The sequence below is a fragment of the Burkholderia sp. AU32262 genome, assembly GCF_020419985.1.
Lineage (GTDB): Bacteria > Pseudomonadota > Gammaproteobacteria > Burkholderiales > Burkholderiaceae > Burkholderia > Burkholderia semiarida.
Window position 1 is genome coordinate 1 of record NZ_JAIZRS010000018.1, and the last position, 115,343, is coordinate 115,343.

Annotated in this window: 92 protein-coding genes, 3 tRNA genes and 2 pseudogenes (1 of these 97 running past the window's edge); 61 read left to right on the forward strand and 36 right to left on the reverse strand. The window is 67.1% G+C overall.

The window, feature by feature from the left end; all coding sequences use genetic code 11:
* Positions 1-206: 206 nt before the first annotated feature.
* From LGN10_RS21470 to LGN10_RS21510, 9 genes are all read right to left on the reverse strand, one after another.
* Positions 207-635: an ExbD/TolR family protein gene (locus LGN10_RS21470; protein WP_059583550.1), complete on the reverse strand. Its 429-nt coding sequence runs from the start codon at positions 633-635 to the stop codon at positions 207-209.
* A gap of 13 nt (positions 636-648) precedes the next feature.
* Positions 649-1,383 (reverse strand): MotA/TolQ/ExbB proton channel family protein, encoded by a 735-nt coding sequence (locus LGN10_RS21475; RefSeq protein ID WP_059642283.1) that lies wholly within the window; start codon positions 1,381-1,383, stop codon positions 649-651.
* 36 nt (positions 1,384-1,419) lie between these two features.
* The gene (locus LGN10_RS21480) at positions 1,420-2,151 is read right to left on the reverse strand and encodes an energy transducer TonB (RefSeq protein ID WP_226224969.1); all 732 of its coding nucleotides are present in this window, start codon (positions 2,149-2,151) and stop codon (positions 1,420-1,422) included.
* A gap of 218 nt (positions 2,152-2,369) precedes the next feature.
* A complete protein-coding gene (locus tag LGN10_RS21485; RefSeq protein WP_006482749.1) occupies positions 2,370-2,606 on the reverse strand; it encodes a bacterioferritin-associated ferredoxin in 237 nt (78 codons plus the stop codon).
* 150 nt (positions 2,607-2,756) lie between these two features.
* The gene (gene murI, locus LGN10_RS21490; protein ID WP_226224971.1) at positions 2,757-3,614 is read right to left on the reverse strand and encodes a glutamate racemase; all 858 of its coding nucleotides are present in this window, start codon (positions 3,612-3,614) and stop codon (positions 2,757-2,759) included.
* A 34-nt stretch (positions 3,615-3,648) separates the two neighbouring features.
* A complete protein-coding gene (bfr, locus tag LGN10_RS21495) occupies positions 3,649-4,125 on the reverse strand; it encodes a bacterioferritin (RefSeq protein WP_006478315.1) in 477 nt (158 codons plus the stop codon).
* 193 nt (positions 4,126-4,318) lie between these two features.
* Positions 4,319-5,842 (reverse strand): fumarate hydratase, encoded by a 1,524-nt coding sequence (locus LGN10_RS21500; RefSeq protein ID WP_059642274.1) that lies wholly within the window; start codon positions 5,840-5,842, stop codon positions 4,319-4,321.
* A gap of 44 nt (positions 5,843-5,886) precedes the next feature.
* Complete coding sequence (locus LGN10_RS21505) at positions 5,887-6,471, reverse strand: TIGR00645 family protein (protein WP_059583558.1); 585 nt, start codon at positions 6,469-6,471, stop codon at positions 5,887-5,889.
* 111 nt (positions 6,472-6,582) lie between these two features.
* On the reverse strand, positions 6,583-7,491 hold the full coding sequence (locus LGN10_RS21510; RefSeq protein ID WP_089464953.1) for a DMT family transporter: 909 nt from the start codon (positions 7,489-7,491) through the stop codon (positions 6,583-6,585).
* A 325-nt stretch (positions 7,492-7,816) separates the two neighbouring features.
* Between LGN10_RS21510 and acs the strand changes: the two genes are divergently transcribed.
* The 3 genes from acs (at position 7,817) to LGN10_RS21525 (ending at position 12,248) form a co-directional block, all read left to right on the forward strand.
* A complete protein-coding gene (acs, locus tag LGN10_RS21515) occupies positions 7,817-9,799 on the forward strand; it encodes an acetate--CoA ligase (RefSeq protein ID WP_089464952.1) in 1,983 nt (660 codons plus the stop codon).
* Between the two features lie 85 nt (positions 9,800-9,884).
* Positions 9,885-10,229 carry a DUF4212 domain-containing protein gene (locus LGN10_RS21520; protein ID WP_060966372.1) on the forward strand — a complete coding sequence of 115 codons (345 nt, stop codon included), beginning with the start codon at positions 9,885-9,887 and terminating at the stop codon, positions 10,227-10,229.
* Positions 10,230-10,232: 3 nt separating this feature from the next.
* Positions 10,233-12,248, forward strand: a complete 2,016-nt coding sequence (locus LGN10_RS21525; protein WP_226224973.1) for a sodium:solute symporter family protein — start codon at positions 10,233-10,235, stop codon at positions 12,246-12,248.
* Positions 12,249-12,332: 84 nt separating this feature from the next.
* Here the strand turns inward: LGN10_RS21525 and LGN10_RS21530 are convergent.
* Positions 12,333-12,423 (reverse strand) — tRNA-Ser (locus LGN10_RS21530).
* 350 nt (positions 12,424-12,773) lie between these two features.
* On the opposite strand from LGN10_RS21530, the gene LGN10_RS21535 reads away from it, so the two are divergent.
* The 11 genes from LGN10_RS21535 to LGN10_RS21585 all read left to right on the forward strand — a co-directional run bounded on the left by LGN10_RS21535 (position 12,774) and on the right by LGN10_RS21585 (position 26,676).
* The gene (locus tag LGN10_RS21535; RefSeq protein ID WP_226224975.1) at positions 12,774-15,551 is read left to right on the forward strand and encodes a type VI secretion system Vgr family protein; all 2,778 of its coding nucleotides are present in this window, start codon (positions 12,774-12,776) and stop codon (positions 15,549-15,551) included.
* A 23-nt stretch (positions 15,552-15,574) separates the two neighbouring features.
* A complete protein-coding gene (locus LGN10_RS21540; protein WP_226224976.1) occupies positions 15,575-17,836 on the forward strand; it encodes a hypothetical protein in 2,262 nt (753 codons plus the stop codon).
* Positions 17,833-19,314, forward strand: coding sequence for a virulence factor (locus LGN10_RS21545; RefSeq protein ID WP_226224977.1), 1,482 nt, complete (start codon positions 17,833-17,835; stop codon positions 19,312-19,314). Before LGN10_RS21540 ends, LGN10_RS21545 begins: the two co-directional genes overlap by 4 nt.
* Before the next feature lie 9 nt (positions 19,315-19,323).
* Positions 19,324-19,587, forward strand: coding sequence for a PAAR domain-containing protein (locus LGN10_RS21550; protein ID WP_060966367.1), 264 nt, complete (start codon positions 19,324-19,326; stop codon positions 19,585-19,587).
* 47 nt (positions 19,588-19,634) lie between these two features.
* A complete protein-coding gene (locus LGN10_RS21555) occupies positions 19,635-20,972 on the forward strand; it encodes a virulence factor (protein ID WP_226224978.1) in 1,338 nt (445 codons plus the stop codon).
* Positions 20,973-21,322: 350 nt separating this feature from the next.
* On the forward strand, positions 21,323-22,429 hold the full coding sequence (locus tag LGN10_RS21560; protein WP_226224979.1) for a toxic anion resistance protein: 1,107 nt from the start codon (positions 21,323-21,325) through the stop codon (positions 22,427-22,429).
* Positions 22,430-22,456: 27 nt separating this feature from the next.
* A complete protein-coding gene (locus LGN10_RS21565; RefSeq protein WP_060314197.1) occupies positions 22,457-23,197 on the forward strand; it encodes a VWA domain-containing protein in 741 nt (246 codons plus the stop codon).
* A gap of 42 nt (positions 23,198-23,239) precedes the next feature.
* Positions 23,240-24,256: a DUF475 domain-containing protein gene (locus LGN10_RS21570; RefSeq protein ID WP_226224980.1), complete on the forward strand. Its 1,017-nt coding sequence runs from the start codon at positions 23,240-23,242 to the stop codon at positions 24,254-24,256.
* Positions 24,257-24,353: 97 nt separating this feature from the next.
* Complete coding sequence (locus LGN10_RS21575; protein ID WP_060314191.1) at positions 24,354-25,010, forward strand: TerD family protein; 657 nt, start codon at positions 24,354-24,356, stop codon at positions 25,008-25,010.
* A gap of 51 nt (positions 25,011-25,061) precedes the next feature.
* The gene (locus LGN10_RS21580; RefSeq protein WP_226224981.1) at positions 25,062-25,934 is read left to right on the forward strand and encodes a hypothetical protein; all 873 of its coding nucleotides are present in this window, start codon (positions 25,062-25,064) and stop codon (positions 25,932-25,934) included.
* Between the two features lie 121 nt (positions 25,935-26,055).
* Positions 26,056-26,676, forward strand: coding sequence for an HAD family hydrolase (locus LGN10_RS21585; RefSeq protein ID WP_060314183.1), 621 nt, complete (start codon positions 26,056-26,058; stop codon positions 26,674-26,676).
* A 44-nt stretch (positions 26,677-26,720) separates the two neighbouring features.
* On the opposite strand, the gene LGN10_RS21590 is transcribed toward LGN10_RS21585, so the two are convergent.
* The gene (locus tag LGN10_RS21590) at positions 26,721-27,830 is read right to left on the reverse strand and encodes a fatty acid desaturase (RefSeq protein WP_226224982.1); all 1,110 of its coding nucleotides are present in this window, start codon (positions 27,828-27,830) and stop codon (positions 26,721-26,723) included.
* 225 nt (positions 27,831-28,055) lie between these two features.
* Between LGN10_RS21590 and LGN10_RS21595 the strand changes: the two genes are divergently transcribed.
* Positions 28,056-29,093: an AraC family transcriptional regulator gene (locus LGN10_RS21595; RefSeq protein ID WP_059640038.1), complete on the forward strand. Its 1,038-nt coding sequence runs from the start codon at positions 28,056-28,058 to the stop codon at positions 29,091-29,093.
* A gap of 76 nt (positions 29,094-29,169) precedes the next feature.
* On the opposite strand, the gene LGN10_RS21600 is transcribed toward LGN10_RS21595, so the two are convergent.
* The 3 genes from LGN10_RS21600 to LGN10_RS21610 form a co-directional block, all read right to left on the reverse strand.
* On the reverse strand, positions 29,170-30,219 hold the full coding sequence (locus LGN10_RS21600; protein WP_226224983.1) for a lactonase family protein: 1,050 nt from the start codon (positions 30,217-30,219) through the stop codon (positions 29,170-29,172).
* Positions 30,206-31,573 (reverse strand): MFS transporter, encoded by a 1,368-nt coding sequence (locus LGN10_RS21605; protein WP_060314169.1) that lies wholly within the window; start codon positions 31,571-31,573, stop codon positions 30,206-30,208. Before LGN10_RS21605 ends, LGN10_RS21600 begins: the two co-directional genes overlap by 14 nt.
* Positions 31,574-31,912: 339 nt before the next feature.
* Positions 31,913-32,122 carry a hypothetical protein gene (locus LGN10_RS21610; protein ID WP_226224985.1) on the reverse strand — a complete coding sequence of 70 codons (210 nt, stop codon included), beginning with the start codon at positions 32,120-32,122 and terminating at the stop codon, positions 31,913-31,915.
* 24 nt (positions 32,123-32,146) lie between these two features.
* Between LGN10_RS21610 and LGN10_RS21615 the strand changes: the two genes are divergently transcribed.
* A complete protein-coding gene (locus LGN10_RS21615; protein WP_226225043.1) occupies positions 32,147-33,127 on the forward strand; it encodes an acetyltransferase in 981 nt (326 codons plus the stop codon).
* Positions 33,128-33,469: 342 nt separating this feature from the next.
* On the forward strand, positions 33,470-34,948 hold the full coding sequence (locus LGN10_RS21620) for a cryptochrome/photolyase family protein (protein ID WP_099316648.1): 1,479 nt from the start codon (positions 33,470-33,472) through the stop codon (positions 34,946-34,948).
* A gap of 22 nt (positions 34,949-34,970) precedes the next feature.
* Here the strand turns inward: LGN10_RS21620 and LGN10_RS33560 are convergent, their stop codons facing one another.
* The 3 genes from LGN10_RS33560 to LGN10_RS21630 form a co-directional block, all read right to left on the reverse strand.
* Positions 34,971-35,093 (reverse strand): hypothetical protein, encoded by a 123-nt coding sequence (locus LGN10_RS33560; protein WP_257220150.1) that lies wholly within the window; start codon positions 35,091-35,093, stop codon positions 34,971-34,973.
* Complete coding sequence (locus tag LGN10_RS21625; RefSeq protein WP_226224986.1) at positions 35,084-36,310, reverse strand: MFS transporter; 1,227 nt, start codon at positions 36,308-36,310, stop codon at positions 35,084-35,086. Before LGN10_RS21625 ends, LGN10_RS33560 begins: the two co-directional genes overlap by 10 nt.
* A 166-nt stretch (positions 36,311-36,476) precedes the next feature.
* Positions 36,477-37,418, reverse strand: coding sequence for a LysR substrate-binding domain-containing protein (locus tag LGN10_RS21630; RefSeq protein ID WP_226224987.1), 942 nt, complete (start codon positions 37,416-37,418; stop codon positions 36,477-36,479).
* Positions 37,419-37,971: 553 nt separating this feature from the next.
* On the opposite strand from LGN10_RS21630, the gene LGN10_RS21635 reads away from it, so the two are divergent.
* Both LGN10_RS21635 and LGN10_RS21640 read left to right on the forward strand, forming a co-directional pair.
* The gene (locus tag LGN10_RS21635; protein WP_226224988.1) at positions 37,972-39,018 is read left to right on the forward strand and encodes an alpha/beta fold hydrolase; all 1,047 of its coding nucleotides are present in this window, start codon (positions 37,972-37,974) and stop codon (positions 39,016-39,018) included.
* Positions 39,019-39,141: 123 nt separating this feature from the next.
* Positions 39,142-39,897 carry a 4'-phosphopantetheinyl transferase family protein gene (locus tag LGN10_RS21640; RefSeq protein WP_226224989.1) on the forward strand — a complete coding sequence of 252 codons (756 nt, stop codon included), beginning with the start codon at positions 39,142-39,144 and terminating at the stop codon, positions 39,895-39,897.
* A 21-nt stretch (positions 39,898-39,918) separates the two neighbouring features.
* Here the strand turns inward: LGN10_RS21640 and LGN10_RS21645 are convergent, their stop codons facing one another.
* A complete protein-coding gene (locus LGN10_RS21645; RefSeq protein WP_226224990.1) occupies positions 39,919-40,839 on the reverse strand; it encodes a glutamate/aspartate ABC transporter substrate-binding protein in 921 nt (306 codons plus the stop codon).
* 211 nt (positions 40,840-41,050) lie between these two features.
* Between LGN10_RS21645 and hutH the strand changes: the two genes are divergently transcribed.
* The 10 genes from hutH (at position 41,051) to LGN10_RS21695 (ending at position 53,602) form a co-directional block, all read left to right on the forward strand.
* On the forward strand, positions 41,051-42,574 hold the full coding sequence (hutH, locus tag LGN10_RS21650; RefSeq protein ID WP_059578313.1) for a histidine ammonia-lyase: 1,524 nt from the start codon (positions 41,051-41,053) through the stop codon (positions 42,572-42,574).
* 4 nt (positions 42,575-42,578) lie between these two features.
* Positions 42,579-43,274 (forward strand): histidine utilization repressor, encoded by a 696-nt coding sequence (gene hutC, locus LGN10_RS21655; RefSeq protein WP_059578316.1) that lies wholly within the window; start codon positions 42,579-42,581, stop codon positions 43,272-43,274.
* 38 nt (positions 43,275-43,312) lie between these two features.
* A complete protein-coding gene (gene hutU, locus LGN10_RS21660; protein ID WP_059578320.1) occupies positions 43,313-45,001 on the forward strand; it encodes a urocanate hydratase in 1,689 nt (562 codons plus the stop codon).
* Between the two features lie 2 nt (positions 45,002-45,003).
* On the forward strand, positions 45,004-45,627 hold the full coding sequence (locus LGN10_RS21665; RefSeq protein ID WP_226224991.1) for a HutD family protein: 624 nt from the start codon (positions 45,004-45,006) through the stop codon (positions 45,625-45,627).
* 4 nt (positions 45,628-45,631) lie between these two features.
* Entirely contained in the window at positions 45,632-46,855 is a 1,224-nt protein-coding gene (gene hutI, locus LGN10_RS21670) for an imidazolonepropionase (RefSeq protein ID WP_226224992.1), read from the forward strand.
* Between the two features lie 197 nt (positions 46,856-47,052).
* The gene (locus LGN10_RS21675) at positions 47,053-48,429 is read left to right on the forward strand and encodes a formimidoylglutamate deiminase (RefSeq protein ID WP_124864284.1); all 1,377 of its coding nucleotides are present in this window, start codon (positions 47,053-47,055) and stop codon (positions 48,427-48,429) included.
* Between the two features lie 57 nt (positions 48,430-48,486).
* Entirely contained in the window at positions 48,487-49,284 is a 798-nt protein-coding gene (hutG, locus tag LGN10_RS21680; protein WP_124864282.1) for an N-formylglutamate deformylase, read from the forward strand.
* A 733-nt stretch (positions 49,285-50,017) separates the two neighbouring features.
* Positions 50,018-50,830, forward strand: a complete 813-nt coding sequence (locus tag LGN10_RS21685; RefSeq protein ID WP_089465005.1) for a gamma-glutamyl-gamma-aminobutyrate hydrolase family protein — start codon at positions 50,018-50,020, stop codon at positions 50,828-50,830.
* A gap of 11 nt (positions 50,831-50,841) precedes the next feature.
* Positions 50,842-52,179, forward strand: coding sequence for a glutamine synthetase family protein (locus LGN10_RS21690; RefSeq protein ID WP_060966349.1), 1,338 nt, complete (start codon positions 50,842-50,844; stop codon positions 52,177-52,179).
* A gap of 28 nt (positions 52,180-52,207) precedes the next feature.
* Positions 52,208-53,602, forward strand: a complete 1,395-nt coding sequence (locus tag LGN10_RS21695) for an aspartate aminotransferase family protein (RefSeq protein ID WP_226224993.1) — start codon at positions 52,208-52,210, stop codon at positions 53,600-53,602.
* Positions 53,603-53,717: 115 nt separating this feature from the next.
* Here LGN10_RS21695 and LGN10_RS21700 read toward each other — a convergent pair.
* Positions 53,718-53,792: transfer RNA gene (locus LGN10_RS21700), tRNA-Val, on the reverse strand.
* Positions 53,793-53,891: 99 nt separating this feature from the next.
* Positions 53,892-54,794 (reverse strand): LysR family transcriptional regulator, encoded by a 903-nt coding sequence (locus LGN10_RS21705; RefSeq protein WP_226224994.1) that lies wholly within the window; start codon positions 54,792-54,794, stop codon positions 53,892-53,894.
* A gap of 172 nt (positions 54,795-54,966) precedes the next feature.
* Here LGN10_RS21705 and LGN10_RS21710 point away from each other — a divergent pair, with 172 nt between their 5' ends.
* The 3 genes from LGN10_RS21710 to LGN10_RS21720 all read left to right on the forward strand — a co-directional run bounded on the left by LGN10_RS21710 (position 54,967) and on the right by LGN10_RS21720 (position 59,488).
* Complete coding sequence (locus LGN10_RS21710; protein ID WP_226224995.1) at positions 54,967-56,718, forward strand: acyl-CoA dehydrogenase family protein; 1,752 nt, start codon at positions 54,967-54,969, stop codon at positions 56,716-56,718.
* Positions 56,715-57,917: a CaiB/BaiF CoA transferase family protein gene (locus tag LGN10_RS21715; RefSeq protein ID WP_226224997.1), complete on the forward strand. Its 1,203-nt coding sequence runs from the start codon at positions 56,715-56,717 to the stop codon at positions 57,915-57,917. The genes LGN10_RS21710 and LGN10_RS21715 overlap by 4 nt, the downstream gene beginning before the upstream one ends.
* Positions 57,918-58,075: 158 nt before the next feature.
* Complete coding sequence (locus LGN10_RS21720) at positions 58,076-59,488, forward strand: MFS transporter (protein ID WP_226224999.1); 1,413 nt, start codon at positions 58,076-58,078, stop codon at positions 59,486-59,488.
* Positions 59,489-59,703: 215 nt separating this feature from the next.
* On the opposite strand, the gene LGN10_RS21725 is transcribed toward LGN10_RS21720, so the two are convergent.
* Both LGN10_RS21725 and argA read right to left on the reverse strand, forming a co-directional pair.
* Complete coding sequence (locus LGN10_RS21725; RefSeq protein ID WP_006478357.1) at positions 59,704-59,979, reverse strand: oxidative damage protection protein; 276 nt, start codon at positions 59,977-59,979, stop codon at positions 59,704-59,706.
* Positions 59,980-60,033: 54 nt separating this feature from the next.
* Positions 60,034-61,413, reverse strand: coding sequence for an amino-acid N-acetyltransferase (gene argA, locus LGN10_RS21730; protein ID WP_059583282.1), 1,380 nt, complete (start codon positions 61,411-61,413; stop codon positions 60,034-60,036).
* A 23-nt stretch (positions 61,414-61,436) separates the two neighbouring features.
* Between argA and hrpA the strand changes: the two genes are divergently transcribed.
* From hrpA to LGN10_RS21755, 5 genes are all read left to right on the forward strand, one after another.
* On the forward strand, positions 61,437-65,657 hold the full coding sequence (hrpA, locus tag LGN10_RS21735) for an ATP-dependent RNA helicase HrpA (RefSeq protein WP_226225000.1): 4,221 nt from the start codon (positions 61,437-61,439) through the stop codon (positions 65,655-65,657).
* Between the two features lie 174 nt (positions 65,658-65,831).
* Positions 65,832-66,821 (forward strand): beta-propeller fold lactonase family protein, encoded by a 990-nt coding sequence (locus LGN10_RS21740; RefSeq protein WP_059583285.1) that lies wholly within the window; start codon positions 65,832-65,834, stop codon positions 66,819-66,821.
* A 16-nt stretch (positions 66,822-66,837) separates the two neighbouring features.
* Positions 66,838-67,812 carry a sterol desaturase family protein gene (locus LGN10_RS21745; RefSeq protein ID WP_226225002.1) on the forward strand — a complete coding sequence of 325 codons (975 nt, stop codon included), beginning with the start codon at positions 66,838-66,840 and terminating at the stop codon, positions 67,810-67,812.
* A 127-nt stretch (positions 67,813-67,939) separates the two neighbouring features.
* Entirely contained in the window at positions 67,940-68,767 is an 828-nt protein-coding gene (locus LGN10_RS21750; protein WP_226225004.1) for an EI24 domain-containing protein, read from the forward strand.
* Positions 68,764-69,579, forward strand: coding sequence for a competence/damage-inducible protein A (locus LGN10_RS21755; protein WP_059583289.1), 816 nt, complete (start codon positions 68,764-68,766; stop codon positions 69,577-69,579). The genes LGN10_RS21750 and LGN10_RS21755 overlap by 4 nt, the downstream gene beginning before the upstream one ends.
* A gap of 116 nt (positions 69,580-69,695) precedes the next feature.
* On the opposite strand, the gene LGN10_RS21760 is transcribed toward LGN10_RS21755, so the two are convergent.
* Positions 69,696-70,160: a rhodanese-like domain-containing protein gene (locus LGN10_RS21760; protein WP_059583291.1), complete on the reverse strand. Its 465-nt coding sequence runs from the start codon at positions 70,158-70,160 to the stop codon at positions 69,696-69,698.
* A gap of 404 nt (positions 70,161-70,564) precedes the next feature.
* Between LGN10_RS21760 and glnA the strand changes: the two genes are divergently transcribed.
* The 4 genes from glnA (at position 70,565) to LGN10_RS21780 (ending at position 77,044) form a co-directional block, all read left to right on the forward strand.
* Positions 70,565-71,980, forward strand: a complete 1,416-nt coding sequence (gene glnA, locus LGN10_RS21765; protein ID WP_059583292.1) for a type I glutamate--ammonia ligase — start codon at positions 70,565-70,567, stop codon at positions 71,978-71,980.
* 161 nt (positions 71,981-72,141) lie between these two features.
* Positions 72,142-73,284: a nitrogen regulation protein NR(II) gene (gene glnL, locus LGN10_RS21770; RefSeq protein WP_059583294.1), complete on the forward strand. Its 1,143-nt coding sequence runs from the start codon at positions 72,142-72,144 to the stop codon at positions 73,282-73,284.
* Between the two features lie 36 nt (positions 73,285-73,320).
* The gene (ntrC, locus tag LGN10_RS21775) at positions 73,321-74,847 is read left to right on the forward strand and encodes a nitrogen regulation protein NR(I) (RefSeq protein WP_226225006.1); all 1,527 of its coding nucleotides are present in this window, start codon (positions 73,321-73,323) and stop codon (positions 74,845-74,847) included.
* Positions 74,848-74,935: 88 nt separating this feature from the next.
* Positions 74,936-77,044: a prolyl oligopeptidase family serine peptidase gene (locus tag LGN10_RS21780; RefSeq protein ID WP_226225008.1), complete on the forward strand. Its 2,109-nt coding sequence runs from the start codon at positions 74,936-74,938 to the stop codon at positions 77,042-77,044.
* Between the two features lie 22 nt (positions 77,045-77,066).
* Here LGN10_RS21780 and xth read toward each other — a convergent pair whose 3' ends face one another.
* Positions 77,067-77,843: an exodeoxyribonuclease III gene (gene xth, locus LGN10_RS21785; protein WP_226225009.1), complete on the reverse strand. Its 777-nt coding sequence runs from the start codon at positions 77,841-77,843 to the stop codon at positions 77,067-77,069.
* A 183-nt stretch (positions 77,844-78,026) separates the two neighbouring features.
* On the opposite strand from xth, the gene LGN10_RS21790 reads away from it, so the two are divergent.
* Positions 78,027-78,103, forward strand: a tRNA-Met gene (locus tag LGN10_RS21790).
* Between the two features lie 246 nt (positions 78,104-78,349).
* On the opposite strand, the gene LGN10_RS21795 is transcribed toward LGN10_RS21790, so the two are convergent.
* The gene (locus LGN10_RS21795; protein WP_059583301.1) at positions 78,350-79,042 is read right to left on the reverse strand and encodes an aspartate/glutamate racemase family protein; all 693 of its coding nucleotides are present in this window, start codon (positions 79,040-79,042) and stop codon (positions 78,350-78,352) included.
* A gap of 217 nt (positions 79,043-79,259) precedes the next feature.
* On the opposite strand from LGN10_RS21795, the gene dinB reads away from it, so the two are divergent.
* A complete protein-coding gene (gene dinB, locus LGN10_RS21800; RefSeq protein ID WP_226225010.1) occupies positions 79,260-80,432 on the forward strand; it encodes a DNA polymerase IV in 1,173 nt (390 codons plus the stop codon).
* A gap of 60 nt (positions 80,433-80,492) precedes the next feature.
* On the opposite strand, the gene LGN10_RS21805 is transcribed toward dinB, so the two are convergent.
* The 4 genes and pseudogenes from LGN10_RS21805 to fixL form a co-directional block, all read right to left on the reverse strand.
* On the reverse strand, positions 80,493-82,580 hold the full coding sequence (locus LGN10_RS21805) for a M3 family metallopeptidase (protein ID WP_226225011.1): 2,088 nt from the start codon (positions 82,578-82,580) through the stop codon (positions 80,493-80,495).
* A 293-nt stretch (positions 82,581-82,873) separates the two neighbouring features.
* Positions 82,874-83,734 (reverse strand): bifunctional methylenetetrahydrofolate dehydrogenase/methenyltetrahydrofolate cyclohydrolase FolD, encoded by an 861-nt coding sequence (folD, locus tag LGN10_RS21810; RefSeq protein WP_059583307.1) that lies wholly within the window; start codon positions 83,732-83,734, stop codon positions 82,874-82,876.
* Between the two features lie 241 nt (positions 83,735-83,975).
* Positions 83,976-84,614: an oxygen response regulator transcription factor FixJ gene (gene fixJ, locus LGN10_RS21815; protein WP_006493245.1), complete on the reverse strand. Its 639-nt coding sequence runs from the start codon at positions 84,612-84,614 to the stop codon at positions 83,976-83,978.
* Positions 84,611-87,128: pseudogene (gene fixL / locus LGN10_RS21820) on the reverse strand (oxygen sensor histidine kinase FixL). The gene fixJ and the pseudogene fixL overlap by 4 nt, the downstream one beginning before the upstream one ends.
* Positions 87,129-87,401: 273 nt before the next feature.
* Between fixL and aceE the strand changes: the two are divergent.
* The 3 genes from aceE (at position 87,402) to lpdA (ending at position 93,880) form a co-directional block, all read left to right on the forward strand.
* Positions 87,402-90,098, forward strand: coding sequence for a pyruvate dehydrogenase (acetyl-transferring), homodimeric type (gene aceE, locus LGN10_RS21825; protein WP_059583310.1), 2,697 nt, complete (start codon positions 87,402-87,404; stop codon positions 90,096-90,098).
* A gap of 69 nt (positions 90,099-90,167) precedes the next feature.
* Positions 90,168-91,826, forward strand: coding sequence for a dihydrolipoyllysine-residue acetyltransferase (gene aceF / locus LGN10_RS21830; protein WP_226225012.1), 1,659 nt, complete (start codon positions 90,168-90,170; stop codon positions 91,824-91,826).
* Between the two features lie 287 nt (positions 91,827-92,113).
* The gene (gene lpdA, locus LGN10_RS21835) at positions 92,114-93,880 is read left to right on the forward strand and encodes a dihydrolipoyl dehydrogenase (protein WP_226225013.1); all 1,767 of its coding nucleotides are present in this window, start codon (positions 92,114-92,116) and stop codon (positions 93,878-93,880) included.
* Between the two features lie 191 nt (positions 93,881-94,071).
* Here the strand turns inward: lpdA and LGN10_RS21840 are convergent, their stop codons facing one another.
* Positions 94,072-94,638: a phasin family protein gene (locus tag LGN10_RS21840; RefSeq protein WP_034188948.1), complete on the reverse strand. Its 567-nt coding sequence runs from the start codon at positions 94,636-94,638 to the stop codon at positions 94,072-94,074.
* Positions 94,639-95,292: 654 nt separating this feature from the next.
* On the opposite strand from LGN10_RS21840, the gene pbpG reads away from it, so the two are divergent.
* Positions 95,293-96,459, forward strand: a complete 1,167-nt coding sequence (gene pbpG, locus LGN10_RS21845; protein WP_059583315.1) for a D-alanyl-D-alanine endopeptidase — start codon at positions 95,293-95,295, stop codon at positions 96,457-96,459.
* Between the two features lie 116 nt (positions 96,460-96,575).
* Here pbpG and LGN10_RS21850 read toward each other — a convergent pair whose 3' ends face one another.
* Complete coding sequence (locus tag LGN10_RS21850; protein WP_006478384.1) at positions 96,576-97,385, reverse strand: IclR family transcriptional regulator; 810 nt, start codon at positions 97,383-97,385, stop codon at positions 96,576-96,578.
* A 184-nt stretch (positions 97,386-97,569) separates the two neighbouring features.
* Here LGN10_RS21850 and LGN10_RS21855 point away from each other — a divergent pair, with 184 nt between their 5' ends.
* The 12 genes from LGN10_RS21855 to iscX all read left to right on the forward strand — a co-directional run bounded on the left by LGN10_RS21855 (position 97,570) and on the right by iscX (position 106,692).
* Positions 97,570-98,292 carry a (Fe-S)-binding protein gene (locus LGN10_RS21855; RefSeq protein ID WP_124658711.1) on the forward strand — a complete coding sequence of 241 codons (723 nt, stop codon included), beginning with the start codon at positions 97,570-97,572 and terminating at the stop codon, positions 98,290-98,292.
* A 33-nt stretch (positions 98,293-98,325) separates the two neighbouring features.
* Positions 98,326-99,738: a lactate utilization protein B gene (locus LGN10_RS21860; protein ID WP_226225014.1), complete on the forward strand. Its 1,413-nt coding sequence runs from the start codon at positions 98,326-98,328 to the stop codon at positions 99,736-99,738.
* Positions 99,739-99,866: 128 nt separating this feature from the next.
* Positions 99,867-100,094, forward strand: a complete 228-nt coding sequence (locus LGN10_RS21865) for a hypothetical protein (RefSeq protein ID WP_226225015.1) — start codon at positions 99,867-99,869, stop codon at positions 100,092-100,094.
* A 102-nt stretch (positions 100,095-100,196) separates the two neighbouring features.
* Entirely contained in the window at positions 100,197-100,679 is a 483-nt protein-coding gene (locus LGN10_RS21870) for a low molecular weight protein-tyrosine-phosphatase (RefSeq protein ID WP_226225016.1), read from the forward strand.
* 117 nt (positions 100,680-100,796) lie between these two features.
* Positions 100,797-101,336, forward strand: coding sequence for a Fe-S cluster assembly transcriptional regulator IscR (gene iscR, locus LGN10_RS21875; RefSeq protein ID WP_006401955.1), 540 nt, complete (start codon positions 100,797-100,799; stop codon positions 101,334-101,336).
* Between the two features lie 65 nt (positions 101,337-101,401).
* Entirely contained in the window at positions 101,402-102,625 is a 1,224-nt protein-coding gene (locus LGN10_RS21880; protein WP_059583323.1) for an IscS subfamily cysteine desulfurase, read from the forward strand.
* A gap of 67 nt (positions 102,626-102,692) precedes the next feature.
* A complete protein-coding gene (gene iscU, locus LGN10_RS21885) occupies positions 102,693-103,100 on the forward strand; it encodes a Fe-S cluster assembly scaffold IscU (protein WP_006478389.1) in 408 nt (135 codons plus the stop codon).
* Between the two features lie 62 nt (positions 103,101-103,162).
* Positions 103,163-103,486 carry an iron-sulfur cluster assembly protein IscA gene (gene iscA, locus LGN10_RS21890; RefSeq protein WP_011885413.1) on the forward strand — a complete coding sequence of 108 codons (324 nt, stop codon included), beginning with the start codon at positions 103,163-103,165 and terminating at the stop codon, positions 103,484-103,486.
* A gap of 96 nt (positions 103,487-103,582) precedes the next feature.
* Positions 103,583-104,110, forward strand: coding sequence for a Fe-S protein assembly co-chaperone HscB (gene hscB / locus LGN10_RS21895; protein ID WP_006491598.1), 528 nt, complete (start codon positions 103,583-103,585; stop codon positions 104,108-104,110).
* A 54-nt stretch (positions 104,111-104,164) separates the two neighbouring features.
* Positions 104,165-106,033, forward strand: a complete 1,869-nt coding sequence (gene hscA, locus LGN10_RS21900) for a Fe-S protein assembly chaperone HscA (RefSeq protein ID WP_226225017.1) — start codon at positions 104,165-104,167, stop codon at positions 106,031-106,033.
* An 88-nt stretch (positions 106,034-106,121) separates the two neighbouring features.
* Complete coding sequence (gene fdx, locus LGN10_RS21905) at positions 106,122-106,463, forward strand: ISC system 2Fe-2S type ferredoxin (protein WP_059583325.1); 342 nt, start codon at positions 106,122-106,124, stop codon at positions 106,461-106,463.
* Between the two features lie 19 nt (positions 106,464-106,482).
* Positions 106,483-106,692 carry a Fe-S cluster assembly protein IscX gene (gene iscX, locus LGN10_RS21910; RefSeq protein ID WP_059583326.1) on the forward strand — a complete coding sequence of 70 codons (210 nt, stop codon included), beginning with the start codon at positions 106,483-106,485 and terminating at the stop codon, positions 106,690-106,692.
* A gap of 155 nt (positions 106,693-106,847) precedes the next feature.
* Here iscX and LGN10_RS21915 read toward each other — a convergent pair whose 3' ends face one another.
* The 5 genes and pseudogenes from LGN10_RS21915 to LGN10_RS21935 form a co-directional block, all read right to left on the reverse strand.
* Positions 106,848-107,576 carry a glycine zipper 2TM domain-containing protein gene (locus tag LGN10_RS21915; protein WP_124658713.1) on the reverse strand — a complete coding sequence of 243 codons (729 nt, stop codon included), beginning with the start codon at positions 107,574-107,576 and terminating at the stop codon, positions 106,848-106,850.
* 347 nt (positions 107,577-107,923) lie between these two features.
* Complete coding sequence (gene lysS / locus LGN10_RS21920) at positions 107,924-109,450, reverse strand: lysine--tRNA ligase (protein ID WP_006478395.1); 1,527 nt, start codon at positions 109,448-109,450, stop codon at positions 107,924-107,926.
* A gap of 74 nt (positions 109,451-109,524) precedes the next feature.
* A protein-coding gene (gene prfB / locus LGN10_RS21925) for a peptide chain release factor 2 (RefSeq protein ID WP_099316561.1) occupies positions 109,525-110,629 on the reverse strand; the annotation gives its coding sequence in 2 pieces (ribosomal slippage) (positions 109,525-110,547 and positions 110,549-110,629; 1,104 coding nt in all).
* 151 nt (positions 110,630-110,780) lie between these two features.
* Positions 110,781-112,476: pseudogene (recJ, locus tag LGN10_RS21930) on the reverse strand (single-stranded-DNA-specific exonuclease RecJ).
* Between the two features lie 13 nt (positions 112,477-112,489).
* On the reverse strand, positions 112,490-113,566 hold the full coding sequence (locus tag LGN10_RS21935; RefSeq protein ID WP_226225018.1) for a regulator: 1,077 nt from the start codon (positions 113,564-113,566) through the stop codon (positions 112,490-112,492).
* A gap of 158 nt (positions 113,567-113,724) precedes the next feature.
* On the opposite strand from LGN10_RS21935, the gene LGN10_RS21940 reads away from it, so the two are divergent.
* A complete protein-coding gene (locus tag LGN10_RS21940) occupies positions 113,725-114,978 on the forward strand; it encodes a lipoprotein-releasing ABC transporter permease subunit (protein WP_060966326.1) in 1,254 nt (417 codons plus the stop codon).
* Between the two features lie 58 nt (positions 114,979-115,036).
* Positions 115,037-115,343, forward strand: the beginning of a protein-coding gene (gene lolD / locus LGN10_RS21945; protein ID WP_059583336.1) for a lipoprotein-releasing ABC transporter ATP-binding protein LolD. 389 nt of this gene lie beyond the right edge of the window; the window shows 307 of its 696 coding nt (coding positions 1-307); it begins with the start codon at positions 115,037-115,039; its stop codon lies off the right edge, out of view.

Below are 115,343 nucleotides of genomic sequence, written 5' to 3' on the forward strand. Positions count from 1 at the left end.
CGCTCGTCTTCGCTCAGCACCAGTTCCGCCTTCGGTCGTCCCATCGCCATGCTGACGTCTCCCGTTCCGTTGACGTCAACATGCTACGCGAAGATAGACCAGTTAACAACGGAACAGGACACTAGGTGCGGCCGGCTAGGTGCGGCCGGCTAGGTGCGGCCGGCAAGGCGCGCAGTGACTACTGGCGACGACAGAACGTGCGCGTGTTACTTCGTTTTCGCGCCGGGCTCCGTCACGAAGCCGAGCTTGGTCAAGCCGCCAGCCTGTGCATCCGACATCACTTCCGCGACGTGCTCGTAGGCCACCTTGCGGTCCGCGCGCAGATGCAATTCCGGCTGCGGCGTGCGCTTCGCGGCTTCCGCGATGCGCGCCTGCAATTGTTCGCGCGTGACCGTGTGGTCGTCCCACAGGATCGTGCCGTCACCCTGGATCGCGACGTCGACGGTCTGCGGCTTTTCGTCGACGGGCTGGCTGCTGGCGTGCGGCAGGTCGATCTTCACCGCATGCTGCATCGCCGGGATCGTCACGAGGAAAATGATCAGGAGTACGAGCATGACGTCGACGAGCGGCGTCATGTTGATCTCGCTCATCACGGCATCGTCGTCATCGTCGCTGAAACCGGTGTTCATGGCCATGGTTCACCTCGTCTCAGCTGGCGGTGCGCGATGCGAGACGCAGGCCATCGCGCGTCGACGACGACGCGAGGCTCGCGCCCGTCACGAAGTACGCGTGCAGACCGTGCGCGAAGCGGCGCAGCTTGCTGACGACACCCTTGTTCGCGCGGATCAGCGCGTTGTAGCCGAGCACCGCGGGAATCGCGACGAACAGGCCGAAGGCCGTCATGATCAGCGATTCGCCGACCGGACCCGCGACCTGGTCGATCGACGTCTGGCCGGTGGCGCCGATCGCGAGCAGCGCGTGGTAGATCCCCCAGACCGTGCCGAACAGGCCGACGAACGGCGCGGTGCTGCCGACCGATGCGAGGATCGCGAGGCCGCTCTGCATGCGCGAAATGCCTTCGTCCATCGTGTCCTTCAGGCAGCGCGTGACCCAGTCCGATACGTCCATGCGATCGTGCAGATGTGGTTGCGTGTGATGGTGGTGGTCGACGGCTTCCTTGCCCGACAGCGCGAGCGCGAGGAACGGGTTGTCGTTCGGCGTCGACGCGGCGAGGCCGAGCTTCTTGATGCCGTCGTCGAAATCGTCGGAATGCCAGAAAGCCTGTTCGGCGTTCTTCGTGAGGCGGTTCAGGCGGATCACGTTCCAGCCCTTGATGACGATCACGATCCAAGACAGGACCGACATCACGAGCAGCGTGATCGCAATGGCGCGCGTGACGAAATCACCTTGCGCCCAGACGTGCGCGATACCGTAGCTTTGCATTTTTTTGTTTCCTTTGAATCTTCCGGATGAGGCAGGTTAGTCGGTGAGCCCGAAGCTGTAGGGCTGTGTGCGGGCGGCGCGGATCGCCTCGCCGTTCTCGATGTACGGACGGCAGGTGGTCGCGCGCATCGCGTCGAGCGCGGCATCGTCGAGGCGCGGATAGCCGCTGCTCTTCTGCAGATCGATGCTTTCGATCTTGCCGGTCACGCCGACGACGAAGTGGACATAGGCGGTGCCCGATTCGCCGCGGCGGCGCGACATCGACGGATAGTCGGGCTTCACGAAGTTGCATTGGAGCGTCGGCACGTTCTTCGGCGCGCTGACCTGCATCGTTTCGCGCGCCGGGCCCTGCGTGGCGGCCGGTGCGGCGGGCGCGGGCGCGGCCGGAGCGGGTGTCGGATCGGCCGCGGGAGCCGGGGTGGGCGACGGCGCCGGCGACGGCGCGACCGGCTGCGGGGTCGGCTTTGCGGCTTTCTGCACCGGTTTCGGCTCGACCTTCGGCTTCACGCGCGGCACGGGCTTCGGCGGGGCGGGCTGCGGAATCGATTCGGCCGCGACCTGCTGCGCGATCGGCGCAGGCGTGATGAGCTGCGCGGTGATCGTCTGGACCTCGACCGATTTCGGCGGCGGCGCGTTGCGATGGAGCCATGCGGCCGTCAGCATGATCGCGTGTGCGGCTAGCACGCCGACCGCGACGACGATCACTCGGGGATTCATACGTGGTGCAGCCGGCATGGCGCCGGCAGGAGCGAGATGCGAAGCCTGCATGTTAGCTTGAAAGAACGACGCCGCACCCGGGGCGCGGCGGGTGAATCGGCATCACTTGCGGAAGATCAGCAGCGAGATGCAAACGGTGGTTACGAATCCGATCAGCAATTCCATCACAGGCTCCTTGGCAGGTAAGCCGTTGGCTCGCGCAGACGGTGGCTTGCTGACGGTCAAGACAAAAAATGCGGCCCGGGCCGCATGCACACGCTCGGCGCCGCTCAGGCCGCCTTGCGGTCGTAGAACGTGACCGGGATCGGATGAGCATGATGCTCGACACCGCACCGGCTCGCGCAGACGCCTTGCTCGGCCATTAGGTCGCGTACGGACTCCTCGCACTTGCCGCAGCACGTGGCCACGCCGAGCTCGAACTGGAGTTCATCGAAAGAGTTCACGCCCTCCGCGAGGGACGCGCGAATCTTGCGATCGGAAACAGACTTGCACACGCAGACGATCATGATGAGTTGCGATAGCTAACGTTAATGCGAATTATTATCATTAATTTTGCGGGTGTTGACAAGCCTGGGTCGGGCTTTTTTTAAGGTCATCGGACCCTTGAAAGGAAGCGGCGGCTTGGCCGCCGTGGGAGCCCGGCGTGCCGGCGCGCGTCAGGCGGTCGCGCAGGCGTGCGCGTTCGGCGAGGAAATGGTGACGGATTCGACCGGCGCCTCGAGGCCGAGCAGCGTCGACGCGAGCGCGCGCAGTTGCAGGCCGTCGCTCGTCGAGCACAAGCGCGTCGGCGCGGCGTGCGTGCCGGCCGGCGCGCGCAGCCCGCATTCGTCGAGCACCCGCGCGAGCTGGCGGGCAATGGCATCGCTCGTGTCGACGATCGTCAGGCGCTCGCCAACAATGTCACGAATCGTTTCTGTGAAGAACGGGTAGTGCGTGCAGCCGAGTACCAGCGTATCGGCGCCGTCGTCGAGCATCGGCTGTATGTAACGCTCGAGCAGTGCCCGTAGTGCGGGCGAGTTCGTGTCGCCGCGCTCGATCGCTTCGACGAGCCCGTGGCCGGGCTGACAGATGAAGCGGCGGCCGGCGCCGTAGCGGTCGAGCAGCGCCTGGAAGCGCGGGCTGTTCAGCGTCGACTGTGTGGCGAGGACGCCCGCGACGCCGGTCGCGGACAGCGCGGCGGCCGGCTTGATGCCCGGCTCGACGCCGACGAGCGGTATCGACAGGCGTTCGCGGATGGCCGCGATCGCCCGAGCCGTTGCCGTGTTGCATGCGATGACGAGCGCTTTCGCGCCTTCGCGCGCGAGCCACTCGCCGATGGCCAGCGTGCGTTCCGTAATGAATGCCTCGTCGCGCGGGCCGTATGGCGCGTGGTGCGAGTCGGCTACGTAGACGAACGATTCGCCGGGCAGGTGCGCGCGCGCGGCGCGCAGCACCGACAGGCCGCCGAGCCCCGAGTCGAAGATGCCGACAGGGGCGGCGGCGTGCGGCGCGGTAGCGGCGGACGGGTGCGTCATCGTCGGGCGGGCGGCGGGCTGGCGGGCAGGGCGATTACTCGGCCGAACCCATCATCGTTTGCTGATAGTTCTGCAGGCCGACCTTGCCGATCAGGTCGATCTGCGTTTCGAGCCAGTCGATGTGCTCTTCGGTGTCGTCGAGGATCTTTTCGAAGATCTCGCGCGACACGTAGTCGCGAACCGATTCGCAGTAGGCGATCGCTTCCTTGCAGGTGGACTGCGAGATCTGCTCGAGCTTCAGGTCGCACTTCAGGATCTCTTCGGTTTCCTCGCCGACGAGCAGCTTGTGCAGGTCCTGCAGGTTCGGCAGGCCGTCGAGCATGAACACGCGTTCGATCAGCCAGTCGGCGTGCTTCATTTCGCCGATCGACTCGTCGTATTCGTGCTTGCCGAGCTTGTCGAGGCCCCAGTGCTTGTACATGCGCGCATGCAGGAAGTACTGGTTGATCGCCGTGAGTTCATTCTTCAGTTGGGCGTTCAGATATTCGATGACTTTCTTGTCGCCTTGCATGGCTGTTCCTTGTTCAGTGGAGCTTCAGAAACCGAACGATAATCGCTCGAACGAGAAAAGCCAAGCCTCGAAGCCTTGTCGGGCCTGCCTTTTGCGTGTAATGAGAATCAGCCTTGAATAACCGGCCGCGCACAATAATGAGAATGAGAAGTAAAAAGGCCGGACGCGCGTCCGGCCTTTCGTTCGATCGCGCTTACGCGGCTGCGACCGGGATCTTGCCGATCTTCGCCTGCCATTCCTTCGGACCCGTCTGGTGCACCGACGTGCCCGACGAATCGACGGCAACTGTTACAGGCATGTCCTGCACGTCGAATTCGTAGATCGCTTCCATGCCGAGGTCTTCGAACGCGAGCACCTTCGCGCCGCGGATCGCCTTCGACACGAGGTAGGCCGCGCCGCCGACCGCCATCAGGTAGGCGGCCTTGTGCTTCTTGATCGCGTCGATCGCGACCGGGCCGCGCTCGGCCTTGCCGACCATCGAGATCAGACCCGTCTGAGCGAGCATCGTCTCGGTGAACTTGTCCATGCGCGTGGCCGTCGTCGGGCCGGCCGGGCCGACGACTTCGTCGCGCACCGGATCGACCGGGCCGACGTAGTAGATCACGCGGTTCGTGAAGTCGACGGGCAGCTTCTCGCCCTTCGCGAGCATGTCCGCGATGCGCTTGTGCGCGGCGTCGCGGCCGGTGAGCATCTTGCCCGACAGCAGCAGCGTCTGGCCCGGCGTCCAGCTCGCGACTTCTTCCGGCGTCAGCGTGTTCAGGTCGACGCGCTTGCTGGTTTCCGTGTTCGGTTCCCACTGCACCTTCGGCCAGGCGTCGAGCGACGGCGCTTCAAGCTTGGCCGGGCCCGAACCGTCGAGCACGAAGTGCGCGTGGCGCGTGGCCGCGCAGTTCGGGATCAGCGCGACCGGCTTCGACGCCGCGTGCGTCGGCGCCGCCATGATCTTCACGTCGAGCACGGTCGCGAGGCCGCCGAGGCCCTGCGCGCCGATGCCGAGCGCGTTGACCTTCTCGTGCAGTTCGACACGCAGTTCCTCGACCCAGTCCTTCGGGCCGCGCGCGATGATTTCCTGGATGTCGATCGGCTCCATCAGCGATTCCTTCGCCATCAGCATCGCCTTCTCGGCGGTGCCGCCGATGCCGATCCCGAGCATGCCCGGCGGGCACCAGCCGGCGCCCATCGTCGGGACGGTCTTCAGCACCCAGTCGACGATCGAATCGGACGGGTTCAGCATCACGAATTTCGACTTGTTTTCCGAGCCGCCGCCCTTCGCCGCGACCTGCACGTCGACCTTGTCGCCAGGCACGATCTCGTAGTGGATCACGGCCGGCGTGTTGTCCTTCGTGTTCTTGCGGGCGCCTTCCGGCGGATTGACGATCGATGCGCGCAGCACGTTGTCCGGGTGCGTGTAACCGCGGCGCACGCCTTCGTTGATCATGTCGGTGAGGCCCATCGTCGCGCCGTCCCAGCGCACGTCCATGCCGACCTTCACGAAGATCGTGACGATGCCGGTGTCCTGGCAGATCGGACGGCGGCCTTCCGCGCACATGCGGCTGTTCGTGAGGATCTGCGCGATCGCGTCCTTCGCCGCCGGGCTCTCTTCCAGCTCGTACGCGCGGCCGAGGGCCTGGATGTAGTCGAGCGGGTGGTAGTAGCTGATGTACTGCAGCGAATCCGCGATGCTCTGGATCAGGTCTTCCTGTTTGATGACGGTCATGGCTGAGACTCTGTGGGGACAGTGGGGAATGCGTTGCCGACGGTTCAGGCCGCCGGTCGGGACGCTGCGGACGCATGCGCCTCGTGGAAATGGGCCGGGTGCGTGTGCGTCGTCAGGCGGTCGACCCACGCCATCACGAGCGCCGACACGAGGAACGACACGTGGATGATCACCTGCCACATGATCGCGTGCGTCGTGTGCTGGTCGGGGTTGATGAACGTCTTCAGCAGGTGGATCGACGAAATGCTGATCAGCGCCATCGACAGCTTGACCTTCAGCACGCCCGCGTTCACGTGGTCGAGCCATTCGGGCTCGTCGGGGTGGCCCTCGATGCCGAGCCGCGACACGAAGGTTTCGTACCCGCCGACGATCACCATGATCAGCAGGTTCGAGATCATCACCACGTCGATCAGGCCGAGCACGGCGAGCATCACGCTGATTTCGTCGAGGCCCGTCGCATGCGACAGCAGGTGCCAGACTTCCTTCAGGAACAGGAACACGTAGACGGCCTGCGCGACGATCAGGCCCAGATAGAGCGGAACCTGGAGCCAGCGGCTCATGAAAATCAGCGCGGGAAGCGGGCGAAGCGGGCGACGGCCAGGATGGCCGGGCGAATGCGGGGCGGACATGTCGGGGTACGGGCGCGGTGCGCAGGTATCGGGGTAATCTTGAAAAGGCGCGCTATTGTAACGCGTCGGCCGGCGCGACTGCAGCGATGCGCCGACGCCGCGGGGGACGGATCAGGAGGCGGCCGCCGGCATGCGTTTGACGCGCAGGCTCGCGAGCACGATGCCGGCGACGACGCACGCGAGCGCGATGCCGTGCGCGAGCGTCGGGCGCTCGCCGAGGAACGCGATGCCGTACGCGGCTGCCGCGATCGGCAACACCGCGCTGAACACGCCGGCGAGGCTGCCCGGCACGTGCCGGATGCCCTTCATCCACAGCCAGAACGAGAAGATGCTGGCCGACAACCCGTACCAGACGACGAGCGCCCAGGTGCCGGCGGGCACGCTCGCGTAATCGAAGCGCCACAGCGCCGTCGCGCCGAGCGGCAGCATCAGGAACAGGCCGAACAGGTGGGTATACGCGCAGATGTCGATCGGCGCGAGCGTCTGCGTGAGCCGGCGCGACAGGATCACGTAGATCGATTCGCAGCACACCGCGCCGAGGATCAGCAGGTTGCCGGCGAGCGAGCCGGACGCGTCGCCCTGCGCGCCGTGGCCGGCCGCGCTGCCGTTGGCGAGGTTGATCGTCACGACGCCAATGATCGCGAGCGCGATCGACACGAGCGCACGGCCGTTCGGTTTTTCACGCAGGATCAGCCATGCGAACAGCGCGACGATCGCCGGAATCGTGCTCGTGATGACGCCCGCGGCCACCGCGCTCGTGCGCTGCACGCCGTTGAGCATCAGCAGCGTGAACATGAAGGTGCCGAAGAACGCCTGCAGGAACAGGTTCAGCCATTCGCCGCGCTTGACCGTGCGCATCTTCGCGGGGCTGAACAGCGGCCACAGCACCGCGATCGCGATCACGAAGCGCAGCGTGGCGAGGATGGCGACGGGGACGAATGCAACGATGGATTTACCGATACCGACGTTGCTGCCGACGAACAGCATCGACAGGATGAGGAAGAGGGCGTAGCGATTCAAGCTGGAATCCGGAAGGCGAGTTCAGTTAGGATTGTAGGGTCGCGGTTGTAACAGCGTAAAGCGGGCCTCGATGCGGCGCGTCGCGCACGAAACGGCCATGCCGCGTAAGTGACGGGTAAGTTGGCGCGCTTATCGTGGAACTGCCGCGCCGCAGGTCACGTTTGCGTGACGTGACTTGATGTGGTGCGGTGCAGCATCGTGCGCAGGCCTTCGCGGCCGCGCGCGGGTGGTGGGAGACAGCGGCGCGCAGCGCCGGCCAGGACGACGCGCGGCGCGCACGATCGCGCCGCCATGCAGAGGATTCATGTTCACCAAGGGGTAGTCGATGTCTGCGATTGAATCGGTTCTTCACGAAACCCGTCAGTTCGCGCCGCCCGCGGCGCTCGAGAAGACGGCGACCATTTCCGGCATGCCGGCCTATCGCGCGCTCGTCGCCGAGGCCGAGCAGGATTACGAAGGCTTCTGGGCGCGCCTCGCGCGCGAGGGCCTCACGTGGCACAAGCCGTTCACCAAGGTGCTCGACGAGCGTAACGCGCCGTTCTACACATGGTTCGACGACGGCGAGCTCAACGCGTCGTACAACTGTCTCGACCGTCACGTCGAAGCGGGCCACGGCGAGCGCGTCGCGGTGATCTTCGAGGCCGACGACGGCACCGTCACCCGCGTCACCTATGCCGATCTCCTCGCACGCGTGTCGCGCTTCGCCAATGCGCTGAAGAAACGCGGGATCGGCAAGGGCGATCGCGTCGTCATCTACATCCCGATGTCGATCGAAGGCATCGTCGCGATGCAGGCCTGCGCGCGCATCGGCGCGACGCACTCGGTCGTGTTCGGCGGCTTCTCCGCGAAATCGCTCAACGAGCGGCTCGTCGACGTCGGCGCCGTGGCACTCATCACCGCCGACGAACAGGCGCGCGGCGGCAAGACGCTGCCGCTCAAGAGCATCGCCGACGAGGCGATCGCGCTGGGCGGCTGCGAAGCGGTCAAGAGCGTGATCGTCTATCGCCGCACCGGCGGCAAGATCGACTGGCATGCGGGCCGCGACCTGTGGATGCACGAGCTGACCGACGGCGAATCCGACCGCTGCGAGCCGACCTGGGTCGGCGCCGAGCATCCGCTGTTCATCCTGTATACGTCGGGCTCGACCGGCAAGCCGAAGGGCGTGCAGCACAGCACGGGCGGCTACCTGCTGTGGGCCGCGCAGACGATGAAGTGGACCTTCGACTGGAAACCCGACGACGTGTTCTGGTGCACGGCCGACATCGGCTGGGTCACGGGCCACACGTACATCACGTACGGTCCGCTCGCGTGCGGCGGCACGCAGGTCGTGTTCGAGGGCGTGCCGACGTATCCGGACGCCGGCCGTTTCTGGAAGATGATCGGCGATCACAAGGTCACCGTGTTCTACACCGCGCCGACCGCGATCCGTTCGCTGATCAAGGCGGCCGAAGCCGACGACAAGGTCCATCCGAAGAGCTATGACCTGTCGAGCCTGCGCATCATCGGCACGGTCGGCGAGCCGATCAATCCGGAAGCGTGGATGTGGTATCACAAGCACGTCGGCCACGAGCGCTGCCCGATCGTCGATACGTGGTGGCAGACCGAAACCGGCGGCCACATGATCACGCCGCTGCCGGGCGCGACGCCGACCGTACCGGGTTCGTGCACGCTGCCGTTGCCGGGCATCATGGCCGCGGTGGTCGACGAGACCGGCCAGGACGTGCCGAACGGGCAAGGCGGGATTCTGGTCGTCAAGCGCCCGTGGCCCGCGATGATCCGCACGATCTGGGGCGACCCGGAGCGCTTCAAGAAGAGTTACTACCCGGAAGAACTCGGCGGCACGCTCTATCTGGCCGGCGACGGCACCGTGCGCGACAAGGAGACCGGCTACTTCACGATCATGGGCCGGATCGACGACGTGCTGAACGTATCGGGCCACCGGCTGGGCACGATGGAGATCGAATCGGCGCTGGTGTCGCATGAGCTGGTTGCGGAGGCGGCGGTGGTCGGCCGCCCGGACGACACGACGGGCGAGGCGGTCGTGGCATTCGTGGTGCTGAAGCGTTCGCGCCCGGAAGGCGACGAAGCCGCGGCGCTCGCGAAGGCGCTGCGCGACTGGGTCGGCAAGCAGATCGGGCCGATCGCGAAGCCGAAGGACATCCGCTTCGGCGACAACCTGCCGAAGACGCGCTCGGGCAAGATCATGCGGCGCCTCTTGCGCTCGCTCGCGAAGGGCGAGGCGATCACGCAGGATACGTCCACGCTCGAGAATCCGGCCATCCTCGAGCAGCTCACCGAAGTGCGCTGAGCGCCTGCCGGTTGCGCGTCACGCGCACGAGCCCCTGCGCGGCAATCCCGATTGCCCGCGCAGGGGCTTTTTGCTACATAACGGCATGACCGTTCCGACCCGTTCGGCGCCTGCTGCGCCACCTCCCGTTCCCGCGCCGCTCGCGCGTGCGCACGCACGCTACTGGCGCTTCAACGTCGCGCTGATCGCGGTGCTGATGGTGATCGGTTTCGCGGTGTCGTTCATCGTGCCGTTCTTCGGGCCCGCGCTCGCCGGGGTTCGCTTCGCCGGCTTCAGCCTGCCGTTCTATGTCGGCGCACAGGGCGCGATTCTCGTGTACCTCGTGCTGATCGTCGTCTACATCGGGCTGATGCAGCGCGCCGACCGCACGCTGCGCCGCGCGTACGACGAGCATGCGGCGCGCGCCGGCCATGCGAACGGCGGGCGCTGATTCATGCTGACACATCGACTGATACGCGCGTACGCGCTCTATACGCTCGGGTTTCTCGGTTTCGTGCTGCTGATGTGGCGGATCGAGCGCGCGACGGGCTCGGGCGTGTGGATCGGCTACGTGTTCCTGTTCGTGCCGATCGCCGTGTACGCGGTGATCGGGTTGTTGTCGCGCACGTCCGATCTCGTCGAGTACTACGTGGCCGGGCGGCGCGTGCCGCCCGCGTTCAACGGGATGGCGACGGCGGCCGACTGGCTGTCGGCCGCGTCGTTCATCGGTCTGGCCGGCTCGCTCTACGCGACCGGTTACGACGCGCTCGCGTACGTGATGGGCTGGACGGGCGGGTTCTGCCTCGTCGCGTTCCTGCTCGCGCCGTATGTGCGCAAGCTCGCGCGCTACACGATTCCCGATTTTCTCGGCACGCGCTTTTCCAGCACGGCCGTGCGCGCGCTCGCGGCCGGCGCGGCGATCCTGTGTTCGTTCGTGTACCTGGTCGCGCAGATCCAGGGGATTGGCCTGATCGCGACGCGCTTCATCGGGGTCGATTTCGCGATCGGCATCTTCTGCGGGCTCGCGGGCATTCTCGTGTGCTCGTTTCTCGGCGGGATGCGTGCGGTCACGTGGACCCAGGTCGCGCAGTACATCATCCTGATCAGCGCGATCCTGATTCCGGTGTCGCTGATCGCGATGAAGAACGGGCTCGGCCCCGTGCCGCAGTTCAATTACGGCAAGCTGATGGAGCGCGTCGCGGCGCGCGAGGCGCAGGTGCGCGACGCGCGCGACGAGCAGCAGGTGCGCGATGCATACCGCCGGCAAGCCGCGGCCATCCAGACGCGGCTCGACCGGTTGCCGGCGTCCTATGCGGACGCGCGCCGGCATCTCGTCGACCAGCTTGCGGACCTGCGGCGCCACAACGGGCCGCTGCGCGAGATCAGCCGGCGCGAGCGCGAGCTGGCCGATTTCCCGCGCGATCCGGCGGCGGCGCGCGTGGCGTGGACGCAGGCGCGTGACGACCTGCTCGCGCGTGCCGAGCCGCCCGTGCCGATGCACGAGCCGTTTCCGGCCGCGAGCGAAGACGAACGCAAGCCGCGCGAGCGGAATTTCCTCGCGCTGCTGCTGTGCCTGTCGCTCGGTACCGCGAGCCTGCCGCACATCCTGACGCGCTACAACACGACCACGTCGGTTGCGTCGGCACGGCGCTCGGTCGGCTGGACGCTGTTCTTCATCGCGCTGTTCTACCTGAGCGTGCCTGTGCTCGCGGTGCTGATCAAGTACGAGATCCTCGCGAATCTCGTCGGGCGGCCGTTCGCCGAATTGCCGGGGTGGGTCACGCAGTGGCATCACTTCGAGCCCGACCTGATCAGCGTCGTCGAGGTGATTCGCGACGGCATCGTGCACTGGTCGGAAATCCAGATGCAGCCGGACATGGTCGTGCTGGCCGCGCCGGAAATCGCGGGGCTGCCGTACGTGGTGTCGGGGCTGATCGCGGCCGGTGCGCTGGCCGCGGCGCTGTCGACCGCGGACGGGCTGCTGCTGACGATCGCGAATGCACTGTCGCACGACGTCTACTACTGCATGGTGGCGCCCGATGCGTCGAGCCAGCGGCGCGTGACGATCTCGAAGGTGCTGCTGCTCGGGGTGGCGCTGTTCGCGTCGTATGTCGCGTCGCTCAATACCGGAAAGATCCTGTTTCTCGTCGGCGCCGCGTTTTCTCTGGCGGCGTCGAGCTTCTTTCCGGTGCTGGTGCTGGGGGTGTTCTGGAAGCGCACGACGACGCGTGGCGCGATTGCGGGGATGGTGACGGGGTTGGCGGTGTGCGTGTACTACATCGTGTCGACGTATCCGTTCTTCACGCAACTGACCGGGTTCGCCGGGCGCACGTGGTTCGGGATCGAGCCGATCAGTTCAGGCGTGTTCGGGGTGCCGGCGGGGTTTGCGGTGGCGATCGTGGTCAGTCTGTGCGACAGGCGGCCGGATGAGTATACGCGGGCGTTGGTGGATTACATTCGGCATCCGTGAGGGGGCGGGGCGATGTATGGCGTGTCGGCGGTCCCAAAATGAAAAGCCCCTGATTCCTAGGGAAATCAGGGGCCTCACGTATTCTGGCGGAGAGAGGGGGATTCGAACCCCCGATAGGCGATTAACCTATACACGCTTTCCAGGCGTGCGACTTAAACCACTCATCCATCTCTCCGGAAGACCGAGAGTATAGCAAACTCTGGCGGCAGCCCGCCACTCCCTTCCTCGCCCGTCGGAAAATCGTCGATCCATACCGAGCGCGCGTCGCCCTGCGTCAGATCGTGACGACCCGTACGACCGGTTCGCTACATCGGACACGGAACGTCCCGGTTCGAAAGAATGTGAACTGGAGAGTCCGTTCGGACGCTTCGCAAAAAGGATTCTAAATCCTGTCAAAAAGCCGTCACCAAGCCGACAAATTTGTTATGCTCGCCGAAAATCAGACGGGCGGCACTCCCAGGACGGACCAGCGGGCGTGATTGCTTGCCGAATAACGAAGTCAAACAAAATCCTGAGAGTCACGCTGTGAATACAGCCGAATTGCTGCGCACGTTTGCGTCCGGGGTGGTCGATCAGAACAATCGGCCGGTTCGCATGAACTGGGGGGCCGCCCAGAAAACGCTCGAGCAGGTACTTGCGCTCCAGTATGCCGATATCCGCGAAGGGTTGATGACGGGCATCGAGGGGCATCTGACCTGCGTGTCGTCACGGGCCGATCTTCCGATCCGCGGCTTCATCGGGCTGCCGGTCTCCGTCGAGATGACGACCGATCGCGGGCGTCTCCATACCATCAACGGCATTGTCACCGACGTTCGCACCGGCCAATCGGACGGTTCACTGACCTGCTACCAGCTGACGATTCGCGACGTGCTGTCCGTGATGGAGCGACGGACCAATTCGCGGTTGTTTCGGTCGAAGAGCCTGCCCGACATCCTGGGTGTGCTGCTTCAGGAATGGCGCCAGCGCAGCTCGGCGCTCGCGGGCGCATTCGAATTCGACCTGTCCGGTCTGCAAGCCGAGCGTTACCCCGCGCGGGAACTCACACGGCAGGTCAACGAGTCGGACGCGCACTTCATTCGGCGCCTGTTGCGACGGGAGGGAGCGACCGTATTCGTCAAGGCGGGCAAGGCCGGGGAGCGGGCGAGCGGCAATGCGCACGACACGCCGGTGCATACGCTCGTCTTTGCCGACGACTCGATGAAGTTGCCGCAGACGGCCGCCGGCACCATCCGCTACCACCGTGACGCCGCCACCGAAGAGCGCGACTCGATCACGCTGTGGGCGACGAGCCGCCGGTTGATTCCGGGCAAGATCGTCCGGCCGACGTGGGACTACAAGAGCGGCCGGATGTCCCAAACCGAGCAGGCGACGATCGTCGATCAGGGCGACAGTGGCAACGACCTCGGGCATTTGCTGGCCGACGTCGTGATCGATATCCCGCACGCCGGGGATTCGTCGTCCGATCTCGACCGGATCGGCAAGGACCGGATGCTGGCGCATGAACTGCGCGCCGAATCCGTCGACGGCGTGAGCAACGTGCGTGATCTGGCCGTCGGTCACTGGTTTGCGCTCGCGGAGCATCCTCAACTCGACACGTTGCCGGCTGAACAGCGGCAGTTTGTCGTCACGTCGCTTCATCATTGCGTGCGAAACAATCTGCCGAAGGAACTGAACGAGCGCGCGCAATCGCTGTTCGCGGCAAGCCGCGTGCTGTTCAGCGCGGTGCCGACCGACGTGAGCGGCAAGCCGGGCGACGAAAGCGACAGGCGCTACGAGAACACGTTCTCGTGCGTGCGGCGCGGCGTGCCGCTGACGCCTGCCTACGATCCGCACGTCGACCTGCCGCCCGTGCATCCGATGACGGCCGTCGTCGTCGGGCCGGAGGGCGAGGAGGTGTTCTGCGATGAAATGGGCCGCATCCGGGTGCGGATCCAGGGGCTGAGCGCGGACGATCATGCGCACGCGCAGGGTGCCGGCACGAGTGGCACGCCGTCCGACAGCGCACCGGTGCGCGTCGCCTGCGCGCTCGCCGGGTCGAATTTCGGCGCGAATACGTTGCCGCGCGTCGGCATGGAAGTGCTGATCGGCCATATCGGCGGCGATCCGGACCGGCTCGTCGTGATGGGTGTGCTGGCCAATGGGCCGAACATGCCGGCGACCTTCAGTCATACCGGCGCGCTGCCGGGCAACCGCTATCTTTCCGGCACGAAGACGAAGGAAATCAAGGGGCAGCGGTACAACCAGATCCGCTTCGACGATACGCCCGGGCAGATCAGCAGCCAGTTGGCGAGCGAGCATGCGTACAGTCAGCTGAACCTCGGCTATCTGACGCAGCCGCGCGACAACGGGCAGGGGGCGGCGCGCGGCGAAGGCGCGGAATTGCGCAGCGATGCGCACGTGGCGATTCGAAGCGGCAAGGCGATGCTGATTTCGGCCTGGGAGCGGCTGCGCGCCAGTGACGGCCACCTCGCGCGGGACGAGTATCTGCAACTGATGCAGGAATGCGTCGAGCTGTTCAAGAGTCTCGGCGACTATGCGGCCCAGCATCAAGGCGTCGCGCCCGACACGCAGCCGCACGATGCACTCATGACCACGGTGAAAGGCTGGCCGAATGGCGAGGCGTCCGGCGGCGGTGAGTCGTCAGGCGCGTCGATGGCCGCGATCGGCATCACCGCACCGGCCGGCGTCAGCATGGCGACGCCGAAGACCGTGACGACCCATGCGGGCGGCAACGTCGATGTCGTCGCGCAGAACCACCTGCAGTACACGAGCGGGCAGCGGATCAACCTGCAGGCCGGGCACGGCGTCGCGATGTTTGCGCACAGCGAAGGCGTGTCGGCAATCGCCAACCGGGGGAAAGTTGCGCTGCAGAGCCAGAACGACGACACGCAGATCGATTCGGCGAAGAACATCCAGATGACGGCGGGCGGCGGCAAGCTCGCGGGCATGGCCAGCGAGCAGGTCGTGTTCGTGACGTCGGGCGGCGCGTATCTGAAGCTGCATGGCGGCGATATCGAGCTCGGGTGTCCGGGGAGTTTCACCGTCAAGTCCGCGTCGCATACGTGGGCCGGGCCGGCGAGCATGAGCGCCGACTTTCCGAAGTTCGACCAAGGCTCGCTGGGGCGCGTGCCGAAGCTGGTACGCGCCACGGACGGGCAGCCGGTCGAGGGCATGGAAGCCGAGGTGCGAAAGGCGTCGGGCGAATTGACCAAGGGGAAGACCGACGCGCAAGGCAAGCTGGCGCCGGTCAGCAGCGATCAGTTCGAACAATTGGCGGTTCGCTTTTTCAAGTCCAGAACCTGAGCTGAGTCTTCAAGAAAAACAACATGTTCAACTACAACTTTGCGCAGAACCCGGGCGGGCAACCGTCGACGGACGACCCGTCGCAGACTTCGGTGGGCGGTGGACTGGGGACGACACTGTTTAACCGCAACGACCTCGAGTGCGTGATGCAGATGCCGTTGCCGGGCGTCGTCATTTTCGTGCACGGGGTGAATTCGGAAGGGGAATGGTTCAAGGACGCCGAGAAAGGGTTGTGTGCCGGATTGAACCGGCGCATGGGGCGTTATGACGATCAACTGTTCCATTGGGGGCCGGTGGCCGGGCAGATGACGCCGGTCAGCTATATCGAAAGCCTGACGCCAGACGGTTTCCTGAATCCGGACATGTCGTCGAAGACGTACATCAAGCCCGATCCGTCCTTTTCGCCCGTCATCCACTTTCGGTGGGGCTATGCCGCGAACGCGGAGGAACTGAAGGAGTATGGCGACAAGATCATGCTCAACGAAAAGAATTACTGGGGCGGTGGCCCGTTCGCGGGCGGGTGTACGAGTTTGCCGGATCTGTGGAACGACGGGTTGAACGATCGGCTTTTCCTGTGGCTGACCGTCCAGCACATGAATGGCATCGGCAATCGAAAAATCTACTCCACGCCACCGCGCACTTACGGTGTGCTTGGCGCGCTGCGGCTTGCACGCCTGGTCGAGTCGATCCGCAAGCGACAGGCCGACGCGCCGATCACGATCGTGTGCCACAGTCAGGGAAACATGATCGGCCTTGCCGCTGCATTCCTTGGAGACCGCTTGCCCGAGGTGACGGATCAATGGGGCAAGAAAGGGCGCTGCGTCGCCGATACCTATGTTCTCGCCAATCCCCCGTACAGTCTCGTCGAGGCCAACATGACCGACTCGTGGGCCCAGCGCGGGGTGCGCGACAAGAACGGGCACGTGGGGCGCGAGACCTATGTCGCGCGCAAGGAAACGCTGAGGGAGTACTTCGATATCCTGCGTACCCGGGCCGAGCTCGAGATGCCTGCGGAGGATCTGGATCGCGCAATGGAAAACGCAAGGCCGTCGAAGAATGGCGGCAAACCGTATAGTGCAGCCAAGGACCGCGAGGCGCACGGGTTGTACCAGAAAAACACGTACGGCAGAGTGACGCTGTACTGTTGCCCGCACGATCAGGTCATTTCGGCCTTGACCGTTCAGGGAATCGGCTGGCGCGGGATGAGTGTCGACGAGATCAGTGCGACCAACGGGTGGGGTGTTTTCTCGCAGCGCGTGTTCGCGTCGAATTTCGAGGTGGGCGGAGAGAACAAGCTCTATCGGTATTGGCAGGATGACTGGCGCAAGGACAAGAACCAGAAGGAGGGTTTCTGGTATCCGCCGTCACCACCTGCACGGTATGGTCTTGGACGAGGCACGCATTCCAATGAAGGGTGGATCGCGAAGTTTTTCACGATTGCAACGAGCCCGGCTCTTTACCTGTTCAATTTGACTAACATGGCGGTCAATGCCGATCCGCCGAAAGACTGGGAAATCCCGATTACGGCACCGATGCTCGACAAGGAGACCCGCTTCCTTCCGCAGGCGTTGCGCTACGACAAACCGTCGGGCGCTTGCGATGCGCAGGGGAAACCGATTGAGGAAGGGCGCTTCAACGAGAGTTACGATCCGCCGTCGGCTGCGCGCGATGCCAAGAAGGAGAGCAAGCGCGATGACGATCCGTACGACAACTTCGACGCGAAGTCGGAAAAATTCAAGACTGAGGGTGATGCGCTGAAAGCACAGGGCGATGCGGCGTCCGAGGCTGCGCAGCGGTATGAGGATCATTCGATTCTTCGCATGGAAGCGCGGAGATCCGGAAATCGTCGCTGGGTCGACGAGATCGGAACCGTGGTCGGGGAGGACAATCCGGGGGCAGCGAGTGCTGACTATACGGAATGGCGGAACAAGGAGATATTTCAGATTCTGAACGGCGGGGAAAAGAATAACCCCACCAACCATTCGACCATCATGACCAACAAGGACCATGCTGAAAAGGCGTTGGCTTATGATGTTGCAATTGGGCTTTGTTATCTGACCGAGATGGATTTTGAAGAAATCAGGATTCAGGCTGATTGGCGATTTGCCAATAGTTTGGGTGATGAGGGTCAAAATGGTAAGATGGCAGAATATATTATAACTGGAAAGTGTGAAAAAATGTTTTTGCAAGATTGGGTTGTTAAGGATGATCATGCAAAAATGCCTTCCAAGATACACGACGAAAGAGATGGTGGATTTTTCCTGAAGCTTGGAGGCCATTTATGAGATCGGCCATCGCTACATGGCCGCGTCGTGCCGGAGTCGCCGGCGGTGCATTGCTTCTTGCGCTGGGTGTATCGGTTTTGATATTGGTTTCGTCTGATGACGGGACAGGAGCGTTGTTGAGCATGGGAACTCTGATGAAGCGGTTAGTCCTGGTTCCAGGACTTGTGGCAATCATGGTATTTGCATTTGCAGCGGTGATTGCGGGTCCGCGAGCGGTTGCGGCTTCATTGAACGAGAAGGCGGCTCCAATTACCGGAGCTGGGGCGTCCAGACCATTCGTTGCTCAGGTCGTCGGGCTTGGCTGGATGAACCCGTTGCAGCGCAAGGATTACAGCACCGAGTGGCAGATATTATGGACGCTCGGCCTGGTAAAGCCGAATGTCAACGATGACATGGTTCGGGTCAATCCAAAAAAATATTCAACATTGCAACCGATTTCTATCGTGGCCGATGGTCGCCGGGGGCGTGAATCGTTTTCCGGATTTTATAAGAAATATATCAATGAGCTGCTGGTGCTTTTCCGGACTCGATATTTCACGAATCAGGATTATTTTTACACGGTTAGCGCGGATAGTCAGAAGAAGTGGCGAGAATTGGCTGGCATGCATATCGAGCTGGCAATCCCCTCTGGTCGACTCGATCCTGGGCTGGCATCGTCACATTTGCGAGATCAGATTGTTAATTTCTTCGAAATAGGAAATCCGTCCGCCAAAAATTTATGGAGCCACGACACACCGCCGGACGTGCATGTGACATCGGGGCAGGGGAATGCCGGCTTCACGTCGCTGAACGCGGCGCTGGACTATCTGGCCGCCCACCCCGACAAAAGCGCGTGGGTGATGAACTGGGATGCACCGAGCTTCCCGCCGAACGACGAACAGATCAACGAGAACATGGTGGTGCTGTTCCTCGCCGGCCCCGACCTGAAGACCGAGCGTGAGCCGCTCGCCTGGATCGGCAAGGCTGCACGAAGCAACGTCAAGGATTTCGAGGCAAAGCAAGGCGCGAGCCGTGCGGTGCAGGCATGGAAGTCGACGATCGATACGGCGGCGAGTAATGCTGGCGTGCCGGTGTCGTCGTTGAATTACATCGTGCACGACGCGGGCAAGGGCAGCGATGCTGCATCGACACGCATTGCCTCACTGTCGCAGACGCTGACAGAAGTTCTGCCGGAATACGATTTCCGCACGCAGACCTTCAATACATCGGCGTTGCTCGGTGACATGGGTGCCGGCGCGGCGCTGACCGATGTGGCGCTGGCGATCGGCCGCGCGAATCACCTCGGTGGAAATGTGCTCGTAGCCGGAACGACCGACGCGGAGCATCCGACGGCCGTGGTGGTGGTTGCGCCGTCGAAGCTGACACCGATCGATCCCGGCAAGGACTGGTTCCGCGCACGCGGGGAGAACAACGCGTACTTGCCGTGGTGGGGCCGCCGTCACGACGCGCGTCCGGCTCCGCAAGGCTATTCGGAATAAGGAACACGCATGCGCGGAATCATTCGGGTCGGCGACGCAACGAGCCACGGCGGTCAGGTCGTGACCGGCAGCGCGGTCAGCGAAGTGATGGGGCGGCCGGTCGCGCGGCTCGGTGATACGTGTGTCTGCCCGATCACGGGCCATCAGGCCTGCTTTATCGCCGAAGGCGATCCGCAGGTCATCGTCGACGGGAAGCCGGCCGCATTCGATGGTCACAAGACATCGTGTGGCGCGACGCTGATTTCGAGTCTGGCGTCGTCCGGACGGGAATGAATTATCGGACCGGCGCTCGGGATTGGTCGGCTCGATCGGGAATATTCATGCACTGTTTCACGCTTGCCAGACGCATCGGGTGCGTCTCGATCCTCGTGGCGACACTCGTGTCGGGTTCGCCGTTGCGGGCCGAGACGAGCACCACATCGGCGCAATCTGTCGAAGGCGCATCTGCCGCGCCATTTGTTGCTCAAGTTGTCGGACTTGAATGGCTCAATCCGCTGCAGCGTCGTGACTATCCGACCGAGTGGCAATTGCTGTGGACGCTCGGGTTGGTGAAACCGAACGCCAACGACGACATGGTGCGGACAAACCCCAAAAAATACTCGACCTTGCAGGCGGTTTCCATCGTTGCGAATGGTAACTGGGGAAGTGAGACGTTTTCCGGGTTCTATGAAAAGTACGTCGACAAACTCCTTGTGTTGTTTCGAACGCGCTACGTGATGAACCCCGATTATTTTTACACCATCGGCTCGAAGTACAAGCGGGAGTGGCGTGAACTGGCCGGGGTGCGTGTCGAACTCGCACTTCCTGCCGGCCGTCTCGACCCGGTCGCTGCCGGCGCGTTTTTGCGCGACGAAATGGTAAATGCGTACGAAATCGGCAACCCCTCCGCAAAAAATCTATGGAGCAGCGATACGCCGCCCGATGTGCGCGTGACGTCGGGCCACGGCAATGCCGGCTTCGCGTCGCTGAACGCCGCGCTGGACTACCTGGCCGCGCATCCCGACAAAAGCGTGTGGGTGATGAACTGGGACGCGCCAAGCTTTCCCCCTCAGGACGAACAGATCAACGAGAACATGGTGGTGCTGTTCCTCGCCGGCCCGGCTCTGAAGACCGAGCGCGAACCGCTGGCATGGATCGGCAAGGCGGCGCAAGGCAACGTCGAGGATTTCGACGCGAAGCAGGGCGGCAGCCGGGGAGGGCAGGCATGGAAGTCGACGATCGATGCGGCGGCAGGCAATGCGGGCGTCGCTGTCTCGTCGCTGAACTACGTTATTCACGATGCGGGCAAGGGCAGCGCTGCCGCGTCGGCAAGGGCCGCGTCGCTTTCGCAAGGGCTCGCGCACGCCGTGCCGGAAAGCGACCTCCGCGACGCGACCTTCAACACGTCGGCACTGCTCGGTGACATGGGCGCCGGCGCGGCGCTGACCGATGTGGCGTTGGCGATCGGCCGCGCAAACCATCTCGGCGGAAACGTGCTCGTGGCGGGAACGACCGACGCCGAGCATCCGACGGCCGTGGTGGTGGTTGCGCCGTCGAAGCTGACACCGATCGATCCCGGCAAGGACTGGTTCCGCGCACGCGGGGAGAACAACGCGTACTTGCCGTGGTGGGGCCGCCGTCACGATGCGCGCCCGGCGTCGCAAGGCTATTCGTACTAGGGCGCGACGCAAGGGCTCGCGTTAAGCGATCTGTAACAATCAGCGGAATGGCGAGAGCTTAATTCTTTCAAAATACTTTCCATTTCTCTTTGCCGACGTGCCCCGAGGAACCCGGATTCGTGCTCCATCAAGGCACTTGTCCTGACGTTGCCGGAGGCAGTGTCGGAATTTCCGCCGCATATATTACAAAAAGTATGGAAAATGAAAGATTGGCCCGGCTTGACGAGCCGCACCGCCGCCCATTATTGTCCGTCTGCCGTCCGTGAGAGAGCACGACGGCAACCACGGAAGCGCGCCTCGCGCGCACGACAACACGTAGCAAAAAGTAGAAAAGGAAACGGGGTAGCCACATGAAGCCGCTATTCGACGACAAGCAATCCGATGCGGTCAGCGATCGTCCTTCCACCCCGCCTTCGTCACCCGTCGCCGTGCCAGCCGCCGTCGCCAACGCTGCCCACGTCGTCGCGCCGGCAGCGCAGCCCACGGAACACGCGCGCCTGATCACCGTCGACGAGATCGACCAGCTCGGCGCGACGCAGGGCACGCGGATCGCCGCCTTCTCCCAGCAGATTCTCGCGAGCGTCCGGGCCTCGGACGCCGACCAGTTCGGCGACAAGCTCAACGAGCTGATTGCGACCGCGAAAGGGCTCGACCCGCGCGGCGCCGACAAGGGCGGGCTGCTCACGCAGGTCACGCGGCTGTTCCGCTCGACCAAGGAAAAGCTGCTGTCGCAATATGAATCGGTGAGCAAGCGGATGGACACGCTCGTCGTCGAGCTCGAAAACCATGCGCAGCGCCAGAAGGCCGGCATCGACGAGCTCGAGCGGATGTACAACGACAACTACGCGCTGCACCAGGAACTCGCGCAGTCGAAGGCGCACGGCGAAACGGCGCTCGCGGCGCTGCGCGCGCATCTGGCGGCCGGCCAGCAGCCGGCGGACGACGCATTCGCCGCGCAGCGCCTGCTCGACGTGAAGCGCAAGGTCGACGCGCTCGAAAGCAAGCTCGACGATCTCGACCGCGCGATGCTGATGTCGAAGCAGCTCGCGCCGCAGATCCGGATGGAGCAGGACCAGAAACGCACGCTGACGTCGAAATTCATGACGATCAAGACCGTGCTGATCCCCGCGTGGACCAACGCATTCGCGCTCTACCTCGAACAGCTCAGCACGAAGCGCGCGGCGGCGCTCGCGAACGCGACGTACGACGCGGCCGACGAGGCGATCCGCGCGCAGGCCGACCTGAATCGCCAGAACGCGCAGGAAGTCGCGAAGCTCGGCCAGCGCCCGGTGATCTCGACCGACACGTTCGAATACGCGCAGCAGCAGCTGTTCGGCGCGTTCGACGACATCACGCAGATCATCGCCGACGGCCGCCGCCAGCGCGAGCAGGACGCGCCGCGCCTGCGCCAGCTCGAACAGGACCTGATCACCCGATTTGCTCCGAAGCAGAACTGACAACCAAGAAACCTGAGAGAACACCGCATGATTACGCTTGAGAAACGCGCGGCGAAGGTCGCGATCGTCCTCGAAAAACGTCAGATCCTGAAGCCGCCCGTCGTGCGCGTCGGCGCGGCGCTCGACATCTCGGGCTCCGCGAAGCCGCTGTACCAGTCGGGCGTGATCCAGGAGACGCACGACCGGATCCTCGGCATCGCGCTGAAGTTCGACGACAACGGCGAAGTCGATACGTGGACCTTCACCGAAGGCTACGACCGCCTGCCGACCGCGACGCCGGAGAACTACGGTTCGTACATTTCCGATCATGTGCTCAATGCGCGGATCGACAAGTGGGGCGGCACGCAGTACGCGCCGGTGATGAACGACATCGTCGACTTCTTCTTCCGCGCGCCGGAGCCGAAGCGCGAAGAAAAGCGCGGTTTCCTGAGTCGGCTGTTCGGCGGCGCGGACGATACGTCCGCACCGGCCGCTTCGGCGCCCGCGAACGGCCATCTGCCCGCTTGGGTGCTGTTCGTCACCGACGGCCAGAACCCGAAGAACGACCGCAAGCGCGTGCGCCAGCTGCTGGCCGACTCGCAGCATTTCCCGCTGTACTGGTCGCTCGTCGGCGTCGGCGACCCGAGCGAATTCGACTTCCTCGCGGAAGTCGCGAACGAAATGCCGAACGTCGGCTTCCTGCATCTCGAATCGCTCGACCTGAGCGACGAACAGATCTACGAACAGCTGATCACGCAGGAATTCTGCGACTGGGTGCGCGCGAAGTAAGCGTATCCCGCCTACCCATTTTTTGAACTCGATTACCCCATCATGTTGAAAGACTTCAAGATCCCGTTGTCGCTCACGGCGCTCGCGCTGATCGCGGCCTATCTCCTCGGCGGCGTGAAGGACATGCTGATCGTCGCGGTCCTGTGCGTGCTCGAAATTTCGCTGTCGCTCGCCAACGCGGTCGTCAACGCGTCGGTGCTCAAGAACTGGTCGGAGAAGTGGCGCAACCGCTTCATGGTGTTCGGCCTGCCGGTCGCGGTGTTCGGCATGCGGCTCGTGTTCCCGCTGCTGATCGTCGCGGTGATCGGCCACATCGGCCTGTGGGACGCGCTGACGCTCGCGATCGAATCGCCGGACAAGTACGCGGCGGTGCTGACGTCCGCGCATCACGAGGTGTCGGCGTTCGGCGGCGCGTTCCTGCTGATGGTGTTCTTCAAGTTCATGCTCGACACCGAGAAGGACGAACACTGGATCGGCTTGCTCGAAGGCCCGATGCGCCATCTCGGCCGCATCACCGCGCTGGAAGTGGCGCTGACGCTCGCGATCGTGATCATCGCGTCGTTCTACGTGCCGGCGGCCGAGCAGGTCAGCTTCCTGCTCGCGGGCGCGTTCGGCGTGATCGGATTCGTGATCGCGCACGGCGTGGGTGACCTCGTCGGCGGCGAGGACACGGGCACGCGCGTGGTGCGCGAAGGCGTTGCGGGCTTCATGTATCTCGAAGTGCTCGATTCGTCGTTCAGCTTCGACGGCGTGATCGGCGCGTTCGCGCTGTCGAACAACATCTTCCTGATCGCACTCGGCCTCGGCGTCGGCGCGGCCTACATCCGGGAGATGACGCTCGTGCTGCTGAAGAAGGGCACGCTCGCGCAGTACCGCTTTCTCGAGCACGGCGCGTTCTGGGCGATCGGCGCGCTCGCGACGATCATGTTCCTGGGCGTGAAGTTCGAGGTGCCCGAAGTCGTCACGGGCCTGATCGGCGCGGCGATGATCGCCGCGGCCGTGTGGTCGTCGATCGTCGTGCAGCGCAGGGAAGACCGCGCCGCGGTGGCGGGCAAGTAAGCGCGTCGCGCGGCACGAAAACCATCAACGAAGGGGCCGCTCCATGCGGCCCGGCATCGCCGCCGGCGTAACGGCGGTTCCCGCAGAAGAGGTTCAGATGATCAATTTGTCGAAAGGCGGTCGCGTCAATCTGTCGAAGGAAGCGCCCGGCACGCAGAAATTCCGCATCGGTCTCGGTTGGGACGCGAACGCGACGGACACGGGCACGGATTTCGATCTCGACGTGTCGGTGTTCCTGTGCAAGTACGACGAGCAGAGCAATCCGAAGCTGATCTCGGATCAGCATTTCGTGTTCTACAACAGCGAAGTGCGCACGATGGAGCGCAAGGAAACCTTCATCCAGCCAGGCGACGATTTCCCGAAGCGCGGGATGCCTTCGTCGAAGTGCCTGGGCGTCGTGCATAGCGGCGACAACCGCACGGGCAGCGGCAGCGGCGACGATGAAGTGATCTTCATCGACATGACCAAGCTCGCGGCCGATGTCGAGGAAATCTCCGTGGTCGTGACGATCGACCAGGCCGAAGCGCGCCGCCAGAATTTCGGGCAGGTCCGCAACAGCTATATCCAGATTGCCGACGAGGTGTCGGGTACGGTGATCGCGAAGTATGCGCTCGAGGAAGACTTCTCGATGGAGACGTCGGTGCAGGTCGGCAGCTTCTATCGTCGCGACGGCCACTTCATGTTCAAGGCGGTCGGCGCGGGCTACAACCGCGGCCTCGGCGATTTCGTCCGCGCATACGGCGGCGCGGTCTGACTGGCGGCGGCCCGGCGCGCGGCACGCCGCCGCGCCGGGCAGGAAGCAGCAATGACGAATCCGTCCGACGAGCCGAAGCGGCTCGAGTTCGATACGACGCCCGAGCCTACGCCCGGGCGTCTTGCGTTCGACGCACCGGGCACGGCCGGCGCGTCGAACGCACGTGCGCCGGCGCGGCCCGCCCCGCGGGCGCTCGATCTCGGGCCGGCGCCCGCGTCCGATCGAGCCGTGCGTACGGCGCCGGCCGATGCGGTCGGCCGCGCGTTGTTCGGCGAATCGAACCATCCGCAGCTCGAAGCCTGTTTCCGCGCCGCACAGGCCAGCTTTCCGAATCTCTATCCCGACTACGCGCCGCGCATCGAGCGGCATATCCGGCAACTGGTGCCGCTGAAGCTCGCGACGGTCGCGACGATCGGCGACGGTGCGCTGGAGACGGCCGGCAACCTCGTCGAAGCGGTCGCCGCGACGACGCGCGAATTCAACGAGCTCGGCGCGGCCGACATGATGGCCGGGATGCTCGCGCAGGCAACGCGCAAGGCCGGCATGTTCGAACGCTGGTTCGGCGGGGCGTCCAGCCATGTCGACTACCGCGCGGCGCTCGGCGCGCTGAAGCAGTCGCTCGGCTTTTTCCCGCGCCGTACCGAGGAACTCGCCGCGAAGGTTCGCCATGCGGAAGAGAACCTCGTGGTCGTGCTCGCGGCGTTGAGCGCGGTGTCGGACGTCGTGCGGGCGCCGGACGACGCGGGCGTCGAGCGCACGCTGTTCGATCGCCGCAACATCGTCGGGCAGGCCGTCCAGCAGATCCGGATGCAGCCGGCGCAACTGCGCGGGCTCGACGAGCGCGTGACCGATCTGCTGTCGCGCGCCGATCACCTGATGAACGTCGTGCTGCCGGCGGCGCTGGCCGCGCGGCCGCCGCGCTGAGGGAACGATGCGACCGCGCGCTTCGGTGCGCGTGGGTCTCGTGTCGGGCGATACGGTTTCGCGCGGGTGGCCCCGACTCTGCTATCTTCCCGGCATCTCACCGCTTTCCCGCCGATTCCCCATGACCGACCGCATCGTCGCCGCCTTCGATTTCGACGGCACCATCACGACCACCGACAGCTTCCGCCATTTCGTTCGCCAGGCGGTCGGCACGCCGCGTTTCGCGTGGGCAGGGCTGCGCGCGCTGCCGTGGATCTTCGCGATGAAGGCCGGGCTGCTGTCGCGCGGCGACGCGAAGGCGAAGTTCGCGTCGTTCGCGTTCGGGCCGATCCGCGAAGACGCGCTCGATGCACACGCGCGCACGTTCGTCGACAGTTATCTGCCGAGCCTCGTGCGTCCGGAAATGCTCGAACGCATTCGCGAACATCGCGCGCGCGGGCATGAAGTCGTGCTGGTCAGCGCGTCGCCGTCGCTGTATCTGGAGAAGTGGGCGAAGACGGTCGGCTTCGACGCGGTGCTCTCGACGCGGCTCGCGTTCGAGCGCGGTGTCTTCGCCGGGCGGCTCGACGGCGAGAATTGCTGGGGGCCGCAGAAGGTCGTGCGGTTGCGCGGATGGTGGGGCAACCGGCCGCCGAAGCAGTTGTTCGCGTACGGCGACAGCCGCGGCGACAAGGAAATGGCCGAGCTCGCGAACTGGTCGTGGATTCGCGGGCAGGGGCCGATGCCGCCGATCGGCGATTGACCCCGGCGCTGACGCCGCGCGCCGCACGCGTCACGCGTTACGCGTTACGCGTCGGCCTGCGCGTCGCGCGTGCCGCGAGACGGACGATAGGCGCCCCAGCGATTCGCGCGGGCGAACGTGCCGACATCGTTGAAGCGCACGCCGACTTCGCGCAGCGCCGCATGCGCGGTGCGCACGGTCAGCTGCCGGATGTAGAACGGGTCGCGCACCACGAAGTGATGGATCGCGTGCGTGCTGCCGAAATTGAAGCAGAACAACTGAAACGGCAGCATCCACCACGGGTTCAGCACCTGCGTCTGCTGGATCACGTTGCGCGAATCGATGTCGCCGAAGTAATGCATGTTCGAGCTGACGAAGTTGATGCAGAAGCTGCGCAGGAAGTTCGGCCCGAGCCACACCACCGCGAGGAAATCGACGACGCTCATCACGCGTTCGACGACGGCCGGCACCGTCACCGCGTAGCCGAACCCATGCAGTGCGAACAGGCCGACGTGATAGACGATGAACGCGTGCCACAGCGTGTAGTACAGGTGACCGATCGGCATGTACGACGACAGCTGCTCGACGCGCAGTTGCAGGCGCTCGGACGGATCCTGCACCGGCTGCGCGGCCACGTACTGCTTCACCTTGCGACGCATCGCGGCCGGCCGCAGCACGACGGCGAGCATGCCGTCCGCGATCATCAGCGCGCGCTTCACGCCCCAGCGCTCCCCGTTGGTGATGCCGAATTCCTCGAGATCCGATTCGCCGCCCGATACCTTGTGGTGATGCAGGTGCATGCGCCGCCGCGTCCACGGGTTGATCGTGCCCGGCCGCGTGAGCCAGCACAGCGCCATCATCAGGTGATACGCCCACGGTGTCTTCTTGAAGTACATCAGGTGGATCAGGTCGTGCTCGAGCTCGTGGATCAACGACGTGACGAACGCGGCGAGCGGCAGCGCGACGTACCACGCGATCGCGCCGCGCGCATACAGCCACGCGATCGCGAGCATCGCGCCGACCGACACGGCCATCACGGTCGCGCCGACGAGGTTCTGGTTGTCGAGCAGCGGAAACCGCGCGCGGATCGCGTCGCTCGCGGCGTTGACTTCGCGGCGGACGTACGCGACCTTGTCTGCGTCGTGGCGAAAGGCGGTTCGTGCGGGGTGGCTCATCGACCGGGATCCGTACGGAAGGAGTGGGGCGCAATGCCGATGCGACAAGCATAGGCGCGTGCCGGCGCGCGTGCGAGGGCCGCTGGTGCCAATCGTGGTGTCATTTCGGGCCACGTTGGCCGGCGGGCGCGCGCCCGAGCGGATGTCGTCGCGCTAGAGTGCCGACAAGGTGTCATGGCGGGCCAGCGACGCTACAATCCGCCGAAACCGCCCGGAGTGAGCCGCATGGTCCCGTCCGTTCCGGATGCCGCGCGCCAGTTGAACAAGGCGACGGTATCGTCCGCGTATGCGCTGTTCATGCTGATGCTGGCCGAGGAGCGCGGCATCGACGGCGGCCGCATCCTCGCCGGCTCGGGCGTCGAGCGCGACCGGCTCGCGCAGCCCGATGCGCGCATCACGCCGCTGCAGCAGGCGGCGATCGTGTTCAACCTGCTCGACGCGACCGACGATCCGTCGATCGCGATCGAGATCGGCCTGCGCAGCAGCCTGACGAAAGCGGGGCTGATCGGCTTCGGGCTGATGAGCTGCGCGACGCTTGGCGAGGCGATCGCGCTCGGCATCCGTTACCTGCCGACGCGCGTGCCGTTCTTCTCGGTGCGGCTCGCGCAGCTCGACGGCATCGTCGACATCGACGTGCGCGAAGCGTTTCCGCTCGGCCGGCTGCGCCAGTTCGCGGTGGAAAACTTTCTGGTCGAGACCGCGATCCTGTTCAATTCGCTGCTGTATCCGACGCCGGGGCGCACGCTGCAGTCGCGTGCCGAACTGCATTTCGAATGGCCGGAGCCGCCGTGGTTCGAGCGCTATCGCGCGCGCCTGCCGCGCTGCCATTTCGACGCGAGCGCAAATCGCATCCGCTGCGACGCCGCGCTGCTCGACGAGCCGATCGGCACCGCGAACGCGCAGACCGCGCAGATGATCGTCCAGCAGTGCGAGGCCGAACTCGCGCGGCTCGGCTACGCGGAAAGCATCGTCGAGCGCGTGCGCAACCTGCTGATCTGCGGCGAGGGCGGCTATCCGTCGGTCGACGATATCGCGCGCGAGCTGCATGTGTCGGCGCGCACGCTCAAGCGCAAGCTGGCCGAATACGGCGCGACCTATTCGGCGCTGCTCGACGAGATCCGGCTGCGCGACGCGCTGCGGCTGCTCGAAGGCACGCGGCTGCCGGTCGACGAGATCGCGGCGCGTGTCGGCTATACCGACCGCGCCAATTTTACGCGCGCGTTCAAGCGCTGGACGGGCGTGGCGCCGAGCGAGCGGCGCTGAACGCGCCGAACGGCGCACCCGCATCGGCGGGCCGGTTCCCGCGCGGGCGCGGATGCTTCTTCAAGCCTTCAGACGTTCAAACGATCGCGATCCAGTTCGCGCCGCGGCCGCTCGGCACGCGCGCGTGCAGCGACAGCGTGCCGTCGTCCGGCGCGATCGCATACACCGCGACGTGTTCCGACTGTTCGCCGCAGGCGACCAGCCAGCGTCCCGACGGATCGATCGCGAAGCCGCGCGGCTGGGTCTCGGTGGGCGTCGCGTGGGTGGGCACGAATGTGCCATCTTCGTCGCGGCGATAGCCGAGCAACTGGCTCGACGTGCGCTCGCTGACGTACGCAAAACGTTCGTCGGGCGTCAGGTGCAGATCGGCGGCCCACACGGACGGCTCGGCGGGGGCGGGCGGGCGCGCATGGCCTTGCGCGAGTTCGGCGACGGCCGGATGGCGCGCGCTCACGTGCGAGTTGCCGAGCCGGCCGGTGTCGATGTCGCGCGCGAAGGTCGCAAGCGTCGCCTGGAATTCGCTGACGACGACCAGCGTGCGGCCGTCATCCGCGAACCGCAGGTGACGCGGGCCGAAGCCGGCGGGCACGCGCGTTTCGCCGTGTTCGACCGCGCGCAGGCCCGTGGCGTCTTCGACCAGCGCGAAACCGAACACGCGGTCCGAGCCGAGCGAGCTGACGTACGCGAAACGGTTGTCCGGCGACACGATCACCGCATGCGCGTTCGCGATGCCGCCGGCGACCTGCAGCGGCGTGCCGTCGCCGTCGCGCACGCGCGCGGCGTCGTAGAGGCTCAGCGAATTCCCGCCGTACGATGCGCCGAGCAGCCAGCGGCCGCTGCGATCGAGCGACAGGTACGCATGGCTCGCGTCGATCGCGGTCGTGCCGATGCGTGCGAGCGCGCCCGTGGCGGCGGCGACGCGGAACGCGACGATCGTCGGCTGCGCGCCGCGCGTCGCGACGTAGAGCCGCGCGCGGTCGGCCTGCACCGCGATCGGCATCGCGGCGTCGGCCGCCGGATAGCGGGCGAGCGGCGCGAGCGTGCCGTCGCCGGCGAGGGAGAACGTGGCGAGGTCGCCGTCGACGGCATTCGAGACGACGACGGTCAGGCGGTCAGTGTTCGGCATGGCGGAGCATCGGGGCGTGCGTGAAGGGTTCGTCGGCCGGCCGGCCGCGCGGCGGATCGCTGCGCCGGTGCGTGCGCGCGAACAGCGCGGCGACCGCGGCGACGAGCGAAGCGATCGCGAGCGCATACAGCCCGCCCGTGATCGAACCCGTATGTTGCTTCAGATAGCCGAAGGCCGTCGGCGCGACGAAGCCGCCGAGGTTGCCGACCGAGTTGATCAGCGCGATCACGGCCGCGGCCACGCGCGTGTCGAGATAGCCCTGCGGGATCGGCCAGAACAGCGACGCCGCCGCCTTGAAGCCGAGCGCGGCGAAGCAGACCGACGCGAACGACCACACCGGATTCGGCGACGTCGACGCGAACAGCCCGCACGCGGCGAGCACGAGCGCGAACGCGAGCCATCGCTGCGGATGCTTCCACTTCGACGACAGCACCGCGAAGCCGTACATCGCGCCGATCGCGATCATCCACGGAATCGTGTTGTACAGGCCGACCTGGAAATCGGTGAGGCCGCCCATCTTGCGGATGATGGTGGGCAGCCAGAACGTGGCCGCGTAGATCGTCAACTGGATCGAGAAGTACAGGAAGCAGAACAGCATGATCTGCGGATCGCGCAGCAGCGCGGTGGCGCGCACCGGCACGTTCGAGCGGACGTCGCGCGTCGCGCGCTCGTCGTCCAGCGCGTTCTGGAGGGCGGTGCGTTCGTCGGCCGTGAGCCACGTCGCGTCGCGGATGTGCGACTTCAGCAGCAGCCAGCTCGCGCCGCACAGCGCAACCGAGAACAGCCCTTCGATCAGGAACATCCATTGCCAGCCCGCGAGGCCGAAGCCGCGGATCGACAGCAGGGCGCCGGTGACGGGCCCGGACAGCACCGACGCGAACGCGGAGCCGCCGAGGAAGATCGCCATCGCCTTGCCGCGCTCCTGCGGCGGCAGCCATTGCGACAGGTACAGCACGACGCCGGGGAAGAAGCCGGCCTCGGCCGCGCCGAGCAGGAAGCGCAGCGCGTAGAACGACGTGTCGTTCCACACGAACGCCATCGCGGCCGCGACGATGCCCCAGGTCGCCATGATCCGCGCGAGCCACACGCGGGCGCCGTAGCGCTGCATCAGCAGATTCGACGGCACTTCGAACAGCGCGTAGCCGACGAAGAACAGGCCGGCGCCGAGCCCGTACGCGGCCGCGCCGATGCCGATCGACGCTTCGAGATGGCGATCGACGAAGCCGACGTTCACGCGGTCGATGTAGTTCGCGATGAACATGATCAGCACGAGCGGCAGCACGTGCCACTTCACTTTCGAGACGGCGGACGCGAGCGGATCGCGGCCGGGCAGGGCGGACGAGGGCGGGTTCAAGGGTGTCTCCGGTCGGGTGTCGGCGGGCGGAGCGGCAGCCCGCGGCGGCATCTGGGTGGCGGTTATGTAGTATGTCGTCGTATGACATGGTACACCGGAGTGCCCTCGAAGACGTCGCGGGTTTACCCGGGAATTTATCAAAAATTACCGAAATTTCGAGATGGAAAGCGCCCCTCTTCACATCTGATGACGTATGACATAAGGCAACATTTCACCGATCGCTGCTTCAAGGTCGGACCGGACTCGGCGCGACGCTCGCGGTCGAGACGGTGCGTGAGCGCACGGCGTGTGGCCGGCGCCGGCGGAGAAAACCGGCCTCGACGGGGCGACGTTCGATATTCACGCGCTCCGTACGGTGTGCCCATACAGGAAGTCGTGCCGCCGATGAAGCGGCAGCGGCGCGATCGCGACGATCGACACGCAGGCGACCCGCAAGCCGTTTGTCGAGAGCGCGACTACGCTGTATCGAAAGGCGCGCTCGCGGTTGCGGCAAAATATCTGGCGCCGGAACTCGGCGTGCTCGCCACGCGAGAACGGACGCGATTTCATGCCTTGACGATGGAGCAACGGATCATGCAGGACAACCAGTACGCGCGGCACGTGTTCGCGTTCAACGGCGACGCGGACGGCCTGTGCGCGCTTCAGCAGTTGCGGCTCGCCGAACGCGTGCACGGCACGCTCGTGACCGGCGTGAAGCGCGACATCACGCTGCTCGAGCGGATCGACGCGCGCGCGGGCGACCTCGTCACCGTGCTCGACGTGTCGCACGACCAGAACCGCGATGCCTGCGCGCGGCTGCTGCGGGCAGGCGCGACGGTCCGCTATTTCGACCATCACTTCGCGGGCGAACTGCCCGACGATCCGCGCTTTCACGCGCATATCGACACGGCGGCCGACGTCTGCACGAGCGCGATCGTGAACCGCTATCTCGGCGGCCGGCACGTGCGCTGGGCCATCGTCGCCGCTTATGGCGACGAACTGCCGGCGCTCGGCGATTCGCTCGCGCGCGAGCATGGGGTCGACGAAGCCGAGCGCTGCACCCTCGCCGAGCTGGGGCGCTACCTGAATTACAACGCATACGGCGAATGCGTCGGCGATCTGCATTTCGATCCGGCGGCGCTCGCGGATGCGATGTTGCCGTGGGCCGATCCAGTCGATTTCGTGCGCGAGACGGCCGTGTTCGCCGCGCTGCGCGACGGCTATCGCGACGACATGGCGCTCGCGTGCGCGCTCGCGCCGCTGCGTGAGGTGCCGGGCGCGACGCTGGTCCGGATGCCCGATCATCCGTGGGCGCGGCGCGCGACCGGCATGCTCGCGAACGAACGGATGCGCAATGCGCCGCATGCGGCGCTCGCGGTGCTGTCGCCGCGCGCGGGCGGCGGGCTCGTCGTCAGCGTACGCGTGCCCGACGGCCGGCCGATCGGTGCGGACGAGTTCTGCCGCGGCTTCGCGACCGGCGGCGGGCGCAAGTGCGCAGGCGGCATCAACCATCTGCCGGAAGCCGAGTTCGACGCATTCGCCGAGCGCTTCGAGGCCGCGTTCCGGCTCGACTGATCCAACATCGATGCGCCGTGCGCCGGGCGGGCCATCGCGCGGCACGTGCATCGCGAAGCGGACCAGCCGGCCGCACAGGTGGCCACGGCAGGCTTTCCTGCGTTCGTCGATGCGCGGGGCAATGCGCCAGCGATGCGCCGGGCGCACGAACCGGTCGACGTACGACAGCCTCGCAAACATCACGTGCGTGCGGCCGGCACCGCAAGCTTCATCGGGTCGGCGCCGCGTGTGCGGCCGCGCACGGCGTCGCCGTGATGCGCTGGCCGTAACGGCCGGCGTCGACACCGCGCAGCGCAGCCGCGACAATACGCATCTCCTGTCCCTTTCGTCATCGAGATGCCCGTGTCCGCCCAGTCGTCCGTTGCCCCAGCGATCATATGGTTCCGCGACGATCTGCGCGTGACAGATCAGCCCGCACTGACGCGCGCGGTCGAATCGGGCCGGCCGCTCGTCTGCGTCTTCGTCGACGGCACGGACACGGGCGCCGGGCCCGCGCTCGGCGGCGCGGCGCGCTGGTGGCTGCACGGATCGCTGGCCGGGCTCGACGCCGCGCTCGCGCGGCATGGCGGGCGCCTGCTGCTGTTGCGCGGCGACGCGCGGCGCGAAATCGAGCGTCTCGTTCGCGACACGGGCGCCGCGGCCGTGTACTGGAACCGCCGCTATGCGCAGCCGCAGCGCGACGCCGATGCGGCGTTGAAGGCGTCGCTCAAGGCGCAGGGCGTGACGGTCGAGAGCAGCAACGGCAGCCTGCTGAACGAGCCCTGGGAGGTGCTGACGGGCAGCGGCGGCCCGTACCAGGTGTTCACCGCTTACTGGCGCGCGGCGCGCCGCGAGCGCACGGTGGCCGCGCCGCTGCCGGCGCCCGAGCGGATCGCGTTCCATCCGTGGCCGAAGGCCGTGCGCGAGCGCGCGCTGTCGCTCGATGCGCTCGCATTGCGTCCGCATGCGCCGGACTGGGCCGGCGGCCTGCGCGAGGCGTGGCCGGCGCCCGACGAAGCCGGCGCGCACGCGCAGCTCGACACGTTTCTGACGACCTCGCTCGCCGGCTATGCGGACGCGCGCGATCGACCCGACCGCCCCGCGACGAGCCGGCTGTCGCCGTTCCTGCGCTTCGGCAACGTATCGCCGCGACAGGTGTGGCATGCGGTGCAGGGCGCCGCGAACGCGGGCGGCGCGGCGTATGCGATGCACGCCGACAAATTCCTGAGCGAGCTCGGCTGGCGCGAATTCAGCTACATGCTGCTGTATCACTTCCCGGCGCTCGCGACCGACAACTTCCGCGCGCAATTCGATGCGATGCCGTGGCGCGACGATCCCGCCGCGTTGCGTGCGTGGCAGCGCGGCCGGACCGGCTACCCGCTCGTCGACGCGGGCCTGCGCGAGCTGTGGACGACCGGCTGGATGCACAACCGCGTTCGAATGGTCGTCGCGTCGTTCCTGATCAAGCATCTGCTGATCGACTGGCGCGCGGGTGAAGTGTGGTTCCGGGACACGCTGGTCGATGCGGATCCCGCGAACAACGCGGCGAGCTGGCAATGGGTGGCCGGCTGCGGCGCCGACGCGGCGCCGTATTTCCGCATTTTCAATCCGGTCGCGCAGGGCCGGAAGTTCGACCCGGACGGCGCGTACGTGCGGCGCTGGGTGCCCGAGCTTGCCGGCCTCGACAACACGTCGATCCATGCGCCGTGGGAAGCGTCGCCGCTGGAACTCGACGCGGCCGGCGTGCGGCTCGGCGTCGACTATCCGGCGCCGCTCGTCGAGCATGCGGCCGCGCGCGCCCGTGCGCTCGATGCGCTGGCCGCGTTGCCGAAGCGTCGCTGACCATGCGCCGAGGTTTGCCGCATCAATTGCAGAACGCGACGTGCTCGAGCAGCGCGTACGCGACGCCCGAATCGAAGTAGGCCGCGCCGCACCACGCGACGAACGCGAGCATGCCGGCGGCCAGCGCCGCGCGAATCATGCCCATGCCGCAGTGCCCGATCCCGGGCGTGCAACGCGCGCGTCGTCGATCGGCAAGTGCAGCAGCGCCGCGAGCACGCCGAGCGCGATCGAGCCGATCCACAGCGGCAGGTACGAGTGCGTCGCGTCGTACACGAGCGCGCCGAGCCATACACCGAAGAAACTGCCGAGCTGGTGCCCGAAGAACACGAAGCCGAACAGCGTCGCGATGTAGCGCACGCCGAACACCTGCGAGATCACGCCGTTCGTCAGCGGCACCGTGCCGAGCCATGTGAAACCCATCACGGCCGCGAACACGTAGACGCTGGCGGGCGACAGCGGTGCGGCGACGAACGCGGCCATCGCGAGCGCGCGCACGAGGTACAGCACTGACAGTACGTACTTGCGCCGCAGCAGCCCGCCGAGATTGCCGCACGCGTAGGTGCCGGCCACGTTCGTGAGCGCGATCAGCGCGAGCGCGACGCTCGCGTGGCGCGCCGGCAGCCCGTGGTCGAGCAGGTACGCGGGCAGGTGCGTCGCGATGAACGCGAGCTGGAAGCCGCACGCAAAGAAGCCCGCATTCAGCAGCCAGAAGCCGCGATGCGCGAACGCCTCGCGCACGGCTTCGCCGATCGACTGGTCGGAGCCGGCGGCGGCCGCCTGCGCGGGCCGGTCGCGCAGCAGCACGGCGAGCGGCGCGAGCAGCGCGGCGACGAGCGCCAGCGCGATGAACGCGTGCCGCCAGCCGATGCCGCCGATCAGCTCCTGCGCGACGGGCACCATGCAGAACTGGCCGAGCCCCCCGACCGCGCCGGCGACACCGAGCGCCCAGCCGCGCCGGTCGGGCTGGAACAGCCGGCTCAGCGCGCCGTAGATCGACGCGAACGCCGAGCCCGACAGCGCGACGCCGATCACGAGCCCGGCGCCGACCGTGAACAGGCCGGTCGTGGCCGCATGCGCCATCGTGACGAGCCCGGCCGCGTACAGCAGCATGCCGGCGACGATCACGCGCACCGAGCCGAAGCGGTCGGCCACCATCCCGGTGAACGGCTGCGCGACGCCCCAGATCAGGTTCTGCAACGCCAGCGCGAGCCCGAACGCCTCGCGCGACCAGCCGTGGTCGAGCGACACGGGCGCGAGGAACAGGCCCTGCACGTGGCGGATGCCGAGCGCGGCGCCCATGGTCAGGCCGCCTGCCAGCACGGGCAGCCAGCGGCGCCGGACTTCCTGCTCGATCGGGGTCATGCGTGTCTCCGGATGAAGGCGCGCGGCGAAACGGCCGCGCTCGATCCGATTAGACGAGCGCGGCTGCCGTCGCTCAAGCGATCATTCGGTCAGGTTGACATGCGTGGCGCGAATGTGAAGGGGGCGGCGTGAGCCTGCGGTCATGCGCAGCCGCCCAGCTGCGGGTTCAGGTCGAGGCCGTATCGTGCGCGTGCATCGCCGCATCGCATTCGGCTGCTTCGGCGAGCATCCAGTCGCGCACGTCGACGACTTCGCGGCGCGGGGCCGGATCGTGCTGAAACAGCCAGTAGCCGTACGTTGGCGGCGGCGTCCGCGTGTGCGGCCCGAGCGCCGCCAGCCGGCCGTCGGCGAGCATTGGCGCGACGAGCGCGAGCCGCCCGAGCGCGATGCCCTGGCCCGCGATCGCGGCCTGGATCACCTGGTCGTACTGGTTGAAGCGCAGCACGCCTTTCGGGCGCGCGTCGTCGAGCCCGGCCGCGTGCAGGTGCGCGTGCCATTGCAACTGCGGTTGCGGCGGCCCGTCGAATTCGAGCAGCACGTGATCGGCGATCGCGGCCGCGCTCGTGACCGGCCGCGCGGCGAGCGCGGGATGCGCGACCGGCACGACGATCTCGTCGAACAGCCGCAGCGCGCCGGCCGGTGCGCGCTCGCGCGGGCAGTAGCGGATGCCGAGGTCGATGCCCTCGGCGCGCAAATCGAGTACCTTGTCGTTCGCGGCGACGCGCAGGTCGATCCCGGGCAGGCGCGCCTGCAGCCGCCCGAGCCGCGGCAGCAGCCACAGTGCGGTGACGCCGATGCTGGCCGTGATCGTCACCGGCTGGCGCTCGCGCCCGGCGGCGAGCGACGCGACGGTGTCCTGCAGGCCGTGCAGCGCCGCATCGGCGACGCGGAACAGTCGCTCGCCTTCCGGCGTGAACGCGATCTTCCGGTAGCCGCGCTGCAGCAACGCAACGCCGAGATGCGCTTCGAGCGCATGGATCTGACGGCTGACCGCCGACTGCGTGACGCACAGGTCCTGCGCGGCGAGCGTGATGCTCATGCGGCGGCCGACGGCGACGAAACCGCGGACGAGATCGAGCGACGGGAGACGGACGAGTGGCGTTGACATGCGCGTGACTCATGCGAACGGAGCAGCAAGATTGGTTGAGAACGGGGCGTGCGTCAAGTTCAATGGAGGCGGGGTGATTGCGGAGGGCGGGGCGTGGAGCAAGTGTTGAAGCGCTGACTCCAACCGGGCACGCCATGGGACCAGAGTAGGCGCTAAAGCGCTAACTGGGGTCGACCGCCGTGGGGATGGAGTAAGCGCTGAAGCGCTAACTCCATCCAGCCACGCCATGGGACCAGAGTAGGCGCTAAAGCGCTAACTGGGGTCGACCGCCGTGGGGTTGGAGTAAGCGCTGAAGCGCTAACTCCAACCAGCCACGCCATGGGACCAGAGTAAGCGCTAAAGCGCCAACTCGGGTCGACCGCCGTGGGGTTGGAGTAAGCGCTAAAGCGCTAACTCCACCCAACCACGCCATGGGACCAGAGTAAGTGCTGAAGCACTAACTCTGGTCGACCGCCGTGGGGATGGAGTAAGCGCTGAAGCGCTAACTCCACCCAACCACGCCATGGGACCAGAGTAAGTGCTGAAGCACTAACTCTGGTCGACAGGAGACACAATGACGATTTCGAACGAGAACAGCGGCGCGACACAGGCCAATCGCACGGCCGACGCGTTGCCACCCGAACCCGTGACGCTGCGCGCAGTCGACGGCTACGAACTGCGCGCCCACGTCTGGCGCCATCGCGGCGGCGGCGGCGGCGCCGTGCGGCCCGTGACGGTCGTCAATTGCGCGACGTCGGTGCGCTGCGACTACTACTTTCGTTTCGCGGCCTGGCTGTTCGCGCAAGGGCGCGACGTGCTCGTCTACGACTATCGCGGCATCGGCGGGTCGCGCCCGGCGCGGCTCGCCAAGCTGGACGCGAACTGGCTCGACTGGGGGCGGCTCGATTGCGAAGCCGCGCTGCACTACGCGCGCGACGCGTTTCCGGGGCAGCCGCTCGACGTGGTCGCGCACAGCATCGGCGGCTGCGTGCTCGGCCTCGCGGCATCGAACGTGCACGCGCGGCATGTGGTCACCGTCGGCGCGCAGTATGCGTACTGGCGCGATTACCTGCCGGCCGAGCGACGCCGGATGTGGTGGAAGTGGCATGTCGCGATGCCCGCGCTCGCGGCCGTGTTCGGCTACGTGCCCGCGAAGCGGCTCGGCTGGATGGAGGACACGCCGCGCGGCGTCGCACTGTCGTGGGCGCGCTCGCAGCCGCGTTTCGAGGATGGCTACATCGGCAGCGTGCTCGACGACAGCGCCACGAGTCGCACCGCGTTGCCGGCGCGCTTCGCGGGGCTGTCGGCGCCGATGCTCGCGATCGGCATCGACGACGACGCGTTCGGCACGGTCGACGCGATCGAGCGGCTGGCCGGCTATTACACGGGCAGCAACGTCACGCATCTGCGGATCGCGCCGGCCGACATCGGCGTCGACGCGATCGGCCATTTCGCGTTTTTCCACAGCCGCTTCACCGACACGCTGTGGCCCGTCGCGCTGTACTGGCTGCAACACGGCGTGCTGCCGGCCGATGCGCCGGGCGTCGTGCACGCGCTGCACCCGGCGTCGCGCGGGCGGCTGACGGGGAGCGGCTTGCCCGGCATCGCCGCGAACGGGTGACCGCGCATCCGCGCACGCATCCCGCAGCCCCGTTCAATGCCCGATCGTGCCGCAGCGGCCGCAGGCCGGCGCGATCGATTAACATCGGACGTTTCGCTTTACCGCACCGACTGCCGCGCGCCGATGTCCATTCCGTCCGATTCCGCCTCTTCCGTTGAAACGCCCCGCGCATGGCGCATGCATGCGCTCGACGTGCCGCCCGCCGCGGCGCGCGCCGGCGTGCGGATCGCGCGCGTCGATTTCGACTGGCGCGTGCCGCTCGTGTCGGCCGCGTATGCGGCGCTGAGCGATGATGAGCGCGCCCGCGCCGCACGCTTCCTGCGGCACGAGGATGCGGTGCGCAGCGCCGCGACGCGCGCCGCGCTGCGCGACGTGCTCGGCGCGGCGCTCGGCATCGCGCCGCGTGCGGTCGCGATCGTCGTCGACGCAGCGGGGCGGCCGTCGCTGGACCCTGCGCATCGCGCGTCGCTCGACTTCAACGTGTCGCACGCGGGCGAGCACGCGCTGCTCGCGTGGGCGCCGGCAGGCCGCGTCGGCGTCGATATCGAGGGCTGCAACCGCGCGACCGACTGGCGTGCGCTGACGCGCGAAGTGTGCGCGCCCGCCGAAGCCGCGTATCTCGACGGTCTGCCGCCCGGCGCGCGCGAAGGCGAATTCATGCGGGTGTGGTCCGCGAAGGAGGCGCTGCTCAAGGCGCTCGGCACCGGCATCGTCGGCGGGCTGCGCGCGTTCGCGGTCGTGCCGCCGCGCGACGCGGCGACGCCTGCGACGACGATCGTCGAGCCGGCCGCGCCCGCCGCCGGCGTCGCGGCGTTCGATGCGGCGTGGCTCGACGCGGCGCCCGGCTACGCGGCGTGCGTCGCGTGGACGCGCGCGTAAGCCGGTGTCGACGCGCGGCGCTCACTCGAGCGGCGCGTCGTTCGGCGCCGCATAGCGCGCCTTGATCACGTCGCTCATCGGGAAGTCGAACGACAGCCCCTTCGGCGGCACCGGCTTCAAGAACCACTTGTCGTACAGCGCGTCGATCTCGCCGCTTTTCATCAACTGCACGAGCACGCCGTCGACGAGCGCCTTGAATTGCGGATCGTCCTTGCGCAGCATGAACCCGTACGCTTCCGACGATTGCGGCGTGCCGACGATCCGCCAGTCGGCCGGTTTCGCGGCGAGCTGGCGCACGCCCGCGAGCAGCACGTCGTCCATCATGTACGCGGCCGCGCGGCCCGATTCGAGCGTGAGGCGTCCTTCGCCGTAGTCCTTCGCGCCGATGATCTGCATGCCCATCTTCCTTTCTTCGTTCATCTTGCGCAGCAGGCGTTCGGACGTCGTGCCCTGGTTCGTCACGACCGTCTTGCCGGCGAGATCGGGAAAGTCGCGGATACCCGAACTCGTGCGCGTGAGCAGGCGCGTCGTCGCGACGAAGAAGGTGGTCGAGAACGCGACCTGCGCATGGCGCGCGGCGAGGTTGGTGGTCACGCCGCATTCGAGATCGACGGTGCCGTTCTGCACGAGCGGAATGCGGTTCTGCGACGTGACCGGAATGAAGCGCACCTGCAGGTCGGGCTTGCCGGTGCGCGCCTTCACCGCGGCGATCACGCGGTCGCACAGGTCCTGCGAGAAACCGATGACCTTGCCGCTGGCATCGACATAGGAGAACGGCACCGACGTTTCGCGATGGCCGATCGAAATCAGGTTGGCCCGCCGGATCCTGTCGAGCGTGCCGGACAGCGGATCCGCCGCGAAGGACGCACCGTGCGCGAGCGCGCACGCGGCGACGAGCAGGGGGAAGCCGAGGCGGGCGGCGAATCGTGACGGGAAGGGCATGACGGTCTCCGTGGCGAGTGATGATTCGTATGTTGCCAAAAATAAAATAATTGCAACAGATGTTAAGAACCGGATCGCGGCGACCGGCCCGGCGGGCCTGCCGGGCATCAGGGAAACTCCCGAGTCGGAATAATGAAAAACGGGTTGTCTAGACAAGTGTGGGTGGCTACACTTCAATCCATTCCGAACTTGTCTAGACAGGATTGCTCACATGATTACGTTGACCCCCGGCCACCTGACGCTCCCGCAACTGCGCCGGATCGCACGTGAATCCGTGCAACTGAAGCTCGACCCGGCCAGCTTCGCGAAGATCGACGCCGGCGCGAAGGCCGTCGCCGACATCGCCGCGAAGGGCGAGCCGGCCTACGGCATCAACACGGGCTTCGGCCGCCTGGCGAGCACCCACATCCCGCACGACCAGCTCGAACTGCTGCAGAAGAACCTCGTGCTGTCGCACGCGGTCGGCGTCGGCGAGCCGATGGCGCGTTCGTCGGTGCGCCTGCTGATGGCGCTGAAGCTGTCGAGCCTCGGCCGCGGCCACTCGGGCATCCGTCGTGAAGTGATGGACGCGCTGATCACGCTGTTCAATGCCGACGTGCTGCCGCTGATCCCGGTGAAGGGCTCGGTCGGCGCGTCGGGCGACCTCGCGCCGCTCGCGCACATGTCGGCCGTGCTGCTCGGCGTCGGCGAAGTGTTCATCCGCGGCGAGCGCGCGAGCGCGCTCGACGGTCTGCGCGTCGCGGGCCTCGCGCCGCTGACGCTGCAGGCGAAGGAAGGCCTCGCGCTGTTGAACGGCACGCAGGCGTCGACCGCGCTCGCGCTCGACAACATGTTCACGATCGAAGACCTGTACCGCACCGCGCTCGTCGCCGGCGCGCTGTCGGTCGACGCGGCGGCCGGCTCGGTGAAGCCGTTCGACGCGCGCATCCACGAACTGCGCGGCCACCAAGGCCAGATCGACGCGGCCGCGTCGTACCGCGAACTGCTCGAAGGCTCGCCGATCAACCAGTCGCACCGCGACTGCGACAAGGTGCAGGATCCGTACAGCCTGCGCTGCCAGCCGCAGGTGATGGGCGCGTGCCTGGACCAGATGCGCCACGCGGCCGACGTGCTGCTCGTCGAAGCGAACGCCGTGTCGGACAACCCGCTGATCTTCCCGGACACCGGCGAAGTGCTGTCGGGCGGCAACTTCCACGCGGAGCCCGTCGCGTTCGCCGCCGACAACCTCGCGCTCGCCGCAGCGGAAATCGGCGCGCTGGCCGAACGCCGCATCGCGCTCCTGATCGACGCGACGCTGTCGGGCCTGCCCCCGTTCCTCGTGAAGGACGGCGGCGTGAACTCCGGCTTCATGATCGCGCACGTGACGGCGGCCGCACTCGCATCGGAAAACAAGACGCTCGCGCACCCGGCGTCGGTCGACTCGCTGCCGACCTCGGCCAACCAGGAAGACCACGTGTCGATGGCGACGTTCGCCGCGCGCAAGCTCGCCGACATCGCGGACAACACGAAGCACATCCTCGCGATCGAGCTGCTGGCCGCCGCCCAGGGCGTCGACCTGCGTGCGCCGTACCACACGAGCCCGAAGCTCGCGCCGGTGATGGAGACGATTCGCAGCCAGGTCGCGCACTACGAACTCGACCACTACTTCGCACCGGACATCGCGGTGATCGCGAAGCTCGTCGGCGAGCGCGCGTTCGCGAAGGTCGCGCCGTTCTCGTTCGCATCGGAACAGTAAGCCGATGAGCGCGCCGGTCTACCAGGAGATCAAGGATTTCATCCTGGCCCGCATTCACGCCGGCGAGTGGGAGGAGGGCGACCAGGTGCCGTCCGAGAACGAATTGGCGCGCGAGTTCAAGGTGGCGCGCATGACCGTCAACCGCGCATTGCGCGAGTTGACGGCCGAGCAGGTGCTCACGCGCATGAAGGGCGCGGGCACCTACGTCGCGCGGCCGAAGTACGAGTCGACGCTGGTGGCGATCCGCAGCATCTCCGAGGAAGTCGGCGCGCGCGGGCATGCATACCGCGCCAGTGTGCTCGGGCTCGACACGATTCGCGCCGACGAGGCGCTGGCCGACGAGATGCAGGTGGCCGTGCGCACGAAGCTGTTTCATTCGCAGGTGCTGCACTTCGAAAACGACGAGCCCGTGCAGCTCGAAGAACGATGGGTGAATCCGGCGGTCGCGCCGGATTACGCCGAGCAGGATTTCACGAACACGACGCCGAACCTGTACCTGATGCGCGCGGCGCCGCTGCAGCGCGTCGAGTACCGGATCGAAGCGGCGGCCCCGGCGCCGGAGCGGCGCGAGCAGCTGCGGATGGACGACGTCGAGCCGTGTCTCGTTTTACATCGGCGCACCTGGTCGCAGGGCGTCGTCGCCTCGGTGGCGAATCTGTGGCATCCCGGCAGCCGTTATCGCTTCACCGGGCATTTCTGATTCCTTATTGATCTCAATTTCCCTCGGGAGCAGTCGTCATGAACCATCCGAAACACATCGATCCCCGTCTCGATCCGACGCGCACGATCCGCGCGCCGCGCGGCAGCGAGAAGACGTGCAAGACCTGGCTGGCCGAAGCGGCCTACCGGATGATCCAGAACAACCTCGACCCGGAAGTCGCCGAGCATCCGCACGCGCTCGTCGTGTACGGCGGCATCGGCCGCGCGGCGCGCAACTGGGAATGCTACGACCAGATCCTCGCGTCGCTGAAGGATCTCGAGGAAAACGAAACGCTGCTGATCCAGTCGGGCAAGCCGGTCGGCGTGTTCCGCACGCACAAGGATGCGCCGCGCGTGCTGCTCGCGAACTCGAACCTCGTGCCGCACTGGGCGAACTGGGATCACTTCCACGAGCTCGACCGCAAGGGCCTGATGATGTACGGCCAGATGACGGCCGGCAGCTGGATCTACATCGGCAGCCAGGGCATCGTGCAGGGCACCTATGAAACCTTCTTCTCGGTCGCGAACCAGCACTTCAACGGCGATCCGTCGGGCCGCTGGATCCTGACGGGCGGCCTGGGCGGGATGGGCGGCGCGCAGCCGCTCGCCGCGACGATGGCCGGCTTCTCGATGATCGCGGTCGAATGCGACGAGACGCGCATCGACTTCCGCCTGAAGACGCGCTACGTCGACAAGAAGGCGACGACGCTCGACGAGGCGCTCGGCATGATCGACGAAGCGAAGCGCACCGGCAAGCCGGTGTCGGTCGGCCTGCTCGGCAACGCGGCCGACGTGTTCGCGGAGCTCGTCGCGCGCGGCATCACGCCGGACTGCGTGACCGACCAGACGAGCGCGCACGACCCGATCAACGGCTACCTGCCGCAAGGCTGGACCGTCGCGCAATGGCGCGAAGCGCAAAAGGTCGATCCGCAGAGCATCGTGAAGGTCGCGAAGCAGTCGATGGCCGTCCAGGTGCGCGCGATGCTCGCGCTGCAGGAACGCGGTGCGGCGACGCTCGACTACGGCAACAACATTCGCCAGATGGCGCTGGAAATGGGCGTCGAGAACGCATTCGACTTCCCCGGCTTCGTGCCGGCGTACATCCGTCCGCTGTTCTGCGAAGGCAAGGGCCCGTTCCGTTGGGTCGCGCTGTCCGGCGATCCGGAAGACATCTACAAGACCGACCAGAAGGTGAAGGAGCTGATCCCCGACGATCCGCACCTGCACAACTGGCTCGACATGGCGCGTGAGCGCATCGCGTTCCAGGGCCTGCCGGCACGGATCTGCTGGGTCGGCGTGAAGGATCGCTATCGCCTCGGCCAGGCGTTCAACGAGATGGTGAAGAACGGCGAACTGAAGGCGCCGATCGTGATCGGTCGCGACCACCTCGACACCGGTTCGGTCGCCAGCCCGAACCGCGAGACGGAATCGATGAAGGACGGCTCGGACGCCGTCAGCGACTGGCCGCTGCTGAACGCGCTGCTGAACACCGCAGGCGGCGCGTCGTGGGTGTCGCTGCACCATGGCGGCGGCGTCGGCATGGGCTTCTCGCAGCACTCGGGCGTGGTGATCGTCGCCGACGGCACGGCCGACGCGCACGAGCGTCTCGGTCGCGTGCTGCTGAACGATCCGGCGACGGGCGTGATGCGCCATGCGGATGCCGGCTACGAACTCGCGCAGCAGACGGCTCGCGAAGCCGGCCTCAAGCTGCCGATGCTCGGCCGCTGAGCATGACGGCGCTCGATCAGGCGCCGGTGAACGCAACACCGGCCGTCGCGGTGATCCGCGCGGCTGATCTCGTTGCGTCGCCGTGGAAGAACGGCGGTGGCGTGACGCGCGAGATCGGCGCGTTCCCGCCCGGCGCGGCGCTCGATACGTTCGCGTGGCGCGTGAGCGTCGCGGACGTCGGCACGGCCGGGCCGTTCTCGCGTTTCGACGGCGTCGACCGCACGCTCGTGCTGCTGTCCGGCGCGGGCATGACGCTCGCCGAAGCGGGCGGCGCGCGGCACGTGCTCGACGCGCCGCTGGCCCGCGCGGATTTCGCGGGCGAGACGGCGATCGATGCGACGCTGCACGACGGCGCGACGCGCGACTTCAACCTGATGACGCGCCGTTGCGCCGCGCGTGGCGCGCTCGACGTGTGGCGCGCGGGCGCGCACCGTCTTGCGCCGGCCGATACCGTGCTGCTGTTTTGCGCGGCCGGCGCGGTCGGCGTCGACATCGACGGCATGCACTACGCGCTGGAAGACATGGACACGTTGCGGCTCGACGGGCCGCGGCGTGCGTTTGACGTCGTCGTGAGCGGAAGCGGCGCGCTGCTCGCCGTCACGCTTGCCGTCGGCGAACGAGACTGAACGCATGAAACCGACTGTCTGGCATCACCTGAGGCTGTGTCCGCACGGCCATCCCGACGAGACGATCGACGACGCGGCGATCGCCGTCGACGAAACCGGCACGATCGCGTGGCTCGGCGCGCTGTCCGCGCTGCCGCACGGTTACGCGCACTGGCGGCGCGAGGACCTGCACGGCGCATGGGTGACGCCGGGCCTCGTCGACTGCCATACGCACCTCGTGTATGGCGGCACGCGTGCCGACGAATTCGCGCAGCGCCTCGCGGGCGTCAGCTACGAGGAAATCGCGCGGCAGGGCGGCGGGATCGTGTCGACGGTGCGCGCGACGCGCGCGGCCGACGAGACGACGCTGTTCGTGCAGGCTGCCGCGCGCCTGCAGCCGCTGCTCGCCGAAGGCGTGACCGCGATCGAGATCAAATCCGGCTACGGGCTGGACCTCGCGAGCGAGCGCAAGATGCTGCGCGTCGCGCGCCAGCTCGGCGAGCGCTTCCCGGTCAGCGTCTACACGACCTGCCTCGGCGCGCATGCGCTGCCGCCCGAATATGCAGGCCGCGCGGATGCGTACATCGACGAAGTGTGCGACCGGATGCTGCCGACGCTGGCCGACGAAGGGCTCGTCGACGCGGTCGACGTGTTCTGCGAACGCATCGGCTTTTCGCTCGCGCAGACCGAGCGCGTGTTCGAGGCCGCGACGCGGCGCGGACTGCCGGTGAAGCTGCATGCGGAGCAACTGTCGAATGCGGGCGGCACGGCGCTCGCCGCGCGCTACCGTGCGCTGTCCGCCGATCACCTCGAATTTCTCGACGAAGCGGGCATCGAGGCGATGAAGGCGGCCGGCACGGTCGCCGTGCTGCTGCCCGGCGCGTACTACTTCATCCGCGAAACGCAACTGCCGCCGATCGAGCTGCTGCGCAAGCACGGCGTGCCGATCGCGCTCGCGACCGATCACAACCCCGGCACGTCGCCGCTCGAATCGCTGCTGCTGACGCTGAACATGGGCTGCACGCTGTTCCGCATGACGGTGCCCGAGGTGCTGCAGGGCGTCACGCGCCATGCGGCCGCGGCGCTCGGCCGCGCGGATCGTCACGGCGCGCTCGAAGTCGGTCGACAGGCCGACTTCGCCGCGTGGTCGGTCGGCTCGCTGGCCGAGCTCGCGTACTGGATCGGCCGGCCGCTGTGCGAGCAGGTCGTCCGCGGCGGCACGACCGTGTTTCGCCGGATGAACGGATAAGTTTCACGTCGGCCGGGCCGGGTCGTGACGGACCGGGCCCGGCCGACGCCTTGCATGGGACCGGGCCCGGCGCGCCAGCGCGCCCTCCGGTCGATCGCCGCGACGCAGGGGCGGGCGCGATGCGCTCGCGCCTGCCGGCCGCGGTACCGGGCCGGACGACACGCTTGCGTGCTGGATCCGGTCGATGAGGACTCGCAATGACCGACACGATGTTGTTCGCGGACCATGCCTACCTGCCCGATGGCTGGCGCCGCAACGTGCTGCTGCGCTGGGACGCGGCCGGCACGCTGACCGACGTGACGCCCGACACCGACGCCCCGGCGGGCGTCGCGCGCGCGGCCGGGCCGGTGCTGCCCGGCATGCCGAACCTGCATTCGCACGCGTTCCAGCGCGCGATGGCGGGGCTCACCGAATACCGCGCGAATCCCGCCGACAGCTTCTGGAGCTGGCGCGACCTGATGTACCGCTTCGCGCTGAAGATCACGCCCGACGCGCTCGCGGCGATTGCACGCTGGCTGTACGTCGAGATGCTCAAGTGCGGCTACACGTCGGTGTGCGAATTCCACTACGTGCATCACGCGCAGGACGGCTCGCGCTACCCGCGGATCGCGGAGCTCGGCACGCGCGTGGTCGACGCCGCGCGCTCGGCCGGCATCGGCATCACGATGCTGCCCGTGTCGTACCAGTTCGCGGGCTTCGGCAACAAGCCGCCGCGCGACGACCAGCGCCGTTTCATCAACACGCCCGACGGCGTGCTCGAACTGCTCGACGCGATGCGTCGCACGGCGCCCGAGCATGGCGGGCTGCGCTACGGCGTCGCGCCGCATTCGCTGCGCGCGGTGTCCGAGGACGGGCTGCGTGCGCTGCTCGACGGGTTACCCGACGATGCGCCGGTGCATATCCACATCGCCGAGCAGACGGCCGAGGTCGACGACTGCGTGCGCGCTTACGGCGCACGTCCCGTGCAATGGCTGCTCGATCGATTCGACGTCGATGCGCGCTGGTGCCTCGTGCACGCCACGCACGTCGATGAGCCCGAGACGGCGGCGCTCGCGAAGCGTCGCGCGGTCGCCGGGCTGTGCCTGACGACCGAAGCGAACCTCGGCGACGGCGTGTTCCCGGCCGTCGACTATCTCGCGCAAGGCGGCGTGATCGGCGTCGGCTCGGACAGCCACGCATCGGTCGAGTGGCGCTCGGAGCTGCGCCTGCTCGAATACGGGCAGCGGCTCGTGCATCGTGCGCGCAACGTGCTGGCGAGCGAATCGCAGGCGCACGTCGCCGATCGCCTGTTCGACGCGTCGCTCGCGGGCGGCGCGCAGGCGAGCGGACGGCGCATCGGCGCGCTGCGTGCAGGCTGTCGCGCCGACTGGCTCGTGCTCGATCCCGATCATCCGGCGATTGCCGAACACGACAGCGCGGCCTGGCTGTCGGGCATCGTGTTCGCCGAGCACGGCGAGACGCCGGTGCTCGACGTCTATACGGGCGGCGAGCGCGTCGTGAGCGGCCGCCGCCATCGCGACGAAGCCGCCGCGTATGCCGACTACCGCGCCGCGCTGGCGCAATTGCTGCGCTGACGCGCGGCAACCGGCGCGCCGCATGCGCGCGCCGGCAGACTCTTACGGTGAGGCGACATGACTGAACAACCGGCTGTATTCACGCTGAAGCAGGGCACGCTGCCGCTGCTGATCTCGATTCCGCACGCGGGCACGCACATTCCCGACGACATCGCCGCGACGATGACGCCCGACGCGCGCTTCGTCGACGATTGCGACTGGCATCTCGAGCGGCTGTACGGCTTCGCGGCCGAACTCGGCGCATCGATCCTCGTGCCGTCGCACGCGCGTTACGTCGTCGACCTGAACCGCCCGCCCGACAACGAGAACCTGTATCCGGGGCAGGACACGACGGGGCTCGTGCCGGTCGATACGTTCGACAAGGCGCCGCTCTATCCGGCGAACGCGCTGCCCGGCGACGACGAGATCATGCGTCGCCGCGACCGCTACTGGCTGCCGTATCACGACGCGCTGCAACGCGAGATCGCGCGCCTGAAGGGCGAACACGGCCGCGTGCTCGTGTGGGAAGCGCATTCGATCCGCTCGCATGTGCCGCGTTTCTTCGACGGCCGCCTGCCGGACTTCAACTTCGGCACGTCGAGCGGGGCGAGTGCGGCACCCGGTCTCGCGGAGGCGCTGGCTGCGCGTGTACTCGCGCACGGCGGCTACACGGCCGTCGCGAACGGGCGCTTCAAGGGCGGCTACATCACGCGTCACTATGGCATGCCTAAGACCGGCGTCGAGGCCGTGCAGCTCGAACTGTCGCAGATCACCTACATGGAAGAGACGCGTCCGTACGCGTACGACGAAGCGCGTGCCGCGCGGATCGTGCCGCTGCTGCGGACGCTCGTCGAAACCGCGCTCGCGCATCGCTGAGCACGAGCCGCCACGATGCGGCGGCGCGGCGCGACGGCGCGTCCTGCCCCGCCGGCCGGTAGCCGGCAAGCCGATGCAATGCACAAAACGGCATCGATCGCGCGGATCGATGCCGTTTTTTTCATCTGACCGGTGTCGTCATCAGCCCCTGAAAAGTTGACGCAATTTTTAGGTGATATAAGCTGAATGTCAGGAAGTCGTCACGCGCGCACCGGCGGCGAGGCCATCGACGATGGCCGGCCTGCGCCGGAATGCGCGCGAGACATCTTGCTGACGTGTCGCCACGCGGCATTGCGACACGTGTCCTGCCTCCATCAGTCAGTCGAGTACGATCGTGAAAGCCGCCAGCCCTTCGATACGCCGGACGCGAAGTCCGTCGGCGGGCGCGCCGCCTCAGGCCGGGCCGAACCGGCATGCTGATCGCGGCACGCGCGCCGCCCCGTTACGCGAGCCTCGTTTCTTCGCCATTTCCCATCGCGGCCCGCGCCGCTTCAATCTCGTGACCGCGCACCTGTTCAGCGCGGTGCAGTGCGACGGCAGCGCGTCGTTGTTGCCCTAGCGTCCCTTTCCGCTCCCGTCCCGGGCCGTACCGCCTGTTGCCGCACCGTTCGCGCGGCGGGACCGCGTCTGCGCCTGCGCTGGCGCGGCGCGATTGCACGCGCGTGCGGCGTACCCATGGACCTGCGTCGTTGCGCGCACGAGCGTGTCGTGCACGATTACCGGAGAGACGCCGATGCGTGCGCGACCGATCGTAGCCGTCACCGCCGACCGCATCCTGCGCGGCGCCCATCCGAACCACGCGGCGGGCGAGAAGTACCTCACCGCGCTCGTCGACGGCGCCGGCGCGCTGGCGTTCGTGCTGCCCGCGCTCGGCGCGCGGCAGCCGGCCGAGGCGATCGTCGCGGCGGTCGACGGGCTGCTGTTGACCGGCAGCTATTCGAACGTCGAGCCGCATCATTACGGCGGCGCCGCGAGCGCGCCCGACACGCTGCACGATCCGGCGCGCGATGCGACCGCGTTGCCGCTGATCCGTGCGGCGATCGACGCGGGCGTACCGGTGCTCGCGATCTGCCGCGGCATGCAGGAGCTGAACGTCGCGTATGGCGGCACGCTGCATCAGCGGCTGCATGCGACGACCGGCTTCGACGACCATCGCGAACGGCCGGCCGATCCGCTCGAACGGCAGTACGGTCCCGCGCACGTCGTGCGGCTCGCGCCGGACGGCCTGCTGCAGCGGATCGCGCGCGGCGCGCGCGAGGCGACGGTCAATTCGCTGCACGACCAGGGCATCGCGCGCCTGGGCGCAGGGCTTGCCGTCGAAGCGAGTGCGCCCGACGGGCTGGTCGAGGCCGTCAGCGTGCGCGGCGCGCGTGCGTTCGCGCTGGGCGTGCAGTGGCATCCCGAATGGCGCTACGCGGAGCAGCCGCTGTCGCGCGACATCTTCGCGGCATTCGGCGCGGCGTGCCGCGCGCGGATGACGCACCGCCTTCATGCGGCCGGCGGCGCGACACCGTCGCCGGCCGCATCCGACATCGATATCGACTAACGAGACCGATCATGCAACCCGAACTGAGCGAATTCCTGCGTCAGCACCGCATTACCGAAGTCGAGGCGATCATTCCCGACATGGCCGGCATCGCGCGCGGCAAGATCATTCCGCGCAACAAGTTCGAATCCGGCGAGTCGATGCGCCTGCCGCAGGCCGTCATGGTGCAGACCGTCACCGGCGACTATCCGGAAGACGGGTCGCTCACCGGCGTGACCGACCCCGACATGGTGTGCGTGCCCGATCCGTCGACGATCTGCCTGATCCCGTGGGCCGTCGACCCGACCGCGCAGGTGATCCACGACTGCGTGCACTTCGACGGCTCGCCGGTCGAGATCTCGCCGCGCTACGTGCTGCGCCGCGTGCTCGACCTGTACAAGGCAAAGGGCTGGACGCCCGTCGTCGCACCCGAGCTGGAGTTCTATCTGGTCGACATGAACGCCGATCCCGACTTGCCGCTGCGTCCGCCCGTCGGCCGCACGGGGCGGGCGGAAACGGGCCGCCAGTCGTATTCGATCGAGGCCGTCAACGAGTTCGATCCGTTGTTCGAGGACATCTACGAGTACTGCGAAATGCAGGGCCTCGATATCGAGACGCTGATTCACGAAGTCGGCGCCGCGCAGATGGAGATCAACTTCGTGCATGGCGATGCGCTGTCGCTGGCCGACCAGGTGTTCCTGTTCAAGCGCACCGTGCGCGAGGCCGCGCTGCGCCACAACATGTATGCGACGTTCATGGCCAAGCCGATGGAGGGCGAGCCGGGCTCCGCGATGCACATCCATCAGAGTCTCGCCGATGCGCGCACCGGCCGCAACCTGTTCGCCGACGAAGGCGGGGTCGTGTCGCCGCTGTTTCACAGCTATCTCGCGGGGCTGCAGAAGTACACGCCAGCGCTGATGCCGATCTTCGCGCCGTACATCAATTCGTATCGCCGCCTGTCGCGCTTCATGGCCGCGCCGATCAACGTGCAGTGGGGGTACGACAACCGCACGGTGGGCTTTCGCATTCCGCAGTCGAGCCCCGTCGCGCGACGCATCGAGAACCGGATTCCGGGTGTCGACTGCAACCCGTACCTTGCGCTCGCGGCGACGCTCGCCGCCGGCTATCTCGGCATCACGCAACAGCTCGCGCCGACCGAGCCGATCGCATCCGACGGCTACGACCTGCCGTACCAACTGCCGCGCAACCTCGAGGAAGGCATCTCGCTGATGGCCGCGTGCGAGCCGCTCGCCGGCATCCTCGGCGACAAGTTCGTGAAGGCCTATCTGGCGTTGAAGGAGACCGAATACGAAGCGTTCTTCCGCGTGATCAGCTCGTGGGAACGCAGGCACCTGCTGCTGCACGTGTAAGCGTGCGGCGCTGTTTGACGGAGAAAACATGACCGATCGAAACGAAGCACTTTCGCAGTACTCGACCGCCGAATACCGCGCGCTCGACGCCGCGCACCACATCCACCCGTTCTCGGACATGGGCGCGCTCAACCGCGCCGGCAGCCGCGTGATCGTGAAGGCCGACGGCGTCTACCTGTGGGATTCGGACGGCAACAAGATCATCGACGGGATGGCCGGCCTGTGGTGCGTGAACGTCGGCTACGGCCGCAAGGAACTCGCCGACGCCGCGTATCGCCAGATCCAGGAACTGCCGTTCTACAACACGTTCTTCAAGACCACGCACCCGCCGGTGATCGAGCTTTCCGCGATGCTCGCGGAAGTGACACCGGCCGGCTTCAACCACTTCTTCTACTGCAACAGCGGCTCGGAAGGCAACGACACCGTGCTGCGCCTCGTGCACCAGTACTGGCGCGTGCAGGGCAAGCCGCAGAAGAAATACGTGATCTCGCGCAGGAACGGCTATCACGGCTCGACGATCGCGGGCGGCACGCTCGGCGGGATGGGCTACATGCACGAGCAGATGCCGTCGAAGGTCGAGCACATCGTGCATATCGACCAACCGTATTTCTTCGGCGAAGCGCAGCCGGGCGAGACGCCCGAAGCGTTCGGCCTCGCGCGCGCGCGGCAGCTCGAGGCGAAGATCGTCGAACTCGGCGCGGAGAACGTCGCCGCGTTCATCGGCGAGCCGTTCCAGGGCGCGGGCGGCGTGATCTTCCCGCCGTCGACGTACTGGCCGGAAATCCAGCGGATCTGCCGCAAGTACGACATCCTGCTGGTGGCCGACGAGGTGATCGGCGGGTTCGGGCGCACCGGCGAATGGTTCGCGCATCAGCACTTCGGCTTCGAGCCGGACCTGATCACGATGGCGAAGGGCCTGACGTCGGGCTATGTACCGATGGGCGCGGTGGGCATACACGAGCGCGTCGCGCGCCCGATCATCGACAACGGCGAATTCAACCACGGCCTCACGTATTCGGGCCACCCGGTGGCGGCGGCCGTCGCGGTCGCGAACCTGAAGCTGCTGCGCGACGAAGGGATCGTCGAGCGCGTGAAGCACGAGATCGGGCCGTATTTCCAGCGCCGGCTGCGTGACGCGCTGGGCGATCATCCGATCGTCGGGGAAATTGCCGGGGCAGGGCTCGTCGCGGGCGTTCAGCTTGCGCGCGATCGTGAGCGGCGCGAGCGGTTCGATGCGAGTGTCGATATCGGCACGATCTGCCGCGACTTCTGCTTCAACGGCAACCTGATCATGCGCGCGACCGGCGACCGGATGCTGCTGTCGCCGCCGCTCGTGATTCGCGAGGCGGAGGTCGACGAGATCGTCGACAAGGCGAAGCGTGCGTTTGACGCGACGGCGCAGCGGGTGGGGGACGTGCGGTAAGGCGTTACCTGCGAGCGGACGCGGCGGCGCATGACGTGGCGCCGCGTCGTGCAGGACACGCGCGACGCCAAAACGAAAAGGGCCTGCGTCGTGAGACGCAGGCCCTTGAATTCTTTGGTGGGCGGTACTGGGATCGAACCAGTGACCCCTGCCGTGTGAAGGCAGTGCTCTACCGCTGAGCTAACCGCCCAAAGAAGAATCAAATTATGTCAGAGCTTTTGGGGTTCGTAAAGCCCTTTGTGCAAATTTTTTTCAAACAGCTGCCAACGCCACTGCACGCGCCGCGCGCTCAGCCCGCGAGCGCGGGCAGCGCATCGATCGATGCGCGCACGTAGCCGGCAAAGCGCCGCGCCACCGGTTCGGCGGTGCCGCTGCGTTTCAGCGCGAGCGTGCGCGATTCGAGCGACGCATCCTTCAGCGGCACGAACGCGAGCCGATCGCTTTTCGCCCGCTGCAGCACCTGCGGCACCAGCGCGATGCCCATTCCGAACTCGATCATCGACAGGATCGTCTGCCACAGCCGCGCCTCGTGGCGGATCAACGGACTGAACCCCGCGTTCACGCACTGCGCGATGATCAGGTCGTGATAATGCGGCGCGGCGTCGCGCGGAAACAGGATGAACGGTTCCGTCGCGAGCGTGGCGAGCGCGACCTGCCTGCGCCGCGCGAGCGGATGCGCGGCCGGCAGGCAGCACACGAACGGCTCCGCATAGACGGGCGCCGATTCGACGTCGGGCGGGAAGCGGCCCCAGTGCGCATAGCCGAGATCGATCTGGCCGCGCTGGATCGCCTGCACCTGCGCGTGCGTGTTCATCTCGCTCAACACGACCTCGACGCCCGGATAGTCGGCCTCGAAGCGACGCACCGCGTCCGGCAGCCCACGATACAGCATCGAGTGGACGAAGCCGATCCGCAGCCGGCCCGCGAGACCCGACGCGGAGCGCACCGTCAGGCGCTCGGCTTCGGCTGCCTGCAGCAGCAGCCGGCGCGCCTCGCCGAGCAGCACCTCGCCCGCGTTGGTCAGCGCGACCGTCTTGTTGGTGCGCGAAAAGAGCTGCACGCCGAGCGCGTCCTCGAACTTGCGGATGTCGAAACTCAGCGCCGGCTGCGAGATGAACAGGCGCTTCGCCGCGCGCCCGAAATGCAGCTCCTCGGCAACGGCCACGAAGTAGCGCAACTGCCTCAGTTCCATGGTGTCTCCTCCCGGCGGCGGCATCGATAAGCGACATCTATCGTACCGGACAAATCCTGTATTGGACGCTTATCGATCGCCCGCCTACGCTCTGCGGGAGGCTTGACGCAGGGCCGGCCGATGCCGCGACATCCGGCCCGGCCAATGCGCAGGCAACCCAGGAGACGCACGCATGAACGATACCGCTCGCACGCCGGACACCGGCGCATCCAATATCCCCGACAGCCGGGGCCTCAATTTCTTCACCGTCGATCCCGATCTCGGCGCGTTGCTGAAGCTGCATCTCGGCGACGCGTGCTATGCCGAACTCGAGCCGCGGCTGCGCGCGCTCGGCGCCCGCGTATCGGGCGAACTCGACGAATGGGCGTCGCGCGCGGACAAGCATCCGCCCGTGCTCGAGCACCGCAATCGGCGCGGCGAGGCCGTGCAGCGGATCGACAAGGATCCGGCCTACGTCGCGCTCGAACGCGTCGCGTATGCGGAACTCGGGCTCGCGTCGCTCAGCCACGGATCCGAAACCGTGCCGCCGCTCGTCAAGTACGCGCTGACGTTCCTGTTCGTGCAGGCGGAATTCGGGCTGTGCTGCCCGGTCAGCATGACCGATTCGCTGACGCGCACGCTGCGCCGCTTCGGCGATCCGGCGCTCGTCGCGCGCTACCTGCCGAGGCTCGCGTCGCGCGACTTCGACACGCTGTACCAGGGCGCGATGTTCATGACCGAGCAGGCGGCCGGCTCCGACGTCGGCCGGATCGCGACGCGCGCGACCCGCGAAACCGACGCGCACGGCGAGACCGTCTGGCGCCTGACCGGCGACAAGTGGTTCTGCTCGAACGCGGACGCCGATCTCGCGATGGTGCTCGCGCGGCCCGACGGCGCGCCGGACGGCATCAAGGGCCTCGCGCTGTTCCTGCTGCCGAAGACGCTGCCGGACGGCACACGCAACCGCTACCGGATCGTGCGCCTGAAGGACAAGCTCGGCAGCCGTTCGATGGCGAGCGGCGAGATCGTGCTCGAAGGCGCGCAGGCTTGGCTGATCGGCGAGATTGGCCGCGGTTTTCACCAGATGGCCGACATGATCAACATGTCGCGGCTGTCGAACGGCGTGCGCGCGGCGGGGCTGATGCGGCGCGCGCTGAACGAGGCGCTGCACGTCGCCGCGCATCGCGAGGCGTTCGGGCGCAAGCTGATCGAGATGCCGCTGATGCAGCGCCAACTGATGAAGATGCTGCTGCCGGCCGAAGCCGCGCGCGCGATGTTCATGCAGATCGCGTTGCTGTTGCCGCAGGCCGACGCGGGCGACGAGCAGGCGGCGCGCTGCGTGCGGATCCTGACGCCGCTGATCAAGTTCCGCGCCTGCCGCGACGCGCGCCGCGTGACGGGCGACGCAATGGAAGTGCGCGGCGGCACCGGCTATATCGAGGAATGGAGCGACGCGCGGCTCGTGCGCGACGCGCACCTCGGTTCGATCTGGGAAGGCACGAGCAACATCGTCGCGCTCGACGTCGCACGCGCCGCGCAGCGCGAGCATGCGCTCGACGCGCTGCGCACGTTCCTCGGCGATCGTCTGGGCGCGGCGCCGCTGCCCGACGCGAGCCGCACGGCGCTGCGGCGCATCCTCGCGCGGGCGTGCGATGCGCTCGCGAGGGTGGCCGGAGAAGGCGACGACGCGCGCGTGCGGCAGGCCGCGTCCGCGCTGTATTACGCGAGCGCGGCCGTGCTGATGGCCTGCGAGGGCGCACGGCTCGCACCGGATTTCAGGCGTCTCGCGCTCGCGCACCTGATCGTGCGTCACAAGCTGCTGCCGGTCGATCCGCTCGCGCCGGCGCCGCGCGACGACGAATCGGCCGCGTCCGACGCGCTGCTGCGCGGCCTGCCGGTCGCGCTCGACACGGCCCTCGACCTGCTGCCGGAGGTCGAGCGATGAACGCGACGCGTGGCGCACTGGACGGCCTGAAGGTCGTCGACCTGAGCCGGGTGCTCGGCGGCCCGTATTGCACGCAGGCGCTCGCCGACCACGGCGCGACGGTGGTCAAGATCGAGCCGCCCGCCGGCGACGAGACGCGCGGCTGGGGGCCGCCGTTCCTCGGCGACACGGCCTGGTACTTCATGGGCGTGAACCGCAACAAGGAAGGGCTCGCGCTCGACCTGTCGCGCGAAGAAGGGTGCGCGATCCTGTGGCGCCTGCTCGAAGAAGCCGACGTGCTCGTCGAGAACTTCAAGCCGGGCACGCTCGCGCGCTGGGGGATGGACTACGCACGCGACCTGCAGCCGCGCTTTCCGCGCCTGATCCACTGCGCGGTGACGGGCTTCGGCGACGACGGTCCGCTCGGCGGGCTGCCGGGCTACGACGCGGTGATCCAGGCGATGGCCGGGCTGATGAGCGTGAACGGCGAACGCGACGGCGACGCGACCCGCATCGGCCTGCCGATCGTCGACATGGTCACGGGGCTGAACGCACTCGCCGGCATCCTGCTGGCGCTCGCGGAGCGCGAGAAGAGCGGGCGCGGGCAGTCGATCGACGTGGCGCTGTACGACTGCGGCGTGTCGCTGCTGCATCCGCACCTGCCGAACTTCTTCGGGTCGGGCCGCGTGCCGGAACGCAGCGGCAACGCGCATCCGAACATCGCGCCGTACGACAGCTACCGCACGGCGACCGTGCCGATCTTCCTCGCGGTCGGCAACGACCGGCAGTTCGCGCGGCTCGTCGCGCATCTCGGCGCACCGGCGCTCGCCGGCGATCCGCGCTTCGTCGACAACCGCAGCCGCTGCGCGCATCGCCCGGAGCTGAAGGCGGAACTGGAAGCGCGGCTCGCCGCGCACGCGTGCGAGCCGCTCGCGCGCGACCTGATGGCGGCCGGTGTGCCGTGCGGGCCGGTGCGCACGGTGGCCGACGTCGCGCACGATCCGCATGCGCTGCATCGCGAGCTGTTCGTCGAGATCGGCGCGTATCGCGGCACCGCGTCGCCGGTGAAGCTGTCGCGCACGCCGGCCACCTACCGGTCGGCGCCGCCCGCGCTCGGCCGCGACACGCGCGCGGTGCTCGATCGGCTCGGCGTCGATCGCGCGCTTCAGCAGCAACTGCTCGATGCCGGTGTGCTGAAGGTCGGGCCGCACGAGACGTGACGGGCCGAGGGCGCCCGCAAACGAACGTCGTCCCGAACGGACCGACGCCGACATCAAGCAACGCAACGTAGCGCAACCCCGCCAGCCGGCGGCGCAAGGCCGGCCCTCCGGCAACGCGCGCGACAGTCGCGTTGCCGATCACAAACATGGAGACATCGATGAGCCGTCCGCAATCCCCGCCCGCCGCGCAGCCGCGGCCTGGCCGCGCCGCCCTCGCGGCGTTCGTCGGCACCACGATCGAGTGGTACGACTTCTACATCTACGGCACGGCCGCGGCGCTCGTGTTCGGCAAGGTGTTCTTTTCCAGCACGATGGACCCCGGCGTCGCGACGCTGCTCGCGTTCGTCACGTTCTGGGCCGGCTTCGCCGCGCGGCCGCTCGGCGGGATCGTGTTCGGGCATCTCGGCGATCGCGTCGGCCGCAAGACGGCGCTCGTGATCACGCTGGTGATGATGGGGCTCGCGACGACCGGCATCGGGCTGCTGCCCGGCTATGCGTCGATCGGCGTGTGGGCGCCCGCGGGCCTCGTCGTGCTGCGCGTGCTGCAGGGTATCGCGGTCGGCGGCGAGTGGGGCGGCGCGGTGCTGATCGCGAGCGAGAACGCGCCGAAGCATCGCAGCATCCTGTATGCGGCGTTCGCGCAGCAGGGCTCGCCCACCGGCAACCTGCTGGCCACGGCCGCGTTCTTCGCGCTGAGCGCGCTGCCGACGCCGTCGTTCCTGATGTGGGGCTGGCGCATTCCGTTCCTGCTGTCTGCCGTGCTCGTGATCATCGGGATGGTGATCCGGCTGAAGCTCGAGGAATCGGTCGACATGCAGCGCGTGCTCGCGCGCAAGCGCACGGTGAAGCTGCCGCTGCGCGACGTCTTGCGCGATCACTGGGTCGTCGTGCTGCTCGCGGCCGGCACGCTGCCGGTGATCAACGTCACGTATTTCCGCAGCACGTTCGCGCTGTCGTGGGCGACCAAGGAACTCGGTTATGCGCAGGGTACGTTCCTCGGCATCCTGTCGATCTCGCTCGTCGTGCAGTTCCTGATGCAGCCGGTCGGCGCGTGGTTCGTGTCGAAGGTCGACATGCGGCGCGCGATGTGCTGGATCCTGATCCCGGAAATCGTGCTGATGCCCGTGATGTTTCATGCGCTCGCGACGGGTTCGTACTGGGTCGCCGTCGCGGGGATGTGCATCTCGACGATTCCGTCGGCGATGTTCTACGGCGCGGTCGGCGGCGTGCTCGCGCGCGTGTTCCCGGCCAACATCCGCTACACGGGCCTGTCGCTCGCGTATCAGTTGAGCGCGCTTGTCGTCGGCGGCGGCACGCCGGTGCTCGCGCAGGCGATCCTCAATGCGACGGGCAGCATCGTCGGCGTCGCGATCGCGTCGGGTCTCTATGCGCTCGTGTCGCTTGTCTGCATGGTGGCGCTGCTCAATCGCACCGGACATCGCGCCGACGAACTGTCGAGCGCCGAGCGCAGCGATGCGGCCGAGTGGGGCACCGAGCATACAGGCGCAGGGAACCCGGGCGGCGAAGCCGCGCCACCCGACGATCGCGGCACGTTGAAACCCGCGGGTTGAGCCGGCAGGCCGGCGCGATGCGCCGAGGCGGCGGCGCGGCGATTCCGCGGCATCGGGCGCCGGGCGGGCCGCGCGTCGCGTTGCCTTCGCTCGCGCCAGATCAGGCGTCCCAAAAGCAAACGGCACCGTGCGAGACACGGTGCCGTTTGCTTGGGGCTTTTGCTTCACCTCGCGACGCCGCCGGCACGGCCGGCCGTCGCGAATCGCGTCGTCGCTCAGCCTTCCGTCGGCGGCACGTAGCCGGACGCCTGGTCCGCGCCGTCGCCGAAGAAGTACTTCTCCGTCTGCTTCATCAGATACTGGCGCGCGCGCGGGTCGGCCATGTTCAGGCGGTTTTCGTTGATCAGCATCGTTTGCTGCTTGAGCCAGCCTTGCCACGCTTCCTTCGAGACGCTCTCGTAAATGCGCTTGCCGAGTTCGCCCGGCAGCGGCGGGAAATCGAGGCCTTCGGCTTCCTTGCCGAGCTTCGCGCATTGGATCATTCGAGCCATCGTGTACTTCTCCTGTAATCGGTGTCTGGGGGGGAAGGGCAGTCGTGCCGGTGCTCAGAGCTGCTTCATCAGCACGAGCGACTTGCGCTGCCAGTTATAGAGTTTGCGGCGGTCTTCCGGCAGGTCGTCGACGCTGACCTTGACGAAGCCGCGCTTGAGGAACCAGTGCTCGGTGCGCGTCGTGAGCACGAAGATGTGCGTGAGGCCGCGCGCGCGGGCGCGCTGCTCGATGCGCTTGAGCAGGCGTTCGCCGTCGCCCGAGCCCTGCGCTTCCGGCGCGACCGTCAGGCACGCCATCTCGCCGATCTTCTCCTGCTGGTACGGGTACAGCGCCGCGCAGCCGAACAGCACGCCATCGTGCTCGATCACCGAGAAGTGGTCGATGTCGCGTTCGATCTGGTGGCGGCCGCGCCGCACCAGCGTGCCGTCCGATTCGAGCGGCTCGATCAGCGACAGGATGCCGCCGACGTCGTCCGGCGTCGCTTCGCGCAGGCTTTCGAGGTTCTCGTACGAGATCATCGTGCCGACGCCGTCGTGCAGGAACAGTTCGAGCAGCATGCTGCCGTCGAGCGATTGCGGAATCAGGTGCGCACGCGTCACGCCGCCGCGGCACGCGCGGATCGAATGCTTGAGGAAGAATGCGTCGTCGCCCTGGATGTTGCCGGAATCGAGCAGCTCGGCGGCCGCGTCGAGCGACATTTCGCGGACCAGGTCGCCTTCGTCGTCGACGATGCCGGGCCCTTCGGTCAGGAAGATGATCTTGTCGGCGCGCAGCGCGATCGCGGCCGCCGACGCGACGTCCTCCATCGACAGGTTGAACGCCTCGCCGGTCGGCGAGAACCCGAGCGGCGACAGCAGCACGAGCTTGCGGCTCGCGAGCGAATGACGGATCGATTCGGCGTCGATCTTGCGCACGATGCCCGTGTGCGCGAAATCGACTCCATCGAGAATCCCCACCGGCCGCGCGGTCACGAAGTTGCCCGACACTACGCTGATGTGCGCGTGCGCCATCGGCGAGTTCGGCAGACCCTGGCTGATCGCGGCCTCGATGTCGAGACGCACTTCACCGGCCGCTTCCTTCGCGGATTCGAGCGCGCGCGCATCGGTGATGCGCAGCCCGTGCGAAAACTCGGATTCGACACCGTGCAGGCTCAACTGCTCCTCGACCTGCGGGCGCGAGCCGTGGACCAGCACGATCTGGATGCCCATCGCCTGCAACAGCGCGATGTCGGATACGAGCGCGTTCAGCAGCCCCTGCTGCACCACCTCGCCGCCGAACCCCACGACGAACGTGCTGTTGCGGAACTTGTGGATATAGGGCGCGACGGAGCGCATCCAGTCGACGAACTGCGCGTGGCTGGCGGCCGAATCGTCGGCGGCCGGCGGCGTCGCGGCGCCGGTCTGAGCGGGAGGGAGGTCGGTTTGGGAATTCATGGCCGGGATTATAATGCGCCCCCATGTCGAATGTTTCTAAAAGTCCCGCGCCGACGCGGGCCAATACGCCGTCGGCGAAGCACCCGGATGGTGCGGCCGACGCGCGAGAGCAGCCCGGCCAGCCGCCGCGCGGGCAGCAGGACAAGCCGGCGGGCAAGCCGGCACCCGCGCCGCGCGGGCCGCGCGATGACGAACCGCGCGGCGACGCGCGCCAGCCGGCCGCGAAGGGCGCGCCGCAGGCCGCGGGCGAGCGTGCCCCGCGCCGCGAGCGTGCGCCGCGGGCCGCCGTCGCACCGAACCCCGTCCCGCCGATCACATACCCCGAAAGCCTGCCCGTGTCGGGCAAGCGCGACGAAATCGCGCGCGCGATCGCCGGCCACCAGGTCGTCATCGTCTGTGGTGAAACGGGCTCGGGCAAGACCACGCAGTTGCCGAAGATCTGTCTCGATCTCGGCCGCGGGCTCGGCGCCGGCGGCACGGGCCTGATCGGCCATACGCAGCCGCGGCGCCTGGCCGCATCGTCCACCGGCCGCCGGATCGCCGAGGAACTCGGCACGCCGTTCGGCGAGGTGGTCGGCTACAAGGTGCGCTTTACCGACAATCTCGCGCCGGGCGCGTCCGTGAAGCTGATGACGGACGGCATCCTGCTCGCCGAGACGCAGACCGACCCGTTGCTGAAGGCGTACGACACGCTGATCATCGACGAGGCGCACGAGCGCAGCCTGAACATCGACTTCCTGCTCGGCTATCTGAAGGAGATCCTGCCGCGGCGGCCGGACCTGAAGCTGATCGTCACGTCCGCGACGATCGACGCCGACCGCTTCGCGCGCCATTTCGGCACCGACGAGCGTCCGGCGCCCGTGATCGAGGTGAGCGGGCGGCTGTATCCGGTCGAGATGCGTTACCGCCCGGTGGCCGAGGATCGCCCGGCGGTGAAGAACGCGGAAGGCACGGGCGGCCGCGATCGCGTGAAGACCGCGCGCGAGGCCGAGCGCGACCTGATGGACGCGATCGTCGACGCGGTCGACGAGCTGTGCCGCGAAGGCCCCGGCGACGTGCTGGTGTTCCTGCCCGGCGAGCGCGAGATACGCGAGGCGGCCGAGGCGTTGCGCAAGCACCATCCGCCGCATACCGAGATCCTGCCGCTGTTCGCGCGGCTGTCGGCGGCCGACCAGGACAAGGTGTTCAAGGCGTCGAACGCGCGCCGCATCGTGCTCGCGACCAACGTGGCCGAAACCTCGCTGACGGTGCCGGGCATCCGCTACGTGGTCGACACCGGTCTCGCGCGCGTGAAGCGCTATTCGTACCGGAACAAGGTCGAGCAGTTGCAGGTCGAGTCGATCTCGCAGGCGGCCGCGAACCAGCGCGCGGGCCGTTGCGGCCGCGTGGCCGACGGCGTGTGCATCCGCTTGTACGAGGAAAGCGACTACCAGGCGCGCGCACGCTTCACCGATCCGGAAATCCTGCGTTCGTCGCTCGCGTCGGTGATCCTGCGGATGAAGTCGCTGCACCTGACGGCGATCGAATCGTTCCCGTTCCTCGAGCCGCCGCCCGGCCGCGCGATCGCGGACGGCTACCAGTTGCTGAACGAGCTCGGCGCGGTCGACGACGACAACGCGCTGACGTCGCTCGGCCGCGAGCTCGCGCGGCTGCCGCTCGACCCGCGCGTCGGCCGGATGATTCTGGCCGCGCGCGACCAGCAGTCGCTGCGCGAGGTGCTGATCATCGCGAGCGCGCTGTCCGTGCAGGATCCGCGCGATCGCCCGATCGAAGCGCAGGAGCAGGCCGACCAGGCGCACCGCCGGTTTGCCGACGAGCGCTCCGAATTCCTGCAGTGGCTGAAGATCTGGGCGTGGTTCGAGGAAGCCGTCGCGCACAAGAAGTCGAATCGCCAGCTCGTCGACGCCTGCCGGCAGAATTTCCTGTCGCACCTGCGGCTGCGCGAGTGGCGCGACGTTCATTCGCAGTTGCTGACGGTCGTGCGCGAGCACGGCTGGCGACTCAACGAAGTCGAGGCCACCTACGAACAGATTCATCTGGCCCTGTTGACGGGCCTGCTCGGCAATATCGGGATGAAAGCGGACGACGATCCGCATTACCTCGGCGCGCGCGGCATCAAGTTCTACCTGTGGCCCGGCTCCGCGCTCGCGAAGAAGGCCGGCCGCTGGGTGATGGCGGCCGAACTCGTCGAGACGAGCCGGCTGTACGCGCGCTGCCTCGCGAAGATCGAGCCCGAGTGGGTCGAGAAGGTCGGCGCGCATCTGCTGAAAAAATCGCTGTCGGAGCCGCACTGGGAAAAGCGTCCGGCGCAGGTGAGCGCGTTCGAGCGCGCGACGCTGTACGGGTTGCCGATCTACCACCGGCGGCGCGTCGCGTTCGGCAAGCAGGACCCGGCGCGCGCACGTGAATTGTTCATCCGCGGCGCGCTGGTCGAAGGCGAATTCGACACGAAGCTGCCGTTCTTCGCGCACAACCGCAAGCTGCTCGCCGACATCGAGCAGCTCGAACACAAGTCGCGCCGCCAGGACGTGCTGGTCGACGACGAGCTGATCTACGCGTACTACGACCATGCGATTCCGGAAGGCATCCATACGGGCGCCGCGTTCGAGCGCTGGTATCGCGACGAGGTGAAGAAGGCCGGCCAGCCCGACGACAAGCAGCGGCTGCTGTACCTGTCGCGCGACGACCTGATGCGCCACGAGGCGGCCGGCGTGACGACCGATCTGTTCCCGAAGCGCGCGACGATGGCCGGCGTCGAGATGGCGCTCACGTATCACTTCGAGCCCGGCACGCCGCGCGACGGCGTGACGCTCGCGGTGCCGCTCTTCGCGCTGAACCAGGTCGATGCGCGCCGCTGCGAGTGGCTCGTGCCGGGGATGCTGAAGGAAAAGGTGCAGTTGCTGTTGAAGTCGCTGCCGCAGAAGCTGCGCCGGCACTGCGTGCCGCTGCCCGAGTACGCGGCGGGCTTCGTCGAGCGGATGGGGCGCGAGCGCTTTGGCGCGGGCGGGCTCGTCGAGGCGCTGATCGCCGACGTGCGCGGCGAGACGCAGGTCGCGATGAAGTCGGCCGATTTCAAGCTCGAGACGTTGCCCGCGCATCTGTTCATGAATTTCAAGGTGATCGACGAGCACGGCCGCCAGCTCGCGATGGGGCGCAATCTCGCGCAGCTTCGCCAGGAGCTCGGCGCGCAGGCGCAGCAGCAGTTCCAGAAGATCGCGGCGGCGTCGACGCTCGCGCCGGGCGGCGACGCCGGCGCGGGCGATGCAGTCGGCGCGCCGGCGCCGGCCGCCGCGCAGGCTTCGGCCGCGAAGGGCGGCAAGCCGGGCAAGGGCGCCGCGCCGCAGACGGCCGCCCCACGGATGGCCGCCCTGACGGAAACCGGCGCGACGGCGTTGTACGAGAACCTGACGACGTGGAATTTCGGCAAGCTGCCCGAGCTGCTGGAAATCCGCCGGCGCGGCCAGACGCTGTACGGCTATCCGGCGCTCGTCGACCGCGGCACGCATTGCGACGTCGAGGTGTTCGATTCGCCGGAGGAGGCCGCGCGCATCCACCGGGCCGGCTTGCGGCGGCTGTTCGCGCTGCAGTTGAAGGAGCCGATCAAGTTCCTGGAAAAGAACCTGCCGGGCCTGCGCGAGATGGCGATGCAGTACATGTCGCTCGGCACGCAGGACGAGCTGCGCGACCAGTTGATCGACACGGCGCTCGACCGCGCGTGCCTGCAGGACCCGCTGCCCGACGATGACGCGAGCTTCCACACGCGCCGCGACGAGGGCAGGAGCCGGCTGAACCTGCTCGCGCAGGAAATCGCACGGCTCGTCGGGCAGATCCTGGCCGAATACGCGGGCCTCGTGAAGAAGCTCGCGCAGGCGAAGCCGTTCGCGCAGGCCCATGCCGACCTGCAGCAGCAACTGGCCGCGCTGGTCGGCAAGCGCTTCGTGATCGACACGCCTTACGCGCAGCTTGCGCATTTCCCGCGCTATCTGAAAGGCATCGCGCTGCGGATCGACAAGCTGAAGGCCGATCCGGCGCGCGACGCGAAGCAGTCGGCCGAGCTGCTGCCGCTCGTCCAGCAGTACCAGCGCGCGGTGTCGCAGCGCGGCGGCGTCGCCGATGCGCGGCTCGCGGAATTCCGCTGGCTGCTTGAGGAACTGCGGATTTCGCTGTTCGCGCAGGAACTGCGCACGCCGATGCCGGTCTCTGTCAAGCGTCTGCACAAGGTCTGGGAGTCGATGCAGCGCTAGCGCGACATCGGTCGGCCGGGCCTGCACGGACAGCCCGGGCCCGCGCCGCGGCGGCCCGTGCGGCCGCCCGGCGTGCGGCAAGGTGGCGCAAAAGCGGCGCAATCCCGGCATGGGTCAACCGGAGGGGCCCGCCGAACGTTCTACAATCACTGCTGTTCCACGACGTGAGTCTTCATGCGCACTTTCCTTTCCTTCGGCCGCACGCTTGCGCTGGCCGCCGCCGTGCTGGCGCCCGCCGCACACGCGAATAACGTGATCGTCCTGAATTCGGCCGAAGCGACGCTTTCCCTGATCGACCAGCAGACCCGCGAAGTCGTTTCCACGATGCCGACCGGCAAGGAGCCGCACCATTTGATGGCGACGCCCGACAATGCGTCGCTGATCGTCGCGAATTCGGTCTCGAACAGCCTGATGTTCCTCGATCCGAAGACGGGCAAGCTGCAGCGCACCGTCGAAGGGATCGACGATCCTTACCAGCTCGGCTTCTCGCCCGACCGCAAGTGGTTCGCGGCGGCCGGTTTGCGGCTCGATCGCGTCGACATCTACGGCTACGACGGCCGCGACCTGAAGCTCGTGAAGCGCGTGCCGCTCGCGGTGATGCCGAGCCACCTCGCGTTCACGAAGGACAGCAAGACGCTGCTCGTGTCGCTGCAGGTGTCCGGCGAGATCGCGGCGATCGATCTGCCGACGCAGACGGTCAAGTGGAAGATGAAGGTCGGCAAGGTGCCGGCCGGCCTGTGGCTCACGCCCGACGACAAGTTCCTGCTGGTCGGGATGACCGGCGCGGATTACGTCGCGGTCGTCGACTGGCGCAACCAGAAGGTCGTCAAGCAGATCTACACGGGCAAGGGCGCGCACAACTTCCGCTCGCTCGCCGACGGCACGCACGTCGCGGTCACCAACCGCGTCGCGAACACGATCAGCATCATCGACGAGAACGCGCTCACCAACGTCGGCGACATCACCGGCCTGCTGCCGGGCCCCGACGACATGGAGCTGTCCGCCGACAAGAAGACGCTGTGGGTGACGTTCCGTTTCGCGAAGAAGGTCGGGATCATCGATCTGGCCTCGCGCAAGCTGGTGCAGACGATCGCCGTCGGCCGCTCGCCGCACGGGATCTACTTCTACGACCGCGCGCCGTGGAAGGCGGCGAACGGCGCGTGACGGGCGGAGGCGGACGATGCTGCACCTGATCGATGCGTTCGTGTCGGACATCCAGACCTGGCTGTACGTCGACGTCGTGCAGCCGCTCCTCTTCAAGTTCAACCTGATGGACTACGACGAGGACACCTACGACGCGCTGTACTGGGTGATCATCGGCGCGCTGCAGATGGTGCTGATGTTCGCGCTGCTGCGCCCGCTCGAGGCGTTGCTGCCGGTCGAGCGCTGGAAGAACCGCCGTGCGGTGCGGGTCGACGTGATCTACACGGCGATCTCGAAGCTCGGCATCTACACGCTGTTCTTCTTCTTCGCGCTGCAGCCGGTGTTCGACAACTTCCAGGCGTGGCTGCGCCTGCATGGCGTGTCGAACGTCAACCTCGACTACCTGTGGCCGGGCGTGACCTCGCAGCCGATCGTCGCGTTCGCGATCTACCTCGTCGTGCTCGATTTCGCCGGCTACTGGTATCACCGCTGGCAGCACAAGTTCGGCATCTGGTGGGAGCTGCACGCGGTTCATCACAGCCAGCGTCAGATGTCGCTGTGGTGCGACGACCGCAACCACCTGCTCGACGACGTGATCCAGTCGTGCTTCTTCGCGGCGATCGCGCTCGTGATCGGCGTGACGCCGTCGCAGTTCGTCGTGCTGACCGCGGTCACGAACTTCCTGCAGAGCATCCAGCATACGAATGCGCGGCTGTCGTACGGCCGCATCGGCGAGCGCCTGCTTGTCAGCCCGATCTTCCACCGCCGGCACCATGCGGTCGGCTACGGCCACGAAGGCACCAAATATGGCTGCAACTTCGGCGTGTTGTTCCCGTGGTGGGACATGATGTTCGGCACCGCGTCGTGGAACCGCACGATCGAGCCGACCGGCATCCGCGAGCAGGTCGAGGGCGTGTCCTACGGCGACGGCTTCTGGTCGCAGCACGGCCTGGCGTTCGTGCGGATCTTCCGGCGCCTGTTTCCCGCGAAACGCGGCGCGGCGTCGGCCTGATCCCGATTCCGGCCTGTCTCCCGTCGAGCGACGCTTCCACGCGGCCCGCAGGCGCTTTGGCGCAGGCGGGCCGCGTGGTTTATCCTTTCCCCGTTTTTCTCCGTCAATCCATACTCCATAGGCTCGCATGAACGACTTGCTGCGTTCCTTCGTCCGGGCGTTCGCCAGCGCGCTGCACCCGCGCATGCTGTGGCTCACGCTGATGCCGTTCGTCGTCTCGGCGCTGCTGTGGGGCGCCGTGCTGTGGTTCTCGTGGCAGACGCTGATCGACGTCGCGCGCGGCGCGCTCGACGGCTTCGTGCTGACGGCCGCGCTGTATCGCGCGTTCGATGCGATCGGCATGTCGCAACTGCACGCGGTCGTCGCGCCGTTCGTGGTCGTGTCGCTCGCGATTCCGCTGATCGTGCTGACCGTGCTGCTGCTGATCGCGACGATCTCGATGCCGGTCGTGATCAAGCACCTGTCGAACCGGCAGTTCGCGGCGCTCGAGCCGAAGCGGGGCGGCACCTTCTTCGGCAGCGTGGTCAATTCGCTCGGCGCGGCGATCGTCGGCGTCGTGCTGCTCGTCGTCACGATCCCGCTGTGGCTGATTCCGCCGTTCTTCGCGCTGCTGCCGCCGGTGATCTGGGGCTGGCTCACGTATCGCGTGATGACCTACGACGCGCTCGCGCTGCACGCGAGCCGCGACGAGCGCCGCGCGCTGGTGCGCCGGCACCGCTGGCCGCTGATCGGCATCGGCGTCGCGACCGGGCTGCTCGGCACCGTGCCGACCTTCGTGTGGGTTTCGTCGGTCTGGATGATGGTGCTGTTCCCGTTCGTCGCGGCCGCCATGATCTGGGTATACGCTTTCATCCTCGTCTTCTCGGCGCTGTGGTTCGGGTACTACTGCCTGCGCGCGCTGGAGGACCTGCGCGCCAGCGCGCGCGCCACCGCAATCGACATGGGGCAGGCATGAGCATCGGCATCATCATCATCGGCGACGAAATCCTTTCGGGCCGCCGGCAGGACAAGCATCTGGCGAAGGTCATCGAGCTGCTCGGCGCGCGCGGCCTCGCGCTCGACTGGGCCGAATACGTCGGCGACGATCCGGCGCGCATCACCGCGACGCTCGCGCGTGCGATCGCGTCGGGCGACATCGTGTTCTCGACGGGCGGGATCGGCGCGACGCCCGACGACCATACGCGCCAGTGCGCGGCCGCCGCGCTCGGCGTGCCGCTCGAGCTGCATCCGGAAGCGAAGGCGCTGATTTCGGAACGCATTCGCGAGACGCACGCCGACCCGGCCACGCCGGTCGATTTCGAATCGCCGGAGAACCAGCATCGCTTCAACATGGGCGTGTTTCCGGCGGGCGCGACGATCATCCCGAACGGCTACAACCGGATTCCCGGCTTCTCGGTCGGTCATCTCCACTTCGTGCCGGGCTTCCCGGTGATGGCGTGGCCGATGATCGAGTGGGTGCTCGATACGAAGTACGCGCATCTGCATCACGCGACGCCGCATGCCGAGCGCTCGCTGGTCGTGTTCGAGTTGCCGGAATCGACGCTGACGCCGCTGATGGAGAAGATCGAGCGCGATTTCCCCGGCGTGCGCGTATTCAGCCTGCCGAGCGTCGGCGACGCGGAGCGCGGCGGCATCTACGCGCGCCGTCACATCGATCTCGGCGTGAAGGGCGAGCCGGAAGCGGTCGCGGCCGCGTTCGTGAAGCTGCGCGAAGGCGTGCACCTGCTCGGCGGCGACGTCGTCGAGCCCGATACGCCGCGCGCCTGAGCGGCCTGCAACGGGGCCGTACCAAAAACAACGGGCCGCGCAATGCGGCCCGTCATCGGCATGTCATCGCCCGGCTCGACGATGAGGCTGTCGCAACCGGCGGGCGCGGCGCGCCGTCAGGCGCCGATCCACGGGAGTTTGCGGAAGCACCAGCCGTCGACCGTCTTGCGGTGGCCTTCGGCGTCCTTGGCGCCCTCGAAGCCTTCCAGCAGGTCGAAGGCCTTCGTGAAACCGGCCTGCGCGGACGCGACCGCGGCGAGCTTCGAGCGCGCGGCGCTGCGGCACAGGAACAGGATGGGTGTATCGGCCGGGAGGGCCGCCTTCAGTTCGTTGACGAATTCGGCGTTCGGCACGCCGCCCGGGTAGCGCGTCCATTCGACGTGCAGGTACTGGCCGTCGCCGACGAGCGGGCGGCCGACCCAGTCGAGCTCGGCGCGCGTGCGCACGTCGACGAGGCGCGCCGACGGGTCGAGCTGCAGCAGTTCGAACGCCTCGACCGGCAGCAGCGCGCCGGCGTAGTTGAGCGCGCCTTGTGCGCGGCGTTCGTCGGCCTTCGCGTAAAGCTGGTCGAGCGTACTCATGGCAGGGTCTCCGTATCGGTCAAACGAGCATTCTAGCGCGGCGGCGTCGCGCGGATGCCGGCGTGAGCGGTGGTGCAGGCACGGACCACGCGTTCACCAAAAAAGTGCAAAATGGCGCGAATGCACCAGGATGATTCGGTTGCGCCGCCGTATCCATACGAGCGCACCATTTCGGTGCGCCCCCGCCAGCGCCAGTACGGCGGAGAGCCCTGCAATTGCGCAGGCGAGCCCCGCCACGGCGCGGGCTGGCGTGATCCGCGTCGGTTTTGCGATGGTTGGCACGGAAGCTGCTATATAGAATTCGGTCGAATCGGGGCGCGCTGCGCCAAAGCAAGACCCCGGTCAGCTCGATAAACGAGGCGGTTTCCCAGTCCGCCGGAATTGTTCAATCAGGAGAAGAGGTTATGAGTAAAACCGTCGCCGACGTCATGCAGCTCGTGAAGGACGAGGACGTCAAGTTTGTCGATTTCCGCTTCACGGATACGCGCGGCAAGGAGCAGCACGTGTCGGTGCCGGTTTCGGCGTTTGACGAAGACAAGTTCGAAAGCGGGCATGCATTCGACGGTTCGTCGATCGCGGGCTGGAAGGGCATCGAGGCGTCGGACATGCTGCTCATGCCGGACCCGAACGCAGCGTTCGTCGACCCGTTCTACGAAGAGTCGACTCTCGTGCTGACCTGCGACGTGGTCGAGCCGGCCGACGGCAAGGGCTACGAGCGCGATCCGCGTTCGCTCGCGAAGCGCGGCGAAGCGTACCTGAAGAGCACGGGCATCGGCGACACGGCCTACTTCGGTCCGGAACCGGAATTCTTCATTTTCGACTCGGTCCAGTGGAACACGGACATGTCGGGCTGCTTCGTGAAGATCAACTCGGAAGAAGCGCCGTGGTCGGCAGGCAAGGAATTCGAAGGCGGCAACACGGGCCACCGCCCGGGCACGAAGGGCGGCTACTTCCCGGTCGCGCCGGTCGACACGTTCCAGGACATGCGTTCGGAAATGTGCCTGCTGCTCGAACAGCTCGGCATCCCGGTCGAAGTGCACCACCACGAAGTGGCGGGCCAGGGCCAGAACGAAATCGGCACGAAGTTCTCGACGCTGGTTCAGCGCGCCGACTGGACGCAATGGTCGAAGTACATCATCCATAACGTTGCGCACTCGTACGGCAAGACGGCGACGTTCATGCCGAAGCCGGTCGTCGGCGACAACGGTTCGGGCATGCACGTTCACCAGTCGATCTGGAAGGACGGCCAGAACCTGTTCGCGGGCAACGGCTATGCGGGCCTGTCGGAACTGGCGCTGTTCTACATCGGCGGCATCATCAAGCACGCCCGTGCACTGAACGCGATCACGAACCCGACGACGAACTCGTACAAGCGTCTGGTCCCGCACTTCGAGGCACCGGTCAAGCTCGCGTACTCGGCACGCAACCGTTCGGCATCGATCCGCATTCCGCACGTGTCGAACCCGAAGGGCCGCCGTATCGAAACGCGCTTCCCGGATCCGATGGCGAACCCGTACCTGTGCTTCACGGCGCTGATGATGGCCGGCCTCGACGGGATCCAGAACAAGATCCATCCGGGCGAAGCAGCGGACAAGAACCTGTACGACCTGCCGCCGGAAGAGGATGCCAAGATCCCGACCGTGTGCGCGGGCCTCGACCAGGCACTCGAAGCACTCGACAAGGATCGCGAGTTCCTGACGCGCGGCGGCGTGTTCACGGACGGCATGATCGACGCGTACCTCGCGCTGAAGGAGCAGGAGCTGGCGAAGTTCCGCATGACGACGCACCCGATCGAGTTCGAGATGTACTACTCGCTCTAATCGGCGATGGCGCTTCGATTCAGCGCCGTCATGCCGGTTCGTTCCCGTCGCGCGGCTTGCGGCGGGAACGGCGGAGTCTGAAAGGGGACGGCGTCCGGCCGTCCCTTTTTTGTTCCGACGATTTTCATTTTCTGGCCCGGTGAGGCGCGACAAGCACGCAGATGGTTCTGAAGAATCTGATCAAGGCGAAAACGGGGCAGCCCGAACGACTGACGGACGACGAGCGGCTCGCGCGCTCGGGTCTGCTGGCGGGGCTCGAAGCACTGCCGACGGTCGTGATCGTGCTCGACCGCAAGACGCTGCGGGTCGCGTTCGCGAACCCGTCCGCGGAGGCGATGCTCGACATCTCGCGGCGGCAGCTCGCGCAGCGGCCGTGGGGCGAGATTTTCCCGAACGCGAACGAGCTCGCGTCGACGATCACCGCGATCGGCCAGGAACGCTTTCACGCGACGCACCTCGATACCGTGCTCGACCGGCCCGGCCGCGAACCGCTGCATGTGCATGCGATCGTCGGCTTCCTCGAGAACGCGCCCGATTTCGTGCTCGTCGAGCTGTTCGAGAACGAACGGCAGTCGCGCACCGACCGCGAAGAGCGCATCCACGACCTGACCGCGGTCAACAAGCAACTGATCCGCAACCTCGCGCACGAGATCAAGAACCCGCTCGGCGGCATTCGCGGCGCAGCCCAGCTGCTCGAATTCGAACTGGGCGAGCGCGAGCGCGGCGAGTTGCGCGAATACACGCAGGTGATCATCAAGGAGTCCGACCGCCTGCAGACGCTCGTCGACCGGTTGCTGGAGCCGCACCGGCATCCGCACATCGTCGGCGACGTGAACATTCATGAAGTGTGCGAACGCGTGCGCGCGGTGATGCTCGCGGAATTCCCGCGCGGGCTCACGATCGAGCGCGACTACGACGTCAGCGTGCCGGACCTGCGCGGCGACAAGGAGCAGTTGATCCAGGCGCTGCTGAACATCGTGCGCAACGCCGCGCAGGCGCTGCGCGAACGGATCGCGCAGGGCGACGCGAAGATCGAGCTGCGCACGCGCATCGCGCGCAAGGTGACGATCGCCAAGCGCCTGTACCGGCTGGCACTGGACTTGCACGTGATCGACAACGGGCCCGGCATTCCGGAAGAGATCCGCGACCGGATCTTCTATCCGCTCGTGTCCGGGCGCGACGACGGCAGTGGCCTCGGCCTCACGCTCGCCCAGACGTTCGTGCAGCAGCACGACGGGATGATCGAGGTCGAAAGCCGGCCCGGCCGTACCGAATTTCAGATTCTGTTGCCGCTCGACCATTGAGCGGCGACATGCGATTCACCCATACCTGACCGACCTATGAAGCCGATCTGGATAGTAGACGACGACCAATCGATCCGCTGGGTGCTTGAGAAGGCACTCGCCCGGGACAGCTTCGCGACGAAGAGCTTCGCGAACGTGCGCGACGCGCTGGCCGCGCTCGACCACGAGACGCCGCAGGTGCTCGTGTCCGACATCCGGATGCCGGGCGGCTCGGGCCTCGAGTTGCTGCAGGCGATGCACGAGCGGCTGCCGGGCCTGCCCGTCATCATCATGACGGCATTCTCCGATCTCGACAGCGCCGTCGCGGCGTTCCAGGGCGGCGCGTTCGAATACCTCGCGAAGCCGTTCGACGTCGACAAGGCCGTCGAGCTGATCCGCCGCGCGGTGGAAGAAAGCCTGCGCGGCGGCGCGCCGCAGGACGAGCGCGTGGCCGAGGCGCCCGAGATGCTCGGGCAGGCGCCCGCGATGCAGGACATGTTCCGCGCGATCGGCCGGCTGTCGCATTCGGCCGCGACCGTGCTGATCACCGGCGAGTCGGGCACCGGCAAGGAGCTCGTCGCGCGGGCGCTGCACCGTCACAGCCCGCGCGCGAACGGGCCGTTCATCGCGCTGAACACGGCGGCGATTCCGAAGGATCTGCTTGAATCCGAACTGTTCGGCCACGAGCGCGGCGCGTTCACCGGCGCGCAGACGACGCGGCAGGGCCGCTTCGAGCAGGCCGAGAACGGCACGCTGTTCCTCGACGAAATCGGCGACATGCCGTTCGACCTGCAGACGCGCCTGTTGCGCGTGCTGTCGGACGGGCAGTTCTACCGCGTGGGCGGCCACAACCCGCTGCGCGCGAACGTGCGCGTGATCGCCGCGACGCACCAGAATCTCGAGTCGCGCGTGCGGCAGGGGCTGTTCCGCGAGGACCTTTACCACCGGCTCAACGTGATCCGGCTGCGCCTGCCGCCGCTGCGCGAACGCAGCGAGGACATCGCGCTGCTCACGCGCCACTTCCTGCAGAAAAGCGCGCGCGATCTCGGCGTCGAGCCGAAGCGCGTGTCCGACGACGCGCTCGCGTACCTGAGCTCGCTGCCGTTTCCCGGCAACGTGCGGCAGCTCGAGAACCTCGCGAACTGGCTGACCGTGATGGCGCCCGCGCAGACGGTCGAGATCAAGGATCTGCCGCCCGATCTCGTGCCGGCCGGCGCGCCCGCTGCGCCGGCCGCCGCGACGGGCGACGGCACGGACGCGCTCGGCAGCGGCGGCCACGCCGCGGCCGTGCCTGCCGCGATCGGTGCCGCGCCGGCGGCGTCCGCGCCCGTCGCGAGCGCGGCGAACGGCGGTGCGCCTGCCGGCTACCCGGTGTGGGAGCACGGGTTGCGCACCGAAGTCGCGCGGCTGTTGCGCGAGAACTCGGCCGACGTGATGGACGAACTCGCGCGCCGCTTCGAGGCGGCCGTGATCCGCGAGGCGCTCGACTTCACGCGCGGCCGCAAGGTCGAGGCCGCGGAGCGGCTCGGCATCGGCCGCAACACGATCACGCGCAAGATCCAGGAACTCCATCTGGAGCCCTGAGCTCGATTCGCGGCATGCGCGGGCCCGCGCATGCCGCGATCGGACATAATCGCGGTTTGCACGCAGTTTGCCATTCCGCCGATCCTCAATGTCCGATTCCTTCCGCTGGCCCGCCGGGGCCGACCCGTTCCGTTTCCTCGAAGCGCTCGACAGCAAGCGCGTCCGCACGTGGGTCGACGAGCAGAATGCGCGCACGCGCGCCGCGCTGCGCGACGACGATGCCTATCGCGCGCTGACCGCGCGTCTCGCGAAAGCGTATCTGCCGCGCGAACGCCCGGTGATTCCGACCCGCTGGCGCGACTGGGCGTACGACCTGTGGCAGGACGATCTCCACCCGAAGGGGCTGTGGCGCCGCACGCGCTGGGACGACTGGCGTGCCGGCCGTCCCGACTGGGAAACGCTGCTCGATATCGACGCGCTCGGCGCCGAAGAGGGCGAGTCGTGGGTGTTCGAGCAGGAGGCGATCCTGTATCCGGACGGCGATCGCGTGCTGCTGTCGCTGTCGCCGGGCGGCGCCGACGCGGTCGTCGTGCGCGAGTTCGATCTCGTCGAGCGCCGGTTCGTCGACGGCGGCTTCACGATCGACGAGCCGGGCCATCACACGGTCGGCTGGATCGATCGCGACACCGTTTACGTGAGCTGGGATCGCGGCGAAGCGCATGCGACCGCGGCCGGTTATCCGTATGAAGCGCGGCGCTGGGTGCGCGGCACCGCGCTCGCCGACGCGCCGGTCGTGTTCAAGGGCGAGCCGGACGACATCAGCGCGGGTGCGTGGTTCGATCCGATCGACCGCCGCCACGTCGCGTGGCGCAGCGTCGATTTCTTCGATGCGCATGCGTACCGGCTGACCGACGCGGGCGAATGGGCGCGCTACGACGTGCCGACGCACGTCGAGGTCGGGTTCTGGGAAGGCTGGCTCGTGCTGGAGCCGCGCCTCGACTGGGATTGCGACGGCGCGCGCCACGCGGGCGGCTCGCTGCTCGCGATCCGCGAGCAGGCGTTCCTCGCCGGCGCGCGCGACTTCACGACGCTGTTCGCGCCGCAGCCGACGACGTCCGCCTGTACGTGGACGCACACGCGCACGACGCTGATCGCGAGCTGGCTCGACGACGTGCACAACCGCACGATGCTGTGGCAGCCGCGGCAGCGCGACGACGGGTCGTGGACGTGGGATGCGCGGCCGTTCGAATGGCCGGGCGATGCGCAGATCGATGTCGAGCCCGTCGAAGCGACGCTGAACGACGAGGTGTACGTCGACGTCGATACGTATCTCGATCCGCCCGAATGCTGGCTGGCCGATCTGGCCGACCGCGCGGACGATGCGGGCGCGCGCCGCGTGCTGCTCGACCGGCCGCCGGTGCAGTTCGATGCGTCCGGGCTCGTCGTGCGCCGCGCGAGCGCGCGTTCGCGGGACGGCACGGTGGTGCCGTACACGCTGATCGGGCCGCGCGATGCGCTCGACCCGACGGAGGGCATGGCGCGGGTCGCGCGGCCGTGCCTGTTGTCGGGCTACGGCGGCTTCGCGATCCCGAACCTGCCGGGTTACAGCGATGCGTTCGGCATCGGCTGGCTCGAACGCGGCGGCGTGATGGCGTTCGCGCACATCCGCGGCGGCGGCGAATTCGGGCCGCGCTGGCACGTCGACGCGCAGCGCGAACACCGGCAGCGTTCGTTCGACGATTTCATCGCGGTCGCCGAGGATCTGGCCGCGACGGGCGTGACGACCGCCGCGCAGCTTGGAATCGAGGGCGGCAGCAACGGCGGGTTGCTGGTCGCCGCGTGCATGATGCAGCGGCCGGAGCTGTTCGGTGCGGTGCTGTGCCGCGTGCCGCTGCTCGACATGCAGCGCTATCCGAAGCTGCACGCGGGCGCCGCGTGGCTCGACGAATACGGCGACCCGGACGATCTGCGCGAGGGCGCGGCGCTGGCCGCGTATTCGCCGTATCACCGCGTGCGCGAAGGTGTCGTGTATCCGCCGTTGTTGCTGACGACGTCGACGCGCGACGACCGCGTGCATCCCGCGCATGCGCGCAAGATGGCCGCGCGCATGCAGGCGCTCGGTCACGAACGGGTGTGGTACTGGGAGAACACCGACGGCGGCCACGGCACTGCGGACGATCTCGAACGCGCGCAAGCCGATGCAGCCGAATTCGGTTTCCTGTGGGCCCATCTCGGGCCGGCGCCCGCGCGGCGCTGATCGCGCGCGGGCGCGTGCGCGATCAGGCGACGATCGCGACGACGGGCGTATGGTCGGACGGCTGTTCCCACGTGCGCGGCGTGCGATCGACTTCGCACGACGCGCAGGTCGCCGCGAGCGCCGGCGACAGCAGGATGTGGTCGATGCGCAGCCCCGCGTTGCGGCGGAACGCCATCATCCGGTAGTCCCACCACGTGAAGGTTTTCTCCGGCTGTTCGAAGCGGCGGAACGCATCGACGAAGCCGAGTTCGATCAACTGCTTGAAGTGCGCGCGCTCCTGCGGCGACACGAGGTTCTGGCCTTCCCATTTCGCGGGATCGTGCACGTCGCGGTCTTCCGGCGCGATGTTGTAGTCGCCGAGCAGCGCGAGCTTCGGATAGCGTTGCAGCTCGGTGCGCAGCCACGCCTGCAGCGCGTCGAGCCATTGCATCTTGTAGACGAACTTGTCGGAGTCGAGCGCCTGGCCGTTCGGGAAGTACGCGGACACGATCCGCACGCCGTCGACCGTCGCGGCGATCACGCGCTGCTGCGTGTCTTCGAAGCCGGGGATGTTGCGCACGACGTCCGATTCGTCGACGGCGAGCGTGTCGCGCACGAGGATCGCGACGCCGTTGTAGGTCTTCTGGCCGGCGAACCAGCTGCGGTAGCCGATCGCCTCGAGATCGGCGCGCGGGAATTTCTCGTCCGGCAGCTTCAGTTCCTGCAGGCACAGTACGTCGGCTCCGCTTTGCGCGAGCCAGTCGAGCACGTGCTGTTTGCGGACGTTGAGCGAGTTGACGTTCCAGGTGGCGATTTTCATGAACGGGAGAGTGCGTGCGGCGTGAATGCGAAGGCCGCCATCTTACCGCGAGCATGGGGTGCGAACGCGCGCGTCATGCGATGCGTGCCTGGGGCCGCGCATCGTCGCCCGGGCAGCGGAAGCAGAAACTGTGACAAAGGTATTGACGTGAGTACTTCCTCACCCTATAATTTATTTCTCTGACGCGGGGTGGAGCAGTCTGGCAGCTCGTCGGGCTCATAACCCGAAGGTCACAGGTTCAAATCCTGTCCCCGCAACCAAGCACACCAGACGATGTGCCGCGCAATTGACCGATGCGCACTTCGTCTACGAAAAACCCGGCTCCATGCCGGGTTTTTTGTTTTCCGCGCCCGCCCGTTATTTCGGTGCGCCCGCGTGAAGCGAGTCGCGTGATTCGCGGGCGGGGCGCGCGGCGACGCGCCCGCCGGGAGCGTGAATCCTGCCGCACGGAACAATGCGGCGATGCTCTCGGACGGCGATTGTCGATCCGCGCCGGCGCGCGTCATTCAGCGCGCCGCCCACTCGACGGCCGCCTTTGCGTGCAGCGCGGTCGTATCGAAGACCGGCAGCGGCGAGTCGTCTGCGCCGATCAGCAGCGTGATTTCCGTGCAGCCGAGGATCACGGCCTGCGCGCCGCGCTTCGCCAGTGCGTCGATGATCGACACATACGTCGTGCGCGATTCCGCCGAAATGACGCCGTGGCACAGCTCGTCGTAGATGATGCGGTGCACGTCGTCGCGCCCGCGCTCGTCCGGCACGAGCACGTCGAGCCCGAACTTCTCGCGCAGCCGCGCCGCATAGAACGGCAACTCCATCGTGTAGCGCGTGCCGAGCAGCGCGACGCGCTCGACGCCCGCGTCGCGCAGCGCGCTGCCGGTCGGATCGGCGATGTGCAGGAACGGCAGCGTCACCGCGGCTTCGATCGCGTCGTGCACGCGATGCATCGTATTGGTCGTCAGGACCACGAGATCGGCGCCGGCCGCTTCGAGCTGCCGGGCGGCGTCGGCCATCCGTTCGCCGAGCGCGGCCCAGTCGTGCGTGCGCTGCAGCGCTTCGATTTCGGCGAAGTCGACCGTGACCAGCACGCTCTTCGCGTTGTGATGCCCGCCGTGCAATGCCTTCGAGTGCCGGTTGATCATCCGGTAGTACTCGGCCGACGATTCCCAGCTCATGCCGCCGATCAGTCCGATCGTCTTCATCCGTCACCTTTGCGTTTCGTGTATCGCGGCAGACGAGTATAGGTGCGGCCGCCCGTGCCTGGCCGGTACGATCCGCACAAACCGGGCCGGTACGGCGCAGCCGCTGGCGGAGGGCCGCTGCCGGACGGCCGGTTGAGGCGACGGGCGAGGGGGCCGCTGCCGGACGGCCGGTTCGCGCAGCCGGCCCCGGACGTACGCGGCAGTTGAAACCGGCACTGTGTTTTTGTACAGTATCGGCACCGTGAACCCGACCACCATCCCGCCTGCCGATCCGCACGCACCGTCCGGCGACGCGCCGCCGCGCATGCGCAAGATCATTCATTGCGACTGCGACTGCTTCTACGCGTCGGTCGAGATGCGCGACGACCCGTCGCTGCGCAACCGCCCGCTCGCGGTCGGCGGCCGCCCCGACCAGCGCGGCGTGATCGCGACCTGCAACTACGAGGCACGGCGCTACGGCGTGCATTCGGCGATGTCGTCGGCGCTGGCGATGCGCAAGTGTCCGGACCTGCTGATCCTGCCGTCCGCGATGGACAAGTATCGCGCGGCGTCGCGACAGATCATGGCGATCTATCGCGACTACACGCCCGACGTCGAGCCGCTGTCGCTCGACGAGGCGTACCTCGACGTCAGCGGGTCGTCGCGTTGCCAGGGCAGTGCGACGCTGATTGCGCGCGAGATCCGCGAGCGGGTGCGCGACACGGTCGGCGTGACCGTGTCGGCGGGCGTCGCGCCGAACAAGTTCATCGCGAAGATCGCGTCCGACTGGAACAAGCCCGACGGGCTGTTCGTCGTGCGGCCGCACGAGATCGACGCGTTCGTCGCGGCGCTGCCGGTGCGCAAGCTGCACGGCGTCGGCAAGGTGACGGCCGCGCGGCTCGACCGGCTCGGCATCCAGACCTGCGCGCAATTGCGCGACTGGCCGCTGATCGATCTGCACCGCGAATTCGGCGCGTTCGGGCGGCGCCTGTACGAACTGTCGCGCGGGATCGACGAACGGCCCGTGCAGGCCGACCAGGAGCGCAAGTCGGTCAGCGTCGAGACGACCTACGTGACCGACCTGACGACGCTCGAGCAATGCGCGGACGAAATTCGCCGCCTCGTCGTGCAGCTCGACGCGCGGATCGAGCGAGCGGGCGCCGCGCGATCGATCCGCAAGCTGTACGTGAAGATCCGCTTCGCCGATTTCCAGCGCACGACGGTCGAGTGCGTGGCCGACGCGACGAATGCCGAGACGGCCGTCACGCTGCTCGCGAAGGGGTTGTTGCGGCGCGCGCAGCCGGTGCGGCTGCTCGGCGTCGGCGTGCGCATCGACGAGGACACGGCCGAGCGCCACGGGCAATTCCTGCTGTTCGACGACGAAACGGGCGACGACACGCCCGCGCCATGAAAAAAGGCACCGCCGAAGCGGTGCCTGTCGATGCAGCCGGACGAACCCGGCAGCGCGCGCTCAGTGCGCGGACGCCGCCATCCCGTTGTGGCGCAGCAGCGCGTCGATCTGCGGCTCGCGGCCGCGGAACGCCTTGAACGATTCCATCGCGGGGCGGCTGCCGCCGACCTCGAGGATTTCGCGGCGATAGCGGGTGCCGGTTGCCGCATCGAGCACGCTGCCGCTGGCGGCGGCGGCTTCCTCGAACGCCGCATACGCATCGGCCGACAGCACCTCGGCCCACTTGTAGCTGTAGTAGCCGGCCGCATAGCCGCCCGCGAAGATATGGCTGAACGTGTTCGGCCAGCGCGAGAACGCCGCCTGCGGGATCACGTGATAGCGCTCGTTGATCTCGCGCGCGAACGCGGTCACGCCGGTGGCGCCGGCCGGGTCGAAATCGACGTGCAGCAGCATGTCGAACATCGAGAACACGATCTGGCGCAGCGTGCCGAGCCCGCTCTGGAAGTTCTTCGCGGCGATCATCTTGTCGAACAGCTCGCGCGGCAGCGCGGCGCCCGTATCGACGTGCGACGACATCGACGACAGCACGTCCCATTCCCAGCAGAAGTTTTCCATGAACTGCGACGGCAGTTCGACCGCATCCCATTCGACGCCGTTGATGCCCGACACGCCGAGCTCGTCGACGCGCGTGAGCATGTGGTGCAGCCCGTGACCGAATTCATGGAACAGCGTGATGACTTCGTCGTGCGTGAAGCACGCGGGCTTGCCGCCGACCGGCGCGGAGAAGTTGCAGGTCAGGTACGCGACGGGCGTCTGCACGTCGCTGCCGCGCTTCGCGCGCGAACGCGCGTCGTCCATCCACGCGCCGCCGCGCTTGCCTTCGCGGGCGTACAGGTCGAGATAGAACTGCGCGACGAGCGAGCCGTCGCGGTTCTCGACGCGGAAGAAGCGTACGTCCTTGTGCCACACCGGCGCGTCGTCCGGCTTGATCTTCACGCCGAACAGCGTTTCGGTGACGGTGAACAAGCCCTTCAGCGCGGCCGGTTCCGGGAAGTACTGCTTGACCTCGTTTTCCGAGAACGCATAGCGTTGCTGGCGGAGCTTTTCGGCCGCGTACGCGACGTCCCACGGTGCGAGTTCGGCGAGGCCGAGCTCCTTCGCGGCGAACGTGCGCAGCTCGTCCCAGTCCTTCTCCGCGTGCGGGCGGGCGCGCGTCGCGAGATCCTCGAGGAACGCGATCACCTGCTGCGGCGATTCGGCCATCTTCGGCGCGAGCGACACTTCGGCGAAGTTGCGGTAGCCGAGCATCTGCGCCTCTTCGCGGCGCAGCTTCAGCGCGTCGGCGACGATCGCCGTGTTGTCCCATTCGGCCTTGCCGTCGCCGTATTGCGGCCCGAGTTCCGACGCGCGCGTCGCATACGCGCGATAGAGCGTCTTGCGCAGCGCGCGGTTGTTCGCGTACTGCAGCACCGGGAAATACGACGGGAAATGCAGCGTGAATTTCCAGCCTTCCTTGCCGTCCTTCTGCGCGGCCTCGCGGGCGGCCTCGATCGCATCGCCGGGCAGGCCGGCCAGTTCGGCTTCGTCCTTCGCGAAGTACGCGTACGCGTTGGTCGCGTCGAGCACGTGATCGGAGAACGCCTTCGACAGCGCGGCCTGTTGTTCCTGCAGCTCCGCGAAGCGCGGCTTCTGCTCCTCGGGCAGCTCGGCGCCCGACAGGCGGAAGTCGCGCAGCGCGTTGTCGAGAATCTTCTTGCGCTCGCCGGACAGCGTCGCGTATTCGGCGCTCGCGGCGATCGCCTTGTACTTTTCGTACAGCGCGAGATTCTGGCCGACGCTCGACCAGAACTCGGTCACGCGCGGCAGGTTTTCGCCGTAGGCAGCGCGCAGTTCGGGCGTGTCGGCGACCGCGTTCAGGTGGCCGACGATGCCCCATGCGCGGCCGAGCGGCTCCGTGGCCTGCTCGACCGTCTCGACGACGGCGGCCCAGGTCGCCGGCGTCTCGCTGGCGCTCGCGGCTTCGACCGCACGGTTGGCGGCATCGAGCAGCGTATCGAGCGCGGGCGTCACGTGTTCCGGGCGAATCTCGCCGAAACGGGGCAGGCCGGAGAAGTCGAGGAGCGGATTGGTATGGGCGCTGGCGGACATAAGACTCCCTGTCTGTTGCCGGATGAACCGGGATGAAAAGGGTAACGGCGGCTGGGCGCGAGCGCGCCCGATACCGACATTATTGGGGCGCATCGTGCGCTTTCCAATCGTTAGTTTCTAATGACGCGATTGACGCAGGGTCGGATGCGCAGCGACGGGCGTGGCCGGGAACGGCATTCGGCCGCCGGCGGCCCGACGGTAGGCCGCCGCGGGCCGGGGCGGCGCAGCCGGGGCGAGCGCGGCTGGCGGGACACCGGCGCGCGCAAGCGCGCGCCGGCTGAGCGGGTAGTGCGTCAGGCCGCGGCGGCAGCCGCGCGTTCGGCGGATTCGATCGTGTTGATCAGCAGCATCGTGATGGTCATCGGGCCGACGCCGCCCGGCACCGGCGTGATGTAGCCGGCGACTTCCTTCACGCCCGCGAAATCGACGTCGCCGCACAGCTTGCCCGCGTCGTCACGGTTCATGCCGACGTCGATCACCGTCGCGCCCGGCTTCACCATGTCGGCGGTCAGGATGTTGCGCTTGCCGACCGCGGCGACCACGACGTCGGCCTGGCGCGTATGCGCGGCGAGGTCGCGCGTCTTGCTGTGGCAGATCGTCACGGTCGCGCCGGCGTCGAGCAGCATCATCGCCATCGGCTTGCCGACGATGTTCGAGCGGCCGATCACGACCGCGTTCGCGCCTTGCAGCGCGATGCCGTGCGCTTCGAACATCTTCATCACGCCGTACGGCGTGCACGGGCGGAACAGCGGCTTGCCGGTCATCAGCGCGCCCGCGTTCGCGACGTGAAAACCGTCGACGTCCTTTTCCGGCGCGATCGCCTCGATCACCTTGTGGCTGTCGATGTGCGCGGGCAGCGGCAGCTGGACGAGGATGCCGTGGATCTTCGGATCACGGTTCAGCTCGTCGATGCGCGCGAGCAGGTCGGCTTCCGACAGCGTGTCCGGGTAGGCATCCTTCTGCGAGAAGAAGCCGTTGTCCTCGCACGCCTTGATCTTGTTGCGCACGTAGACTTCGCTCGCCGGGTTGGCGCCGACGAGGATCACCGCGAGACCGGGCTGGTGGCCGCGTGCGGTCAGCGCGGCGGCGCGTTCGGCGGCCTGGGCGCGCAGGGTCTTCGAAAGGGCGTTGCCGTCGATGAGGAGGGCTGTCATGGTGGTGGGTTCTGCCGGGAAGTTGGGATGCGGGCGTACGGCGCCCGAAAGCGCCGTAGCAAAGCACGTAATTATACCGTTCGCCTGCTGCCGTCCGACAGCGAATCAACGGGAAGCGTCATGGCCGCGGCGCGCGCGCCGGGAGAAACGGCGCGCCGCCGCGCGAGTGGGCCGCATCGCGCGGGGCGGCAAGCGCCGGTTGTGGGCCGGGCGGCGCTGCCGCCGCGGCCCGGAAACATGCTCAGGCCTGTTTCTTCGACAGCGCGAGGCGCAGCAGGTCGGCCACCGTGTTGACGTTGAGCTTTTCCATGATGTTCGCGCGGTGCGCCTCGACCGTCTTGATGCTGATGCCGAGATCGTCGGCAATCTGCTTGTTCAGGCGGCCCGCGATGATCCGCTCGAGCACCTGCTGCTCGCGCGCGGTCAGCTTCGACAGGCGTTCGCTCGCGGCACGCTGCTCCTGCACGCTCTTGCTTTCGCTTCGGGCCTTGTCGAGCATCCGCTCGACGAGCTTGCGCAGCTCGGCTTCGTCGAACGGTTTCTCGATAAAGTCCATCGCACCCTTTTTCATCGTCGACACGGCCATCGGCACGTCGCCGTGACCGGTGACGAAGATGATCGGCAGCGCGGCGTTGTCGGCGATCAGGCGTTCCTGCAGCTCGAGGCCGCTCATGCCCGACATCCGCACGTCGAGGATCAGGCACGCGATCTGGCCGGCCTGCTGCGCCGGCTGGTACGCATCGAGGAACTGCTCGGCGCTCGAGAAGCATTGCACGCGATAGCCGTTCGCCTCCAGCAGCCAGCGCAGCGAGTCCCGTACGGCCTCGTCGTCGTCGACGACAAAGACGGTTTCCTGAGTGGTGGTGACAGGGCTATTCATAGTTCTCCCGTAACGGTATGTGATGCCGATGCCTCGCGCCCCCCCTTGGCCGAGATCAGCGGGTTCCCCAATGGGCAGGCTGCAGTGGAACGTCGCGCCGGAAATGCGGCCATCCGGCTCGACGTTGTTGACCACCCACAGACGCCCCCGATGCGATTCGATGATCGAACGGCAGATGTTCAGCCCCATGCCCATGCCGTCGGACTTGGTGCTGTAAAACGGTTCGAACAGGCGCTCGGCGGTCGCTTCGTCGACGCCCGGGCCCTGGTCGATCACACGGATGTCGACGAAGCCCGCATCGATGTCGGCGACGACGCGGATCACGCCGTCCACCGACGCCGGCTTCACGTCGGCCATCGCCTCGGCTGCGTTTTTCATCAGGTTCACCAGCACCTGCTCGATCAGCACGGGGTCGACATAAATAATAGGCATTCTTGCGAGGATTTCCGTGACGATCCGGATCCTGCGCTTTCTGGCCTCGATTTCGGCGAGCCCGACCGCGTCGGCGACGATGTCCGCGACCCGCGCCGGCTGGCGCTTCGGCTCGCTGCGCTTCACGAATTCGCGGATCCGCTTGACGATCATGCCCGCGCGCAGCGCCTGCTGCGCGGTCTTTTCCAGCGCGGGCTGCAGCGTCTCGGGCGTGCCGCGGCCGCTCTTCACGAGCGCGAGCGTGCCCGAGCAGTAGTTGTTGATCGCGGCGAGCGGCTGATTCAATTCGTGAGCAATCGACGACGCCATTTCACCCATCGTCATCAATCGGCTCGTGAACTGCAGCTTTTCTTCCTGCTGGTGCGCGAGCTCCTGCGCCTTCTTGCGGGTCGTGATGTCGGTCGCGATCTGCATCTGCGCGAGGTGGCCGTCCACCCACTGGATGTACTGGCGGCGCACCTCGAACCACTTCTGGATGCTCTCGACGTACACCTCCTGCGCGTCGGCGGTGCTGCTCGTCAGCGCGGCGGCCGGCAGGCCCGCGAACGCGTCGACCATGTCGATCGAGTCGGACGACGCCTGCGCGCGGTCGAAGCCGCCGCCCGACAGCTCCAGATGGCCGTCCGGGCGAATGCCGAACAGGTGGCGGTAGTAGCGGTTCGCGAACAGCAGCTCGGCTTCGTCGGCGGCGAGCACCGACACCGCGGCGTCGAGGCTTTCGAGCACCGTCGTGAAGCGCTCGTGCGCGGCGGCGAGTTCCTCCCGCGCGCGCTTCGGCTCGGTGATGTCGGTCATCGACGACATCCAGCCGGTCTGGCGGCCCGAGCTGTCGATCAGCGGCGATACGTACAGGCGCGCATGGAACAGCGTGCCGTTCTTGCGCCGCACGCGCAGCTCGAAGCCCGAGCTCGGCGCCTTGCCGCGCAGCGTCATGTCGAGCTGGCGCTGCATTTCCGGGTACGCGTCGCGCGGCCAGTACGGGAACGGCGCGACCTTGCCGACGAGATCGGTTTCGTCCCAGCCCGTCATCCGGCAGAACGCGGGGTTCACGTGCGTGATGCGGCCGTGCATGTCGAGCACGCGCATGCCGATCAGCACCGAGTTTTCCATCGCGCGGCGGAAGAACGCCTCCGCGTACAGCGCCTGCTGCGCCTCGAAGCGCTGGCGCGTGTGCTTCCACAGGCTCCAGAGGCTCCACAGCACGAAGCACGACAGGCCGGCGACGAGCCACACGAGCGTGTTGTTGGTCAGGTTCGTGAGCTGCGGGAACGCATACACGCGCACCGTCAGGCCCTGGCCGGGCGGGTCGAGCGGCAGGTCGTAGTGCGAGTCGCGCGGCAGGCGCGGGCGCGTCGACGTGGACGACAGCTCGCGGTTGTTCGAATCGGTGATCGAGATCTTGTACTTCGACGACAATTCCTGCGGGATGTCGTGCTTCAGGATCCCTTCGACCGAGAACACCGCGGCGATCGCGCCGAGATATTCGCGGTCGCCGCGCATCACGGGCGTCTGCAACGTGATGAAGCCGTTGCCGAAGTCGTCGTAGATCAGCGGCGAATAGGCCTGGCGGCGCGTGCTGCGCGCCTCGTCGTACGCGCCGCGCACGGCCTCCTGCATCTGCGCGTCGCCGGGCTTCGCGAGCCGCTGGCCGAGCAGCGGCGGATGCACGGTCGGCCAGCGCTGCACGCCGGGCGCGGTGTACCAGTTCAGGTAGAGGATTTCCGGATGCGTCTGCATGACGTCCGCGACGGCCATCTGGAATGCGTTCTGGTCGAGCCGGCCGGATGCGAGGTCGCGCGACAGCGCCTGCAACTGTTCCTGCGCGCCCGTCATCGACAGGCGGATCTGCTGCTGGGCCCACGCGACGTTGCGAAAGAGGGTGTCTTCCTGCTGTTGCTGTTCGCGCCGGTTGAGGCTCCACAGGATGAGGCTCATCACGACGAGGAACACCAGGATCGACAGCAGCGGCGTCAGCAGATAGGAGTTGGACCACCACGGTCCGTGGTGCCAACGGGACGGCTGCGACTCCGCCGGCGGGCCCGGCGGTCGCGCCGAGCGTGCGAAAAGCCGATCGGTCAACATGGCAGGATTGTAGCGCAGCGCAATACATGGAAAACCGCTACCGGATATGTTGAACGGAAACGGTTTTGTTCCGACGAGACGGGCCGCGGAGCCCCGAAACAAGGGTGCAGCGCAGCAATATTCCGCATGGCGAGAAAAGATCTCACAATTCGAAAATTTTGTTGCGCAGGCCCGTCCACGCTCATTACAATCCGTCGGAGCTTGCCCGCAGCCGGTCGCGTCGCGTCGTCTGCACGAGAGCGATCCTCACATTCCAGGACCCAGGAGACGAGAATGTCCGCTGTACCGAACGAAGTGATGAAATATGTCGCCGCCGAACGTGACGACGACCCGCAAGAAACCGTCGAGTGGCTCGAGTCGCTCGATGGCGTGATCTCCTCCGTGGGCACTGGCCGCGCGCACTACCTGATCGAAAAGCAGATCGAATTCGCCCGCATGCACGGCGAACACCTGCCGTTCTCCGCCAATACCCCGTATATCAACACGATTCCGGTCGAAGCCCAGGCGAAGATTCCGGGCGACCAGGACATCGAGCACCGCATCCGTTCGTACACGCGCTGGAACGCGCTCGCGATGGTGCTGCGTGCAGGCAAGGACACGAACGTCGGCGGCCACATCGCATCGTTCGCATCGGCCGCGACGCTCTACGACGTCGGCTACAACCACTTCTGGCACGCGGCGTCCGACCAGCACGGCGGCGATCTCGTGTTCGTGCAGGGCCACTCGTCGCCGGGCGTGTACTCGCGCGCGTTCCTGCTCGGCCGCCTGTCGGAAGAGCAGCTCGACAACTTCCGCCAGGAAGTCGACGGCAAGGGCATCTCGTCGTACCCGCACCCGTGGCTGATGCCGGATTTCTGGCAGTTCCCGACCGTGTCGATGGGCCTCGGCCCGATCATGGCGATCTACCAGGCGCGCTTCATGAAGTACCTCGAGTCGCGCGGCATCGCGAAGACGGAAGGCCGCAAGGTGTGGGCGTTCCTCGGCGACGGCGAGACGGACGAGCCGGAATCGCTCGGCGCGATCGGCATGGCGAGCCGCGAGAAGCTCGACAACCTCGTGTTCGTGATCAACTGCAACCTGCAGCGTCTCGACGGCCCGGTGCGCGGCAACGGCAAGATCATCCAGGAACTGGAATCGGAATTCCGCGGCGCCGGCTGGAACGTGATCAAGGTCATCTGGGGCAGCCGCTGGGATGCGCTGTTCGCGCGCGACAAGTCGGGCGCGCTGATGCGCCGCATGATGGAGTGCGTCGACGGCGAATACCAGACGTACAAGTCGGAGTCGGGCGCGTACGTTCGCGAGCACTTCTTCAACACGCCTGAGTTGAAGGCGCTCGTCGCCGACTGGTCGGACGACGACATCTGGGCGCTGAACCGCGGCGGCCACGATCCGCACAAGATCTACGCGGCGTTCCACGAAGCCACGAACACGAAGGGCGCGCCGACCGTCATCCTCGCGAAGACCATCAAGGGCTACGGGATGGGCGAGTCGGGCCAGGCGATGAACATCACGCACCAGCAGAAGAAGCTGCCGGTCGAGCAACTGAAGAAGTTCCGCGACCAGTTCCGCCTGCCGATCACCGACGAGCAGATCGCCGACGTGCCGTACCTGAAGTTCGAGGAAGGCTCGAAGGAACTCGAATACATGCGCCAGAAGCGCATGGACCTCGGCGGCTACCTGCCGCACCGCCGCGAGAAGGCGACGTCGCTGCCGGTGCCGGCGCTCGACGCGTTCGAGCCGCTCTTGAAGGGCACGGGCGAAGGCCGCGAGATCTCGACGACGATGGCGTTCGTGCGGATCCTGAACATCCTGCTGAAGGACAAGGCGCTCGGCAAGCGCGTCGTGCCGATCGTTCCGGACGAATCGCGTACGTTCGGCATGGAAGGCCTGTTCCGCCAGATCGGTATCTGGAACCAGGAAGGCCAGAAGTACGTGCCGGAAGATTCCGACCAGCTGATGTTCTACAAGGAATCGCAGACCGGCCAGATCCTGCAGGAAGGCATCAACGAAGCGGGCGGCATGTGCGACTGGATCGCGGCGGCGACGTCGTATTCGACGCACGGCGAGATCATGGTGCCGTTCTACATCTTCTACTCGATGTTCGGCTTCCAGCGGATCGGCGACCTCGCCTGGGCCGCGGGCGACATGCGCTCGCGCGGCTTCCTGCTCGGCGGCACCGCGGGCCGCACGACGCTGAACGGCGAAGGCCTGCAGCACGAAGACGGCCACTCGCTGCTGTGGGCGGCATCGGTGCCGAACTGCGTGAGCTACGACCCGACGTTCGGCTACGAACTCGCGGTCATCATCCAGGACGGCCTGCGCCGCATGGTGCAGGACCAGGAAGACGTGTACTACTACATCACGGTGATGAACGAGAACTACGAGCACCCGGCGATTCCGCAGGGCGAGCACGTGGCGGCCGACATCATCAAGGGCATGTACGCGTTCAGGAAGGCCGACGCCGACAAGAAGGCGCCGCGCGTCCAACTGCTTGGCGCGGGCACGATCTTCAACGAAGTGATCGCCGCCGCCGACCTGCTGAAGAACGACTGGGGTGTCGCCGCCGACCTGTGGAGCGTGCCGAGCTTCACCGAGCTCGCGCGCGAAGGCCACGACGTCGAGCGCTGGAACCTGCTCCATCCGACCGAGGAGCGTCGCCTGTCGCACGTGCAGAAGTGCCTGAAGGACACGCAGGGCCCGGTCATCGCGTCGACCGACTACGTCCGTGCGCTGGTCGACCAGATCCGCGGCCAGATCGACCGCCGCTTCGTCGTGCTGGGCACCGACGGCTTCGGTCGTTCGGACACCCGCGAGAAGCTGCGTCACTTCTTCGAGGTCGACCGTCACTGGGTCACCGTCGCCGCGCTCAACGCGCTGGCCGACGAAGGCACGATCGAGCGCAAGGTGGTCGCGGATGCGATCGCCAAGTACAACCTCGATCCGTCCAAGCCCAACCCGATGACCGTTTAAACGCACACGCCGTGTAATGCCGCGCGCCGCTCCCGTGAGGAGCGCGCGCGGCCATGGAGACAGAAACAGATGAGTCAAGCGATCGAAGTGAAGGTGCCGGATATCGGCGATTACAAGGACGTGCCGGTCATCGAGATCGGCGTGAAGGTCGGCGATACGGTCGAGCCCGAGCAGTCGCTCGTCACGCTCGAGTCCGACAAGGCGACGATGGACGTGCCGAGCCCGGTCGGCGGCGTCGTGAAGGAAATCAAGGTCAAGGTCGGCGATTCCGTGTCGGAAGGTTCGCTGATCGTGCTGCTCGAAGGCGGCGCAGGCGCCCAGGCGAACGGCGCGGCCGCGCCGGCCGCGGCTCCGGCTCCGGCTCCGGCAGCAGCGCCGGCACCGGCCGCCGCGGCGCCCGCCGCCGCCCCGGCAGCCTCCGGCGGTACGCTCGAGGTGAAGGTGCCCGACATCGGCGACTACAAGGACGTTCCGGTGATCGAGATCGGCGTGAAGGTCGGCGACACGGTCGAGAAGGAACAGTCGCTCGTCACGCTCGAATCGGACAAGGCGACGATGGACGTGCCGAGCCCGGCCGCCGGCGTCGTGAAGGACATCAAGGTGAAGGTGGGCGATTCGGTGTCGGAAGGCACGCTGATCGTGCTGCTCGAAGCCGCGGGCGCACCGGCTGCCGCCGCACCGCAGGCCAGTGCACCGGCTCCGGCCGCTGCCGCGCCGGCGCCCGCGCCTGCTGCCGCACCGGCGCCCGCGCAGGCCGCGCCCGCACCGGCTGCTGCCGCGCCGGCCGCTGCGCCGTCGGGTGAATACCGCGCGAGCCACGCGTCGCCGTCCGTGCGCAAGTTCGCACGCGAACTCGGCGTCGAAGTCGCGCGCGTGCAGGGTAGCGGTCCGAAGGGCCGCATCACGAAGGAAGACATCACGGGTTTCGTGAAGGGCGTGATGACCGGCCAGCGCGCGGCACCGGCCGCGGCAGCCGCGCCGGCAGGCGGCGGCGAGCTGAACCTGCTGCCGTGGCCGAAGGTCGACTTCTCGAAGTTCGGCCCGTTCGAGGCGAAGCCGCTGTCGCGCATCAAGAAGATCTCGGGCGCGAACCTGCATCGCAACTGGGTGATGATCCCGCACGTCACGAACAACGACGAAGCGGACATCACCGAGCTCGAAGCGCTGCGCGTCCAGTTGAACAAGGAACACGAGAAGGCGGGCGTGAAGTTCACGATGCTCGCGTTCGTGATCAAGGCAGTCGTCGCCGCGCTGAAGAAGTTCCCGACCTTCAACGCGAGCCTCGACGGCGACAACCTGGTGTTCAAGCAGTACTACCACATCGGGTTTGCAGCCGACACGCCGAACGGTCTCGTCGTGCCGGTGATCCGCGATGCGGACAAGAAGGGGCTCGTCGATATCGCGAAGGAAATGGCCGAGCTGTCGAAGGCCGCGCGCGACGGCAAGCTGAAGCCGGACCAGATGCAGGGCGGCTGCTTCTCGATCTCGTCGCTCGGCGGCATCGGCGGGACGAACTTCACGCCGATCATCAATGCGCCGGAAGTCGCCATCCTCGGGTTGTCGCGCGGCCAGATGAAGCCGGTGTGGGACGGCAAGCAGTTCGTGCCGCGGCTCACGCTGCCGCTGTCGCTGTCGTATGACCATCGCGTGATCGATGGCGCCGAGGCCGCGCGGTTCAATGCGTATCTCGGGGCGTTGCTCGCCGATTTCCGTCGCATCATTCTTTGATGAGCGGGGAGGGGGCTCGCGGGGCGTGGTTTTTTTGTTGGTTCTCCATGCCCTTGTCGCTGAACCTGTTGCGCTAACGGTCTGCTAGCGTCGCCCCTGCGCGGGGCGGCGGTCACTTTTCTTTGTCTTCCAAAGAAAAGTAACCAAAAGAAAGGCGCGTCCTTGGGCGGACGGCAAAGGTGGTCCTGCCCAACGTCCCGTGCTCTTGTCAGGCCGCATGGCGTCAGGTTCCGCTTTTTCGCCAGCCCCTCCCTCTCTCTCCGCAGTCAATCAAGAAGGGGACAGTCATGAGTCTCATCGAAGTCAAGGTTCCGGATATCGGCGATTTCAGCGGCGTCGATGTCATCGAAGTCAACGTCAAACCCGGCGACGTGATCGAAAAAGAACAAACCCTCATCACGCTCGAATCCGATAAAGCCTCCATGGAAGTGCCCAGCGACGTCGCCGGCACCGTCAAGGAAGTCAAGGTCAAAGCCGGCGAGAAAGTCTCGCAAGGCACCATCATCGCCATCGTCGAAGCATCGGCAGGCGCAGCCGCTCCCGCGAAAGCACCCGAAGCGCCGAAGCCCGCAGCCGCCGCACCGGCGCCGGCCGCAGCCACGCCGGCACCCGCGCCGCAAGCCGGCAGCTACGCAGGTGCCGCCGACATCGAGTGCGACATGCTCGTGCTCGGCGCCGGCCCCGGCGGCTACTCGGCCGCGTTCCGCGCCGCCGATCTCGGCATGAAGACCGTGCTCGTCGAACGCTATTCGACGCTCGGCGGCGTGTGCCTGAACGTCGGCTGCATCCCGTCGAAGGCGCTGCTGCACACGGCACTCGTCATCGACGAAGCCGCGGCGCTCGCGTCGCACGGCATCACGTTCGGCAAGCCGCAAGTCGATCTCGACAAACTGCGCGACTTCAAGGGCGGCGTCGTCAAGAAACTGACGACGGGCCTCGCCGGCATGGCGAAGGCGCGCAAGGTCGAAGTGGTCACCGGCGTCGGCGCGTTCGTCGATCCGTTCCACATGGAAGTGCAGGGCGAAAACGGCAAGAAGGTCGTCAAGTTCAAGCAGGCGATCATTGCCGCCGGCTCGCAAGCGGTGAAACTGCCGTTCATGCCGGAAGACCCGCGCATCGTCGATTCGACGGGCGCGCTCGAACTGCGCCAGTTGCCCAAGCGCATGCTCGTGATCGGCGGCGGCATCATCGGCCTCGAAATGGCCACGGTGTACGCGACGCTCGGCGCGGAGATCGACGTCGTCGAAATGATGGACGGCCTGATGATGGGCGCCGACCGCGATCTCGTGAAGGTCTGGGAAAAGTACAACGCGAAGCGCTTCGGCAACGTGATGCTGAAGACCAAGACGGTCGGCGCGGAAGCGAAGGAAGACGGCATCTACGTGAAGTTCGAGGGCGAGAAGGCGCCCGCGGAAGCGCAGCGCTACGACCTCGTGCTCGTCGCGGTGGGCCGCAGCCCGAACGGCAAGAAGATCGGCGCCGACAAGGCCGGCGTCGCGGTCACGGATCGCGGCTTCATCGACGTCGACAAGCAGATGCGCACGAACGTGCCGCACATCTTCGCGATCGGCGATATCGTCGGCCAGCCGATGCTCGCGCACAAGGCCGTGCACGAAGGCCACGTCGCCGCGGAAGCCGCGCACGGCGAGAAGGCGTATTTCGACGCACTGCAGATCCCGTCGGTGGCGTACACCGATCCGGAAGTGGCGTGGGCCGGCAAGACGGAAGACCAGTGCAAGGCCGAAGGCATCAAGTACGGCAAGGCCGTGTTCCCGTGGGCCGCGTCGGGCCGCGCGATCGCGAACGGCCGCGACGAAGGCTTCACGAAGCTGATCTTCGACGAGGAAACCCATCGCGTGATCGGCGGCGGCATCGTCGGCCTGAACGCGGGCGACCTGATCAGCGAAGTGTGCCTCGCGGTCGAGATGGGCGCGGACGCGGAAGACATCGGCAAGACGATCCATCCGCACCCGACGCTCGGCGAATCGGTCGGCATGGCCGCCGAACTGTACGAAGGCGTCTGTACGGACCTGCCGCCGCAACGCAAGAAGTAACGCGAGCGGTACGGCCGGCCACGCGCCGGCCGTGAAAAAACGCCGTCGCCCGGGTCATCCGGCCGACGGCGTTTTCATTTGCCCGGCGCGCGACAGGCTCGAATGTGGCGGGCAGTTGCCGCCCGCGCACGTTCCGGCGCCGGAAACGAAAAAGCCGCGCTGCGCGCGGCTCTTTCAGGAGCAGGGGACGCTTACGCGGCAGGCTTGCTCGAACGACGTGCGGCAGCGGCGGTGGCAGCCTTCGTGGCGACGGCGGCAGCGGCGTTGAAGTTCGTTTCAGCGATTTCCACTGCTTGCTTCGTGGCCTTCTGAACCGTTTCGTACGTGGTGTTCGCAGCGTTCAGTGCCGACTTCAGTGCGGCGACGGCCGTTTCCGAACCAGCCGGGGCGTTCTTCGCGACGTTGTCGACGAGCGCCTGGACCTTCTTGTTCTGCTCGTCGAATTGCGCTTCGGCAACCTTCGCGAATTCGGCTTGCGTCGACGATGCGATTTCGTACAGGTGACGGCCGTACGACAGCACCTTTTCCGCGACCGGCTGCGACAGGCTCGCCTGCAGCGCGATCAGTTCCTGCGCGTCCTTCACCGACAGCAGGCGCTGTGCATTTTCCTGGCCTTCGGCCAGCGTCGACTTCACGACTTGCAGGTTGAGTTCGATCAGCTTCTCGACGCCTTCGAACGCCTTGGTCGTCAGACCGAACAGGCTTTCGAGGTTGGCTTTCTGGGCGGCGGCGATTTGCTCGGGGGTCAGCAAGGACATGTCAGGCTCCTGAAAAGCGATCGCGTCGATCGCAGGATAAAGGGCACTACGCTGGGGAACTTCGGCGCCGCGTGCTTTGTGCAACGCAGCAATGAGGCCTATTTTAGGGCAGAGAAAGCGGATGTCAAGCATTTTTTGTGCGTTGCACAATCGCGACAAATTATCGATAAAACAACGAGTTATCGCGCCCGTCCGGAATCGGTTTCAGGCGCGTTCCCACATGGTGCGCACGGCGGCGGGGCAAACGCGCCGCACCATGATCATGCACCGGTAAACCTGACAGGCCCATGGAACGTTATCCTTCTGTTCCTGTCGAAAAACGCGCCGTTTCGATGCGCGTGCCGTGGCGACGTGCCGCCGCCACGGTCGAGACCGGCGCCCTTGGCACGCCGAGCCCCGGATACGTAGTTTCCCCGCTTTAAATCGCCTCCAAAGTGACGTTATCTCAATTAACCGTGCGGTAATCGGGAGACGGGCGCTGTCGGGCAGTGCGTCCCATGGATTTTTTCGATGGGAGCGGGAGAGTTGATTGGCCAGAGGTTGGCCGACTCTTACATTCCGGTTTAAAGACGATCGGTAAGTGCCTAATATTGCTCTTTTTTTAAGCTTTAACTACACTTGCGGAAACCTCCCGCCCGCTTTGTCCAGACCCCAATGAAAGCCGAATCGTTTTCACCGCGCAGATTGTTGCAGAGCATGACGCTCGGCACCGCTGTGTCGGTCGCAGTCGCGTTGCTGGCGACCACCGCGTCCGTCACGCCTGCTGACGCCTTCGCCGCCACTGCGAAGACCCAAGCCGCCAAGAAAAAGGCCGTCGCTCCTGCTTCGTCCGCGAAGAAGAAGTCGGCCGGGGCGACCTCCGACAAATCCGCCAAGGTCGCGTCGGCCGATGCGCCGCGCGCGAAGGCGTCGCGAAAGCGCGTGACGCTCGCGGCGAACAGCGTGCACGGCGGCCATCGCGGCGCGGTGCGCAAGGTCGCGTTCCAGCCGCGCCGCCCGACGGTCGGCCAGGCGTTCGGCCTGCACGACACGCCGGACGCGCTCGCGCTGCGCTCGAGCGTCGCGTACGTCGTCGACCAGAATACCGGCGAGCCGCTGTTCGACAAGAATTCGCACGCGGTCGTGCCGATCGCGTCGATCTCGAAGCTGATGACGGCAATGGTCGTGCTCGACTCGAAAGCGCCGATGGCCGACCAGATCGAAGTCACCGACGAAGACCGCGACTACGAGAAGGGCACGGGCTCGCGCCTGTCGGTCGGCTCGGTGCTGTCGCGCGAGGACATGCTGCACATCGCGCTGATGGCGTCGGAAAACCGCGCGGCGGCAGCGCTGTCGCGTTACTACCCGGGCGGCCGTCCGGCGTTCATCGCGGCGATGAACGCGAAGGCGAAGTCGCTCGGCATGACCGACACGCACTTCGAGAATTCCACCGGCCTGTCGAGCTCGAACGTGTCGAGTGCGCGCGACCTCGTGAAGATGGTCAATGCGGCGTACCAGTATCCGATGATCCGTCAGTTCTCGACCGATCGCACCTACGAGGTGTACACGGGCAAGCGCAACCTGGTCTACAACAGCACCAACGCGCTGATCCGCGGCAACGGCTCGTGGGACATCGGCCTGCAGAAGACGGGCTTCATCAACGAAGCGGGTGAATGCCTGGTGATGCAGGCGACGATCCACGGCCGGCCGATGGTGATGGTGCTGCTCGATTCGTTCGGCAAGTACTCGCGCTTCGCCGACGCCTCGCGCCTGCGCAACTGGCTCGATGCCGGCGGCGGCGAGCGCCTGACGGCGGCCAACACGCCGAACGGCGGTACCTGATCGTCCACGGCGGTTCGCCGCCATGCCGATCGCCGCAACGAAGAAGCCCCGCCATCGCGGGGCTTTTTTTGTCCGACGAATCGGGAGCCGGTGCGGTGCCAGGCCGACGGCGACGCTTACGCCTGCCGCTGCAGCCCGTCCACGTCTTTCTCGGGCGCCGGCCGGTAGCCGAGCGATTCCGAGATGGTGAGCGCCGTCCGGCTCAACTGGCCGAGCCACGCGTCCTGCAGCCGGTCGGCCGGCGCCGACAGCGACAGGCCGGCAACGAGCTTCCCGGAATCGTCGTAGATGCCGGCCGCGATGCAGCGCACGCCGAGTTCGAGCTCCTCGTTGTCGCGCGCGCACGACTGCTGGCGGACGATCGTCAGCTCGCGCTCGAGCTTCGCGATATCGGTGATGCTGTTCTGCGTATGGCCGGACAGCCCCGTGCGCGTGGCATAGGCACGCACGCGCGACGTCTCGTCGGCCGCGAGGAACAGCTTGCCGACCGACGTGAGATGCAGCGGCGCGCGGCCGCCGATCGCGCGCACGACCTGCATTCCCGAGCGCTCGGAGTACGCGCGCTCGATATAGACGATCTCGTCGCCCTGGCGCACCGACAGGTTCACGGTCTGCCCGGTGAGGCGGTGCAGCTCGCGCATCGGCATCAGCGCCGCGTCGCGCACCGACAGGCGCGCCTTCACGAGATTGCCGAGCTCGAGCAGCCGCATGCCGAGACGGTAGGTGCCGGGATCGGAGCGGTCGACGAGGCGGCAGGTCACCATGTCGTTGAGGATGCGGTGCGCGGTCGACGGGTGCAGCTCCGTACGCTGCGCGAGTTCCTTCAGGCTGACGGGGTCGCTGTGCGCGGCGAGCGCGTCCAGCAACCGCATCATGCGTTCGATCACCTGGATCGACGTTTTTGAATCGGGGGTGGGTTGGCTCATGTCGGGGGGAGGAATCGATTGACGCGTCAGGCGGTGTTGGACCGATTGTATCTCGTATCGTGAAAAAAGCGAACGCCGTTCGAGGAAGTCCTCGTTTCGTGCGGCGCGGGCTTGCGCGCGGGCCGGCGTTGGTCTTGCCGGTCAAACGTCGGATAATGAGAGCCGTTTTCTCGAAGGAGCACGTATGCGAGTCGGTTTGTTCGTGACCTGCCTGGTCGACCTGATGCGCCCCGAAATCGGTTTTTCGGCGCTCAAGCTGATTCGCGACGCCGGCTACGAGGTGATCGTGCCGCCCGCGCAGACCTGCTGCGGCCAGCCGGCCTACAACTCGGGCGACCGCGCGCTGGCGCGCGACCTCGCGGAAAAGACCCTGCGCGAGTTCGAGCAGTTCGATTACGTCGTCGTGCCGTCGGGTTCGTGCGGCGGGATGATCCGCGCGCACTACGGCGACCTGTTTCGCGACGATCCCGAACTGATGGGGCGCTACACGCGGTTCCAGCAGAAAGTCCACGAACTGACCGATTTCCTCGCGAACGTCGCGAAGGTGTCGCTCGCGCCGGGCGAGTTCGCCGGGCCGGTCACCTATCACGATTCGTGCTCGGGCCTGCGCGAGCTCGGCGTGAAGGCGCAGCCGCGCGCGCTGCTCGCGCAGCGCGGCGTCGCGGTGACCGAGATGAAGGATTGCGAGCACTGTTGCGGCTTCGGCGGCACGTTCGCGGTCAAGTACGGGGACATCTCGGCGGCCATCGCGGACGAGAAATGCGCGAACGTGCGCGCGTCGGGCGCGGGCACGGTCGTGCTCGGCGATCTCGGCTGCATGTTGAACATCGAAGGGCGGTTGCGCCGCACCGGCGACCGCGACACGCGCGTGCTGCACGTCGCGCAGGTGCTGGCGGGCGACGTCTGACGCCCGGTTCCGCTCACTTTCCCCGATACCGCGATGCAAGTCCAATCGATACATTTCAAGGCGCGCGCCGGCCAGAAGCTGGCCGACCAGCGCCTGCAGCAGAACCTGAAGAAACTGTCGACGAAGTTCGTGTCCGCCCGCGCCGACGCGATGACCCTGATCGACTTCCCGGCCACGCGCGCCGCGCTCAAGGCGCGCCGCAACCGCGCGCTGGAGAATCTCGACGTGTGGCTCGAGGCATTCGAGCGCGAGGCGACGCGGCGCGGCACGACGGTGCTGTTCGCCGAAACGACCGCCGACGCCGCGCGGCTCGTGGCCGACATCGCGCGCCGGCACGACGTGAAGAAGGTCATCAAGACCAAGTCGATGGTGTCCGAGGAAATGCGGCTGAACGCGGTGCTCGCCGAGATGGGCGTGCAGTCGATCGAGACGGACCTCGGCGAATACATCCTGCAGATCAACGACAACGAGCCGCCGAGCCACATCATTGCGCCCGTCGTGCACAAGGACAAGGACGAGATCGCCGACCTGTTCGCGCGCACGCACCGGCGCGAGCGGCTCACCGAGATTCCGGACATGACGCGCGAGGCGCGCGAGGTGCTGCGCCCGCATTTCATGTCGGCCGACATGGGCGTGACGGGCGGCAACTTCGTGATCGCCGAGACGGGTTCGGTGGCGATCGTGACGAACGAAGGGAACGAGGGCATGTGCACGGTCATGCCCCGCGTGCATGTCGCGGTGACGGGCATCGAGAAGGTGCTGCCGACGCTCGATGATCTCGCGACCGCGATGCGGCTGCTGCCGCGTTCCGCGACCGGGCAGAAGACGTCGAACTATTTCTCGCTGCTGACCGGGCCGCGCGGGCCCGGCGACGAGGACGGCCCCGAGCACAACTATGTGGTGCTCGTCGACGGCGGCCGCACGGGCCTGATCGGCGGCGAATTCCAGGAGATGCTCCGCTGCATCCGCTGCGGCGCGTGCATGAACCATTGCCCGGTGTACCAGAAGGTCGGCGGTCATGCGTACGGCTGGGTCTATCCGGGGCCGATGGGATCGGTGCTGACGCCGAGCTACGTCGGGCTCGATCGCGCGCTCGACCTGCCGCAGGCGGCGACGCTGTGCGGCGAATGCGACAGCGTATGTCCGGTCGGGATTCCGTTGTCGCACCTGTTGCGCACGCTGCGCGAGAAGCAGGTCGAGCGCCATCTGCGGCCGTGGCGCGAGCGGGCGGCGCTCGCCGCGTGGGGTTTCCTCGCGCGGCGGCCGATGCTGTATGCGCTGACGACCAAGCTCGCGGTGCGCGTCCTCGAGCGGCTGGGCGGCAACGGCGGCATGCTGCGGCGCCTGCCGATGATGGGCGGCTGGATGGACACGCGCGACATGCCCACACCGACCGGGCGCACGTTCCGCGAACTGTACGCGGCGTCGCAAAGCCACCTCGGCTGACACTGTTCAGTGAGCAGCAACAGTGCGTTCGCTATTCGCATATTTATCTCGATAGATGCGATCTATAGAATCTTGGCTGTAGTCCCCGGAATCGGGTTTCGGGGTACGAGGTCAAGGAGGTACGCATCATGAAAAAGACAATATCGATGTACTGGCCGCTGGCAATCGTGGTTCCGCTGGCGGCGGCTGCCTATCTGCATGCGATGGCCGATGCGCCGTCGCGCGGCCCGCTCGCGGCTCATCAGGCGTCCGCCGAACTGGCGCGCGCGGTGTCGTTCGGGCTGATCGACGACGCGGCGAAGCCGCTGCCGGCCGCATCCGGCGACGTCGTGATCGCTGCGCCCAAGGCGCTGTAAGGCACGTCGCCGTCGCTTCGCGCGGCGGCGCGATTTCGGGCGCCTTTGTATAATGACGTGTTCTTCTTCCCACGCGGTTCGCCGCGGTTTTCCGATAGTGCGATGACCCGCGTAGCGATCTGTTTCGTCTGTCTCGGCAATATCTGCCGTTCGCCCACGGCGGAAGGCGTGATGCGCCACCAGGTGGGCGCGGCCGGGCTGGCCGACCGGATCGCGATCGATTCGGCCGGCACCGGCGATTGGCACGTCGGCGAGCCGCCCGACTCGCGCGCGCAGGCGGCGGCCCGCACCCGCGGCTATGACCTGTCGGCGCTGCGGGCGCGGCAGGTGAGCGCGGCGGATTTCGAGCGTTTCGACCTGCTGCTGGCGATGGACGAAGCCAACCTCGCGGAATTGCGCCGGCGCTGTCCGCCGGCGCATCGCGACAAGGTGCGCCTGCTGATGGAATTCGCGCCGGGCGCGGCCGAGAGCGAGGTGGCCGATCCTTATTTCGGCGGCGAGCAGGGCTTCGAACAGGTGCTCGATCAGGTCGAGCGCGCGTGCGCGGGCCTGCTGGACACGCTGCGCAGTCGCGCCGCGCGCTGATCGACACGGGAAATTCAGCGGTCTGCGAATACCCTGTCGAAGACATGGATACTTGACTAAAATCGTCAAATATTTATACTTGACCAAAATCGTCAAGATTGCAGTCCCCTAGACACCATGAGACTCACCACCAAAGGCCGTTTCGCCGTCACGGCGATGATTGACTTGGCACTGCGCCAGGAGCAGGGCCCGGTGACGCTTGCAGGCATCAGCCAGCGCCAGCGGATTTCGCTCTCGTATCTCGAACAGCTGTTCGGCAAGCTGCGCAGGCATGAAATCGTCGAATCCGTGCGCGGCCCGGGCGGCGGCTACAACCTCGCGCGTCGCGCGCAGGACGTCACCGTTGCCGACATCATCATCGCGGTCGATGAACCGCTCGACGCCACGCAGTGCGGCGGCAAAGGCACGTGCGACGGCTCGAAGCAGCCCGACGGCCATTGCATGACGCACGAGCTGTGGTCGACGCTGAACCAGAAAATGGTCGAATACCTCGATTCGGTGTCGCTTCAGGATCTCGTCGATCAGCAGCGCGCACGCGAGGGCGCCCCTGCGGTGCTGCGCGACCGTCGCGCGCCGGAGCCCGTCGCCGCACCGGCCGAGCCCGTGCGCACGATGCCGCTCGGCCCCAATTCGGTGTTCAACATCGCGAGTTCGTGAGCGCGAAGGCGCCCGTCACACCCCATAACGCACATAGTCCCTGCACAGAATACCCGGAGCGACAGATGACCCAAGAGACTCTCCACCTGCCCATCTATATGGATTACAGCGCGACGACGCCCGTCGATCCGCGCGTGGTCGACAAGATGGTGCCGTACCTGCGCGAGCAGTTCGGCAACCCGGCGTCGCGCAGCCATGCTTATGGCTGGGACGCGGAGCGTGCGGTCGAGGAAGCGCGCGAACAGGTGGCCGCACTCGTGAACGCCGATCCGCGCGAGATCATCTGGACGTCCGGCGCCACCGAGTCGGACAACCTCGCGATCAAGGGCGCCGCGAACTTCTACAAGGGCAAGGGCAAGCACATCGTCACGGTGAAGACCGAGCACAAGGCCGTGCTCGACACGTGCCGCGAGCTCGAGCGCGACGGTTTCGAAGTCACCTACCTCGACGTGAAGGAAGACGGCCTGATCGATCTCGACGTGCTCAAGGCCGCGTTGCGCCCCGACACGATCCTCGTGTCGGTGATGCACGTGAACAACGAGATCGGCGTGATCCAGGACATTGAGACGATCGGCGAAATCTGCCGCGAGAAGGGCATCGTGTTCCACGTCGATGCCGCGCAGTCGACCGGCAAGGTCGAAATCGACCTCGCGAAGCTGAAGGTCGACCTGATGTCGTTCTCGGCCCACAAGACGTACGGCCCGAAGGGCATCGGCGCGCTGTACGTGCGCCGCAAGCCGCGCGTGCGCATCGAAGCGCAGATGCACGGCGGCGGCCACGAGCGCGGCATGCGTTCGGGCACGCTGCCGACGCACCAGATCGTCGGCATGGGCGAGGCGTTCCGCATCGCGCGCGAGGAAATGGCGACCGAGAACGAGCGCATCCGCATGCTGCGCGACAAGCTGCTGCGCGGCCTGTCGCAGATCGAGGAAACCTACGTGAACGGCGACATGGACCACCGTGTCCCGCACAACCTGAACATCAGCTTCAACTTCGTCGAAGGCGAGTCGCTGATCATGGCGATCAAGGACGTCGCGGTGTCGTCCGGCTCCGCGTGCACGTCGGCGTCGCTGGAGCCGTCGTACGTGCTGCGCGCGCTCGGCCGCAACGACGAGCTCGCGCACAGCTCGATCCGCTTCACGGTCGGCCGCTTCACGACGGAGCAGGAAGTCGACTTCGTGATCGATCTGCTGAACAGCAAGATCGCGAAGCTGCGCGAACTGTCGCCGCTCTGGGAAATGCACCAGGAAGGCATCGATCTGTCGACGATCGAATGGGCCGCGCACTGATACCGCATTGAATGCAACCGCGGGCGGATTGACGCACGCAGACGTAACGAGTCAAGGAGTCTGAGTCATGTCTTACAGCAACAAGGTTCTGGATCACTACGAAAACCCGCGCAACGTCGGTTCGTTCGCGAAGGACGACGACACGGTCGGCACGGGCATGGTCGGCGCGCCGGCGTGCGGCGACGTGATGAAGCTGCAGATCCGCGTCGGCGCGGACGGCGTGATCGAAGACGCGAAGTTCAAGACCTACGGCTGCGGTTCGGCGATCGCATCGAGCTCGCTCGTCACCGAATGGGTGAAGGGCAAGACGCTCGACGAGGCACTGTCGATCAAGAACACGCAGATCGCCGAGGAACTCGCGCTGCCGCCGGTGAAGATTCACTGCTCGATCCTCGCGGAAGACGCGATCAAGGCAGCCGTGGCCGACTACAAGAAGCGCCACGACACCAAGGAAAGCGATCAGGCAGCAGCCTGAGCGGCATCGAGCGTTGTGAAGGAACGCGGTGCGTCGTCCAGGCGCCCCGCGGCAAGGACATCATGGCAATTACACTGACCGAAAAAGCAGCACAACACGTCCAGAAATACCTCGTCCGTCGCGGCAAGGGTGTGGGCCTGCGGCTTGGCGTTCGCACGACCGGGTGCTCGGGGCTCGCGTACAAGCTCGAGTATGTCGACGAGCTGGCTCCCGAGGATCAGGTGTTCGAGAGCCATGGCGTGAAGGTCGTCGTCGATCCGAAGAGCCTCGCCTATATCGACGGCACCGAGCTCGACTTCGCCCGCGAAGGCCTGAACGAAGGGTTCAAGTTCAACAACCCGAACGTGAAGGACGAGTGCGGGTGCGGGGAATCGTTCCGCGTGTGACGCGGCTCCCTCCGCGCGATGCGGGCAAGAGGCGGCACGGGCCGCCTTTTTAATGTGCGGCGTTTGCCGCGCGACGAACCGGAATTGAACGCGACGATGGTTTCGCTGAAAGACAGCCATTTCGACCTGTTTCACCTGCCGGCGCAATTCGCGCTCGACGAGACGGCGCTCGACGCCGCCTACCGGACGGTGCAGACGCAGGTGCACCCGGACCGCTTCGCGGCGGCCGGCGACGCGCAAAAGCGCATCGCGATGCAATGGGCCACGCGCGCGAACGAAGCGTACCGCACGCTGCGTGATCCGCTGAAGCGCGCGTCCTATCTGCTGTCGCTGCGCGGCGTCGACATCGGCGCGGAAAACAACACGGCGATGGAGCCGGCGTTCCTGATGCAGCAGATGGAGTGGCGCGAGGGCATCGAGGATGCCGCGGCCGCCCGCAACGTCGACGCGCTCGACGCGTTGCTCGCCGAGTTGCGCGACGAGAAGCGCGTGCGCGTCGAGCGCCTCGGCACGCTGCTCGACAGCGGTGCCGACCAGGCCGCCGCGGAAGCCGTGCGTCAGCTGATGTTCATCGAACGGGTCGCGTCGGAAGTGGGCGCGCAGATCGAGCGCCTCGAAACTTAACCGCGTGCCTTGCGGCACGCGCAGCAAACGGGCCGAGCGCCCGAACGAACCAAGATGGCTTTACTGCAAATTTCCGAACCGGGCATGGCGCCGGCGCCGCACCAGCGGCGACTCGCCGTCGGGATCGATCTCGGCACGACGAACTCGCTCGTCGCCGCCGTGCGCAACAGCGTGCCCGAAGTCCTGCCGGACGAAGCCGGCCGCTTGCTGCTGCCGTCGGTGGTCCGTTACCTCGAGAAGGGTGGCCGCCGCATCGGCCACGAAGCGAAGGAGCAGGCCGCGACCGATCCGCGCAATACGATCGTGTCGGTCAAGCGCTTCATGGGCCGCGGCAAGGCCGAGGTCGAAGGCGCGGCGAACGCGCCGTACGAATTCGTCGACGCGCCTGGCATGGTGCAGATCCGCACGATCGACGGCGTGAAGAGCCCGGTCGAAGTGTCGGCCGAGATTCTCGCGACGCTGCGCTATCGCGCGGAAGACACGCTCGGCGACGAACTGGTCGGCGCTGTGATCACGGTGCCCGCCTACTTCGACGACGCACAGCGCCAGGCGACCAAGGACGCCGCGCGCCTCGCCGGCCTCAACGTGCTGCGCCTGCTGAACGAACCGACCGCCGCGGCGATCGCCTACGGTCTCGACAACGCGGCCGAAGGCCTGTACGCGGTGTACGACCTCGGCGGCGGCACGTTCGACCTGTCGATCCTGAAGCTGACGAAGGGCGTGTTCGAAGTGCTGGCCGCGGGCGGCGATTCCGCGCTCGGCGGCGACGATTTCGACCACGCGCTGTTCGATCACGTGCTCGCGCAGGCCGGTATCGACGCGAAGACGCTCGCGCCCGAGGACGTGCGCTTGCTGCTCGATCGCGTGCGCGTGCTGAAGGAAGCGCTGTCGTCCGCGCCCGAGGCGGCGCTCGACGTGACGCTGTCGAGCGGCGCGCACCTCGTGCAGACGATTTCGCACGACACGTTCGCGTCGCTCGTCGAGCCGCTCGTGCAGCGTACGCTCACGCCGACCCGCAAGGCGCTGCGCGATGCGCAGGTCACGCCGGCCGACATCAAGGGCGTGGTGCTCGTCGGCGGCGCGACGCGCATGCCGGTGATCCGCGACGCGGTCGCGAAGTATTTCGGCCAGCCGCCGCTCGTGAACCTCGATCCGGATCAGGTCGTCGCGCTCGGCGCGGCGATCCAGGCCGATCTGCTCGCGGGCAATCGCGGCACCGGCGACGACTGGCTGCTGCTCGACGTGATTCCGCTGTCGCTCGGTGTCGAGACGATGGGCGGCCTCGTCGAGAAGATCATTCCGCGCAACTCGACGATTCCGATCGCGCGTGCGCAGGAATTCACGACCTTCAAGGACGGCCAGACCGCGATGGCGATCCACGTCGTGCAGGGCGAGCGCGAGCTCGTCGCCGACTGCCGGTCGCTCGCGCGCTTCGAGCTGCGCGGCATTCCGCCGATGACGGCGGGCGCCGCACGCATTCGCGTGACCTATCAGGTCGACGCGGACGGCCTGTTGTCGGTGTTTGCGCGCGAGCAGTTGTCGGGCGTCGAGGCATCGGTCGTCGTGAAGCCGTCGTACGGCCTCGCCGACGACGACATCGCGAAGATGCTGGAAGACAGTTTCAAGACCGCCGAAATCGACATGCGCGCCCGTGCGCTGCGCGAAGCGCAGGTCGAGGCCGAGCGGATGCTCGAGGCGACGCAGGCCGCGCTGGCGGCCGACGGTGAACTGCTCGATGCCGGCGAACGCGCGCAGGTCGACGCGCTGGCTGCCGCCCTGCGCGCGGTCGCGCAGGGCGACGATACGAATGCGATCGAAGCGGCGACCAAGGCGCTGGCCGACGGTACCGACGAATTCGCGGCGCGCCGGATGGACAAGAGCATCAAGCGCGCGCTGTCGGGCCGCCGGCTCGACGAGATCTGAACCCACGAACCGCGCATCGGCCGGCAACGGCCCGCGCGCTAATGAACCACGCGGCGCCTGGCGCCGCACCCTGACTGACGGAACGGACATGCCTCAACTGGTGGTGCTGCCTCACGTCGAACTGTGCCCGGATGGCGCGGTGATCGACGCGACGCCCGGCAAGAGTATCTGCGACAACCTGCTCGACAACGGGATCGAGATCGAGCATGCATGCGAGAAGTCGTGCGCATGCACGACGTGCCACGTGGTGATCCGCGAAGGCTTCAACGATCTCGCGCCGTCCGAGGAGGACGAGGACGATCTGCTGGACAAGGCGTGGGGCCTCGAGCCGACGTCGCGCCTGTCGTGCCAGGCGATCGTGAAGGAAGATTCGGACCTGGTGGTCGAGATTCCGAAGTACTCGATCAACCACGCGAAGGAAAATCACTGACCGAAACCGGAGGCAGGCGATGAAATGGACCGATTCGCGTGAAATAGCCATTGCGCTGGCGGACAAGCACCCGGACATCGACCCGCAGCGGATCAACTTCGTCGACCTGCGCCAATGGGTGCTCGAGCTCGACGGCTTCGACGACGATCCGGCGCACTCGGGCGAGAAGATCCTCGAGGCGATCCAGGCGCACTGGATCGACGAATCCGACTTCGACGACGAGGACTGACCGACGCGGCCGGCCACGGCGTACGCTGCAATGGTGTACGCCGCGCCCATGAAAAAACGGCTCGTGAGCGCCTGCTCGCGAGCCGTTTTCGTTTTGGGCGAAGTGCCCGCGCACGACGCGGGGGCAGCGACGCCGGCGATGACGCGATCGGGAGCTTACGCGCCGACCAGCGTGCCGTTCTCGATCCGCACGCGCTGGCCCTGGCCGAACGGCGGCGGGTTGCGATACGTGAACGTGCGCATCGCGCCGCTTTCCATCTGCACTTGCACCTGATAGTCGGTTTCCGCGCGGACCTGTTTCTCGACCTGGTTGCCGGCGAGACCGCCGCCCAGCGCGCCGATGATCGTCATCGCGGTGCGACCGTTGCCGTGGCCGAACTGGTTGCCGAGCAGGCCGCCGGCCGCCGCGCCGCCCACGGCGCCGATGCCCGAGCTCTGACCCGGCGTGCGCGTTTGCGTGATCGAGACGACCGTGCCGCAACTCTGGCAGTAGGTTTGCGCAGGCGCCGACGGCTGCTGCGCATATTGCGGCGGCTGCGGGGCGGTCGTGTGACGGCGGTGCGGCGCAGCCGGGCGCGGCGCGGGCTTCGGCTCGGCCTGCGCGACGGCGGCCTTCTGCTGCGCGGCGGCCTGTTCCGCGGCCTGTCGTTGCGCTTGCGCGGCCAGCGCGGCGCTGGCGGCCGCGGCCGTATCGACCGCCGGCTGCGACGCGATCAGCGCGGCCTGGGTCTGGCCGTTCTGTTCGCTGCTGCTGGTGGCTTTCGGGAAGACGCCCGTGATCGCTGCCGTCGCCGCGAGGCTGGCGACGATGACGGCGCCGGCCGCGGTGGCGATCAGCGGGTGGAGGCGTTGCTTTTGCGGCGTGGTCTGATTCTGGTTGTCCATTTTTTTCTCCAATGTCGATCCGGATCGGCGCGTGGCGCCGGAGCTGGATCCCACGCTCGGGAGCGATCAGACTCGGCGTTCCTGCGCCTCGTTCTGGTCCCGTGGTCATGCGTGGTGACGCAACAGGAGTGTCGTCCACGGCCCAGGTGCGAGCCGTATCAAGGTGTAACGAATTGCAGCGGGGCGTCGGCGGCGGTTTCCGGGAAAACCCGCAGAAGGGCGTCGCGACGAGGGAATAAAACGGGGGAGGATCGACGGCCGGCGGACGCCGGCTGGCGGGATTTACGCGTCGTTACAAAGGCGACGCGTGCGCGCCACGGGGCGCGGCGCACACGCGGTTGCGGCTGTCAGTCCTCGCGGCGCAGATGCGGGAACAGCAGCACGTCGCGGATCGTCGGGCTGTCGGTCAGCAGCATCACGAGACGGTCGATGCCGATCCCGCAGCCGCCGGTCGGCGGCATCCCGTATTCGAGCGCGCGGATGTAGTCGGCGTCGAAGAACATCGCTTCCTCGTCGCCTGCATCCTTCTGCTCGACCTGCTTCTTGAAGCGCGCGGCCTGGTCTTCCGGATCGTTCAGCTCCGAGAAGCCGTTCGCGATCTCGCGGCCGGTCATGAACAGCTCGAAACGCTCGGTGATGCCCGGCACAGTATCCGATGCGCGTGCGAGCGGCGACACCTCGACCGGGTAGTCGATGATGAACGTCGGTTCCCACAGCTGCGCTTCGGCCGTTTCCTCGAACAGCGCGAGCTGCAGCGCGCCGATGCCCGCGTTCAGGAACGCCGGCTGCGACACATCGACGCCGAAGCGCTTCAGCTCGGTGCGCAGGAACGCGTCGTCCGACAACTGGCCGTCGGTGTAGTCCGGTGCGTACTTCTGGATCGCCTGCGTGATCGTCAGGCGATGGAACGGCTTCGCGAGGTCGAGTTCGCGGCCCTGATACTGGATCGTCGCGGTGCCGAGCGCGTCGATCGCCGCCTGGCGGATCAGTTGCTCGGTGAAGTCCATCAGCCAGCGGTAGTCGGTGTACGCGGCGTAGAACTCCATCATCGTGAATTCCGGGTTGTGCCGCGGCGACACGCCTTCATTCCGGAAATTGCGGTTGATCTCGAACACGCGTTCGAAGCCGCCGACGATCAGGCGCTTCAGGTACAGCTCCGGCGCGATGCGCAGGAACATCTGCATGTCGAGCGCATTGTGATGCGTGACGAACGGCTTCGCGGCCGCGCCGCCCGGGATCGGGTGCAGCATCGGCGTCTCGACTTCCATGAAGTCGGCGTTGTCCATGAACTTGCGGATCGACGCGATCGTCTTCGTGCGGGCGCGGAACGTGTCGCGCGTTTCCGGCGTGACGATCAGGTCGACGTAGCGCTGGCGGTAGCGCATTTCCTGGTCGGACAGGCCGTGGAACTTGTCCGGCAGCGGACGCAGCGCCTTCGACAGCAGGCGCAGCTCCTTGCACTGGACCGACAGCTCGCCCTTGTTGGTGCGGAACAGCACGCCGCGCGCGGCGACGATGTCGCCGAGGTCCCACTTCTTGAACGCGTCGTAGGTGTCGGCGCCGACGTCGTTCGGCGTCACGAAGAACTGGATCTGGCCCGAGCCGTCCTGCACCGTCGCGAAGCTCGCCTTGCCCATCACGCGCTTGAGCATCATGCGGCCGGCCACCGACACCTCGACCGGGTTCGCTTCGAGCGCGGCCTTGTCCGAATCGGCGAATTTCGCCTGCAGGTCGGCTGCGTGGTGCTCGGGCCGGAAGTCGTTCGGATAGGCGACGCCTTGCTCGCGCAACGCGCGCAGCTTCTCGCGGCGCTCGGCGATGATCTGGTTTTCGTCCGCCGTGACGGCGGGCTGCGTTTGGGTCGGTTCGGTCATGATGGTCGGAATTCGGAGTGGGGGGCGGCAACGCAAACGGAAAGGGCGGCGCGGGGCAGGCCGCGCCGCGGCGCTTACACGCCCTGTTTGAGGCTCGCGCTGATGAAGTCGTCGAGGTCGCCGTCGAGCACCGCACGCGTGTTGCTCATTTCGACGTTCGTACGCAGATCCTTCACGCGGCTCTGGTCGAGCACGTACGAGCGGATCTGGTGGCCCCAGCCCACATCGGTCTTGCTCGATTCGAGCTTGTCCTGTTCGGCCTGGCGCTTGCGCATTTCGACTTCGTACAGGCGCGACTTCAGCATCGCCATCGCTTCCGCTCGGTTGCGGTGCTGCGAGCGGTCGTTCTGGCACTGCACGACGATGCCGGTCGGCATGTGCGTGATCCGCACCGCGGAGTCGGTCTTGTTGATGTGCTGGCCGCCCGCGCCCGATGCACGGTACGTGTCGATGCGCAGGTCGGCCGGGTTGATCTCGACTTCGATCGAGTCGTCGATTTCCGGATAGACGAACACCGACGAGAACGACGTATGGCGGCCGCCCGACGAGTCGAACGGCGACTTGCGCACGAGGCGGTGGATGCCCGTTTCGGTGCGCAGGAAGCCGTACGCGTATTCGCCCGTGACCTTGACCGTCGCGTTCTTGATGCCGGCGACGTCGCCGTCGGACTCTTCGAGCACTTCGGCCTTGAAGCCCTTGCGTTCGCAGTAGCGCAGGTACTGGCGCAGCAGCATCGACGCCCAGTCGCACGCCTCGGTCCCGCCGGCGCCGGCCTGGATGTCGATGAAGCAGTTGTTCGGATCGGCCGGGTTCGAGAACATCCGGCGGAACTCGATGTCGCCGACGCGCGCCTCGAGCTTCGCGGCGTCTTCTTCCGACGCGAGAAGCGTGTCCTCGTCGCCTTCCTCGCGTGCCAGCTCGAACAGGTCGAGCGCGTCGCGCAGGTCGCTATCGAGCGCGGTGAGCGTCATGACGACGCCTTCGAGCAGTTTCTTCTCGCGGCCGAGCGCCTGGGCGTTCTTCGAATCGTTCCAGACGTTCGGGTCTTCGAGTGCCTTGTTGACTTCGGTCAGACGCGCAGCTTTGGCGTCGTAGTCAAAGATACCCCCGAAGCTCGCCCGCGCGATTGCGCAGGTCGAGCAGGGAGCTTTCGATCGCGTTGAGACGTTCCGCTTCCATGATCGTTCGCTGTTCCGGCTTCGTAAAAAAGCGGAATTATAGCCGATCGGCAAACTTGCCCGGTGACGCAAACGGTGCTCGCGCATGCATGGAGGGCCCGTCCAACGCGGCGCGCGAGCGTGCGGCGGCGCGTCGCGGGACGGTCGCCGGCTCAGCCGGCCGCGTGTTCGACGACCAGCTGCACGCGCGTGACGCCGTTCCACGTATCGGCGACGAGCCGGTACGCGACCAGCGCGCGCCGGCAGCGGCTCGGTATGGTTGAACCAGATCGCGTTGAAGCGCTGGCGGCCGCGCGCGAGCTGCAGCTTCAGGTGCTTTTCCTTCACGAGCGACTGCGACACGACGTCGAATTCGCCCGAGAAAAGCGGGGCCGGAAACCCTTGCCCCCACACGGCTTCGTCGAGCAGGCCGACGAACTGCGGCGTGAAGTACGCATCCTCGAGCTCGCCGTCGGTCTCGATCACGCGGGCCAGCGCGTCGTCGGACAGCCATTCGCGCGCGACGGCCTCGAACGCGGCCGCGAAGCGCGGCACGTTTTCGGTGTCGAGCGTGAGGCCGGCCGCCATCGCATGGCCGCCGAACGCGACGATCAGGTCCGGTTCGCGTTTCGACACGAGATCGAGCGCGTCGCGCAGGTGGAAGCCCGCGATCGACCGGCCGGAACCCTTGACGCGCCGGCCTTCGTCGTTGGCGTGCGCGAACGTGAACGACGGACGGTGGAATTTCTCCTTGAGCCGGCCGGCGACGATGCCGATCACGCCCTGGTGCCACGCGGGATTGAACAGCGTGATCGTGCACGCGTCGGCCGGATCGACGTCGGCGAGATCGGCGAGCGCCTGCTGCTGCATGCCGGCCTCGATCTCGCGACGTTCGCGGTTCATCACGTCGAGCTGCTGCGCGAGATCCCACGCGCGGCCGATGTCGTCGGTGATCAGGCACTCGATGCCGAGCGACATGTCGGACAGCCGGCCGGCCGCGTTCAGGCGTGGACCGAGGCCGAAGCCGAGATCGAAGCCCGACGCGGTGCGCGCTTCGCGCGCGGCGGCGCGGAACAGCGCGGCGACGCCCGGCTGCATGCGGCCGTTGCGGATGCGCTGCAGGCCCTGCGCCACGAGCACGCGGTTGTTGCCGTCGAGCCGCACGACGTCGGCGACGGTGCCGAGCGCGACGAGGTCGAGCAGGCCGTCGAGACGCGGCTCGGCTTCCTTGCTCGCGAACGCGCCGCGGCGGCGCAGCTCGGCGCGCAGCGCGAGCAGCACGTAGAACATCACGCCGACGCCGGCGAGGTGCTTGCTCGGGAACGCGCAGCCGGGCTGGTTCGGGTTGACGATCGCGCGCGCGGCGGGCAGCGCGTCGCCGGGCAGGTGGTGGTCGGTCACGAGCACGTCGATGCCGCGCGCGTTCGCGGCTTCGACGCCGGCGACGCTCGCGATCCCGTTGTCGACGGTGATCAGCAGGTCGGGCTTGCGCGCGGCCGCGAGTTCGACGATCTCCGGCGTGAGGCCGTAGCCGTATTCGAAGCGGTTCGGCACCAGGTAGTCGATCTGCGCGCCGAACATCCGCAGGCCGCGCACCGCGACCGCGCAGGCAGTCGCGCCGTCGCAGTCGTAGTCGGCGACGACGAGCAGGCGCCGCTTGTCGGCAATCGCGTCGGCGAGCAGCGTTGCCGCCTCGGCGCAGCCTTTCAGCTCGGTGGGCGGAACGAGGCGCGCGAGCGCGGTCTCGATGTCGGCGGGCGACTGCACGCCGCGCGACGCGTACAGGCGCGCGAGGACGGGGTGCAGGCCGTGGCGCGCGAGCACTTCGGCGTCGGCGGGCGCGACGGGGCGGGTAACGATCCGGGTCATACGGGGTGGCTGGTCATTCGAACAGGGAGGCGAGCGCGCGGCGGCGCCAGAACTTGCGCAGGTCGCCGCGCGTCGCGTGCAGCGTCACGGAGCTCGTGTCGCCGCACAGCGTGAAATCGACGCTCGCCAGCTCGCCGTTGTGCAGCGCGGCGAGCGCCGGCGCGAACCAGTCGCGCTCGAGCGCGGCGAGGCCGTCGTGCCAGCGCGCCCAGTCCTGCTCGATGAACGGGGTGGTCAGCGCCGGCAGATCGACGAGCGTCGCGCCGTCGGCGGCGGGCAGCGCGCCGAACGTCGCGGGCGGGCGGCCGGCTTCGGTGTGCGCGGCGCGCGCGAGGCCGAGCGCGGCGGGCGATGCGGACAGCACGCGCGCGAACGGCTTGCCGACCGGCTTCAGCGTGCCCTGCGCATGGAACCAGATCGAATTGACGGCCGGCAGGCCGCGCGCCTCGCGGGCTTCGTTGACCGGATGCTGGAACCACGCCATCTGCACTTCGTTCTGCAGTTTCATCCACATCCGCGAGCGCTCGCCCGTATGGGCCTCGTGCGGCAGCCAGATCTCGATGTTGCGGCCGCTGGCGCGCAGCGGCGCGGCGCCGGCGAGGCGCGCGAGCTGGTCGCTCGACAGGTACCAGCGCGCCGGGTTCGGCGCTTCGAGCCGCACGCCGAGCTCCTCGATCAGCGGCCGCGCGACCGCGAGCAGCGCGGCCGCGTCGCCGTCGTCGAGCGCGAGGGCGGCCGGATCGACGAGCACCAGGTGATCGTGCGCGATTTCGACGTGCACGGGCTCGACGCATGCCCACGCGTGCGTGCCGGGGTCGCCGCCGTCGGCCAGCAGCATGTAGGGCGCGAGCGGCGCCTCGTCCGCGGCGTTGCCCTGCGTGGCGCCGAACCGGCTTGCCAGCCAGCGCTCGTGCGGCAGCGTGCGCTGGAAGTCCTCGCCGGCCACGCGCTCGACGAGGCTTGCGCGGGCGAGCAACTTTTGAAGCGCGGGGCTGTCCAGCGTGTGCAGGGACGAGGCCGCATCGGCCGCCGACGGCAGCGCGAACGGAACGAGAAAATGGAGGCGTCGGTCGTGCATGATGGTGCGCATTGTATGGCAAACTGCGCGCGTGATCGGGCCGGCTGACGGCCCGTTCGCGTCCGGCGGCCGTTTTTCGACCGTGCCGGGGGCCGGCCGCTACCGGCCACGACCCGGCGGCGGTCCGGCCGCCGCGCACCTGTCCGCCGTAACCAGCAGAAAGGATTCGCTTGAAACTTCCGTACGAATGGCAGATCGGCTGGCGCTACACGCGCGCCGGCAAACGCACGACCGGCAACGGCTTCATTTCCTTCATCGCACTCGTATCGATGCTCGGGATCGCGCTCGGCGTCGCGGCGCTGATCGTCGTGCTGTCGGTGATGAACGGCTTCCAGAAGGAGGTGCGCGACCGCATGCTGTCGGTGCTCGCGCACGTCGAGGTGTTCTCGCCGACGGGTTCGATGCCCGACTGGCAACTGACCGCGCAGGAAGCGCGCCGCAATCCGTCGGTGATCGGCGCCGCGCCGTACGTCGACGCGCAGGCGCTGCTCACGCGCCAGGACGCGGTGAGCGGGGTGATGCTGCGCGGCGTCGAGCCGTCGCTCGAACCGCAGGTGTCGGACATCGGCAAGGACATGAAGGCGGGGCAACTGGCCGCGCTCGTGCCCGGCCAGTTCGGCATCGTGCTCGGCGACGCGCTCGCCGGCAACCTCGGCGTGACGGTCGGCGACAAGATCACGCTGGTCGCGCCCGAAGGCTCGATCACGCCGGCCGGCATGATGCCGCGGCTCAAGCAGTTCACGGTCGTCGGCGTGTTCGAGTCCGGCCACTACGAATACGACAGCACGCTCGCGATGATCAACATCCGCGACGCCGAGGCGCTGTTCCGGATGAGCGCGCCGACCGGCGTGCGGCTGCGGCTCACCGACATGCAGAAGGCGCCGCAGGTCGCGCTCGAGCTGTCGCATACGCTGTCGGGCAGCCTGTACATCCGCGACTGGACGCAGCAGAACAAGACGTGGTTCTCGGCCGTGCAGATCGAGAAGCGGATGATGTTCATCATCCTCACGCTGATCATCGCGGTGGCCGCGTTCAACCTCGTGTCGTCGCTCGTGATGACGGTGACCAACAAGCAGGCGGACATCGCGATCCTGCGCACGCTCGGCGCGCAGCCGGGGTCGATCATGAAGATCTTCGTCGTGCAGGGCGTGACGATCGGCTTCGTCGGCACCGCGTCCGGCGTCGCGCTCGGCTGCCTGATCGCGTGGAGCATCCCGTGGCTGATTCCGATGATCGAGCACCTGTTCGGCGTGCAGTTCCTGCCGCCGTCGGTGTACTTCATCAGCGAGCTGCCGTCCGAACTCGTCGCGAGCGACGTGATCCGGATCGGGCTGATCGCGTTCGCGCTGTCGGCCGTCGCGACGCTTTATCCAAGCTGGCGCGGCGCGAAGGTGAAGCCGGCGGAGGCGCTCCGCTATGAATGACCGCGCGGCCGCATTCGCGGATTCACGACAACAACACAACGGACAGGATTCGGCAGGTATGCAGGAATACGTGCTTCAGGCGCGCGGGATCACGAAGGCGTTCGTGCAGGGCGGCTTCAACGTGCAGGTGCTCAACAACACCGAGCTGACGGTGCGGCGCGGCGAGAAGCTCGCGGTCGTCGGGGCGTCGGGCTCCGGCAAGAGCACGCTGCTGCACGTGCTGGGCGGGCTCGACGAGCCGAGCGCCGGCGAAGTGTCGCTGCTCGGCAAGCCGTTTACGCAGCTCGCCGAGCGCGAGCGCAACGAGTTGCGCAACCGCGCGCTTGGCTTCGTCTACCAGTTCCATCACCTGCTGCCCGAGTTCA

Coding starts and splice junctions, on each gene's coding strand:
- LGN10_RS21480 (WP_226224969.1), bottom strand. CDS start 2,151: ATGCAGGCTTCGCATCTCGCTCCTGCCGGCGCCATGCCGGCTGCACCA.
- LGN10_RS21745 (WP_226225002.1), top strand. CDS start 66,838: ATGCTGCACCTGATCGATGCGTTCGTGTCGGACATCCAGACCTGGCTG.
- LGN10_RS21520 (WP_060966372.1), top strand. CDS start 9,885: ATGACCGTTCCGACCCGTTCGGCGCCTGCTGCGCCACCTCCCGTTCCC.
- iscU (WP_006478389.1), top strand. CDS start 102,693: ATGTCTTACAGCAACAAGGTTCTGGATCACTACGAAAACCCGCGCAAC.
- LGN10_RS21840 (WP_034188948.1), bottom strand. CDS start 94,638: ATGTCCTTGCTGACCCCCGAGCAAATCGCCGCCGCCCAGAAAGCCAAC.
- LGN10_RS21710 (WP_226224995.1), top strand. CDS start 54,967: ATGAACGATACCGCTCGCACGCCGGACACCGGCGCATCCAATATCCCC.
- glnL (WP_059583294.1), top strand. CDS start 72,142: ATGGTTCTGAAGAATCTGATCAAGGCGAAAACGGGGCAGCCCGAACGA.
- hutG (WP_124864282.1), top strand. CDS start 48,487: ATGACTGAACAACCGGCTGTATTCACGCTGAAGCAGGGCACGCTGCCG.
- LGN10_RS21580 (WP_226224981.1), top strand. CDS start 25,062: ATGACGAATCCGTCCGACGAGCCGAAGCGGCTCGAGTTCGATACGACG.
- LGN10_RS21725 (WP_006478357.1), bottom strand. CDS start 59,979: ATGGCTCGAATGATCCAATGCGCGAAGCTCGGCAAGGAAGCCGAAGGC.
- LGN10_RS21540 (WP_226224976.1), top strand. CDS start 15,575: ATGTTCAACTACAACTTTGCGCAGAACCCGGGCGGGCAACCGTCGACG.
- LGN10_RS21635 (WP_226224988.1), top strand. CDS start 37,972: ATGACGATTTCGAACGAGAACAGCGGCGCGACACAGGCCAATCGCACG.
- LGN10_RS21550 (WP_060966367.1), top strand. CDS start 19,324: ATGCGCGGAATCATTCGGGTCGGCGACGCAACGAGCCACGGCGGTCAG.
- hscB (WP_006491598.1), top strand. CDS start 103,583: ATGGTTTCGCTGAAAGACAGCCATTTCGACCTGTTTCACCTGCCGGCG.
- LGN10_RS21470 (WP_059583550.1), bottom strand. CDS start 635: ATGGCCATGAACACCGGTTTCAGCGACGATGACGACGATGCCGTGATG.
- LGN10_RS21870 (WP_226225016.1), top strand. CDS start 100,197: ATGACCCGCGTAGCGATCTGTTTCGTCTGTCTCGGCAATATCTGCCGT.
- LGN10_RS21640 (WP_226224989.1), top strand. CDS start 39,142: ATGTCCATTCCGTCCGATTCCGCCTCTTCCGTTGAAACGCCCCGCGCA.
- iscX (WP_059583326.1), top strand. CDS start 106,483: ATGAAATGGACCGATTCGCGTGAAATAGCCATTGCGCTGGCGGACAAG.
- LGN10_RS21805 (WP_226225011.1), bottom strand. CDS start 82,580: ATGTCCGCCAGCGCCCATACCAATCCGCTCCTCGACTTCTCCGGCCTG.
- LGN10_RS21750 (WP_226225004.1), top strand. CDS start 67,940: ATGAACGACTTGCTGCGTTCCTTCGTCCGGGCGTTCGCCAGCGCGCTG.
- hutC (WP_059578316.1), top strand. CDS start 42,579: ATGAGCGCGCCGGTCTACCAGGAGATCAAGGATTTCATCCTGGCCCGC.
- hutH (WP_059578313.1), top strand. CDS start 41,051: ATGATTACGTTGACCCCCGGCCACCTGACGCTCCCGCAACTGCGCCGG.
- LGN10_RS21740 (WP_059583285.1), top strand. CDS start 65,832: ATGCGCACTTTCCTTTCCTTCGGCCGCACGCTTGCGCTGGCCGCCGCC.
- LGN10_RS21525 (WP_226224973.1), top strand. CDS start 10,233: ATGCTGACACATCGACTGATACGCGCGTACGCGCTCTATACGCTCGGG.
- LGN10_RS21760 (WP_059583291.1), bottom strand. CDS start 70,160: ATGAGTACGCTCGACCAGCTTTACGCGAAGGCCGACGAACGCCGCGCA.
- LGN10_RS21880 (WP_059583323.1), top strand. CDS start 101,402: ATGACCCAAGAGACTCTCCACCTGCCCATCTATATGGATTACAGCGCG.
- LGN10_RS21685 (WP_089465005.1), top strand. CDS start 50,018: ATGCGTGCGCGACCGATCGTAGCCGTCACCGCCGACCGCATCCTGCGC.
- LGN10_RS21915 (WP_124658713.1), bottom strand. CDS start 107,576: ATGGACAACCAGAATCAGACCACGCCGCAAAAGCAACGCCTCCACCCG.
- LGN10_RS21795 (WP_059583301.1), bottom strand. CDS start 79,042: ATGAAGACGATCGGACTGATCGGCGGCATGAGCTGGGAATCGTCGGCC.
- glnA (WP_059583292.1), top strand. CDS start 70,565: ATGAGTAAAACCGTCGCCGACGTCATGCAGCTCGTGAAGGACGAGGAC.
- murI (WP_226224971.1), bottom strand. CDS start 3,614: ATGACGCACCCGTCCGCCGCTACCGCGCCGCACGCCGCCGCCCCTGTC.
- hutU (WP_059578320.1), top strand. CDS start 43,313: ATGAACCATCCGAAACACATCGATCCCCGTCTCGATCCGACGCGCACG.
- LGN10_RS21595 (WP_059640038.1), top strand. CDS start 28,056: ATGGTCCCGTCCGTTCCGGATGCCGCGCGCCAGTTGAACAAGGCGACG.
- hutI (WP_226224992.1), top strand. CDS start 45,632: ATGAAACCGACTGTCTGGCATCACCTGAGGCTGTGTCCGCACGGCCAT.
- LGN10_RS21575 (WP_060314191.1), top strand. CDS start 24,354: ATGATCAATTTGTCGAAAGGCGGTCGCGTCAATCTGTCGAAGGAAGCG.
- LGN10_RS21865 (WP_226225015.1), top strand. CDS start 99,867: ATGAAAAAGACAATATCGATGTACTGGCCGCTGGCAATCGTGGTTCCG.
- LGN10_RS21615 (WP_226225043.1), top strand. CDS start 32,147: ATGCAGGACAACCAGTACGCGCGGCACGTGTTCGCGTTCAACGGCGAC.
- LGN10_RS21555 (WP_226224978.1), top strand. CDS start 19,635: ATGCACTGTTTCACGCTTGCCAGACGCATCGGGTGCGTCTCGATCCTC.
- LGN10_RS21500 (WP_059642274.1), bottom strand. CDS start 5,842: ATGACCGTCATCAAACAGGAAGACCTGATCCAGAGCATCGCGGATTCG.
- lpdA (WP_226225013.1), top strand. CDS start 92,114: ATGAGTCTCATCGAAGTCAAGGTTCCGGATATCGGCGATTTCAGCGGC.
- ntrC (WP_226225006.1), top strand. CDS start 73,321: ATGAAGCCGATCTGGATAGTAGACGACGACCAATCGATCCGCTGGGTG.
- aceE (WP_059583310.1), top strand. CDS start 87,402: ATGTCCGCTGTACCGAACGAAGTGATGAAATATGTCGCCGCCGAACGT.
- fdx (WP_059583325.1), top strand. CDS start 106,122: ATGCCTCAACTGGTGGTGCTGCCTCACGTCGAACTGTGCCCGGATGGC.
- LGN10_RS21855 (WP_124658711.1), top strand. CDS start 97,570: ATGCGAGTCGGTTTGTTCGTGACCTGCCTGGTCGACCTGATGCGCCCC.
- LGN10_RS21755 (WP_059583289.1), top strand. CDS start 68,764: ATGAGCATCGGCATCATCATCATCGGCGACGAAATCCTTTCGGGCCGC.
- LGN10_RS21565 (WP_060314197.1), top strand. CDS start 22,457: ATGATTACGCTTGAGAAACGCGCGGCGAAGGTCGCGATCGTCCTCGAA.
- folD (WP_059583307.1), bottom strand. CDS start 83,734: ATGACAGCCCTCCTCATCGACGGCAACGCCCTTTCGAAGACCCTGCGC.
- LGN10_RS21545 (WP_226224977.1), top strand. CDS start 17,833: ATGAGATCGGCCATCGCTACATGGCCGCGTCGTGCCGGAGTCGCCGGC.
- LGN10_RS21720 (WP_226224999.1), top strand. CDS start 58,076: ATGAGCCGTCCGCAATCCCCGCCCGCCGCGCAGCCGCGGCCTGGCCGC.
- LGN10_RS21600 (WP_226224983.1), bottom strand. CDS start 30,219: ATGCCGAACACTGACCGCCTGACCGTCGTCGTCTCGAATGCCGTCGAC.
- hrpA (WP_226225000.1), top strand. CDS start 61,437: ATGTCGAATGTTTCTAAAAGTCCCGCGCCGACGCGGGCCAATACGCCG.
- LGN10_RS21585 (WP_060314183.1), top strand. CDS start 26,056: ATGACCGACCGCATCGTCGCCGCCTTCGATTTCGACGGCACCATCACG.
- LGN10_RS21935 (WP_226225018.1), bottom strand. CDS start 113,566: ATGCGCACCATCATGCACGACCGACGCCTCCATTTTCTCGTTCCGTTC.
- bfr (WP_006478315.1), bottom strand. CDS start 4,125: ATGCAAGGCGACAAGAAAGTCATCGAATATCTGAACGCCCAACTGAAG.
- LGN10_RS21715 (WP_226224997.1), top strand. CDS start 56,715: ATGAACGCGACGCGTGGCGCACTGGACGGCCTGAAGGTCGTCGACCTG.
- lysS (WP_006478395.1), bottom strand. CDS start 109,450: ATGACCGAACCGACCCAAACGCAGCCCGCCGTCACGGCGGACGAAAAC.
- LGN10_RS21645 (WP_226224990.1), bottom strand. CDS start 40,839: ATGCCCTTCCCGTCACGATTCGCCGCCCGCCTCGGCTTCCCCCTGCTC.
- pbpG (WP_059583315.1), top strand. CDS start 95,293: ATGAAAGCCGAATCGTTTTCACCGCGCAGATTGTTGCAGAGCATGACG.
- xth (WP_226225009.1), bottom strand. CDS start 77,843: ATGAAAATCGCCACCTGGAACGTCAACTCGCTCAACGTCCGCAAACAG.
- LGN10_RS21630 (WP_226224987.1), bottom strand. CDS start 37,418: ATGTCAACGCCACTCGTCCGTCTCCCGTCGCTCGATCTCGTCCGCGGT.
- acs (WP_089464952.1), top strand. CDS start 7,817: ATGTCTGCGATTGAATCGGTTCTTCACGAAACCCGTCAGTTCGCGCCG.
- LGN10_RS21695 (WP_226224993.1), top strand. CDS start 52,208: ATGACCGATCGAAACGAAGCACTTTCGCAGTACTCGACCGCCGAATAC.
- LGN10_RS21780 (WP_226225008.1), top strand. CDS start 74,936: ATGTCCGATTCCTTCCGCTGGCCCGCCGGGGCCGACCCGTTCCGTTTC.
- iscA (WP_011885413.1), top strand. CDS start 103,163: ATGGCAATTACACTGACCGAAAAAGCAGCACAACACGTCCAGAAATAC.
- LGN10_RS21690 (WP_060966349.1), top strand. CDS start 50,842: ATGCAACCCGAACTGAGCGAATTCCTGCGTCAGCACCGCATTACCGAA.
- LGN10_RS21705 (WP_226224994.1), bottom strand. CDS start 54,794: ATGGAACTGAGGCAGTTGCGCTACTTCGTGGCCGTTGCCGAGGAGCTG.
- LGN10_RS21675 (WP_124864284.1), top strand. CDS start 47,053: ATGACCGACACGATGTTGTTCGCGGACCATGCCTACCTGCCCGATGGC.
- LGN10_RS21505 (WP_059583558.1), bottom strand. CDS start 6,471: ATGTCCGCCCCGCATTCGCCCGGCCATCCTGGCCGTCGCCCGCTTCGC.
- LGN10_RS21665 (WP_226224991.1), top strand. CDS start 45,004: ATGACGGCGCTCGATCAGGCGCCGGTGAACGCAACACCGGCCGTCGCG.
- LGN10_RS21625 (WP_226224986.1), bottom strand. CDS start 36,310: ATGACCCCGATCGAGCAGGAAGTCCGGCGCCGCTGGCTGCCCGTGCTG.
- fixJ (WP_006493245.1), bottom strand. CDS start 84,614: ATGAATAGCCCTGTCACCACCACTCAGGAAACCGTCTTTGTCGTCGAC.
- LGN10_RS21475 (WP_059642283.1), bottom strand. CDS start 1,383: ATGCAAAGCTACGGTATCGCGCACGTCTGGGCGCAAGGTGATTTCGTC.
- iscR (WP_006401955.1), top strand. CDS start 100,797: ATGAGACTCACCACCAAAGGCCGTTTCGCCGTCACGGCGATGATTGAC.
- LGN10_RS21570 (WP_226224980.1), top strand. CDS start 23,240: ATGTTGAAAGACTTCAAGATCCCGTTGTCGCTCACGGCGCTCGCGCTG.
- LGN10_RS21860 (WP_226225014.1), top strand. CDS start 98,326: ATGCAAGTCCAATCGATACATTTCAAGGCGCGCGCCGGCCAGAAGCTG.
- LGN10_RS21610 (WP_226224985.1), bottom strand. CDS start 32,122: ATGAAATCGCGTCCGTTCTCGCGTGGCGAGCACGCCGAGTTCCGGCGC.
- hscA (WP_226225017.1), top strand. CDS start 104,165: ATGGCTTTACTGCAAATTTCCGAACCGGGCATGGCGCCGGCGCCGCAC.
- LGN10_RS21485 (WP_006482749.1), bottom strand. CDS start 2,606: ATGATCGTCTGCGTGTGCAAGTCTGTTTCCGATCGCAAGATTCGCGCG.
- aceF (WP_226225012.1), top strand. CDS start 90,168: ATGAGTCAAGCGATCGAAGTGAAGGTGCCGGATATCGGCGATTACAAG.
- LGN10_RS21850 (WP_006478384.1), bottom strand. CDS start 97,385: ATGAGCCAACCCACCCCCGATTCAAAAACGTCGATCCAGGTGATCGAA.
- argA (WP_059583282.1), bottom strand. CDS start 61,413: ATGAATTCCCAAACCGACCTCCCTCCCGCTCAGACCGGCGCCGCGACG.
- LGN10_RS21560 (WP_226224979.1), top strand. CDS start 21,323: ATGAAGCCGCTATTCGACGACAAGCAATCCGATGCGGTCAGCGATCGT.
- LGN10_RS21590 (WP_226224982.1), bottom strand. CDS start 27,830: ATGAGCCACCCCGCACGAACCGCCTTTCGCCACGACGCAGACAAGGTC.
- LGN10_RS33560 (WP_257220150.1), bottom strand. CDS start 35,093: ATGGGCATGATTCGCGCGGCGCTGGCCGCCGGCATGCTCGCGTTCGTC.